Source organism: Streptomyces megasporus (genome assembly GCF_000718985.1).
Taxonomy (GTDB): domain Bacteria; phylum Actinomycetota; class Actinomycetes; order Streptomycetales; family Streptomycetaceae; genus Streptomyces; species Streptomyces megasporus.
The window spans coordinates 1-113217 of sequence record NZ_JODL01000005.1; the positions used below are offsets into that span (position 1 = coordinate 1).

The 113217-nt window shown below is 72.3% G+C and carries 104 protein-coding genes, 3 tRNA genes and 2 pseudogenes (1 of these 109 only partly in view); 61 read left to right on the top strand and 48 right to left on the bottom strand.

What is annotated here, in order from left to right; all coding sequences use genetic code 11:
- Positions 1 to 106: 106 nt before the first annotated feature.
- Genes IF47_RS0106085 through IF47_RS0106115 form a run of 7 tightly spaced genes read left to right on the top strand, consistent with a single transcriptional unit; the run spans position 107 to position 6884 of the window.
- Positions 107 to 1381, top strand: a complete 1275-nt coding sequence (locus IF47_RS0106085) for an SCO2321 family membrane protein (RefSeq protein WP_031507226.1) — start codon at positions 107 to 109, stop codon at positions 1379 to 1381.
- A complete protein-coding gene (locus IF47_RS27520; protein ID WP_245641016.1) occupies positions 1378 to 2094 on the top strand; it encodes an SCO2322 family protein in 717 nt (238 codons plus the stop codon). The genes IF47_RS0106085 and IF47_RS27520 overlap by 4 nt, the downstream gene beginning before the upstream one ends.
- Positions 2091 to 3263: a CbiQ family ECF transporter T component gene (locus tag IF47_RS0106095; protein WP_051717209.1), complete on the top strand. Its 1173-nt coding sequence runs from the start codon at positions 2091 to 2093 to the stop codon at positions 3261 to 3263. Before IF47_RS27520 ends, IF47_RS0106095 begins: the two co-directional genes overlap by 4 nt.
- Positions 3260 to 4915 (top strand): ABC transporter ATP-binding protein, encoded by a 1656-nt coding sequence (locus tag IF47_RS0106100; protein ID WP_031507229.1) that lies wholly within the window; start codon positions 3260 to 3262, stop codon positions 4913 to 4915. The genes IF47_RS0106095 and IF47_RS0106100 overlap by 4 nt, the downstream gene beginning before the upstream one ends.
- Complete coding sequence (locus tag IF47_RS0106105; protein WP_051717118.1) at positions 4912 to 5766, top strand: ECF transporter S component; 855 nt, start codon at positions 4912 to 4914, stop codon at positions 5764 to 5766. The genes IF47_RS0106100 and IF47_RS0106105 overlap by 4 nt, the downstream gene beginning before the upstream one ends.
- Before the next feature lie 36 nt (positions 5767 to 5802).
- Positions 5803 to 6537 (top strand): hypothetical protein, encoded by a 735-nt coding sequence (locus tag IF47_RS0106110; protein WP_211257170.1) that lies wholly within the window; start codon positions 5803 to 5805, stop codon positions 6535 to 6537.
- Positions 6534 to 6884, top strand: coding sequence for a hypothetical protein (locus IF47_RS0106115; protein ID WP_051717121.1), 351 nt, complete (start codon positions 6534 to 6536; stop codon positions 6882 to 6884). Before IF47_RS0106110 ends, IF47_RS0106115 begins: the two co-directional genes overlap by 4 nt.
- A 97-nt stretch (positions 6885 to 6981) precedes the next feature.
- Here IF47_RS0106115 and IF47_RS0106120 read toward each other — a convergent pair whose 3' ends face one another.
- Entirely contained in the window at positions 6982 to 8988 is a 2007-nt protein-coding gene (locus tag IF47_RS0106120; protein WP_245641017.1) for a bifunctional glycosyltransferase 87/phosphatase PAP2 family protein, read from the bottom strand.
- Between the two features lie 235 nt (positions 8989 to 9223).
- Here IF47_RS0106120 and IF47_RS0106125 point away from each other — a divergent pair, with 235 nt between their 5' ends.
- Positions 9224 to 9544 carry an antibiotic biosynthesis monooxygenase family protein gene (locus IF47_RS0106125; RefSeq protein ID WP_031507234.1) on the top strand — a complete coding sequence of 107 codons (321 nt, stop codon included), beginning with the start codon at positions 9224 to 9226 and terminating at the stop codon, positions 9542 to 9544.
- A 127-nt stretch (positions 9545 to 9671) separates the two neighbouring features.
- On the opposite strand, the gene IF47_RS0106130 is transcribed toward IF47_RS0106125, so the two are convergent.
- The gene (locus tag IF47_RS0106130) at positions 9672 to 11717 is read right to left on the bottom strand and encodes an MDR family MFS transporter (RefSeq protein ID WP_051717125.1); all 2046 of its coding nucleotides are present in this window, start codon (positions 11715 to 11717) and stop codon (positions 9672 to 9674) included.
- 245 nt (positions 11718 to 11962) lie between these two features.
- Between IF47_RS0106130 and IF47_RS0106135 the strand changes: the two genes are divergently transcribed.
- Positions 11963 to 12862, top strand: a complete 900-nt coding sequence (locus IF47_RS0106135) for a peptidoglycan-binding domain-containing protein (RefSeq protein ID WP_157839922.1) — start codon at positions 11963 to 11965, stop codon at positions 12860 to 12862.
- A gap of 149 nt (positions 12863 to 13011) precedes the next feature.
- On the top strand, positions 13012 to 13698 hold the full coding sequence (locus IF47_RS0106140) for an HAD-IA family hydrolase (protein ID WP_031507238.1): 687 nt from the start codon (positions 13012 to 13014) through the stop codon (positions 13696 to 13698).
- A gap of 124 nt (positions 13699 to 13822) precedes the next feature.
- On the opposite strand, the gene IF47_RS0106145 is transcribed toward IF47_RS0106140, so the two are convergent.
- Positions 13823 to 14404, bottom strand: a complete 582-nt coding sequence (locus tag IF47_RS0106145) for a TMEM165/GDT1 family protein (protein ID WP_031507239.1) — start codon at positions 14402 to 14404, stop codon at positions 13823 to 13825.
- A gap of 215 nt (positions 14405 to 14619) precedes the next feature.
- Positions 14620 to 15495 carry an ABC transporter permease gene (locus IF47_RS0106150; protein WP_245641018.1) on the bottom strand — a complete coding sequence of 292 codons (876 nt, stop codon included), beginning with the start codon at positions 15493 to 15495 and terminating at the stop codon, positions 14620 to 14622.
- 212 nt (positions 15496 to 15707) lie between these two features.
- Here IF47_RS0106150 and IF47_RS0106160 point away from each other — a divergent pair, with 212 nt between their 5' ends.
- Together IF47_RS0106160 and IF47_RS0106165 are read left to right on the top strand one after the other, a co-directional pair.
- Complete coding sequence (locus IF47_RS0106160) at positions 15708 to 16379, top strand: HNH endonuclease family protein (RefSeq protein ID WP_245641019.1); 672 nt, start codon at positions 15708 to 15710, stop codon at positions 16377 to 16379.
- Positions 16380 to 16612: 233 nt separating this feature from the next.
- A complete protein-coding gene (locus tag IF47_RS0106165; RefSeq protein ID WP_051717130.1) occupies positions 16613 to 17287 on the top strand; it encodes a DedA family protein in 675 nt (224 codons plus the stop codon).
- A gap of 152 nt (positions 17288 to 17439) precedes the next feature.
- On the opposite strand, the gene IF47_RS0106170 is transcribed toward IF47_RS0106165, so the two are convergent.
- The 3 genes from IF47_RS0106170 to IF47_RS0106180 form a co-directional block, all read right to left on the bottom strand.
- Complete coding sequence (locus tag IF47_RS0106170; protein WP_031507244.1) at positions 17440 to 18261, bottom strand: SAM-dependent methyltransferase; 822 nt, start codon at positions 18259 to 18261, stop codon at positions 17440 to 17442.
- A gap of 72 nt (positions 18262 to 18333) precedes the next feature.
- Positions 18334 to 18570 (bottom strand): DUF397 domain-containing protein, encoded by a 237-nt coding sequence (locus IF47_RS0106175; protein ID WP_031507245.1) that lies wholly within the window; start codon positions 18568 to 18570, stop codon positions 18334 to 18336.
- A gap of 3 nt (positions 18571 to 18573) precedes the next feature.
- Positions 18574 to 19413, bottom strand: a complete 840-nt coding sequence (locus IF47_RS0106180) for a helix-turn-helix domain-containing protein (protein WP_031507247.1) — start codon at positions 19411 to 19413, stop codon at positions 18574 to 18576.
- 166 nt (positions 19414 to 19579) lie between these two features.
- On the opposite strand from IF47_RS0106180, the gene IF47_RS0106185 reads away from it, so the two are divergent.
- Positions 19580 to 20023, top strand: a complete 444-nt coding sequence (locus tag IF47_RS0106185; RefSeq protein WP_031507249.1) for an ATP-binding protein — start codon at positions 19580 to 19582, stop codon at positions 20021 to 20023.
- A 171-nt stretch (positions 20024 to 20194) separates the two neighbouring features.
- Here IF47_RS0106185 and IF47_RS0106190 read toward each other — a convergent pair whose 3' ends face one another.
- Both IF47_RS0106190 and IF47_RS0106195 read right to left on the bottom strand, forming a co-directional pair.
- On the bottom strand, positions 20195 to 21061 hold the full coding sequence (locus IF47_RS0106190; protein ID WP_031507250.1) for an AraC family transcriptional regulator: 867 nt from the start codon (positions 21059 to 21061) through the stop codon (positions 20195 to 20197).
- A gap of 133 nt (positions 21062 to 21194) precedes the next feature.
- Positions 21195 to 21758 carry a flavoprotein gene (locus IF47_RS0106195; RefSeq protein ID WP_031507251.1) on the bottom strand — a complete coding sequence of 188 codons (564 nt, stop codon included), beginning with the start codon at positions 21756 to 21758 and terminating at the stop codon, positions 21195 to 21197.
- A gap of 97 nt (positions 21759 to 21855) precedes the next feature.
- Here IF47_RS0106195 and IF47_RS0106200 point away from each other — a divergent pair, with 97 nt between their 5' ends.
- The 7 genes from IF47_RS0106200 (at position 21856) to IF47_RS0106230 (ending at position 26972) form a co-directional block, all read left to right on the top strand.
- Positions 21856 to 23040, top strand: coding sequence for a helix-turn-helix domain-containing protein (locus IF47_RS0106200; protein ID WP_031507253.1), 1185 nt, complete (start codon positions 21856 to 21858; stop codon positions 23038 to 23040).
- A 116-nt stretch (positions 23041 to 23156) separates the two neighbouring features.
- Positions 23157 to 23573 (top strand): DUF6415 family natural product biosynthesis protein, encoded by a 417-nt coding sequence (locus IF47_RS0106205; RefSeq protein ID WP_031507254.1) that lies wholly within the window; start codon positions 23157 to 23159, stop codon positions 23571 to 23573.
- Positions 23570 to 24115, top strand: a complete 546-nt coding sequence (locus IF47_RS28585; protein WP_051717133.1) for a hypothetical protein — start codon at positions 23570 to 23572, stop codon at positions 24113 to 24115. The genes IF47_RS0106205 and IF47_RS28585 overlap by 4 nt, the downstream gene beginning before the upstream one ends.
- 239 nt (positions 24116 to 24354) lie before the next feature.
- Positions 24355 to 24792 carry a gas vesicle protein gene (locus IF47_RS31870; protein ID WP_281179453.1) on the top strand — a complete coding sequence of 146 codons (438 nt, stop codon included), beginning with the start codon at positions 24355 to 24357 and terminating at the stop codon, positions 24790 to 24792.
- Between the two features lie 10 nt (positions 24793 to 24802).
- Positions 24803 to 25723, top strand: a complete 921-nt coding sequence (gene gvpJ, locus IF47_RS28590) for a gas vesicle protein GvpJ (protein WP_051717135.1) — start codon at positions 24803 to 24805, stop codon at positions 25721 to 25723.
- Positions 25724 to 25794: 71 nt separating this feature from the next.
- A complete protein-coding gene (locus tag IF47_RS0106225) occupies positions 25795 to 26109 on the top strand; it encodes a gas vesicle protein K (RefSeq protein ID WP_031507259.1) in 315 nt (104 codons plus the stop codon).
- Positions 26106 to 26972: a GvpL/GvpF family gas vesicle protein gene (locus IF47_RS0106230; protein WP_051717138.1), complete on the top strand. Its 867-nt coding sequence runs from the start codon at positions 26106 to 26108 to the stop codon at positions 26970 to 26972. Before IF47_RS0106225 ends, IF47_RS0106230 begins: the two co-directional genes overlap by 4 nt.
- Before the next feature lie 81 nt (positions 26973 to 27053).
- Here IF47_RS0106230 and IF47_RS0106235 read toward each other — a convergent pair whose 3' ends face one another.
- On the bottom strand, positions 27054 to 27605 hold the full coding sequence (locus IF47_RS0106235; protein WP_031507262.1) for a tellurite resistance TerB family protein: 552 nt from the start codon (positions 27603 to 27605) through the stop codon (positions 27054 to 27056).
- A 133-nt stretch (positions 27606 to 27738) separates the two neighbouring features.
- A complete protein-coding gene (locus tag IF47_RS28595; protein WP_031507264.1) occupies positions 27739 to 28440 on the bottom strand; it encodes a class I SAM-dependent methyltransferase in 702 nt (233 codons plus the stop codon).
- 245 nt (positions 28441 to 28685) lie between these two features.
- Here IF47_RS28595 and IF47_RS0106245 point away from each other — a divergent pair, with 245 nt between their 5' ends.
- The 3 genes from IF47_RS0106245 to IF47_RS0106255 all read left to right on the top strand — a co-directional run bounded on the left by IF47_RS0106245 (position 28686) and on the right by IF47_RS0106255 (position 30371).
- Positions 28686 to 29246: a dihydrofolate reductase family protein gene (locus tag IF47_RS0106245; RefSeq protein ID WP_031507265.1), complete on the top strand. Its 561-nt coding sequence runs from the start codon at positions 28686 to 28688 to the stop codon at positions 29244 to 29246.
- A 181-nt stretch (positions 29247 to 29427) separates the two neighbouring features.
- Complete coding sequence (locus tag IF47_RS28600; RefSeq protein ID WP_157839923.1) at positions 29428 to 29772, top strand: hypothetical protein; 345 nt, start codon at positions 29428 to 29430, stop codon at positions 29770 to 29772.
- A 158-nt stretch (positions 29773 to 29930) separates the two neighbouring features.
- The gene (locus IF47_RS0106255; RefSeq protein ID WP_031507267.1) at positions 29931 to 30371 is read left to right on the top strand and encodes a hypothetical protein; all 441 of its coding nucleotides are present in this window, start codon (positions 29931 to 29933) and stop codon (positions 30369 to 30371) included.
- A gap of 1128 nt (positions 30372 to 31499) precedes the next feature.
- On the opposite strand, the gene IF47_RS0106265 is transcribed toward IF47_RS0106255, so the two are convergent.
- Positions 31500 to 31574, bottom strand: a tRNA-Val gene (locus IF47_RS0106265).
- Between the two features lie 192 nt (positions 31575 to 31766).
- Here IF47_RS0106265 and IF47_RS0106270 point away from each other — a divergent pair.
- From IF47_RS0106270 to IF47_RS0106280, 3 genes are all read left to right on the top strand, one after another.
- Positions 31767 to 32543 (top strand): DUF4097 family beta strand repeat-containing protein, encoded by a 777-nt coding sequence (locus tag IF47_RS0106270; RefSeq protein ID WP_037732095.1) that lies wholly within the window; start codon positions 31767 to 31769, stop codon positions 32541 to 32543.
- 100 nt (positions 32544 to 32643) lie between these two features.
- A complete protein-coding gene (locus tag IF47_RS0106275) occupies positions 32644 to 33900 on the top strand; it encodes a coiled-coil domain-containing protein (protein ID WP_106982503.1) in 1257 nt (418 codons plus the stop codon).
- A 54-nt stretch (positions 33901 to 33954) separates the two neighbouring features.
- Positions 33955 to 34176 (top strand): FmdB family zinc ribbon protein, encoded by a 222-nt coding sequence (locus tag IF47_RS0106280; protein WP_031507272.1) that lies wholly within the window; start codon positions 33955 to 33957, stop codon positions 34174 to 34176.
- 121 nt (positions 34177 to 34297) lie between these two features.
- Here IF47_RS0106280 and IF47_RS0106285 read toward each other — a convergent pair whose 3' ends face one another.
- From IF47_RS0106285 to IF47_RS0106310, 6 genes are all read right to left on the bottom strand, one after another.
- The gene (locus IF47_RS0106285; protein WP_031507273.1) at positions 34298 to 36454 is read right to left on the bottom strand and encodes an MMPL family transporter; all 2157 of its coding nucleotides are present in this window, start codon (positions 36452 to 36454) and stop codon (positions 34298 to 34300) included.
- A gap of 46 nt (positions 36455 to 36500) precedes the next feature.
- Entirely contained in the window at positions 36501 to 37046 is a 546-nt protein-coding gene (locus tag IF47_RS0106290; RefSeq protein WP_031507274.1) for a TetR/AcrR family transcriptional regulator, read from the bottom strand.
- 88 nt (positions 37047 to 37134) lie between these two features.
- Complete coding sequence (locus tag IF47_RS0106295; protein WP_031507276.1) at positions 37135 to 37806, bottom strand: O-methyltransferase; 672 nt, start codon at positions 37804 to 37806, stop codon at positions 37135 to 37137.
- Positions 37807 to 37820: 14 nt separating this feature from the next.
- The gene (locus IF47_RS0106300; RefSeq protein ID WP_031507277.1) at positions 37821 to 38642 is read right to left on the bottom strand and encodes an HAD family hydrolase; all 822 of its coding nucleotides are present in this window, start codon (positions 38640 to 38642) and stop codon (positions 37821 to 37823) included.
- Between the two features lie 44 nt (positions 38643 to 38686).
- Positions 38687 to 41095, bottom strand: coding sequence for a phosphoribosyltransferase (locus tag IF47_RS0106305; protein WP_031507278.1), 2409 nt, complete (start codon positions 41093 to 41095; stop codon positions 38687 to 38689).
- A gap of 82 nt (positions 41096 to 41177) precedes the next feature.
- Complete coding sequence (locus tag IF47_RS0106310; protein ID WP_031507280.1) at positions 41178 to 42335, bottom strand: HpcH/HpaI aldolase/citrate lyase family protein; 1158 nt, start codon at positions 42333 to 42335, stop codon at positions 41178 to 41180.
- Between the two features lie 180 nt (positions 42336 to 42515).
- On the opposite strand from IF47_RS0106310, the gene IF47_RS0106315 reads away from it, so the two are divergent.
- Positions 42516 to 43487: a TerD family protein gene (locus tag IF47_RS0106315; protein ID WP_031507281.1), complete on the top strand. Its 972-nt coding sequence runs from the start codon at positions 42516 to 42518 to the stop codon at positions 43485 to 43487.
- 98 nt (positions 43488 to 43585) lie between these two features.
- Here the strand turns inward: IF47_RS0106315 and IF47_RS0106320 are convergent, their stop codons facing one another.
- From IF47_RS0106320 to IF47_RS0106345, 6 genes and pseudogenes are all read right to left on the bottom strand, one after another.
- Positions 43586 to 44347: a Tellurium resistance gene (locus tag IF47_RS0106320; RefSeq protein ID WP_031507282.1), complete on the bottom strand. Its 762-nt coding sequence runs from the start codon at positions 44345 to 44347 to the stop codon at positions 43586 to 43588.
- 112 nt (positions 44348 to 44459) lie between these two features.
- Positions 44460 to 45605, bottom strand: a complete 1146-nt coding sequence (locus tag IF47_RS0106325; protein WP_031507284.1) for a DUF475 domain-containing protein — start codon at positions 45603 to 45605, stop codon at positions 44460 to 44462.
- A 74-nt stretch (positions 45606 to 45679) separates the two neighbouring features.
- Entirely contained in the window at positions 45680 to 46255 is a 576-nt protein-coding gene (locus tag IF47_RS0106330; RefSeq protein WP_031507286.1) for a TerD family protein, read from the bottom strand.
- Between the two features lie 148 nt (positions 46256 to 46403).
- A pseudogene (locus IF47_RS27540) lies at positions 46404 to 46831 on the bottom strand (TerD family protein).
- Between the two features lie 103 nt (positions 46832 to 46934).
- Entirely contained in the window at positions 46935 to 47393 is a 459-nt protein-coding gene (locus IF47_RS0106340; RefSeq protein WP_031507287.1) for a peroxiredoxin, read from the bottom strand.
- Positions 47394 to 47545: 152 nt separating this feature from the next.
- Positions 47546 to 47986: a DUF3052 domain-containing protein gene (locus tag IF47_RS0106345; protein ID WP_031507288.1), complete on the bottom strand. Its 441-nt coding sequence runs from the start codon at positions 47984 to 47986 to the stop codon at positions 47546 to 47548.
- 419 nt (positions 47987 to 48405) lie between these two features.
- Here IF47_RS0106345 and aceE point away from each other — a divergent pair, with 419 nt between their 5' ends.
- The gene (aceE, locus tag IF47_RS0106350; protein ID WP_031507289.1) at positions 48406 to 51138 is read left to right on the top strand and encodes a pyruvate dehydrogenase (acetyl-transferring), homodimeric type; all 2733 of its coding nucleotides are present in this window, start codon (positions 48406 to 48408) and stop codon (positions 51136 to 51138) included.
- 84 nt (positions 51139 to 51222) lie between these two features.
- Here aceE and IF47_RS0106355 read toward each other — a convergent pair whose 3' ends face one another.
- Both IF47_RS0106355 and IF47_RS0106360 read right to left on the bottom strand, forming a co-directional pair.
- Positions 51223 to 51516 (bottom strand): hypothetical protein, encoded by a 294-nt coding sequence (locus IF47_RS0106355; RefSeq protein ID WP_051717215.1) that lies wholly within the window; start codon positions 51514 to 51516, stop codon positions 51223 to 51225.
- 121 nt (positions 51517 to 51637) lie between these two features.
- Positions 51638 to 52030: a peptidase inhibitor family I36 protein gene (locus IF47_RS0106360; RefSeq protein WP_031507292.1), complete on the bottom strand. Its 393-nt coding sequence runs from the start codon at positions 52028 to 52030 to the stop codon at positions 51638 to 51640.
- A gap of 586 nt (positions 52031 to 52616) precedes the next feature.
- On the opposite strand from IF47_RS0106360, the gene IF47_RS0106365 reads away from it, so the two are divergent.
- The 5 genes from IF47_RS0106365 to IF47_RS0106385 all read left to right on the top strand — a co-directional run bounded on the left by IF47_RS0106365 (position 52617) and on the right by IF47_RS0106385 (position 58001).
- A complete protein-coding gene (locus tag IF47_RS0106365) occupies positions 52617 to 53735 on the top strand; it encodes an alpha/beta hydrolase (RefSeq protein ID WP_078591631.1) in 1119 nt (372 codons plus the stop codon).
- A 56-nt stretch (positions 53736 to 53791) separates the two neighbouring features.
- Positions 53792 to 54685, top strand: a complete 894-nt coding sequence (locus IF47_RS0106370; protein ID WP_031507295.1) for a DUF4429 domain-containing protein — start codon at positions 53792 to 53794, stop codon at positions 54683 to 54685.
- 183 nt (positions 54686 to 54868) lie between these two features.
- The gene (locus IF47_RS0106375) at positions 54869 to 55687 is read left to right on the top strand and encodes a serine hydrolase domain-containing protein (protein WP_031507296.1); all 819 of its coding nucleotides are present in this window, start codon (positions 54869 to 54871) and stop codon (positions 55685 to 55687) included.
- A 40-nt stretch (positions 55688 to 55727) separates the two neighbouring features.
- Positions 55728 to 56417, top strand: a complete 690-nt coding sequence (locus IF47_RS0106380) for a type 1 glutamine amidotransferase (protein WP_031507297.1) — start codon at positions 55728 to 55730, stop codon at positions 56415 to 56417.
- A 210-nt stretch (positions 56418 to 56627) separates the two neighbouring features.
- Entirely contained in the window at positions 56628 to 58001 is a 1374-nt protein-coding gene (locus IF47_RS0106385; RefSeq protein ID WP_031507298.1) for an SGNH/GDSL hydrolase family protein, read from the top strand.
- Positions 58002 to 58052: 51 nt separating this feature from the next.
- Here the strand turns inward: IF47_RS0106385 and IF47_RS0106390 are convergent, their stop codons facing one another.
- Positions 58053 to 58772 (bottom strand): maleylpyruvate isomerase family mycothiol-dependent enzyme, encoded by a 720-nt coding sequence (locus IF47_RS0106390; protein ID WP_031507299.1) that lies wholly within the window; start codon positions 58770 to 58772, stop codon positions 58053 to 58055.
- Between the two features lie 278 nt (positions 58773 to 59050).
- Between IF47_RS0106390 and IF47_RS0106395 the strand changes: the two genes are divergently transcribed.
- Complete coding sequence (locus IF47_RS0106395; protein ID WP_031507301.1) at positions 59051 to 60028, top strand: EamA family transporter; 978 nt, start codon at positions 59051 to 59053, stop codon at positions 60026 to 60028.
- A gap of 73 nt (positions 60029 to 60101) precedes the next feature.
- Here the strand turns inward: IF47_RS0106395 and IF47_RS0106400 are convergent, their stop codons facing one another.
- The 3 genes from IF47_RS0106400 to IF47_RS0106410 are packed head-to-tail and all read right to left on the bottom strand — an operon-like array spanning position 60102 to position 61694.
- Positions 60102 to 60776: a pirin family protein gene (locus IF47_RS0106400; RefSeq protein ID WP_031507302.1), complete on the bottom strand. Its 675-nt coding sequence runs from the start codon at positions 60774 to 60776 to the stop codon at positions 60102 to 60104.
- Positions 60777 to 60807: 31 nt separating this feature from the next.
- Positions 60808 to 61263: a hypothetical protein gene (locus tag IF47_RS0106405; protein ID WP_031507303.1), complete on the bottom strand. Its 456-nt coding sequence runs from the start codon at positions 61261 to 61263 to the stop codon at positions 60808 to 60810.
- Positions 61260 to 61694, bottom strand: a complete 435-nt coding sequence (locus IF47_RS0106410; RefSeq protein WP_051717142.1) for a hypothetical protein — start codon at positions 61692 to 61694, stop codon at positions 61260 to 61262. The genes IF47_RS0106405 and IF47_RS0106410 overlap by 4 nt, the downstream gene beginning before the upstream one ends.
- Before the next feature lie 91 nt (positions 61695 to 61785).
- On the opposite strand from IF47_RS0106410, the gene IF47_RS0106415 reads away from it, so the two are divergent.
- Entirely contained in the window at positions 61786 to 62607 is an 822-nt protein-coding gene (locus tag IF47_RS0106415; protein ID WP_031507305.1) for a helix-turn-helix domain-containing protein, read from the top strand.
- Entirely contained in the window at positions 62604 to 62846 is a 243-nt protein-coding gene (locus tag IF47_RS0106420; RefSeq protein ID WP_031507306.1) for a DUF397 domain-containing protein, read from the top strand. The genes IF47_RS0106415 and IF47_RS0106420 overlap by 4 nt, the downstream gene beginning before the upstream one ends.
- 306 nt (positions 62847 to 63152) lie before the next feature.
- Here the strand turns inward: IF47_RS0106420 and IF47_RS0106425 are convergent, their stop codons facing one another.
- Both IF47_RS0106425 and IF47_RS0106430 read right to left on the bottom strand, forming a co-directional pair.
- A complete protein-coding gene (locus IF47_RS0106425) occupies positions 63153 to 63881 on the bottom strand; it encodes a class I SAM-dependent methyltransferase (RefSeq protein ID WP_031507308.1) in 729 nt (242 codons plus the stop codon).
- A 263-nt stretch (positions 63882 to 64144) separates the two neighbouring features.
- Positions 64145 to 64576: a winged helix-turn-helix transcriptional regulator gene (locus tag IF47_RS0106430; RefSeq protein WP_078591606.1), complete on the bottom strand. Its 432-nt coding sequence runs from the start codon at positions 64574 to 64576 to the stop codon at positions 64145 to 64147.
- 133 nt (positions 64577 to 64709) lie between these two features.
- Between IF47_RS0106430 and IF47_RS0106435 the strand changes: the two genes are divergently transcribed.
- Positions 64710 to 65570, top strand: a complete 861-nt coding sequence (locus tag IF47_RS0106435) for an SDR family oxidoreductase (RefSeq protein WP_031507310.1) — start codon at positions 64710 to 64712, stop codon at positions 65568 to 65570.
- A 64-nt stretch (positions 65571 to 65634) separates the two neighbouring features.
- On the opposite strand, the gene IF47_RS0106440 is transcribed toward IF47_RS0106435, so the two are convergent.
- Complete coding sequence (locus IF47_RS0106440; protein WP_051717144.1) at positions 65635 to 66582, bottom strand: LysR family transcriptional regulator; 948 nt, start codon at positions 66580 to 66582, stop codon at positions 65635 to 65637.
- 185 nt (positions 66583 to 66767) lie between these two features.
- Between IF47_RS0106440 and IF47_RS0106445 the strand changes: the two genes are divergently transcribed.
- The 7 genes from IF47_RS0106445 (at position 66768) to fabF (ending at position 73627) form a co-directional block, all read left to right on the top strand.
- A complete protein-coding gene (locus tag IF47_RS0106445; protein ID WP_031507313.1) occupies positions 66768 to 67337 on the top strand; it encodes a DUF6817 domain-containing protein in 570 nt (189 codons plus the stop codon).
- A 100-nt stretch (positions 67338 to 67437) separates the two neighbouring features.
- Complete coding sequence (locus tag IF47_RS0106450; RefSeq protein WP_031507314.1) at positions 67438 to 68415, top strand: aldo/keto reductase; 978 nt, start codon at positions 67438 to 67440, stop codon at positions 68413 to 68415.
- A 208-nt stretch (positions 68416 to 68623) separates the two neighbouring features.
- A complete protein-coding gene (locus IF47_RS0106455) occupies positions 68624 to 69844 on the top strand; it encodes a PucR family transcriptional regulator (protein WP_078591633.1) in 1221 nt (406 codons plus the stop codon).
- A gap of 100 nt (positions 69845 to 69944) precedes the next feature.
- Positions 69945 to 70910, top strand: a complete 966-nt coding sequence (locus tag IF47_RS0106460) for an ACP S-malonyltransferase (protein WP_031507316.1) — start codon at positions 69945 to 69947, stop codon at positions 70908 to 70910.
- Between the two features lie 21 nt (positions 70911 to 70931).
- Positions 70932 to 71966, top strand: coding sequence for a ketoacyl-ACP synthase III (locus IF47_RS0106465; protein ID WP_031507317.1), 1035 nt, complete (start codon positions 70932 to 70934; stop codon positions 71964 to 71966).
- Positions 71967 to 72025: 59 nt separating this feature from the next.
- Positions 72026 to 72274 (top strand): acyl carrier protein, encoded by a 249-nt coding sequence (locus tag IF47_RS0106470; protein ID WP_031507319.1) that lies wholly within the window; start codon positions 72026 to 72028, stop codon positions 72272 to 72274.
- A 90-nt stretch (positions 72275 to 72364) separates the two neighbouring features.
- Complete coding sequence (fabF, locus tag IF47_RS0106475) at positions 72365 to 73627, top strand: beta-ketoacyl-ACP synthase II (protein WP_031507320.1); 1263 nt, start codon at positions 72365 to 72367, stop codon at positions 73625 to 73627.
- Between the two features lie 101 nt (positions 73628 to 73728).
- Here fabF and IF47_RS0106480 read toward each other — a convergent pair whose 3' ends face one another.
- Positions 73729 to 74682, bottom strand: a complete 954-nt coding sequence (locus tag IF47_RS0106480; protein WP_031507321.1) for a beta-ketoacyl-ACP synthase III — start codon at positions 74680 to 74682, stop codon at positions 73729 to 73731.
- A 160-nt stretch (positions 74683 to 74842) separates the two neighbouring features.
- Between IF47_RS0106480 and IF47_RS0106485 the strand changes: the two genes are divergently transcribed.
- The gene (locus IF47_RS0106485) at positions 74843 to 75505 is read left to right on the top strand and encodes a TetR/AcrR family transcriptional regulator (RefSeq protein WP_051717145.1); all 663 of its coding nucleotides are present in this window, start codon (positions 74843 to 74845) and stop codon (positions 75503 to 75505) included.
- 105 nt (positions 75506 to 75610) lie between these two features.
- Here the strand turns inward: IF47_RS0106485 and IF47_RS0106490 are convergent, their stop codons facing one another.
- The gene (locus IF47_RS0106490) at positions 75611 to 76105 is read right to left on the bottom strand and encodes a DUF3145 domain-containing protein (protein WP_031507324.1); all 495 of its coding nucleotides are present in this window, start codon (positions 76103 to 76105) and stop codon (positions 75611 to 75613) included.
- 340 nt (positions 76106 to 76445) lie between these two features.
- On the opposite strand from IF47_RS0106490, the gene IF47_RS0106495 reads away from it, so the two are divergent.
- The 8 genes from IF47_RS0106495 (at position 76446) to IF47_RS0106530 (ending at position 86168) form a co-directional block, all read left to right on the top strand.
- Entirely contained in the window at positions 76446 to 77381 is a 936-nt protein-coding gene (locus tag IF47_RS0106495) for an SGNH/GDSL hydrolase family protein (RefSeq protein WP_169745200.1), read from the top strand.
- A 163-nt stretch (positions 77382 to 77544) separates the two neighbouring features.
- Entirely contained in the window at positions 77545 to 78705 is a 1161-nt protein-coding gene (locus tag IF47_RS0106500; RefSeq protein ID WP_031507327.1) for a mandelate racemase/muconate lactonizing enzyme family protein, read from the top strand.
- A 232-nt stretch (positions 78706 to 78937) separates the two neighbouring features.
- Positions 78938 to 79930: a zinc-dependent alcohol dehydrogenase gene (locus tag IF47_RS0106505; RefSeq protein ID WP_031507328.1), complete on the top strand. Its 993-nt coding sequence runs from the start codon at positions 78938 to 78940 to the stop codon at positions 79928 to 79930.
- A gap of 89 nt (positions 79931 to 80019) precedes the next feature.
- Entirely contained in the window at positions 80020 to 80997 is a 978-nt protein-coding gene (locus IF47_RS0106510) for a hypothetical protein (protein WP_031507329.1), read from the top strand.
- 76 nt (positions 80998 to 81073) lie between these two features.
- Positions 81074 to 82183 carry a multiple monosaccharide ABC transporter substrate-binding protein gene (gene chvE / locus IF47_RS0106515; protein ID WP_031507330.1) on the top strand — a complete coding sequence of 370 codons (1110 nt, stop codon included), beginning with the start codon at positions 81074 to 81076 and terminating at the stop codon, positions 82181 to 82183.
- Between the two features lie 27 nt (positions 82184 to 82210).
- Positions 82211 to 83776 carry a multiple monosaccharide ABC transporter ATP-binding protein gene (gene mmsA, locus IF47_RS0106520; protein WP_031507331.1) on the top strand — a complete coding sequence of 522 codons (1566 nt, stop codon included), beginning with the start codon at positions 82211 to 82213 and terminating at the stop codon, positions 83774 to 83776.
- Positions 83773 to 85002 carry a multiple monosaccharide ABC transporter permease gene (mmsB, locus tag IF47_RS0106525; RefSeq protein WP_031507332.1) on the top strand — a complete coding sequence of 410 codons (1230 nt, stop codon included), beginning with the start codon at positions 83773 to 83775 and terminating at the stop codon, positions 85000 to 85002. The genes mmsA and mmsB overlap by 4 nt, the downstream gene beginning before the upstream one ends.
- Positions 84999 to 86168: an aldose epimerase family protein gene (locus tag IF47_RS0106530; RefSeq protein ID WP_031507333.1), complete on the top strand. Its 1170-nt coding sequence runs from the start codon at positions 84999 to 85001 to the stop codon at positions 86166 to 86168. The genes mmsB and IF47_RS0106530 overlap by 4 nt, the downstream gene beginning before the upstream one ends.
- Positions 86169 to 86272: 104 nt before the next feature.
- On the opposite strand, the gene arfA is transcribed toward IF47_RS0106530, so the two are convergent.
- The 6 genes from arfA to IF47_RS0106560 form a co-directional block, all read right to left on the bottom strand.
- Complete coding sequence (gene arfA / locus IF47_RS0106535; protein WP_031507334.1) at positions 86273 to 87769, bottom strand: arabinosylfuranosidase ArfA; 1497 nt, start codon at positions 87767 to 87769, stop codon at positions 86273 to 86275.
- Positions 87770 to 87878: 109 nt separating this feature from the next.
- The gene (locus IF47_RS0106540; RefSeq protein ID WP_051717146.1) at positions 87879 to 88877 is read right to left on the bottom strand and encodes an arabinan endo-1,5-alpha-L-arabinosidase; all 999 of its coding nucleotides are present in this window, start codon (positions 88875 to 88877) and stop codon (positions 87879 to 87881) included.
- 238 nt (positions 88878 to 89115) lie between these two features.
- Positions 89116 to 89913: a carbohydrate ABC transporter permease gene (locus IF47_RS0106545; RefSeq protein WP_078591634.1), complete on the bottom strand. Its 798-nt coding sequence runs from the start codon at positions 89911 to 89913 to the stop codon at positions 89116 to 89118.
- 140 nt (positions 89914 to 90053) lie between these two features.
- Positions 90054 to 91019, bottom strand: a complete 966-nt coding sequence (locus tag IF47_RS0106550) for a carbohydrate ABC transporter permease (RefSeq protein WP_031507338.1) — start codon at positions 91017 to 91019, stop codon at positions 90054 to 90056.
- On the bottom strand, positions 91016 to 92371 hold the full coding sequence (locus tag IF47_RS0106555; protein ID WP_031507339.1) for an extracellular solute-binding protein: 1356 nt from the start codon (positions 92369 to 92371) through the stop codon (positions 91016 to 91018). Before IF47_RS0106555 ends, IF47_RS0106550 begins: the two co-directional genes overlap by 4 nt.
- Positions 92372 to 92710: 339 nt before the next feature.
- The gene (locus IF47_RS0106560; RefSeq protein ID WP_031507341.1) at positions 92711 to 93727 is read right to left on the bottom strand and encodes an NADP-dependent oxidoreductase; all 1017 of its coding nucleotides are present in this window, start codon (positions 93725 to 93727) and stop codon (positions 92711 to 92713) included.
- 83 nt (positions 93728 to 93810) lie between these two features.
- Between IF47_RS0106560 and IF47_RS0106565 the strand changes: the two genes are divergently transcribed.
- Positions 93811 to 94275 carry a MarR family winged helix-turn-helix transcriptional regulator gene (locus IF47_RS0106565; RefSeq protein ID WP_031507342.1) on the top strand — a complete coding sequence of 155 codons (465 nt, stop codon included), beginning with the start codon at positions 93811 to 93813 and terminating at the stop codon, positions 94273 to 94275.
- A 49-nt stretch (positions 94276 to 94324) separates the two neighbouring features.
- Here the strand turns inward: IF47_RS0106565 and IF47_RS0106570 are convergent, their stop codons facing one another.
- The 3 genes from IF47_RS0106570 to IF47_RS0106580 all read right to left on the bottom strand — a co-directional run bounded on the left by IF47_RS0106570 (position 94325) and on the right by IF47_RS0106580 (position 97089).
- Positions 94325 to 95239 carry a hypothetical protein gene (locus IF47_RS0106570; RefSeq protein ID WP_031507343.1) on the bottom strand — a complete coding sequence of 305 codons (915 nt, stop codon included), beginning with the start codon at positions 95237 to 95239 and terminating at the stop codon, positions 94325 to 94327.
- A 168-nt stretch (positions 95240 to 95407) separates the two neighbouring features.
- A complete protein-coding gene (locus IF47_RS0106575) occupies positions 95408 to 96274 on the bottom strand; it encodes an SMP-30/gluconolactonase/LRE family protein (RefSeq protein WP_031507344.1) in 867 nt (288 codons plus the stop codon).
- 35 nt (positions 96275 to 96309) lie between these two features.
- Positions 96310 to 97089 (bottom strand): IclR family transcriptional regulator, encoded by a 780-nt coding sequence (locus IF47_RS0106580; protein ID WP_031507345.1) that lies wholly within the window; start codon positions 97087 to 97089, stop codon positions 96310 to 96312.
- A gap of 219 nt (positions 97090 to 97308) precedes the next feature.
- On the opposite strand from IF47_RS0106580, the gene ligD reads away from it, so the two are divergent.
- The gene (ligD, locus tag IF47_RS0106585) at positions 97309 to 98202 is read left to right on the top strand and encodes a non-homologous end-joining DNA ligase (RefSeq protein WP_031507347.1); all 894 of its coding nucleotides are present in this window, start codon (positions 97309 to 97311) and stop codon (positions 98200 to 98202) included.
- Between the two features lie 27 nt (positions 98203 to 98229).
- Here the strand turns inward: ligD and IF47_RS0106590 are convergent, their stop codons facing one another.
- Complete coding sequence (locus IF47_RS0106590) at positions 98230 to 98541, bottom strand: hypothetical protein (protein ID WP_031507348.1); 312 nt, start codon at positions 98539 to 98541, stop codon at positions 98230 to 98232.
- A gap of 199 nt (positions 98542 to 98740) precedes the next feature.
- Between IF47_RS0106590 and IF47_RS0106595 the strand changes: the two genes are divergently transcribed.
- The 3 genes from IF47_RS0106595 to IF47_RS0106605 all read left to right on the top strand — a co-directional run bounded on the left by IF47_RS0106595 (position 98741) and on the right by IF47_RS0106605 (position 100123).
- Positions 98741 to 98813, top strand: a tRNA-Asn gene (locus tag IF47_RS0106595).
- 213 nt (positions 98814 to 99026) lie between these two features.
- Positions 99027 to 99100: transfer RNA gene (locus IF47_RS0106600), tRNA-Ile, on the top strand.
- 534 nt (positions 99101 to 99634) lie between these two features.
- Positions 99635 to 100123 (top strand): hypothetical protein, encoded by a 489-nt coding sequence (locus IF47_RS0106605; protein WP_031507349.1) that lies wholly within the window; start codon positions 99635 to 99637, stop codon positions 100121 to 100123.
- A 133-nt stretch (positions 100124 to 100256) separates the two neighbouring features.
- On the opposite strand, the pseudogene IF47_RS30105 reads toward IF47_RS0106605, so the two are convergent.
- The 3 genes and pseudogenes from IF47_RS30105 to IF47_RS31875 all read right to left on the bottom strand — a co-directional run.
- A pseudogene (locus tag IF47_RS30105) lies at positions 100257 to 100672 on the bottom strand (IS1380 family transposase); the annotation flags it as partial.
- 370 nt (positions 100673 to 101042) lie between these two features.
- Entirely contained in the window at positions 101043 to 101600 is a 558-nt protein-coding gene (locus IF47_RS0106615; protein ID WP_157839924.1) for a hypothetical protein, read from the bottom strand.
- Entirely contained in the window at positions 101597 to 108583 is a 6987-nt protein-coding gene (locus IF47_RS31875) for an RHS repeat-associated core domain-containing protein (protein WP_078591635.1), read from the bottom strand. Before IF47_RS31875 ends, IF47_RS0106615 begins: the two co-directional genes overlap by 4 nt.
- 250 nt (positions 108584 to 108833) lie before the next feature.
- On the opposite strand from IF47_RS31875, the gene IF47_RS0106625 reads away from it, so the two are divergent.
- From IF47_RS0106625 to IF47_RS0106635, 3 genes are all read left to right on the top strand, one after another.
- Positions 108834 to 111899, top strand: coding sequence for a DNRLRE domain-containing protein (locus IF47_RS0106625; protein ID WP_245641020.1), 3066 nt, complete (start codon positions 108834 to 108836; stop codon positions 111897 to 111899).
- Positions 111900 to 111986: 87 nt separating this feature from the next.
- Positions 111987 to 112943, top strand: coding sequence for a thioredoxin domain-containing protein (locus tag IF47_RS0106630; protein WP_078591610.1), 957 nt, complete (start codon positions 111987 to 111989; stop codon positions 112941 to 112943).
- A 220-nt stretch (positions 112944 to 113163) separates the two neighbouring features.
- Positions 113164 to 113217, top strand: the 5' portion of a protein-coding gene (locus IF47_RS0106635; RefSeq protein ID WP_106982506.1) for a cation:proton antiporter regulatory subunit. 417 nt of this gene lie beyond the right edge of the window; only the first 54 of its 471 coding nucleotides appear in the window; it begins with the start codon at positions 113164 to 113166; its stop codon lies off the right edge, out of view.

Sequence of the window (113217 nt, forward strand, 5' to 3'; positions counted from 1 at the left end):
AGCCATCAGGCGGCGACTGCCATGCAGCCATACCCGGGACCCCCGGGTCCCGCTGATCTTACGAATGACCAGTTCGAACCCACGACAAGAAAGTAGGGCACCCGCCATGTCCCTGCGCCGCACCGTCGCGGCCCTGGCCGCCTCCGCCGCGCTCTGCGCGGTCGCGGCCCCCGCAGCCTCCGCCGATGAGTCACCGTCCGCGCAGGCCCCGGCGGAGAAGAGCCTGCCGTCCGCGCTGTACGGGAAGGGCGACCCCCGGTACGACGGGGTGTGGCGCCAGTCCCTGGCGCTGCTGGCCCAGGACACGGCCGGGGTGAAGCCCGCCGGGAAGGCCGTGGAGTGGCTGGCCGGGCAGCAGTGTGAGGACGGCGCCTTCGCCTCCTACCGTCCCGACCCCACCGAGCCGTGCGCCGCCGAGACCCTGGCCGACGTCAACGCCACCGCCGTCGCCGTCCAGGCGCTGGCCGCCCTCGGCGGCCACGAGGCGCGGGTGGAGAAGGCCGTGGAGTGGCTGAAGCTGGTCCAGAACGAGGACGGCGGCTGGAGCTTCAACCCCGGCGGCCCGAGCGACGCCAACTCCGTCTCCCTCGTGATCGGCGCCCTGGTCGCGGCGGGCGAGGACCCGGCGAAGGTCCTCTCGACCGAGGACGAGTCGCCGTACGACTCCCTGCTGGACTTCCACCTCGGCTGCGACGCGAAGGCGGACGAGCGCGGCGCCTTCGCCTACCAGCCCGATGACAAGGGCCGGTTGGCCGCCAACGACGACGCCACCGCCGCCGCCGTCCTGGCCGCGCTGGGCGAGGACCTGGTCGTCGAGCCCGACGGCGACGGCGCCGCGCCCACGGCGCCGAGCTGCGACAAGGACGGGGAGCCCACCGTGGCCGAGGCCGCCGGGGGCGGCGTCGCGTACCTGACGAAGGTGCTGGAGGAGAACGGCGGTCACCTGAAGTCCGTCATGCCCGGCGCCGAGGAGCAGCCCGACTACGGCAACACCGCCGACACCGTGCTCGCCCTGGCCGCCGCCGGCGAACGGGACGCGGCCCGCGACACCCTGACCTGGCTGGAGAAGAACGCCCCGAAGTGGGACGCGTTCGAGAGCAGCCCCGCCGCCCTGGGCCAGCTCGTCCTGGCCACCCACGCCGTGGGCGGCGACCCGACCGACTTCGGCGGCACCGATCTGGTGGAGCTCCTGAACGCCACCGGCCCGGCCCCGGCGTCCGTCTCGGCCGACGCCGATGCCGGGGCCGAGGACGCGAGCGACGGCAAGGACGGCGGAGACGGCGTCTCCACGGGCGCCGTGGTGGCCGTCGCCGTGGCCCTGGTCGTCGTCCTGGCCCTGTCGGCGGTGGTGGTCGCCCGGAACAGGAAGCGGTCGAAGTGACCGCGCCGCGGGTGCTGTCGCGCGTGCTGCGGGGCGCCGTGCCGGCCGCCGTCCTGGTGGTCCTCGGCGCGGCGCCCGCCCACGCGGGCGAGTACCGTTACTGGTCCTTCTGGGAGCGGGACGGGCGGGAGTGGACGTACGCCACCCAGGGGCCGGGCACGCTCCGCCCCGAGGACGGCGACGTGCTGGGGTTCCGGTTCGCCGTGAGCGAGGACTCCGGTGACGCCGACCGACCCCGCGGGGAGGCGGACTTCGCGGTGATCTGCGAGGGCACCGAGCCGCGTCCGGGGAACAAGCGGATCGCGCTGAGCGTCGACTTCGGCACCCCGGCCGACGCCCCCGCGGGCGAGGTCCCGCCGAAGGGCCGCACGGCCTGCGCGGTCGTCCCCGAGGACGGGACCGCCGCCGAGGCGCTGGCCGACGTCCTGGGGCCGCTGCGGTACGACTCCTCGGCGATGCTGTGCGCCATCACGGGCTATCCGCGCACGGGCTGCGGCGAGCAGGTCTCCGACACCGGCTCCGGCACGTCCGACGAGGCGGCGGAGGAGCGGACGGACGAGGGCGAGGGGACGGCTCCGACCTCCGACGACGCGTCCGACAGCGCCTCCGACGACACGGGCGCCGGCTCCTACACGGGCGCGATCGGCGGTGCCGCCGTCGTCGCCGTCCTGTGCGCCGCGGCCGTCCGGCGGGCCCGCCGCCGCCGGTCATGACCGTCCTGGCCGCGCTGCGCGCCCCCCGGGCGACCCGCGCCAACGCCCTCCACGCGGGCGCGTGGTGGCTGTGGGCGCTCGGGCTGGCCACGGCCGCGTCGCGGACCACCAACCCGCTGTTGCTGGCGCTGATCGTCGCCGTCACGGGGTACGTCGTCGCGGCCCGCCGCACCGACGCCCCCTGGGCGCGCAGCTACGCGGCCTTCCTCAAGCTCGCCCTGCTGGTGCTGGCCGTCCGGATGGTGTTCACCACCCTCCTGGGCTCCCCGATCCCCGGCACCGTCGTGCTGTTCACCCTTCCGGAGATCCCGCTGCCCGAGTGGGCGCAGGGCGTGCGGCTCGGCGGCCGGGTCACGGCCGAGGGCCTGGTGTTCTCGCTGTACGAGGGGCTCAAGCTGGCCACCATCCTGGTGTGCCTCGGCGCCGCCAACGCCCTGGCCAACCCCGCCCGGCTGCTGAAGTCCCTGCCCGCCGCGCTGTACGAGGCGGGGCTGGCGGTGGTCGTGGCGATGACGTTCGCGCCGCACCTGGTCGCCGACGTCCGACGGCTGCGCGCCGCCCGCCGGTTGCGCGGCCGGGACGACAAGGGCGTCAGGGCGGTACTGCGGATCGGCCTGCCGGTTCTGGAGGGCGCGTTGGAGCGCTCGGTGGCGTTGGCCGCCTCGATGGACGCCCGCGGCTACGGCCGCACCGCCCGGGTGCCGGCCGCCGTGCGTCGCACCACCGCCGTCCTCACCCTGGGCGGGCTGCTGGGCGTGTGCGCCGGCACGTACGGGCTGCTGGCGTCCGAGGGCGCGGCCCACGGTCTGCCGGTGCTGCTCCTCGGACTGGCCGCCGCGCTCGGCGGGTTGTGGCTGGGCGGACGCCGCTCGGTGCGCAGCCGGTACCGGCCCGACCGCTGGGGGGCGCGGGCCTGGCTGGTGTCCGCCTCCGGGGCCGTGGTCGCCGCGGCCGTGATCCGGGCCGCCGCCGGCGTGCCCGAGGCGCTGCGCCCGTCCGTGACCCCGCTGACCGTTCCCGAACTGCCGCTGTGGCCCGCGGCGGCCGTCCTGATCGGCCTGCTCCCGGCGCTCGTCGCGCCCGTGCCGGACGCCCCGGCCGGAGCCGACGACGCGACCGGCCGCCGGGCCGAGGAAACCCCGCCGGCGAAGGAGACGACCCGCGCATGATCCGTTTCGACCAGGTCTCCGTCACCTACGAGGACGCCGCCGTGCCGGCCCTGCACGGTGTGGACCTCACCGTCGACGAGGGCGAACTGGTGCTGGTCGTCGGCCCGTCCGGCACCGGCAAGTCCACGCTGCTGAACACCGTCTCCGGGCTCGTGCCGCACTTCACCGGCGGCACCCTGCACGGCAGGGTGACCGTGGCCGGCCGCGACACCCGCGACCACAAGCCGCGCGAGCTGGCCGACGTCGTCGGCACCGTCGGGCAGGACCCGCTCGCCCACTTCGTCACCGACACCGTCGAGGACGAACTCGCCTACGGCATGGAGTCGCTGGGCCTGCCCCCCGACACCATGCGGCGCCGGGTGGAGGAGACCCTGGACCTGCTGGGACTGGCCGAGCTGCGCGACCGTCCCACCGCCACCCTCTCCGGCGGGCAGATGCAGCGCGTCGCGATCGGCTCGGTGCTCACCACCCACCCGAAGGCGCTGGTGCTGGACGAGCCGACCTCCGCGCTCGATCCGGCCGCCGCCGAGGAGGTGCTGGCCGTGCTCCAACGGCTGGTCCACGACCTGGGCACCACCGTGCTGCTGGCCGAACACCGGCTGGAGCGCGTGGTGCAGTACGCGGACCGGGTGCTGCTGCTGCCCGCGCCGGGCGCCGCGCCCGTCCTCGGCGACCCGGCCGAGGTGATGGCGCTCTCGCCGGTCCGGCCGCCCGTGGTCGCCCTGGGCCGGCTGGCCGGCTGGTCCCCGCCGCCGCTGTCGGTGCGCGACGCGCGGCGTCGGGCGGCCGGCCTGCGGGAGCGGCTGGCGCCCCTCGTCCCGCCCGCGGGCGACGGGCCGGGCCGTGCGTCGTCCACCGTGCCGCCGCTGGCCGAAGTCTCCTCGCTCGCCGTCCACCGCGGCCGGATCGCCGCCCTGCGGGGCGTGGACCTGACGGTGCGGCCGGGTGAGACGGTCGCGCTGATGGGCCGCAACGGAGCGGGCAAGTCCACCCTGTTGAACGCCCTGGTCGGGGTGCACGAGCCGACGCGCGGCCGGATCCGCCTGGGCGGCGCGTCCGGTGGCGCGTCCGGTGTCGTCCCGCACCGCACCAAGCCCTCCGAGCTGCTGCGCCACGTCGGCCTCGTCCCGCAGGACCCGCGCGATCTGCTGTACGCGGACACCGTGGCCGCCGAGTGCGCCGCCGCCGACCGGGACACGGGCGCCGAGCCCGGCACCTGCCGCGCCCTGGTGTCCTCCCTGCTGCCGGACGTGCCCGACACCACCCACCCGCGCGACCTGTCCGAGGGTCAGCGCCTGGCCCTGGCCCTGGCCGTCGTCCTCTCGGCCGCACCGCCGCTGCTGCTCCTGGACGAGCCGACGCGCGGCTTGGACTACGCGGCCAAGGAGCGCCTGACCGGTGTGCTGCGCTCCCTGGCCGACGACGGGCACGCCATCGTCCTGGCCACCCACGACGTCGAACTCGCCGCCGAACTCGCCCACCGGGTGGTCGTCCTGGCCGACGGCGAGGTGGTGGCGGACGGCCCGTCCGCCGAGGTCGTCACCTCCTCCCCCGCCTTCGCCCCACAGACCGCCAAGATCCTCTCCCCGCAGCCCTGGCTCACGGTCCATCAGGTGCGGGCGGCCCTGGCGGGAGCGGGAGGGGGCGCGTGAGCGGCACCGACCCCCTGACCCGGCCCGTGCGGCTGGGGCCGCGCTCCGTCGCGGCCATCGGCCTCGTCACGGCCGTCGGCGTCGTCGCCTTCGGCTGGCCGCTGCTGGCCGAATCCGACTCCGGGCTGGCCCACTCCGGCGACGCGCCCTGGCTGTTCGCGCTGTTGATGCCGCTGCTGCTGGGCGTGGTGATGGCGACCGTCTCCGACACCGGCCTGGGCGCCAAGGCCGTGGCGATGCTGGGCGTGTTGGCCGCCGCCGGCGCCGCGCTGCGTCCGCTGGGCGCGGGAACGGCCGGTCTGGAGCCGATGTTCTTCCTGATGGTGCTCTCCGGACGGGTCCTGGGGCCGGGGTTCGGGTTCGCCCTGGGCGGGCTGTCGATGTTCGCCTCCGCGCTGTTGACCGGCGGGGTCGGACCGTGGCTGCCGTTCCAGATGCTGACGATGGGCTGGGTGTCGATGGGTGCGGGCCTGTTGCCCGGACCGCACCGGCTGCGCGGGCGGGCGGAGTTGGCGATGCTCGCCGGGTACGGGGCCGTCGCGGCGGTGCTGTACGGCGTGGTGATGAACCTCTACGGCTGGCCGTTCATCACCGGCATGGCCACCGGGATCTCCTACTCCGCCGAGGACCCGTTGGAGGCGAAGCTGGCCAAGTTCGTCGCCTACGTCCTCGCCACGTCGATGGGTTGGGACCTGTCACGCGCGCTGTTGACCGTGGTCCTCGTCCTCGTCCTGGGCGGCGCGGTGCTGCGGGCGCTGCGCCGGGCCACGCGACGGGCGGCGTTCGGCGCTCCGGTGGCCTTCACCAGCGCTTCGTTTGCGGGGGACGAAGGCGGCAACGCGGACAGGTGACAGCCCGAGCAAGGGGACACTCGTGGAAGGCGAGCCATGTCCACAGGCTTGATCATCACTCTGATCGTGGCGGCGGTCGTCGTCCTCGTACTCGCCCTGTACCTCGCGGGGAAGCGGAAGGCTCCGCACTCCCTGCGGCGTCGTTTCGGCCCCGAGTACGAGCGGACCGTCGCCCAGCACGGCGGTGACGTCGAGGCCGCCGAGAAGGAACTCCGGGATCGGCTGCGGCGTCACGGGAACCTGCGGGCGCAGCCGTTGACGCCGCAGGAGCGCGAGAGCTACGCCGCCCAGTGGGCCGCGGTCCAGGAACGGTTCGTCGACTCGCCCGTCGAGGCGGTCGTCGAGGCGGACCGGCTGCTGGGACGTCTGGCCGAGGCGCGCGGCTTCCCCGGTGACGGGTACGACGAGCAGGTCGCCGCGCTCTCGGTGCACCACCCCGAGCGCGTCCAGGGCTACCGCGAGATGCACGCGGTGGCGGTGCTGGGACGCGAGGGGCAGGTCGACACCGAGCGGCTGCGCGAGGCGCTGGTGCACGCCCGCGCCCTGTACGAGGACCTCGTCGCGCACTCCGCCACGGACGGCGACCGGCACGGCGATCGGCACGGCGGTCACGCCGGTGACGCACACGACCGGCACGACGTCCACGCCGGCGGGGAGCCGCACCGGCACGGCCGGCTCGCCGAGAAGCTGCACGCCCTCCGGACGCCGCACCACCACGAGCCGCACCACCACGAGCCGCACCACCACGAGACTTCGAGGAGGAGCGCTTGACCACGCCCCAGCACGCGACCATCACAACGGAGACCGGCACGGTGAGCGGAACGGAGCGAACCGACCGGGAGCGGGAGTCCGCCCTCCTGCCGCCGGCGGAGCGCGAGGAGTTCGTCCGGCGCCTGCACCAGACGGTGAACGGCTTCGTCGACGAGCCCCGGCGCTCGGTCGAGGAGGCGGACGCCCTGTTCGACGAGGTCTTCCGCCGCATCGGCGCGCTCGTCGCCGAGCGCCGGCACGGACTGCGCGCGCCCTGGCACGGCGAGGGCGCGACGGCGGAGACGGAGGAGTTGCGCAACGCCCTGCGCCGGTACCGGGACGCCACCGAGCGGCTGTTGCGGCTGTGAGGGGGCGGCGTACGCCGACGTGCGAGGAGGGCCCCGACCCACGGAGTTCCGTGGGTCGGGGCCCTCCTCGCACGTCGGCCTCGCACGTCGGCGCGGGTCAGCGGACGCGACGGACTCCGCCCGCCCCGTCGATCGTCTCCTCGACCGTCCTTTCGCCCGCTCCCCCGGGGGCGCGCCCAGGGGCTCCCGCGCCGACCGGCCCCGGTGTCGGTGTCGGTGTCGGCGTCGGTGGAGGAACCGGCGCCGGTTCCTCCGCCGACGCCGCCATGCGCCCCACGGACCCGTACCGGGTCCAGACCCGGGTGATGCCGAAGCCCGCGACGACCACCGCCGCCCCTCCGACGGCGTCCAGCAGGTAGTGGTTGGCGGTGCCCATCACCACCACCGTGGTGAGCACCGGATAGAGCACGCCCAGCGTCCGCAGCCACACGTTCGAGGTGACGCGGACGACGACGACCGCGCACCACAGCGACCAGCCGACGTGCAGCGACGGCATCGCCGCGTACTGGTTGGAGATCCCGGTCAGCACGCCGAAGTCGGGGTCGTCGAAGTCCTGCGGACCGTGCGCGGTGTCGATGTAGCCCAGGCCCGGCATCAGGCGCGGCGGCGCCAGCGGGTAGAGCCAGAAGCCGACCAGTCCCAGCAGCGTGGTGAAGGACAGCGCGGTGCGGGCCCAGCGGTAGGAGACGGGACGACGCGCGTACAGGACGGCGAGCAGGACGATGGGCACCAGGAAGTGCAGGCCGGCGTAGTAGGCGTTCATCACGTCCTCCAGCAGGCCCGCCCCCGCCACGGCGTGGTTGAGCCGGTGCTCCACGTCCACCCCCAGCGCGCTCTCGATCGCGAGGATCTGCCGACCGTGCTCCTCGGCCCGTTCGCGCCCGTCGGGGGCCAGGGAGCGGATGAGGGAGTACAGCCAGTAGCCGACCCGGATGAGCAGCAGTTCCAGCAGCAGGTTGGGGCGGGCGAGCGGGCCGGAGCGCTCGGGCGCGTCCCACAGCGGCGAGGCGCGGGGGACGAAGGGCAGGACGCAGGCCGCGAGCAGGGCCGCGATCAGCGGGGCGTTCTCGCCCAGCGGGGCGAGGAAGGCGATGTGGGGGACCAGCGCGGTGCCGTCGAGCGTCATCACCAGCACCACGAAGACCGGCCACACCAGGCGGTCCCCCGAGCGGCGGCCCACCCGGCCGACGGCGGCGAGCAGGATCCACAGTTGCTGGTGCTGCCAGGCCGCCGGCGAGACGGCGACCGCGACACAGCCGGCGAGGGCGGCGGCCAGCAGGAGTTGGCCGTCCCGCGCGTACCGGACCGCCCGCCGCAGACCGACCGCGGCCACCACCGCGGCCAGGGCCACGCACAGCGCGATCTCCCACGGGCCGGTCGCCCCGAGCCGGAGGAGCAGGCCGTGCAGGGACTGGTTGGCCCGCGCGTCGGCGGGCGCGCCGAGCCCGGCCCCGGCGACGTGGTGCACCCAGTACGTCCAGGAGTCGGACGGCATGGCCGCCCAGGCCGTCGCGGTGCAGCCGGCGAAGACCCCGCCCGAGACGGCCGCCGCGCGTCGCCTCCCCAGCGCCCACAGCAGCGGCGCGAAGAGCAGCACGGTGGGCTGGAGGGCCGCGGCCACGCCGACGGCGGCGCCCGCGCCGCGCGGCGAGCGGGCGGCGTACGGCAGGCCGCAGAGCACGAGCAGCACCGGGAGGATGCTGGTCTGCCCCAGGTGGAGGGTGTTGCGCACCGGTATGGACAGCACCAGCAGGCTGACGGCCACCGGCACGGCGATCGTCCGCGCGCGCCGGCCGGCCACGCCGGGCAGGGCTCTGACGGCCACCACGCCGAGGGCGACGACCAGCAGCAGGGTGCCGAAGGTCCACACGACGCCGAGGACCTGCTCGGCGGCGTTGGCCAACGGTTTGAGGACCAGGCCGGAGAACGGCGTCCCGGTGAACGTCCCGCCCTCGTAGAGCGGGCCGCTGACGTGGAGGACCCCGTGCTCGCCGAGCCACGTCTCGAGGTCGACGAGCCGCCGGCCCGGTGGCCTGCTCAGCACGGCGGCGGCCTGACGCGCGACCAGCGCCCCCGCCAGGAGCCAGAGAGCCACCAGCGTCATCCCGCCGCGCGCGCCCCACCGTGCGCCCCCCACCACCGCTTCGCGGCCGTCCGTGACCATTGCCCCCGAAACCCCCCATGTCCCTTTCCGCCCCGAAAGAGCCACGCGCGTGTGACGTCGACTCGAACGTGGATGCGGACATCATCGCCGAGAGGTCGGACGCCGGACACCGCCCGATCACCTGACCGGTGGGCCGCGTACGCCACCCCGAGCGGGGGAGGGCACGATGGACGGCATGAGCATCGTGAAGATCAACGTCCTGACCGTCCCCTCCGAGCAGCGCGAAACCCTCGAACAGCGGTTCTCGTCTCGTGCGGGGGTGGTGGAGTCCTCGGACGGCTTCGAGTGGTTCGAGCTCCTCCGCCCGCTGGAGGGCACCGATCGCTACCTGGTCTACACCCGCTGGCGCGACGAGGAGTCGTACCGGGCGTGGATGGAGGGGCCGATGAAGGCCGCCCACCAGGGCTCGGGCGGCGGACGGCCGGCGTCCTCCGGTTCGGAACTGTGGACCTTCGAGGTCGTTCAGCAGGCCGCGCCCAAGCCGAAGGCGGACTGAACCGTCCGGCGGTGATCCGGCCCGTCCGGCGCCGGGCATCCGGTGTCGGACGGGCTCCGCCGCGCCCCGGCGGCGTGGGGGCACGCACGGGCCGCGACCGACGGTCGGGTCGGTCCCCGGCGCCTCCCTAGATCTCCACCCGCCTCGTGGCCGGGCGCGGGCACTCCCGCTCCGTGCCGCCCGTCTCCTCGTTGAGCCGGCGCACGAGTTCGGTGAGGTCGGTGGGGCGGTCGGGGGTCCACCAGTCGCCGAGCAGTTCGGCCAGGCACTCCTCGCGGGCCGCCGCCAGTCGGTCGGCCACTTCCCGGCCCCGGTCGGTGGGGACCAGGGGCAGGCCCTCGCGCACGGCCAGGCCGCGTTCCTCCAGTTCACGGGCCGCTTCCAGGGTCACCTCCAGCGGCACGGCGCCGCGGTCGGCCAGCAGGGCGGGTTCGACGGAGCCGTAGCGGTGGATGCGCAGCATCATCCAGCAGGACGCGGGCCTCAGATCCGTCCCGGCCCGTTCGTCGACGCGCCGGTAGAGGTCGCGCCTGCCCTCACGGGAGCCCAGGAGCGACAGGGCGCGGGCGACCTCGTCGCGGGAGGAGCGCTCCACCGGGTTGGGCGGGACGACCTCGCTGCCCTCGGGGGACCTGACGCTGTCCCGCAGGGGGTCCTCCCGGAGGAACCAGGACAGGACGAAGGCCGCCAGCACCACGGGCACCGCCCACAGGAAGACGTCGGTGATGGAGGAGGAGTAGACGCCCAGGACGCCCTCCCGGACTTCCGGGGGAAGCGCGCCGACCGCGCGCGGGTCGGCCCGCAGCCCCTCCGCGTCGACCCCGGGCGGCAGTGCCCGCCCCCGCAGGGCGTCGGCCATCCGGTCGGCCAGGACGTTCGCGAAGATCGCGCCGAAGACGGAGACGCCGACCGAGGCGCCGATGGAGCGGAAGAAGGTGGCGCCCGCGGTGGCCACGCCCAGGTGCGCGTAGGGCACGGCGTTCTGCACGGCCAGGATCAGCACCTGCATCACCAGGCCCAGGCCCAGGCCGAAGACGAGGAAGGCGCCGCTCATCTGCCAGGTGTCGCTGTTCCCGTCGAGGTTGTGGAGCAGCAGCAGGCCGATCGCGGTGACGGCGGTGCCCACCACGGGGAAGACCTTCCAGCGGCCGGTGCGGCTGATGATCTGTCCGGAACCGGTCGAGGAGGCCAGCACGCCCAGCACCATGGGCAGCAGGTGCACACCGGACATGGTGGGCGAGATCCCGTGGACGACCTGGAGGAAGGTCGGCAGGTAGGTCATCGCGCCGAACAGGGCGAAGCCGACGACGAAGCCGATGGCCGAGCAGATCGTGAAGGTGCGCACCCGGAACAGGCCGAGCGGCAGGACGGGTTCGGCGGCCCGCCGCTCGACGAGGACGAAGCCGGTCAGCGCGAGGACGCCGAGCGCGGCCAGGCCGAGGACCTGCGTCGACGCCCACTCCCAGGTGGTGCCGCCGAGCGAGGTGATCAGCACCGTGCAGGTGGCGACCGCGGCGATCAGCAGGATGCCCGCGTAGTCGACGCGGTGCCTCTCGCGGCGGACCGGCACGCGCAGGGCGACGGCGATGACGGCGAGGGCCACCACGCCCACCGGAAGGTTGACGTAGAAGACCCAGCGCCAGTTCAGGTGCTCCGTGAACAGCCCGCCGAGCAGGGGTCCCAGCACGCTGGTGGCGGCGAAGACTCCGCCGAACGCGCCCTGGTAGCGGCCTCGGTCGCGGGGCGGGACGATGTCGCCGACGATCGCCATCGACAGCACCATCATGCCGCCGCCGCCCAGGCCCTGGACGGCTCGGAAGGCGATCAGCTCGGCCATCGTCCGCGCGATTCCGCACAGCACCGAACCGACCAGGAAGATGACGATCGCGCCCTGGTAGAGCCGTTTGCGCCCGTACTGGTCGCCGAGTTTGCCCCACAGCGGGGTCGCGGCGGTGGAGGCCAGCAGGTAGGCGGTGACCACCCAGGAGAGGTGTTCCAGGCCGCCCAGGTCACTGGCGATCGTGGGGAGCGCGGTGGCGACGATCGTCTGGTCGAGGGCGCCCAGCAGCAGGCCCAGCAGCAGGGCTCCGATCGCCGGCCACACGGCGCGGCGCGGTCGGTCGGTTCCCTGTTCGGTGGGCGGGGCACCGGCGGCCGGTGCGTGCCGCGTCATGGACAACCTCCTCGCCGACGCGCGGACCCGCCTCGCGGTCCCGCGGCGCGGCCCGTGTCGGGTTCCGTCCGTGGCGGGTGCCCCGGGATCGCCGTGCCAAGCAAGGTCGTCGCGATCGTCTCGACCGCGGAGGCGGGGCGAGGCGGGGCGAGGCGGGGCGAGACAGGGCGGGGCACGTCGAGCATCGAGCGGCCGGAGGGGCATCGAGTAACCTCTGTGACATTTCTGAGGGAGGGGAGCCCACAGTGGCGGACACACCCATCTGCCCGATATGTCAGAGGCCTGCCGACGCCTCCGGCCGGGCGACCTGCCGGTGCGCCGACGTGGAGGTGCTGCCGCGTCCGGCGGCGCGGCCGGACGACGGTCCGGACCCGGCCGACGTGGCGATGTTCGAGAAGGCCGGACGTCCGGACGGCGGCACGTCCGCCCCGTCCGACACGTCCCCCCTGCCGGTCGTGGCGGACGAGCCTCCCCGACGCCGTGTGCGGCGGGGTCTGGTGCTCGCGGTGGGTGGCACCGCGTTGGCCGTGGTCGGCTCCGGCGTGCTGATCGCCGGGATGTTCACGCAGGGCGACGACCCCTTCGACGAGGCGCGGTTCGGGGATCGGGGCGGGGCGCCGACCCTGTTGCTGCCCACCGGGGAGGCCGAGGGGGCGGCCGAGACGGGCGCCGGCACCACCGCGTCGGCCGCCCCCTCGGCGTCGCCCTCCCCCTCCTCGTCCGCGAGCCCGTCGCGGAGTCCCTCCCCGTCCTCCTCCACCTCCGGCGCCCCGTCCGCCCGCCCGGAGCCAGGGGAGGGCGACGCGCGGCCGTCCTCCTCCGCCGACGCCCCGGGGCAAGGCGGCCGGGACGGCCGCGGAGGCTGGGGCGACGGGGGCGAGCGCGGCGACGGGGACCGGTGGGGCGACGGCGGACGGTCGGCCGTGCTGCGCGAGGGGGACACCGGCCCGGAGGTCGCGGAGCTGCAGTACCGGCTGCGCCAGACGTACGCCTACCGCGGCGACGTGGACGGCAGGTACGACGGCGACGTCCGCGAGGGCGTGGCCACGTTCCAGACGTGGTACGGGGTGCGGGGCGATCCGGAGGGCGTCTACGGACCGAACACCCGCCGGGCGTTGGAGGGCGCCACCGGGGGAGGGCGTTGAGGGACCCCCGGAGTGGCGCGAGCGCGAACGATTTTGTATCGTGAAGGAACAAAGTGGTTCCGCCCGTTCCCCGTGCTCGTCACGGAATCCCTGACCGGCGGGCGGATCCACTTCGTTCTCTTCCGTCCCCGCCCGTTGGAGCCCTCCCCATGTCGTCCGAGCCCACCGCCACCGCCGCCGTCCTGACGGCCCGCGCCGTGCTGCTGGACATGGACGGCACCCTGGTCGACTCCGACGCCGCCGTCGAGCGCGTCTGGCGCGCCTGGGCCGCCGAGCACGGCCTGGACGGGGACGAGGTCATGAGGGTGGCGCACGGGCGCCAGGGCTACGCCACGATGGCCGAGCTGCTGCCCGACCGGCCGATGGAGGTCAACATCGCCGAGAACCGGCGGCTCCTCGAACGGGAGACCGCCGACACCGAGGGCGTCGTGCCGGTGCCGGGCGCCCCCGCCTTCCTGGCCGCGCTCGCCGATGTCCCGCACGCCCTGGTGACCTCGGCGAACGTCCCCCTGGCCGACGCCCGCATGGCGGCGGCGGGGCTGCGGATGCCGCGGGTGCGGATCACCGCCGAATCGGTCGGCGCGAGCAAGCCGCACCCGGAGGGCTTCCTCAAGGCCGCCGCCGAACTGGGCTTCGCGCCCGAGGAGTGCGTCGTCTTCGAGGACTCCGCGGCGGGTGTCGCGGCGGGCCGCGCGGCCGGCATGCGGGTGGTCGGCGTCGGGCCCCGGGCCGCGGCCTTCTCCCCCACCGTCCACGCGCCGACGCTGGAGTGCGTCCGCGTCGAACCAGGGGACGACGGCGCCGTGCGGCTGCGCGTCGCCCCCGAGGCCGGCTGAGGCACGGCCCCCAGAACACACGCCCCTCTTCCGGAGTCCTACCTCCCCGCCGGCTCCGGAGGAGGGGCGTGGCCGTGTCCGCCCGCCCGCATCGGACGGGTGGGCGGACACGGCGACCGGACGGTCAGGCGGTCAGCGCCTCGTGGAAGCTGAGCCCGGCCAGGACGAGCATCACGCAGGCCGCGATCCGGGAGATCAACTTCAGCGGCACGCGGCGCATCAGCGCCCGCCCGCCCAGGATGCCGATGGCCGCGACCGCCCACAGGGCGAGCACCGCGCCGAGGCCGACCGAGAGCGGGTCCTCGTAGCGGGCCGCGAGGTTGGCCGTCATGATCTGGGTGAGGTCGCCGAACTCGGCGACCATGATCAACGTGAATCCGCTGCCCGCCACCTTCCAGAAGGACTGGTCCTTGGGCTCGCCGATCTCCTCCTCACCGTCGTCCTTCTTCAACAGCAGCACCAGCGCGCCCGCCAGGAACAGCACGCCGGTGACGCCTTGGACCAGCCGCTGCGGGAGGAGGGTGAGCACGCTGCCCGCGGCGACGGCGAGCGTGACGTGGACCGCGAAGGCGGCGGCGACGCCCGCGAAGACGTAGGAGGCGCGGTAGCGGGTGCCGAGCACCAGTCCGGCCAGCGCCGTCTTGTCGGGCAGTTCGGCCAGGAAGACGACGCCGAAGGTGACGGCGGCGACGGTGAGACTGAACACGGAAAAGGATTCCTCGTCGATATCGGGCCGCCCTGCCGAGGGGCCCACCGGGGAGCGGACACACTTCGGCACGGCAGCGTCATGGACATGCGGTCACGAGCTGCGGCCGAAGGTCTCGCCGGCACGGTGCGCGAGCACCGGCCCCGGGCGCCGGGTCGGTCCGTCGAGGACGGGCCGACCAGTGTGTCGACGGTCCGGCGGAAGGCTACTCCCCTTCAGTCACCCGACAGCCTACGCGATGCCTCCGGAGGGCGGCCGGCCGCCCTCCGGAGGCCGCTCTCCTCGCCGTCCTCTCCAGCGTCCCGGTGCAGCCGTCCGCGCGCGATCAGCTCCAGCGCCACGGCGACCGCGACCACTTCCACCAGCAGCAGCGCGACCAGCACGAAGAGCTGGACGGCCCCGGCCTGCACCGGCGAGGCGCCGCCCAGCAGCATGCCGACGAAGGCCCCCGGCAGGGTGACCAGTCCCACGGTGCGGGTCTGGTCCAGGACGGGGATCAGGGCGCCGGAGGCCGCCGCGCGGGCGATCTCCATGCGGGCGTCGCGCTCCGGGAAGCCCAGCGCCAGCCCGGCCTCCACCTCGCCGTGGCGGGTTCGCAGCTCGTCCAGGGCACGGCGTCCGGCGAGCGTGCTCGCGGTGAGCGCGCCGCCGATGAGGATGCCGGTGACGGGGATCAGCGTGATGCCCTCCAGCGGGACGAGTCCGGTGAGCAGCAGCGCGAGCACCACCGGCACCACCCCCGCGGCGATGGGGAGGCCCGCCCACCACCAGGTGCGGTTGTGGGTGACGCGCCGGCCCGCGGTCCGCGTCGCCACCGCGTACATCAGGACGAGGAAGGTCAGCAGGGTGGGCACCGCGCCGACGACCCAGCCGATCACCCAGGAGACGGCGGCGAGTTGGACGGCGGCGCGCGCCCCGGCCGTGAGGACGGAGCGCGCGTAGCCGTGCCCCCGGTCCGGGGCCAGGTGGGCGAGCGCGGCGACTCCCGCGGCGACCAGGAGGAAGACGGCGAGGACGACGCCGAGGGCGGGGGTGACGGGCAGCAGGGTGTCGGCTGCCCGGTACGGCGCGACGGGGGGTGCGGCTGACACACCGTCAGGCTATGCGGCGGCTCCGGACGTCCCGCCACAGCGCCACGCGCCGGTCGGGTGCGTCGAGCGCGGCGACCGGTTCGGTCACCACTCTTGATCTGACGTGCTCATGTCGTCACTCTGTTACCTGTCGACCGCCGAGAGGAAACCTTTCGGCGCCACCCTGTCGGGGTCCGCTCCACTCAACATCCCCCCACTCCAAGGGAGTTCACATGCACGGCATGCGCATGCCCGCCGCACGGCGGGGCTTCTACGCGCGTCGATCCACCACCCTCGGCGCTCTCCTCGCCCTCTGCGCCGGACTGCTCTTCCTGAACGCCCCCGCCGCCCAGGCCGCTCCTCCCACCCCGCCGAGCGCCGCCACCGCCCGCTCCTACCTCGCCTCCCTGACGGTGCGCGCCGAAGGCTCGTCCGACGGCTACAGCCGCGACAAGTTCCCCCACTGGACCACCGTCAGCGGCACCTGCAACACCCGCGAGGTCGTCCTCAAGCGCGACGGCAGCAACGTGGTCCAGGACGGTAGCTGCGCGGCCACCAGCGGCAGTTGGTACTCCCCCTACGACGGCGCCACCTGGTACGCCGCCTCCGACGTGGACATCGACCACGTCGTGCCGCTCGCCGAGGCCTGGCGCTCGGGCGCGAGCTCCTGGACCAACGCCAGGCGGCAGTCGTTCGCCAACGACCTGAGCATCGCGCAGCTCATCGCCGTCACCGACAACGTCAACCAGGCCAAGGGCGACAAGGACCCGGCGGAGTGGATGCCGCCGCGCACCGCCTACCACTGCACCTACGCCCGGATGTGGGTGTGGGTGAAGCACAGCTACGGCCTGTCCGTGGACTCCGCGGAGAAGAGCAGGCTCGGCAGCGTCCTCAACGGCTGCTGACCCGGAGGCGGTACGCCTTCCGCCCCCCGCCCGCGTCCGGCACGTCCGGCACGGGACGTACGGGCCCGCGCCCGGCGGCGGCTGCACCGGGCGCGGGCCCGCGCCGGCCGCGGCGGGCGAACGCCACGCCGCCGCCATGCTTCCGTCGAACCGGGCCGCTTCCCGGACGATCGGCCGTGACACGGGCCCCGCCGGAGCCCTACGGGTGACGCGGGCGTACTCTGTACGGCGGTATGCCGCTCCCGGCGGGGGCCGGACCGGGGGGAGTGGACGTGCAGGAGATTCTGGGGGGTTTGCTCTACGCCCCCTGGGTCTACGTGCTCATAGGGCTGTCCGTCCTGCTGGACGTCTTCCTGCCCCTCCTGCCCAGCGGCGTCATCGTGATCACCGCGGCGGCCTTCGCCGCGGGGCAGACCGCCGCCGGCGTCGCCGGGCTCTCCGGCGCCCCGCTTCCCGAAGTGTGCGCGCTGGTGGTGTGCGCCTCCGGCGCCTCCGTCCTGGGGGACCTGCTGGTGTACGCCCTGGCCCGGCACGGCAGCGCCCGCTTCGACCGGGCCGTCGCCCGCTCCCGCCGGCTGACGTCCGCCCAGGAGCGGCTCGGCCACGTCCTGGCCCGCGGCGTCGGCCCCCTGGTCGTCCTGGCCCGGTTCGCGCCGGCCGGCCGATCGGTGATGAGCCTGGCGGCGGGCGCGGCACGGCGACGCGCCCGGGAGTTCCTCCCCTGGTCCGCCCTGGCGGGCCTGACCTGGGCCGCGTACAGCGTCGGCGTCGGCTGGTTCGGCGGCCAGTGGCTGGGAACGACCTGGCTGGGCACGGCCGTCTCCGTACTGGCCCTCCTCCTCGCGGGCGCCCTGGCGGCCCGCTTGATGCGACGCGGACGGGCACGGGACACCGCCGACGCCGTCTGACACGGCCCGAAGCCCCTTCCCCGACCGCTCCGATCACACCGCTCCGATCACACCGTCGCGAGGCGGCGACACGACACGTCCGCGCCCCGCGACGGCGTGATCGCGGGGCGCGGACGGGGGGCTCGTGCGCCGGAGCGCGCACGGGGGTGGTGTCAGGGCTTGCGGGCGATGCCCGCGTAGAGGGAGACCTCCGCGTCGGTGGCGTCCGCGAGGGGCTGGTCCGGCTCCGGCCTCCACCGGTGCGGGGGGACCAGGCCGGGCTCGACGAACTCCAGCCCCTCGAAGAAGGGCAGGATCTCCTCCCTGGTGCGCTCCCGGCCCATCGGGGAGTCGGCGGCCTCGGCCATCCGGCGCAGGCGCTCCCACGTCTCGGGGTCGAAGTCCGGGGTGCAGTGGGTGAGGCAGAGGTAGCTGCCGGGCGCCAGCGCGTCCACCAGCCTGGCCACGACCTCGTGCGGCTTCTTCTCGTCGCCGATGTAGTGGAAGACCGCGTTGAGGGAGAGCGCGACCGGACGGCTCAGGTCCAGCGTCTCGTGGAGCTCGGGATGGTTCAGGATCGTGTCCGGTTCGGTCACGTCGGCGTGGAGGTAGGCCGTGCGCCCCTCGGGCGTGCTGCGCAGCAACGCCTGCGCGTACCGCAGCACGATGGGGTCGTTGTCGGCGTAGACGACCCTGGCCTCCGGGGCCATGCCCTGGGCGACCTGGTGGAGGTTGGGCTCGGTCGGGATGCCCGTGCCGATGTCCAGGAACTGCCGTATGCCCGCCTCGCGGACGAGCCAGCGGGTCGCCCGGTGCATGAAGGCACGGTTGACGCGGGCGCCGGTCAGCACGCCGGGCCAGCCGGCGATGACGGCCTCGGCGCCCTTGATGTCGGCCTCGTAGTTGGTCTTTCCGCCGAGGAAGTAGTCGTACATGCGCGCCGAGTGCGGCCGACTGGTGTCGATGTCGTCCGCGGAGAAGCCCTGCGCGGTCATCTCGTCTCCCGTGGGGGGTGGTGGTGTGGTCGGTGGTGGGTGACTCGGGTCGGGTGACTCGGGTCGGGTGACTCAGGTGAGGAGGAAGTCGGCTTCCCCGCGCTTGGCGCCCAGGATGAAGGACTCGATCTCCTGATGGGTGTAGATCAGGGCCGGACCGTCGGGGTCGTTGGACTGCCGCAGTGCCACGCGGCCGTCGCCGAGCTTCATCGCCTCCACGCAGTTGCCGCCGTTGGTCCCGCTCCACGGCTTGTGCCAGCCCTCGGTCCCGAGCTCCTTGGCAGGCATCCCGTTGTAAATGTGACCCATCGGTCAGAACTCCTTGCGAATGGCACCGAGAAGATCCTCGGTGTGTCGTACTGATACGGCCTGAGCACCCATGCGGTCCAAGACCTCCAGGTAGGCGGCCGTGTCGGGGCGCTCGTCGAGATAGACGGCGCCGGTGAGGCTTTCGGTGTAGACGATGTCCGGAAGTTCCGGTATGTCGAATCGGAACAGTTGGAAGGGCCCGAACATCCCGGGATGGGGCCCCGCCTCGAAGAGCACCACCTGGAGCGTGACGTTCGGCAGCGCCATCGCCTCCAGGAGCCGGTCGATCTGCGCCCTCATGACCTCCGGCCCGCCGACGGGCCTGCGCAGAACCGTTTCGTCGATCACCATCCACAACCGCGGGGCGTCGGGCTCGGCCAGGAGGCGCTGCCGTCCCATGCGCAGCGCGACACGGCGTTCGATCTCCTCCTCGGGCGCGTTGGGGAAACCGGTGCGCAACAGCGCGCGGGCGTAGCCCTCGGTCTGGAGCAGTCCGGGAACGCAGTGGGGTTCGTAGCCGCGGATGAGGCTGGCGGCCCCCTCCAGGCTCACATACAGACCGAACCAATCCGGCAGGACGTCACGGAAACGGTGCCACCAGCCCGGTTTGCGAGATTCCTCCACCAATGCGAGGAAGGCGTCGATCTCCGCCCGTTCGACCCCGTAAGTCTCCAGCAGCTTCTCGACGAACAGCGGTTTCAAGCCGACTTCGGCCTTCTCCATGCGGCGGACCGTAGCGGCGTTGACGCTGAGCGCGCGGGCGGCCTCCTCGTAGGAGCAACCCGCCCTTTCCCGCAGGTCACGAAGCCGCAGGCCGAGCACGATCCGCCCGACGGTCGCCACGTTCCCTCCCTCGGAAAACCTGTTGGGGAAAGAGTCTGACACACCGTCGATGGCCGAGGCAGCCTGCCTTGAATATTCTGCAATTTGCAAGACGCCTCTTGCCTTCTGCCCGCGACAGCGTGGATAGTGAGGCTCCCCCCAACAGATGTACGGAAGGCGGACGGCCGTGGCGCTTTCTCCAGGCACGACGACGCTCCCGAGCCCGGTCGGCGTCTGCCCTGACCTGCGTCAGGAGACCTTCGAACTCCCCGCCCAGGCGGTGTCCGTGGCCGACGCGCGCGACCGGGCCTTCGAGCGGCTGCTTCAGTGGGGCGTCCCCGTCGACGTCTGCCACACGGTCCGGCTGGTGGTCTCCGAACTGTTCTCCAACGCCGTGCTCCACACCGACAGCGATCGGATCGGCTGTCTGCTGCACGTCGCCGACAACCAGATCCGCGTCGAGGTGCGTGACCAGGGCAGTTACGCGAGCACCCCGATGCTGCTCTTCCCCGGGGCCGAGGAGGAGCGGGGTCGCGGCCTCCAACTGATCGAAACACTCACGCAGGCCTGGGGGGTCGAGTCCGCCGGGCGCGGACTGGGCCACATCGTGTGGGCCGTCATCCGGCCCTGAGCCGTCCAGCGACCGGATGACCGAAAGGGCCCGGCCCCGCCCCGGCGAGGGGGCGGGGCCAGGGCCGAACAGGACGGGGCTCGAGCCGTGTGGGGGCGGCTCGAGCCCCTCTCCGTGTTCCGACGTCCCGACGCGGACGGCTCCCGCCCCGCGGCGGGAACCGCGGCGGACTCAGTCCACGGTCCGCTCCACCGGGAGCCACAGCTCCGCCTCCGCCTCCGTGCCGTCCGCCGACAGCCGGGTGCGCAGGATCTCCGGGCCCGGCCTGCTCCGGTAGGGGTTGGAGGGGAACCACTGGGCGAACACGTCCCCCCACAGGCGCTGGAGCGCCCCGGGGAACTCCCCCGAACTCTCGAACACCGCCCACGTTCCCGCCGGGACGGTGCGGACGTCCATGTCCTTCGGCGCCTCCGCGCCGGTCACCACGCCGTGCCAGTAGTCCAGTTCGCTGCCCTCAGCCCGGTCCTCGGCGATGTCGTCGCTCACCCCCACGACGCCGCGCGGCTCCTGGTCGGAGAGTGGCTCCAACCGCTCCCGGACCTCCCGGTCGACGCTCCGCACGAACTCGGCGATCGCCGGGTTCACCCCCTCGTACACCAGGGGGACGCGGGCCTTCCTGCCGACCACGGCGAACTCTCCCTTCTCCACCACTCGATACCGCATTTCGGCACTCCCTTCGACGACGAGCCGGAAGGACATCCGGGGCTGGGAGTTCAGGGCGGCGCCCGTCCGCCTGGCCTCGCCGGGCCCGACGCCGTGCACGGCGCGGAACGCGCGCGCGAACGCCTCGCCCGAGCCGTAGCCGTACCGCACCGCGATGTCGAGCAGCGTCCGCTCCCCCGCGAGCACCTCGGCGCCGGCGACGGTGAGCCGCCGACGGCGGACGTACTCCGCCAGCCCCATCCCCGCCAGCGCGGAGAACAGCCGCCGCAGGTGGTACTCCGAGGTCAGGGTGATCCGCGCCAGTTCGGCCGCCTCGACGCGCCGGTCGAGGTTCCGTTCGATGTGCTCCATGGCCCGGTTCAGCCGCTCCAGCACCCCCGGCCCTCCTTCCTCGCTTCCTGTGCCGTCCACGCTAGGAAGGGCGGCCCCCACCGGACCCGACATCCCGTGCCCGTTCCGGTCGGGTCCCCGGCTCCGCCGCCCGGGGAGGCCGTTCACCGCCGGACGGTCACTCGGCTCTCTCCTCCACCGCCGCCTCCACCGCCTCCGCGGCGGCGTCCAGCGCCAGGTGCCACGGGTACGCCTCCGGCCGCCCCTGGCCCGGAGGGTTCGGCACGAAGCCGCCGGGGCCGTACAGCACCCGTGCCCCCACCCCGCGCAAGGTCTCCAGTGAGCGATCGAACTGCGGGTGCGTGGCGTAGGCCGAGTTCACGCTCGGCATCACCACCAGCGGGATGCGCTTGCCGATCGCCTCCGCGGCGAAACCCACCACGAACGTCGAGGTGATGCCCAGCGCGCACGCGTTGATCGTGTTCAGCGTGGCCGGCGCCACCACCACGACGTCCGCGCGGGGCCACACCTCCCGAAGGCCCGGCAGCCGGTAGGAACTGCGCACCGGGTGCCCGGTCGCCTCCTCCAGCTCCGGCAACCGGTCCGCCAGCCACTCCCGCGCGGTCGGCGTCACCCCCAGGCACACGTCCCACCCTCGTGCCCTGGCCTCGTGGACCGCGCGGTCGATGTGGAGGACCGGCAGGGCGGCGCAGCCGAAGAGGTACAGAACTCGGTTCTTCATACGGCGCAGTCCACCACACGCGACCGACACCGATTCGGTCCGCGGGGGCGGAACGCGGGTACCTTTCCAGCAGTACGAGGAACGAAAGGACGCCGGTATGCCCGTGTCGGACGACGAGCACATCGGTCACCGGATCGCGACCCTGCGGAAGCGCGCCGGACTCACCCAGCGGGGCCTCGCCCAGCGCATCCCCTACTCGTACAGCCTGCTGCGCCACGTCGAGAGCGGGCACAAGAAGGCGTCCCCGCAGTTCGTCGCCGCCGTCGCCAGGGCGCTGTGCGTCGACGCCGCCACCCTGGCCGGGCACGCCGAACACCCCCTGCGTCCCGACCGGGTGGCCGCCCTGGTCCGGCCCATCCGCGAGGCGCTCGACCTGTACGACCTGCCGACGGACCCCCGTGAGGCCGGCGCCTCCCCCTCCGACCTGATCGCGGCGGCCGACGCGCTCTGCCGCGACGTGCGCGAGGCGCGGCTGTACCAGGCGGCGGCGAGCCTGCCGGGCCTCCTGACGGACCTGACCGCCTCCTGTCACGAGCGTCCGAGCACGGAGCTGTGGCGGGCCATGGCCTCCGCCTGCCGCAGCGCCCACGACGTGACGACGAAGTTCGGCCGCTACGACCTGGCGGTCATCGCGCTCGACCGGATGGGCTGGGCCGCCGAGCACGCCGGCGACCCGCTGCTGAGCGCGATCCGCCAGTACAAGCGGGCCCTGTCCTACCGCGGCCGGGACGCCGAACACCGCATCGGCCTGCGCATGGTGGCGTTCGGCCACAACCTGCTGGAGCAGGCCGACCGGGGCACGGAGGCGCTGGCGGTGGCCGGTCAGTTGCACCTGGGCGCGGCGGTGATCGCCGCCCGCGCGGGCGACCGGTCGGCCGTCGAGGAGCACTTGACGCAGGCCGCCGAGACGGCCGCGCGCACGGGCGAGGTCGGGGCGGTGCACTGGCTGTCCTTCGGTCCCGCGAACGTCGGGGCCCACGAGGTGTTCGCCCGGTTGGAGCTGCGGGAGTTCGACGACGCGCTGGCGGCGGCGCGCGCCATCCGTCCGCCGTGCGACTGGGCGGCGTCGCGGCGGGCCGCCCTGCTGGTGGACGTGGCCCGCGCGGAGCTGGAGACCGGCCGGGCGGAGGCGTCGCTGGCCTCGCTGCTGAAGGCCCGCAGGCTGGCCCCCCAGCAGACCCGTTTCCACCCTCGGGTGCGGGAGACGGTGCGGGGACTGCTGCACCTGCGGCGCCGCTCCCCCGACACGTTGACGCGGCTGGCCTCCTGGGTGGGGATGTGAGAGTCCCCGTCTCGGGGGCGGGTGTCGGCGGGTGTCACCGAAGAGTGACAGTTGCGGCCTCTCCGCGCCGCCACGCTGGGGCCGTAAGCGATCAGTGACGACGTCCGGGGGTTCCCGTGCACACGACACCCGACGCCACACCGACCACGGTCCGGGCCTCGGACGACGGGCCGGCCGGCCCCGTCGACACGACCGGCTCGATCGACACGGCCGCCGTCCGACACGCCATCCGCCGGGCCCTGGCCCACGGCAGCGCCTCCCCCCGCCACGAGGACCTCGTCGAACTGGGAGAGCTGCTGCGCGGCCACATCCGTCTGCTGCTGCCGATCGCGCGGGCGCGGGTGGAGGCCATGCCCCCGGCCGCCACCGAGCGGCTGCGCCGCAGGACCCGGCTGGCGTGGATCGACAACCAGGTGGGCTGTGACCTCGGTGACGAACTGCCGTCCGCCCGGCGGCAGGTGCGCTCCCTGGCGCTCGACTGTCGGTGGCTGCTGCGACAACTCCCCGGACGGGACAGGAAGGCGACACCGTGACCCTCACCCCCTCCCCCCACAGGACGGGCCTCGTCCCCCGCCAGGCGGGCCCCCTGTCCCACCGGGCGGACCACGCCCCGAACGCGGCCCCGGCCCTGGGCTGGCTGCACCCCACCGGCCGGGTGCCCGCCGTCCTGTCCGCCTGGGAGCGCGGCGTCCTGGCGGAGGTGCCCACCGGGATCGCCTGGGACGTCGTCCGCGTCCCCAACGCGCTGGCCCACGACACCGTCCAGCGGCTGCGGGACTCCGGCGCGCCGGTGGGGCCCGTGCTCTCGGCCCCGCTGGGCGCGGAGTTCTTCGTCGCGCGCGGCTCGGCGGACGGCTGGGACGTGGCCGGGGGGCTCGTCCTCACCCGTGGCACGCTGGTGCTGCTGCCGCCCCCGAACACCGCCGGGTCCCCGCGGGTCGGCGAGCGCGGCTGGATCGTCGGCCCGACCGACCGGCTGCCCCGGGGCGAGGAGCTGCGCGACGCCTACGCCGAGGCCCGCGCGCACGCGGCGGAGAGGGCCGAGACGGCGGAGGCCGTCGAGACCGCGGAGTGAACGGCCGCGGTGCCGTGCCGGTCGCCGGCACGGCACCGCGCGTAGCCCGTCGCCCGTGCGCCCGCTCCTCCGCCGGGACGCGCGGGATGCATGGGACGCCAACGCCCGGATAGGCGTACGGGGTGAGCACTTACCAGGAAAGAGGCATCCCGGCCGAGGCGGACACCGCTCCGTCCGTGTCCGCGCGGACGCCCGCCGTGGCGCGGGGCGGGGCCCCGGCTCCCCGGGCCCCCCGTCCCATGGAGCCGCGACGGGACGGCGAGGGCAGCCTGGCCCACGTGGTGGAGACCCTCCTCGACAAGGGCCTGGTGCTCAACGCGGACATCATGGTGTCGGTGGCCGGCGTCGAGCTCCTCGGCATCCGGCTGCGGGCGGCCCTCGCCTCGTTCGAGACCGCCGCGCGGTACGGGTTGGAGTTCCCCGCGGGCACCGACACCGAGACGGCCGCCTGGCGCGAGAGCCGCGAGGAGAAGGAGACCTGCCCCGAGTGCGGCAAGCGGGTCCCCGTCCGCCAGTTGCTCCACGAGTGGTGTCCGTGGTGCGGGTGGCGCAGCGCCCAGGCCCGGCTGGCCGCGGGCGGCGGCGCCCCGCGTCCCCTACCGGAGCCGGGGTCCGGCGCCGGCGGCCCCGACGGCCCCGGTGACCGGGGCGGGGAGGACGGGCGGCGTGCCGGCTGAGCGTCCCCCGATGAAACCGACGAGGGACCCGCGGGTGACGCTGGACGACCTCGTCGAGGTCCTGCTGAACAAGGGCGCCGTCCTGCACCTGGACCTCATCGTGGCGGTGGCCGACATCCCCCTGATCGGCGTCAGTCTGCGCGCGGCGGTCGCGGGCATGGAGACCATGCTGGAGTACGGCATGCTGCGGCAGTGGGACGCCGACACCCGGGCCTGGGCGATGCGGTCCGCCGCGCGGCACGAGCTGGAGCTGCGGGCCGGCGAGGAGAGCGTCGTCCGCATGTACGGCGGCCACCTCCTGGACGACGACTTCCACACCACCTGGCGTCCGGGCACCGTCCACCTCACCGACCGGCGGCTGGTCGTCCTGCGCCGCGATCCACGCGAGGTGCTGTGGGAAGCCGAACTCTCGGCGGTGCGCGCGGTGCGTCTGGAGAGCGAGCGCACGGTCGGCGGCGAGAGCCGCACCCGGGTGCGGGTGGAGACGGCGGACGGCGCCGGGGCACTGCTGTCCGCCGCCGATCCCGAACGGCTGCGCGACCTGCTGGTCCGCACCTGCCCCGGCCCCCTGACCTCGGACGGCCCGCGGTCCCCCCTGCCCGGCCCGGACGAACGGGCCCTGGTGGAGGGGCACTTGTGGTACCGCGAGCCGCGCCGGGACGGTCCTCTGTGGCGCGGCGGGAACGGTCGGCTCACCCCGGCCGGCCTGGTGTGGAAGTCGCCGCTGGACGCCCGGCCCGCCCTGGTCCTGCCGGCCGCCGACGTCACCGCGGTCCGCCCCGGCGCGGAGCGCGGGCCGGGCGGCGAGGGAACCGTGTTCACCGTGGAGACCGGTTCCCGCGGGACGGTGACCCTCGCGGCCGACGAACCGCGCCGCTGGGTCGAGGCCCTGGGATCGCCGCGCGACGCGCCGGCGTTGCCCTCGGCGTGACGGGACGGCACGGGACACGGCGAGGGGCGCGGGCGGAAGACGGCGGGAGAACACGGCGGGAGGAGGAGACGATGGCCATCACAGTCGACGAGAAGAGCCTCAAACACGGGGTGCTGTCCCTGGTGGTCACCTTGGTGGAGGTGATCCAGGAGGCCCTGGAACGCCAGGCCGTGCGCCGGATGGAGGGCGGCGACCTGACCGTGGAGGAGCTCGAACGCCTCGGTGACGCCCTCCTCGAACTGGACGAGGCGATCGAGGAGATCAAGGCCGACCACGGCATCACCGAATCCGTCGCGGACCTGCACCGGGGCCTGGACGAGGTCGTGGACGACGTGGTGGACAAGCTGGTCAACCCCGCCCGCTGGGCCGAGGAGGCGCGACGGTGACGGAACGGGCCCTCTACGTCTACGCGTTGGTGCCCCACCGGCCTGGCGCCGCCGACGGCGTCACCGGCGTCGACGGCCACCCCCTGCGTCTGCTGGACGTACCGGGCACGGGCGTCGCGGCCCTGGTCCACGACGCGGACCCGACCCCCTACCAGGGGACGGACGAGGAGGTGCGCCGCCGGGTGGCCGAACAGGACGCCGCGGTGGTGGCGGTGTGGGAGCGCACGGGGACGGCCCTGCCCATGACCTTCAACGTCCTGGTGGCGCCCGACACCCCCTCCGACGTCCCGGCCGACGCCCCTCGGGACGCTCGGGACGCTCGGAGCGCTCGGAGCGCCGAGGAGCGGCTGCGGGAGTGGATCGCCTCCCACGCGGACGGACTCCGCGCCCGGATGGACTCCCTGGCCGACCGGGCCGAGCTCAGGGTGGAGATCACCGTCGACCGGGCGGCGTCCGCGCGGGACGACGAACGCGCCCGCTCCCTGGAGGCCGAGCTGGCGGACCGCTCCCCCGGCCTGCGGCGTCTGCTGACCCGGCAGTTGGAACAGATCCGTCGGGAGTCCGCCGAACGGCTCGCCGACGCCCTCTACGCCGACGTCCGCCACCGGCTCCTGGCGGTGGCGGAGGACCTGCGCGAGCGGAGCCGGAGCGTGCGCGACGCCGACGAGCTCGGCGTCCTCTCCGCGGCGCTCCTCGTCCGGAGGTCGGACATCGAGGCCGTGGGCGCCGTCCTCGCGGCCGTGCGGGACGAGCAGCCCGCCGCGCGCATCCGTTTCCTCGGCCCCTGGCCGCCCTACTCCTTCGCCGACCTCTCCGACGACGGCCCCCAGGGCGCGTCCGCCCCGGCCGCCGCGCGGGGCTGAACGTCCCTCACCCGGCGGACCCGCGCCGTACGGCCCCGGCCCTCGGGGAAGGCCGTCTTCCCCGGAGCCGGCCGGACGGGCTCAGACGTCGAACTCCTCCGGGCGGAGCCCCAGCGCGGCGCAGGCCTCCCGGACGACGTGCTGCTCGGCCTGCGCGAAGTAGCCGTCGGAACCGGCGATCACGATGCCGGTCTGGATCACCGCCCTGGCCTCCGTCGGCTTCTTGGCGACCTTGGCGATCTCCTGCATCGCCTCCGCCTTGCCCGCCTGGAAGTCGGCCAGCAGGTGGTCCAGGTGCTTGTTGAACCGCTGACGGAGCTGGTCCGCCGGGAAGTTCTGCAGGACGTCGTTGCCGACGATCATCGACTCGACGTGCTGCCGCTCGGCCGGGTCGACCTGCCCGTCCGCGGCGGCCACCAGCGCGCACATCGCCATGCTCGCGTCCCGGAAGGCGCCGCTCTTCAACTCCGTCTTCACGGAGCTGAGCTGGGACTTCAGCATGTTCACCAGCCGGGTGCGCGAACCCCCGCCGGCCCCGGCGCCCCGGCCTCCGCCGGGCCCGCCCGGTGTGCCCGTGTCCCGGGACTGCTGAAGGCTCTTGGCCTGGTCCTTGATCCGATCCCACATCGCCACCGGTGCCACCTCGGCTTCGTTCGCTGCCCGTCTCGTCACGGTCCGTGCCCTGCCAACGATCCCGGACCGTGATCGGGTTCCGCCGGCGGCCGGCCGTCCACCGTCCGGCCCCCACACGTCCGCCCCGGCCGGCTCAGGCCGCCCGCTGCCAGATCGCCTCCCACTGGCACCAGTGCCCGGGGGCCGGCGGGACCCTCCTCTCCGTCACCCTGGTCGGGGCGACGACCGGCTCGAAGTCCGCCGGAACGGCCGCCCGGAGCTCGTCCTCCGCGAAGAAGTGAACGTCCAGCCCCTTCTTCGGGCCGACGCGGTAGCGGACCGTCAGGCCGCCGTCCGGATGGGTCTCGACCACGTCGTGCTCCGGATGGACGTGGGTGCCGACGGCGTTGACGCGGACGCACAGGAGACCGCCGGGCGACACCAGGCCGGCCGCGGTCCGGACGTGGTCGTGGCACCGGGCGCGCGTGCCGTGCTGGAAGACCTGGATCCCGACCACGAGCGGGAACCGCGCGCCGGGCGGAAGGTCGTCCACGGTGCCGCGCACGAGCCGGTCGGGCGGCAGGTCGGGCAGCCGCTCCCGCAGCGCCTCCAACGCCTCCCCCGAGACGTCGAGCCCCACGAGGTCGAGGCCCGCCTCCCGGAGAGGGACGAGGTTCCGGCCGTTCCCGCACCCGATGTACAGGCCCGACCGGAGTCCCCGGGCGCGGGCCTCCTCGATGACGGTCTCCACCATCGCCACGGGCGGCTCGTCCCGGTAGCGGCCACGGCGGTACTCGTCGTCCCACCTCTCGGCCACCTCCCCCTCCGTCCCGGCCCCGCTTCCGTCCACGTCCATCGCGCCCCCTCCGACCGGTCCGCACGGTTGTGGAAAGCCCTACCCGCGACGGGCGGCGGGGACCCGCGTCCGGCCCTCCGACGTTTCCCGGACCCGTCCGTGTCAGTGGGGGCAGGTAACTTCCCGTACCACGCGGAGCAAGGTGACGGGGCGTCATACGCCCTGTCTTCATGGGCGACCGGCGTTCGTCCCCTCGTGCCGCGGTCCGACCTCGCCCCGTCCCGAAACGTGAAAGGAAGCGATCCGTGCGCACGTTCAAGCTCCAGGTCCAAACCACCGTCGACGGCTACATGGCCGGCCCGAACGGCGAGATGGACTGGATGACCCTCCCCTGGTCCGACGACGTCAACGACTACGTCGACGCGCTCACCGAGCCGGTCGACTGCATCGTGCTGGGCCGCAGACTCGCCGAGGGGTTCATTCCGACGTGGGCGGCCGGGCCCGAGGGCGAGGACCAGGCGTCCATCGACAAGATGAACAACACGCCCAAGGTGGTGATCTCCGACTCCCTCACCGAGTCGCCCTGGGAGAACACCGTCGTCGCCGGCGGCGACCTGACCGAGACCATCGCCGACCTCAAGTCCCGGCCGGGCGGGGACATGATCGCCTACGGGGGCGGCACGCTCGTGTCGAGCCTGATCGCCGAGGGCCTGCTCGACGAACTGCACCTGTTCGTCAACCCGGTCGCGATCGGCGGCGGAATGCCCGTGTTCCCCCGCGACACCCGCCGGCGGTTCCGCCTCGTCGCCGCGCGGCCGTTCGAGTGCGGGATCACCGCGCTGCACTTCGAACCGGAACGCTCCTGAGCACCACCGCCAGTGTGGGCGGGGGGATCGGCCACCGCCGATGTCGGAACCCGATACCGAGGACCTCGGGCCCACCGGCCGGGGGTCCTCCGGACCGCTCGCGGTCACCCGTGAGCACTCCTTCTCCGACGCGCCGCGATTCCGTAGGGTTCGACCGTTCGAAACGGATTCCGGGGGGCACGTGACTGTTTCCACGGACCGGAGTCGCGCCCGGCGCGTGATACGCGGGATCGGCTCCTTCTCACGTGAGTTCCTGGGTGAATTCATCGGAGAGGCAGTGCTGACGGTGGTGGCCTGCCTCACCGTGCTGGGACTGGCTCTGGTGTTTGTTTGGGGGTGGGAGCGCGGTCCGCTCGTCACCGGTGGAGCAGGCGGTGCCGCGCTGGTCTTCCTCGGTTACGGCGGCTGGGAGTTGCTTCGTCCTGCCAGGCCGGGGCGGCGTGGCCGGTTGGCCGGCGTGGCGGGAATCGCGTTCACGGTGGCAGCCGTGTTCGTCGGCTACGCCTCGTCCTGTGGCTGCTCCTGACGGGAGATGTGACTGCGCCGGTCAGCCGCACGACTGTTCCAGCACACCACCCTCACTTGCGATGATCTGATCGGTCGTTGCCTGCCAACGCCTGCCGGCCTTGATTCGGGGGACTCGTGGACGATCCAGCAGCGGAGGAGCCTCGGGAGACCCATCACATGGATCCCAGGGCCGAACAAATCGAGCTGACGCGGCGCCGCACCCTCCTGTACACCGCCGGCTGGTTTCTCTTCTCCCTGACCATGCCGGCCGCTGCCGGATGGGGAGCCCTGGATTGGGCTGCCGCTCTCGGGAAGGGAACAACCGGAAGCCTGCGGATCGATGTGTGCGACATGAGGTCCGGTGCGCGGGGCGGCGAGGAGCGAGTCTGCCTGGGTGCCTTCCGCTCGGACGCCGGCAGGTTCGACGAACACGCGGAGGTGACGTCCAACAGCCCCGTCGGCGAGTCCATACCCGTGACTCGGACGCTCCTCGGTGAGTACATACAACAAGACACGTGGTTCGCTGCGGGAGCCGCGTTCCGGACACTGGTCTTCGCCACCGTGTGCGCTGGGTGCGGAGCGATGGGAGGGCGGTACGTTCGGCGCCTTCTGAGGTGACCACCGGGCCCTTCCGGTATCGGTTCTTCCGGAAGCGACGAGTCGGGTCCTCCACACGCACCGACCGACTGCGCCCGACCCTGTGACCTGCGTAGACGCCGAAGCCGGCTGTCGGCATCCGTCAACACCTGTTCGCCTCGGACGGACCAGGGACAGCCCAGCGCCCTCCCGGCTGCTTCTCAGCAGTGGGTGCGCCATTCCTCGTCGGGTATGAATCCCTCCCAGGCATCACACACACGGTCGGCCCACTCTCGCGCCACGAAAACCGGTCGGGTGAGAAAGGATGTCTCCCGCGCGCTGCACACGGAGTACAAGGCCGAACACATCCGCCCCAAGATCCCCGTACTGGGAGCATCCGACGTGTTCCCCCAAGCCTTGGGTCCTCAGGTGGCCGACGAATCGATCGTTCAACTCGGACGGGACTTTTCCCACCAACCGGAGACCGTGAAGGGTGACTTGCGGGCCGTGAAGCGCATCGATCGCCATACCGGCAAGGTGTCCGGGCTTTTCGTAGTACGTCGTCAGGGCCTGCCCGTGGGAGGTGGAAAGGTGGAAGGACGCCCAACGGCCGGTCAGCATCACCGCGGCGTGGTCCACACCCAATGCCGCGACCACTTCGTCATGACTCATCCCGAACCGGAGCGGTCCCACACTCAGGAGGGGCACCGACTCCCACTGCAGTCGCTCCTCATCGTTCAGCACAATGCCCGCACGCCGCATGATCCCCGGCCCCATCCGCCCTGTCGGCTTGATCGCAGCCGCACCCTACCGAGCGGTCGGCGGAGCGGCTTCCCTGCCTCCGCTGCCGGCTCTCCTTGCGGCCTTCTGCGCCCTCCGCTTCGGTGAGCCGGCCGCTCTCCAGCCCCGTGACATCGCCCTGGAGTCCCGTACGATCTCCGTCCGCCGCTCACCGAGACCCGTGCGGACGGGACCATCGCCAAGACACCCAAGAGCGCGGCCGGTGTCCGCACCGTGGCACTCCCGGCCTCACTCGCACCGGAGCCGGCTCACCACCCGGGCGAGTACACGGAGGCCGGCCGCACCGGTTCGGCCCTCGTCTGTGAAGGACAGAGGCCCGGGCCTCCGGGCTTGCACCCGCTGACCTGGGCCTTCCGCGTGTCCTGCTGCTGGTGGGCGCAGACGGGTTCGAACCGCCGACATCTGCCTTGTAAGGGCAGCGCTCTACCGCTGAGCTATGCGCCCGGGGGGATATGGAGACACAGCGTACCCTGCCGTCCGGTCGGCGCCGCAAACCCCACAGGGGAACGGGGGCTTTCCCCAGCACCGATCCGGTGGTCCGCGGGATGCCGGGGCAGGGGCGGAGATCCGTACCGTCGCGGTACGCGATGACGCGTCCTGGCGACGCGTCCTGTCCACCGGATACGGAGAACGCCGATGACCACCAAGACCCGTCGCAGTACCGTCCGCGCCCTGGCCGCCGTCGCCCTGGCGGTCGCGGTCACCGCGGGGGCGGCCGGGTGTGTGGACGCCGATGACGCCGAGCCGGAGCACCGGAGTTTCACGCTCGGGAAGGGGGAGGCGACGCTGACGGTCGACGTCGACGACTCGCCGGTGGAGTTGGTCGCCGCGGACCGGAGGGACGTGCGGGTCACCCGCTGGTTCGCCGGGTACGCCTACGGCGGCAGCACGGGCGCGAAGTGGTCCTTGGAGGACGGCACGCTCCGCCTGGGGCCGGACTGCCGGGGGCCCTCGAGTTGCGACATCCGGCACCGGGTGGAGGTGCCGCACGGGGTGGCGGTGCGGGTCGTCAGCGACAACGGGGACGTCACCGCCCGTGGTTTCCGCGACGCGCTCGCGGTCGCCTCGGAGAACGGCAAGGTGAGGGTGCGGGACGCCGCCGGGCCGCTGGAGCTCAGCGGCCACAACGGTTCCGTCGAGGCCACCGGCGTCCGTTCCCGCAAGGTCACCGTCGAGGTCGACAACGGCGGGGTGAAGCTGGCGCTGGTCGAGGTTCCGGACCGGGTGGAGGCCCGCGGCCACAACGGTTCGGTCACCGTCGAACTGCCACGCGCCGCGTACCGGGTGGACGCGGTGGCCCACAACGGCCGCACCCGGATCGAGGTGCCCCGTGACGAGGAGGGCGAGCACACCGTCGACGCCTCCAGCGACAACGGTGACGTGACGGTGCGCACCGTGCGCACCGCTCGTTGATCGGCCCCGTGTGATCGGCCCCGTGTGTTCGCTCGTGCCGGGTGGGAGAATGGCAGCCGGGCCGGTGAGCGCGTACGGGGAGAGGACACACGTGGCGGCTATGAACGGCGGCGCGCGCCGCTGGGGCTGGGGAGGCGGCGGGCGTGCCGAGAGTCGGCGTGCCGAGGCCCAGGCCGCGAAGGACGCGGCGGCCACCGCGTTCTACGAGTTGGACACCGCGCAGCGCGACCTGCGGATCTCCATGGAGACCCTGGCCGCCGTCGACGACTCCCCCGCCGCCCGCCGGGCCGTCGCCGACTTCGCCGAGTTCGGGCGGCGGATCGACCAGGTCAGCCACGACTACATCAAGGCCGTCGACGCGCACGACCTGGACCGGGACGATCTGGATTCCGACACCGCCTCCCGCGCCCGTCAGGCCCTGGTCAGAGCCACCGAGGAGCTGGAGCGGACCAGGCGGGACCTGGAGCGGTTCGGGCAGGGGCTCGGGCCGCTCGTCGAGAAGGCCGAGAACCGGCTCGCCCGCCTCGCGCCCGCCGTGGAGCGGGCCCGGCAGGCGCTGCTCGCCGCGACGAACGCGCTCGACGCCGTGCGTTCCTCCGGTTTCCGGGCGGACGACCTGGCCGTCCGGCTGGCCTCCCTCTCCCCCGAGTTGACCAGGCTCAACGAGGGCGCGGGCCGGCACGGCGTGCGGGAGACCATCCAGCGGGCCGATCGCGTCCTGCGCGAGGCGGAGGCGATCCGCGAGGAGGCCGAGCGACTGCCGGAGCGGGCCGCCGAGATCGATCGGCGGCTCACCTCCCTGCGCACCCGCGCCGAGGCGCTGCACACCCGTGCCGGCCAGGTGGATCCGGTGCTCAGCGAGTTGCGGCGACGGTTCTCCATGGCGTGCTGGGAGGATCTCCAGCAGGTTCCCGAGCAGGCCGTGCGCGCGGTGCGGCAGGCGGAGGAGAGACTCGCCGAGGCGCGCGAGGCGCGTCAGGAGCAGCAGTGGGCGGACGCCACCGCGCGGCTGTCGACGGTGCGGGCGTTGCTGAACGACGCCGACGAGGCGGTCTCGGCCGTCGGTGAGCGGCTGCGGCGCCTGAACGAGGTCTCCTCCGACCACACCGAGGAGGTGGAGCGGGTGCGTTTCGCCATCCGTGACGCCCAGCGGTTGGCGATGGCCGGCCGCACCCATCCCGACCCCCGGCACGCCGGGCCGTTGGACGCCGCGGTGGCGCGGGTGGACCGGGCCGTGGCGGGGCTGACGGGGCGGCACCCGGACTGGTGGCGGTTCGTGATGGAGCTGGATGCCATCCGGGAGACGGTGGCGCAGGTGGTGCAGGACATCCGCGAGGAGCGTGCCGCAGGCGGCTGAGCGGGCCGCGTCGTCTCTGTCCGTCCGGGTTGACCTGTGGCTATGCTGCGTTTCATGCCGCGTTACGAGTTTCGCTGCCGCTCCTGCGGCACCACGTTCGAGCTGAACCGTCCGATGGCCGAGTCCGGCGCGCCCGCGACCTGCCCGGAGGGCCACGACGACACCGTCAAGCTGCTGTCCACGGTGGCCGTGGGCGGCACCGCCTCCCGTGCCTCCGCCCCGGCGCCGAGCGGCGGCGGGGGCGGGGGGTGCTGTGGAGGCGGCTGCTGCGGCTGACCCCTCCGCCGTACGGGCCGCCGTACGGGCCGTATGACGTGTGACGCCGCCGCGGTGCTCCGGGCACCGCGGCGGCGTCGTGTGGTCCGCTTCGTGCGGGCCGCGTCGTGTGGGCCCGGGGTCAGACCCCGGCGGTCTCCTTCTCGGGTGCCCGGTCGACGGGCTGCTGCCGCAGGCTCTCGCCCTCGATGTCGAGGTTGGGCAGGACCCGGTCGACGGGGCGGGGCAGCTTCCAGGCGGCACGGCCGAGCAGGGACATCGCGGCCGGCACCAGGGTCATGCGGACGACGAACGCGTCGATGAGCACGCCGACGGCCAGGGCGAACCCGATGGACTTGATGATCGGGTCGTGCATGAGCACGAAGCCGCCGAACACGGACGTCATGATCAGCGCGGCCGCGGTGACGACCCGGGCGTTGTGCCCCACGCCGTTGACCGTGGCCTGCTGGGCGGTGTCGCCGTGGACGAAGTCCTCCCGCATCCGCGAGACGAGGAACACCTCGTAGTCCATGGCCAGGCCGAAGAGGATGCCGATCAGCAGGATCGGCAGGAAGCTCACCAGGGGGCCGGGGACGTCCACGCCGACCAGGTCGGCCAGTCGGCCCTGCTGGAAGATGGCCACGGTGATGCCGAAGGTGGCGCCGACGGTGAGCAGGAAGCCCAGCGCCGCCTTGATCGGGACCAGGACGGAGCGGAAGACCAGCATCAGCAGCAGGATGGACAGCCCGACCACGAGCAGCAGGTAGACCGGCATGGCGTCCGCGAGCTTCTCGGAGACGTCGATGCCCATCGCCGTGACGCCGGTCAGGGCGACGTCGGCGCCCTCGATGTCGGCCACGCGGTCGCGGATGGCGTGGACGGCCTCCTCGGTGGCGGCGTCGGTGGGGCCGGCCTCGGGGATGACGGTCAGCAGCGCGGTGGTGCCCCGCTCGTTGAGCTGGGGCGGGGCCACGGCGAGGATGCCGTCGGTGCCCTGGATCACCGCCGCGGCCTCCTTGACGGCCGCCCCGGTGGCCTGGGCGTCGTCGCCGGAGACGACGGCGATCAGGCGGCCGTTGAAGCCCGGCCCGAATCCCTCGCTGGTCAGGTCGTAGGCCTCGCGCGCCGAGGAGCCGGGGGCGGCGGTGCCGGCGTCGGGCAGCGCCAGGCGCATGTCCTGGGCGGGCAGGGTGAGGGCGCCCAGCCCCACGATTCCGACCAGCAGGACGGGTATGCGCAGTCGGGTGACGATCCGGCCCCAGCGGAAGCCGAAGCCCTCCTTCTCGGGCTCCACGGCCGCGCCGCCCCGCTGCTTGCGGGGCAGGACCTTCTCGCCGGCGAAGCCCAGGACGGCGGGCAGCAGGGTGAGGGCGACCAGGACGGCGATGGCGACGGTGCCCGCCGCGGCCAGGCCCATGACGCTCAGGAAGGGAATGCCGACGACCGAGAGTCCGGCCAGGGCGATGACGACGGTGGCGCCGGCGAAGACGACGGCCGAGCCGGCGGTTCCGGTCGCCCGGCCCACGGCTTCCTCCGTGCCCATGCCCTCGGCGAGGAACTGGCGGTAGCGGGAGGTGATGAAGAGCGAGTAGTCGATGCCGACGGCCAGGCCCAGCATCAGCGCCAGGATCGGAGCGGTGGAGGTCAACTCCATGACGCCGCTGAGGGCGTACAGCCCGGCCATGCCCACCGCGACGCCGATCAGCGCGTTCAGCAGGGTCATGCCGGCGGCCACCAGGGAGCCGAGGGTGACGACGAGGACCACCGCGGCGACCAGGACGCCGAGCACCTCGGTGGAGCCGATCTCCACCTTGGCGGTCGCGATCTCGCCGCCGTGCTCGACGCGCAGTCCCTCGACGGAGGCGCCGACCTCCTCGTAGGCGTCGCGCTGTGCGTCGGTGACGTCCTCGGCCCGGGTGTCGAACTGGACCTGGACCAGGGCGTAGCGGCCGTCCTGTGACACGGAGCGGGCCTGGAAGGGGTCGACGGCGGCGACGACGCCGGGGACCTCGCCGGCTTCCTTCACCACCGGCGCGACCCGGTCGGGGGTGAGCTTCTCGCCTTCGGGGGCGGCGATCACGATGGTTCCGGTGATGCCGCTGGCCTGCGGGAACTCCCGTTCCAGCGCGGCCATCGCTCGCTGGGACTCGGTGCCGGGCATCGTGAACTTGTCGGTGGTGGAGCCGCTGAAGGCGGCTGCCGCGCCGCCCAGCAGAGCGAGCAGGAGCAGCCACACGGCGGCGACGTGTCGCCGTCGGCGGAAGGAGAACCGGCCGAGCCGGTAGAGCAGGGTCGCCATGGCGGAAGGTTTCTCTCCTCGGAGTTCGACGGGAGGAATCGAAAGGTCAGGTGGTGTGGCCGAGGGTCCGCAGCGAGCCGTGGAGGAGTTCCTCGCGCAGCACGTCGGCCGGCACGTCCGGGTCGCCGGCGCACGTCACGAAGACGGCTCCGAGCACCATGTGGGCGGTGACGAGGCGTTTGGGGTCCGTCGAGCGGCCGGCCAGGGAGGCCACGAGTCGTTCCGCCATTCCGGGCACGTGGGCCAGGGCCGGATGGCAGAGCGTCTCGGTGATGTCCTGGAAGAGGACCGTGACCTCGCGTCGGAAGCGCAGTGCGAGGTCGACGTATCCGGTGACGGCCGCCTCCACGACCCGGTCGTCGTCCAGCTCCGCCAGGTCGGCGTCCAACTCGGCGAGCGCCTCGCCCGCCGGGCTCAGCAGCTCGGTGAGGATCGCGTCCTTGCCGGCGAAGTGGTAGAGCAGGGACGCCTTGGAGCAGCCCACCACGGTGGCGATGTCGTGCAGCGACGTGCCCCTGTAGCCGTGGGTCGCGAACAGGTCCAGCGCCGCCTCCAGGATCTGTCCGCGCAGGGTGGAGGTGGAACGTGCCATGCCCCTCACGATAACTGTCCGATCGGTCAGTCCTGACCGATCGGACAGTCACCGGGTGTGGGCTGCCTCACAGTGTCGTCCGGTACGGTCAGAGCCGACGCGCGATCGTCACGCCGTCGGCGACCGTCAGCATGATCGACTCGGTGCGCTCGTCGGCGGCCACGTGGTCGTTGAAGACGCGGATCGCGGCGGCGTTGCCGCCGGCGTCCGGGTCGGCGACCTCGCCGTGGAAGAGCACGTTGTCGGCGACCAGGAGGCCGCCCGGCCGCAGCCGCGGCACCAGTTCTTCCCAGTAGTGGACGTAGTTGCCCTTGTCCGCGTCCAGGTAGGCCAGGTCGATCCCCGGTTCGGCGGGCAGGGCGCGCAGGGTCTCCAGGGCGGGGGCGATGCGCAGGTCGACACGGTCCGCGACGCCCGCCCGGGTCCAGAACTCGCGGGCGACGGCCGTCCACTCCTCGGAGACGTCGCAGGCGATCAGCGTGCCGTCCGCGGGCAGGGCCCGGGCCATGGCGAGGGCCGAGAAGCCGGTGAAGGTGCCGACCTCCACGACGTGGCGGGCGCCGATCAGCCGCACCAGGAAGGCCAGCAGCGGCCCCTGCTCCTGCGCCGACTGCATGCCGGCCCGCTCGGGGAAGCGGGCGTGCGTGGTCTCCACCAGCTCCCGCAGCACCGGGTCGAGTGGAGGGTTGTGGTCGAGCACGTACCGGTAGAGCTCCGGGGTCTGGAGCGGGCGCTTGTCGCGGGGTGCCTTCGCCGTCATGTCCGCATCCTCGCTCAGCGCCCGCGCGTGTGCATCAGCATCTCCCGCAGGACGCGCTCCCCGGCCGCCACCCCGCGCTCGGGCAGGGCGGTGACGTGCGGCGCCGTCCAGCCCAGGTCGGCCAGTTCGCCGTGGCCCGGACGCCAGGCGGTGTCGGCGGCCAGCAGCAGGTCGGCGTCGAGGAGGGAGTCCCCGGCGGCCAGGACGTCCCGGGCGCCGGTGCGGCGGACGATCTCGGCGACGGCGGCGCTCTTGGTGAGCGGACGGGGCACGGCGTAGACCTTGCGCCCCTGGAGGGAGACCGTCCAGCCGCGCGGCTCGGCCCACTCCTCCAGTTCCTTGACCCAGCCGTCGGGCAGGCGGTCGCGGTCCACCACCAGATAGGCGAACAGGTCCTCGGCGACGCGCTCCTTGAGGAGCCAGTCGGGGTCGGCGCCGGCCAGCATGCGGGCGCGGACCTCCTCCAGGGAGGCGCTCTCGGCCTCCAGGGCACGCCGCACGCGGGCGTGCCAGTCGGGGTCGGACTCGCCGTCCACCAGCAGGTGGCCGCCGTTGGCGCAGATCGCGTAGGCGGGGGGCGGTCCGGGCAGGTGGACGCGCCGGTACTGCTCGCGGGTGCGGGTGGTGGCGGGGACGAAGACGGCGTGCCGGGCCAGCTCGGCCAGCAGCGCCGCGGCGGCCTCGGTGAGGTACGACAGCGGTTTGGCCTGGTAGACCTCCACGCACAGCAGGCGCGGGGCCCGCTCGTCGGGCACGGTCAGGGAGAGGGCGGCGGCCGAGTAGATCAGGGTGCGGTCCAGGTCGCAGGCGACCAGCGCGGTGCACGGGCCGGGCATCGGGTCGGTCACCTGGTCGGGCGTCGGGTCGGTCGTCGAGGCGGTCATCGGACGGCCTTCCCGTCGGCGCCGGTCGCGCCGCGTGTGTAGCGGGGGTGGATGAGGCCCACACAGGAGTAGGGCAGGTCGTCGACCTCCTCGACGGGCACGCCGCGCTGCTCGGCCAACAGCCGTATGTGGTCCAGGTCGGCGCCCGCGCCGCGCCGGGCGAGGACGCGCCAGGGGACGCGGCGCAGCATCACCCGGGTGGTCTCGCCGACGCCGGGCTTGACCAGGTTGACGTCCCCGATGCCGTACTCCTCGCTGATCCGCTCCACCGCCTTCCAACCGACCCAGGTGGGGGTGCGGTCGGCGGCGAGCAGCGAGCGCACGTCGACGTCGACCCGATCGCGGACCTCGTCGAAGCGGGCCTCGACGGTGTCCAGGAAGTGCCCGGAGACGTCCGAGGCGGCCAGTTCGCGGTAGAACTTCGCGCCGTGGAAGTCATCGGGCCCGACGAGGTCGGCGCGGAGGACGGTCCGCGAGATCAGCCCGGAGACGGTGGAGTTGAGGCAGGCCGAGGGGATGAGGAAGTCCTCCCGGGTGCCGTGGGTGCGCACGCAGCCCCCGGGGTCGGCCAGGACGGCGAGATCCGGGTCGAAGCCGGGGAACGGACGCAGCGCCTCGGCGAGTTCGCGGGTGATGGCGCCCTTGCCCGTCCAGCCGTCCACGAAGACGACGTCGGACGGGTCGTGGTGGGCGGCGAGCCAGCGCAGGGCGTTGGTGTCGATGCCGCGTCCGCGGACGATGGAGACGGCGTAGTGCGGCAGGTCCAGGCCGTGGACGCGGCGGGCCCAGCGGCGCATCAGCACCCCGATCGGCGTGCCGGCGCGGGCCAGGGAGGCCAGGACGATGCCCCGCCCCCGTTCGGCGAGCAGCGTGTCCGTCACTGTGCCGACCGCGCGGGCGATGCGGGCGGCGGAGGCGTCCAGGGCCTGGTGGAACAGCCTCTGGTACTCCTCGCTCGGCTGGTACTCCACCGGCAGCGACTCGGCGTAGTGGGCGCCGCCGCTCTGGATGGCCTCCTCGCGCTCCTCGGTGGGCGCCTCCAGGGTGACGTCGGAGAGGTCCTGGAGCAGCCAGCCGACCTCCTCCGCCGCGTAGGAGGAGAACTCCGGACCGCGCAGCGGCCTCGGCAGCGGCCGGTGGGAGGGGACGACCGCGAGCAGCACCCGTCCGGTGTGGGCGGCGAGGTGGGCGAGCAGGCCGTCGGGGGCGTGGAGGGCGGGGGTGTCGGCGGCCGAGTCCACGACGGCCACCACGGCGTCGAAGCCCTGGCCCGCGACGTTGTAGGCGTAGCGCGGTCCGGGCCCGTCGGCGGGGTCGTCGTGGGCGGGGAAGACCAGCCGGGTGCGTATCGCGTAGCCCGGCTCGTCGACCGCCAGGACGGGCGAACGGGTGGTGGTGGAGAAGCGGACCTCCGCGGTGGTGGCCCCGGTCAGCGCGTCGGCCAGCCGCAGCGGCGCGTACATCAGCTCCTCGCACCCCAGCACGAGCACCTTGCGCGCCCCGTCGGGCAGTTCGGCGGCGATCCGGTCCGCCATCGCCGGCAGGGCGGCCTCCAGCCGGGCGCGGTGGGCGGGGGTGAAGCCGTGCCGGCCGCCGTCGGGCAGCCCGAGCGGCCAGCCCAGGTCGACGCGGCGCACCTCGAACGGGGGCGCGGCGGGCGGGGGCGGCGGGGCGTCGTGGGCCTCGACCAGGGCGGCGCCGCGCTCCAGCACGTCCTCGGGCAGGTGGACGCCGCCGGTGGCGAGGGCCACCACGTCGATGCGGGCGCCGAGGTCGGCGGCGAACTTCTCCAGCCGGGCGCGGTCGGACTCCCCGCGCAGGTCGGTGAGGGCGACGATCACGTACCGCTCGCGCGGGAAGGTCCGGTGCAGGGCGGTGATGGTGTTGAGGACGGTGGTACCGGTGGAGAACTCGTCGTCCACCAGCACCAGGGGGCCGTCCCCGGCCGGCAGTTCGGGGTCCTCCGGCAGCAGCAGGTGGGAGGTGGCGTGGGAGTGCTCCTCCTCGAAGCCGCCCACCGGCGTCACGCCGGGCACGGGGCGGCGCGTGGAGTGGAGGTAGACGGCGGTGCCCAGCCCGTCGGCGACGCTGTGGCCCAGCGCGGTGGCGGTCTCGGCGTAGCCGAGGACGACGGCGCGGTCGGCGTCGTCGCCCAGCAGTTCGCGAACCCGTTCGCCCAGGCCGAGTCCGGTGCCGTGGACGATCTCGGGGAGCTGTGGGACGTGCTTGCCCAGGACCCGGGAGACCAGCAGGTGGGCTCGGCGCGGGTTGCGCCGCAGGGCCAGGCCCAGCAGGTCGCGCAGCCCGTCGGGCTCCCCCTCGGGGGCGTCCAGTCGGACGCCCAGCCGGCGGGCGACCCACTCCCCCGACCACTGTCCGCCGTCCGCCGTCCGCCCGTCCGTCACGCCGTTCCCTTCACCGTCCGTGTCCGCCCTCCGGGGCGCCGTGGTCCGTCCCTCACCGTATCCGTCGCTCACGATCCGTCGCTCACGCGGTCGCCGCCAGCAACTCGACGAAGCCCACGCCCTCGCGGGCGACGCCGAAGGCCTCGGCCCGCAGCAGGGTGCGTTCGGCCCAGGCGCGGTGCGGCTTCACCTCGTTCATCTTGTTGGTGTAGGCGGACCGCAGGACGCCGCCGCCGTCGCACTCGGGCCGCAGGATGTCCGTGGCGTCGCTGAACTCCTCGTGGCTGACCACCGACAGGGCGTGCACGGGGGCGACGTGCGAGGGGTGTATGCAGGTCTTGCCCAGCAGTCCGTTGGCGCGGTCCAGTTCGATCTCGCGCAGCAACCCGTCCATGTCGTGCTCGATCAGGGCGGCGCGCAGTTCCTCGGCGCGGCCGGTGAACGGACTGCGGCGCAATTGCGGTTTGAACATCCGCTCCTGGAGGCGGAAGTACTCCCACACCGGTCCGGTGACGGTGAAGCCGGTGCCGTCGGCGCGGCCGAGCACGTTGACCACGTCGGCGATGACCGAGGCGACGATCTGCACGTCGTAGGCGGTCATCTCGGGACTGCGGCGCAGGCCGTACGCCGAGCAGAAGTCGGTGACGCCGAGGCGGAGCGCCAGGACGCGGTCGCGGTACTTGTCGACGGTCCGGGCTATGCCGGTGAGCGTCTCCACGCGCGTCTCCAGGTGCAGGAGCTCGGGAGACTCCAGGACGGGCATGGCGAAAAGTCGTCGTCCGCAGGCGGCCTCGGCGGCGGTGAGCGCCTCCAGGAAGGGGATGCCGCGCTCCTCGGTGAACTTGGGCAGCACGAACCCGGACAGCAGGGAGACGGCCGGACCCATGCGCCGGACCAGGTCGGTGATCTGGTCGGGCTCGCGGACGCGGACGAACAGCAGCGGCGCCTCGCCGGCGTCGGACACGGCCAGGTCGGCGAGTTGCCCGACCAGGTTCTCCTCCGCCTCGGCCACGTCGGTGTCGCCTATGGAGTCCTCCAGGCAGAGCACCATGGAGACCACCCCGTTGCGGGCCTGCTTGCGGACGTCCTCGGCCAACCGGGGGCGGTTGGCGGGGCTGTAGAGGGTGGCGCCGAGGGCCACCGAGAGGAGACGCGCCGGTGACCCCGAGGAGAACTCGACCGGTTCACGGTGGAACAACTCGCGTCGTACCTCCGGCGAAAGGTGTCCGAAATGCCGCATAGGACCCCCGTTCCTTCGCCGGCCTCATGGCTTTCATGAGCGATATCCGGCCGACCATCGTACGCACGAGCGTGGCTCAAAAGTTACCCGAATGAATGAACAAAACATTACTTGCCTGCAAATCTGTGGTGTCGATGGCCCCGCGTTGTCCCGGCGGGCCGCGCCAGGCAGGATGGCTTTATGACGCACGCGATGTTGAAGGGGTCGAACATCCAGCTCCACGCGACGGCCGTGCGCGCCGTGCTGCGCTGGACACCGGGCACGGGGGTGCTCGACGTCGACGCCTCCGCGCTGCTGCTGGGGGTGGACGGGCGCGTGCGCTCCGACGAGGACTTCGTCTTCTACAACCAGCCGCGACACCCCTCCGGGCTGGTCCGGTACCTGCCCAAGAGGCACGAGCCGGAGGGCCTGACCGACTCCGTCGAGGTGGATCTCTCCGGGCTCGACGAGTCCGTGGAGCGGGTGCTCCTGGCGGCCTCGTCGGACGGCGGCACCTTCGCGGACGTGCGCGACCTGGTGCTGCTCCTGATGGATTCCGGGAGCGGCGAGACGGTGGCACGGTTCGAGATCAGGCCGGAGACGGGCTCGGAGACGGCCCTGATCTGCGGCGAGCTCTACCGGCGCGGGGACGGTTGGAAGTTCCGCGCGCTGGGCCAGGGGTACGAGGACGGACTGATCGCCCTGGCGACGGAGTTCGGGATCTCGGTGGAGGAGGGCTCCTCGGAGGCGTCCGGGGATCCGGCGCACACGATCCCGCAGCCGCCCCCGGAGCCGAACGTCCCCGAGCCGGAGCCGGTGCCCGAGCCCCGGCCGGAACCCCACCCCGAGCCGCGTCCCGTCCCCGAGCCCACGCCGGAACCGGAGCCGCGTCCCGTCCCCGAGCCCGAGCCGCAGCCGAGGCCCGAGCCCGCTGCTGCGACGGTCGCGGTGCCTCCGCCGCCGCCGATGGCGCCGCCCGTGCCGGCCCAGCCCGCGTACGGGTACCCGCAGCCGCCGCACCAGCCGCCGCCCTCCCCGCAGCCCGCGTACGGGTATCCGCAGTTGCCCCCGCCTCCGCCGGTCCGGCCGCCGCAGCCGGCGTACGGATATCCCCACCAGCCCGACCCGGCCTTCGCCCTGCCCCCGCAGGGGCCGCAGTTCCTGGGGCGGTAGAGGGCCTCGGAAGGCATCAGGGGCCTCCGTGCCGCTCCCGGCCGGCCACGGTCGGGAGCGGGTCGCGGGACGGGCTCGGGCCGCGGGACGGGTTCAGGTCACGTCCGGCCCGCCTTCTTGTTCTTGTAGCCGCGGCCCCACTGCAGGCCCCAGCCGTAGAGCCGGTCGAGTTCGGACTGGAAGCCGTAGACGTACCGGACCTCGCGGCGTGCCACCAGGTGCCCCTTGTTGTCGTGCTCGATCAGCAGCACCGCGCACGAGCGGGCCTCCGGGGCGCGCTCGTCGAGCCCGATCTCGATGCGGGGGCCGCTGCCGGGAATCAGCGTGACCACGGCCTGCGTACGGTCGAACGCCGGGGTGCCGTCGTAGATGTAGACGAAGACCAGCAGCCGTTTGATCTCGTCCTTGTGGTCGAGGTTGACGTAGATGGTCTCGCCCGACGAACCGCCGAACCGGTCGTCGCCACTGAGCTTGACGTACGGCGGCGCGTTGATCTCCCCCAGCAGACCGCCGAGGGACTGGACCACGCCCTTGCTGCCGTCCTTCAACTCGTACATGCAGGCCAGGTCGAGGTCCACCGTCACCATGCCCTGGGTGTGGCCCCGCACCGGCTCGGGCTTGAACATCGCCAGCGGGTTGCGCAGCAACTCACCGCGCCGGGGCCGTCCGTCGAGGTCGGACGACCGCATCCGCCAGGAGAGGTTGATCTGCAGGTTGCCGCTGTCGGCGCCCTGCCGGGTGAGCGAGACCGTCGAGTGCCGTTTGGTCAGCTCCATCGCGTATGTCGTGGGGCCGCCGACGGTGTCGAACCTCGGGCCCCTGCGCATGCCGCCGCGCCAGTGCTCCCACAGGGAGACCATGCGTTCCTACCCCCACTCATCCCGACCGGATCGGTCTTCCGACGACGCGGGGCGGCCACGCGGTTCCACCGCGTGGCCGCCCCGCACAGAGCGTTCCGCAATCGGGCCGCCGTCACACGCCGGAGGGCACTTCCGACTTCTCGGCCGAGTCTCCGCCCTCGCCGCCGGCGGCGTCGCGGCGGTTGTGGCGTACCGAGGTCCAGAAGGCGGCACCGATCAGGGCGACACCGATGAGGCCGGTGATGACCTCGTTGACGTGCCACCTGATGGTGATCAGCAGCAGGATGCCCAGGGCGCCGATCGCGTAGTGGGCGCCGTGCTCCAGGTAGCGGTACTCGTCCAACGTGCCCTGGCGGACCAGGTAGACGGTGAGGGACCGGACGTACATCGCGCCGATGCCCAGGCCGATCGCGATGAGGACCGGGTCGTTGGTGATGGCGAAGGCGCCGATGACGCCGTCGAAGGAGAAGGACGCGTCCAGGACCTCCAGGTAGAGGAACATGAAGAACGCGGCCTTGCCCGCGAGCAGGACCGTCGGGGGTTGCTTGCCCGCGCGCCGGGCGGCCTCCTCGACCTCGTGTTCCCTCTCCTCCTCTTCCTCGATCTTGTTCTCGAAGTGGCTGGAGAGTCCGTTGACGATGAGGTACGTCAACAGACCGGCGATACCCGAGAGGAAGACCGTGGCGGACTTGTCGGCGTGGCCGTCGTAGAGCACGGCCTGGCTCGCCAGGGTGGTGCCCGCGAAGAGCAGGACGATCAGGGCGATGACCACGGACAGGCCCTCGACCTGGCCGAAACGGGCCAGCGGGCGCTCGATGACCCTCAACCAGTGGACGTCGCGGTCCCTGTCGAAGATGAAGTTGAGGAAGATCATCAGCAGGAACATGCCACCGAAGGCCGCGATCGCCGGGTGGGCGTCGGTGACCAACTGCTCGTACCGCTCCTGGTCGTTCAGCGCCAGGTCCACCGCCTCGATCGGCCCGAGCTGGGCCGAGACGGAGACGATCACGATGGGGAAGACCAGCCGCATGCCGAAGACGGCGATCAGGATGCCGATGGTGAGGAAGATCTTCTGCCAGAAGGCGTTCATCTTCTTCAGCACACCGGCGTTGACGACCGCGTTGTCGAACGACAGCGAGATCTCCAGGATGGAGAGGATTGCCACCAGGGCGAACGCCTCCCACCCCCCGAACAAGTAGGCGGCGACGAGTCCGGCGGCCGTCACCGCGAAGGACCAGCCGAATGTTCTCAGAACCACGGGCTAACCAATCTTCTCTCTCGTGGGAAATCCCCCCACCCCGTGCGCGGTGGGGCCGCTGCGTGCGGTCCGCTTTACGAAACGTTTACTCCGAAGTCTAGGGCGATGCCTCTCAGCCCCGACGCGTACCCCTGACCCACTGCACGGAACTTCCACTCGCCGCCGTACCGGTAGAGCTCACCGAAGATCATCGCGGTCTCGGAGGAGGCGTCCTCGGTGAGGTCGTAGCGCGCCAACTCGTTGCCGTCGTCCTGGTTGACCACGCGGATGTAGGCGTCGGTGACCTGCCCGAAGGTCTGCCGGCGGGCGTCGGCCTCGTGGATCGACACCGCGAAGACCACCTTGTCCACCTGCTGGGGCACCAGGGTGAGGTCCACCAGGATCGTCTCGTCGTCGCCGCCGGTGCCGCCGACCAGTTCGTCGCCGGTGTGCTCGACCGAACCCTCGGGACTGGCGAGGTTGTTGTAGAAGACGAAGTACTGGTCACCGAGCACCCGGCCGCCTCCGCACAACAGTGCGCTGGCGTCCAGGTCGAAGTCCGCGCCCGTGGTCGAGCGGGCCTTCCAGCCCAGACCGACCTGGACCCGGGTGAGATTCGGTGCGGCCTTCGAGAGGGAGACGTTTCCCCCCTTGGCGAGCGTGACGCCCATGATGCTGCTTCCTCTCCCGATGTGATGCGCCCAGTGTTGCCAAACCGCCCGGCGCCGCACACCTCCGGGACACGGAAGTCTGCGGCGCCGGACACTGCCTGCCGAGATCACGTGACGTCGGTCGGCCGCGCGCGGCCGCCGACAGGTGTCAGACGTTGACGCCGAAGTCCTGGGCGATGCCGCGCAGGCCCGAGGCGTAGCCCTGGCCGATGGCCCGGAACTTCCACTCGGCGCCGTGGCGGTAGAGCTCGCCGAAGACCATGGCGGTCTCGGTGGAGGCGTCCTCGCTCAGGTCGTAGCGGGCCAGTTCCCTGCCGTCGGCCTGGTTGACCACGCGGATGTACGCGTTGCGCACCTGGCCGAAGCTCTGCTGGCGGGCCTCGGCCTCGTAGATCGACACCGGGAAGACGATCTTGGCGACGTCCGCCGGCACGGCGGCGAGGTTCACCTTGATGACCTCGTCGTCGCCGTCGCCCTCGCCGGTGAGGTTCAGCCCAGACCGACCATCACGGCGGTCAGATTGGGGGCTTCCTTGGTCAGCGAGACGTTGCCGCCCTTGCTGAGGCTGACTCCCACGAGTCCTCCCGAATGTTCATAAGGAGCACTGGGTGCCCCCGTAGGTGGATGCCGTTGGATAACGAGCCGATCCTAGTGATCGGTTCCCCGCGCCCGCGGGGACTCAGAGGCTTTCGAGAGCCTTCGCGTACTCGTTCAGGTCGCGTGCGTCGGGGATCGCGTTGATCACCGTCCAACGCACCACCCCCTCCTTGTCGATGATGAAGGTGCCGCGCACCGCGCAGCCCTTTTCCTCGTTGAAGACGCCGTATTCGCGTGCGACGTTTCCGTGCGGCCAGAAGTCGGACAGCAGCGGGTAGTCGAGACCCTCCTGGTCCGCGAAGACACGCAGCGAGAACGGGGAGTCACAGGAGACGGCCAGGAGCTGGACGTCGTCGTTGACGAAACGGGGCAGCTCGTCGCGCAGGGCGCACAGCTCACCGGTGCACACCCCGGTGAAGGCGAAGGGGTAGAAGAGCAGGACGACGTTCTTCCGCCCCTTGAAGTCCGCGAGTCGCACGGTCTCGCCGTGCTGATTCCTCAGCTCGAACTCCGGAGCCTTGGTGCCCACCTCGATCGCCATGGAACGCCTTTCCTTCGGTTGGGTGACGCTCCCCACCCTACGCACCGGCCGCCACGCGCCGAGCCCCCGTCCGGCGGATGCCGGACGGGGGCTCGGTCGATTCGTCGTTCTCGTTGTCCGCGCTGTCAGAGCTGTCCGCGCTGTCAGCGCTGTCAGCGCTTGCCGGTGCGAGCGGTCTTCGGAGTGACCAGGCGGCTGCCCGTCCAGTCCTTGCCCGCGTTGACGGTGCTGGTCTGGGCCAGGCCCGCGGTCTGGGCCGCCTCCCCGATCTCGCTGGGTTCGACGTATCCCGGTCGACCGGTCTTCGGCGTCATCAACCAGACCGGGGCACCGTCCTCGATCAACGTGATGGCGTCCACCAGCGCGTCCGTCAGATCGCCGTCGTCCTCGCGGAACCACAGGACCACGGCGTCGGCCATGTCGTCGTAGTCTTCGCCGACGAGTTCCTGGCCCGTGATGGCCTCGATTCCCTCACGGAGTGCCTGCTCGGCGTCGTCGTCGTAACCGAGCTCCTGGACCACCTGCCCGGGCTGGAAACCCAGCCTTGCGGCGGGGTTGGTCCGCTCCTCCGCGTGGTCCGCGGTCGCGCTCACGGATTGCCTCCTGTCATCTTTCGAAAAGTACGGGTGCCCGCGCACGTGCGCGATGCATGGGGCGTAGTCCACACGTGCCGGGACGATCGCGCAAGTACCCGGCCGCTGATCCCGCCCAAACGTTGACTTGTCGCCGCACACCACCTGAACCAGCGTGACGTGCGACACAACCGTATGCCTATTTTGCCCCATTGGATGAGGGAACCGGAGGGACTCGAACGACAGTACGCGGCTCGCGGGCGGCAAGGCGTAGGGTGGCCGTTCGGCCGACTCACGCCCCGGCCGCACCGGGCCGGGCACCCGGACGTCTCACGGAGTGGGGTTACCCCTCGGTAGAGATGACGTATCCGCCCCAGCGGTACACGATGGGAGACGGCGCGACACCCCTGCAGAGCAATAACGAACAGCGAAGGAACAGCGTGGCTTCCGGATCCGATCGCAACCCGATCATCATTGGTGGCCTTCCCAGCCAGGTCCCGGACTTCGATCCCGAGGAGACCCGGGAATGGCTCGACTCGCTCGACGCGGCCGTCGACGAGCGGGGCCGGGAACGTGCCCGCTACCTGATGCTGCGCCTCATCGAACGGGCACGCGAGAAGCGTGTGGCCGTTCCGGAGATGCGCAGCACCGATTACGTCAACACGATCGCGACCAAGGACGAGCCGTTCTTCCCCGGCAACGAGGAAATCGAACGCAAGATCCTGAACGCGACCCGCTGGAACGCGGCCGTGATGGTTTCCCGCGCGCAGCGGCCGGGCATCGGCGTCGGTGGGCACATCGCCACCTTCGCCTCCTCGGCCTCGCTGTACGACGTGGGCTTCAACCACTTCTTCCGGGGCAAGGACCACGGCGACGGCGGTGACCAGATCTTCTTCCAGGGGCACGCCTCCCCGGGCATCTATGCTCGCGCCTTCCTGCTGGACCGGCTCACCGAGAAGCAACTGGACGGCTTCCGCCAGGAGAAGTCGAAGTACCCCGACGGTCTGTCCAGCTACCCGCACCCGCGCCTGATGCCGGACTTCTGGGAGTTCCCGACGGTCTCGATGGGCCTCGGCCCGATCAGCGCGATCTACCAGGCGCGGATGAACCGCTACATGCACGCGCGCGGGATCGCCGACACCTCCAACAGCCACGTCTGGGCGTTCCTCGGCGACGGGGAGATGGACGAGCCGGAGTCGCTGGGTCAGCTCTCCCTGGCCGCCCGTGAGGGTCTGGACAACCTGACCTTCGTCGTCAACTGCAACCTCCAGCGGCTCGACGGCCCGGTGCGCGGCAATGGCAAGATCATCCAGGAGCTGGAGTCGTACTTCCGCGGCGCCGGCTGGAACGTGATCAAGCTCATCTGGGACCGTTCCTGGGACCCGCTGCTGGCCCAGGACCGCGACGGCGTGCTGGTCAACAAGTTGAACACCACCCCCGACGGCCAGTTCCAGACGTACGCCACCGAGAGCGGCGCGTACATCCGCGAGCACTTCTTCGGCGGCGACCACCGGCTGCGGAAGATGGTCGAGAACATGACCGACGAGCAGATCCTGCACCTGGGTCGCGGCGGTCACGACCACCGCAAGGTGTACGCGGCCTACAAGGCGGCCCGGGAGCACAAGGGCCAGCCGACGGTGATCCTGGCGCAGACGGTCAAGGGATGGACGCTCGGCCCGAACTTCGAGGGCCGCAACGCCACCCACCAGATGAAGAAGCTGACCGTCGAGGACCTCAAGCGCTTCCGCGACCGGCTCCACCTGCCGATCCCCGACAAGGACCTGGAATCCGGGCTGCCCCCGTACTACCACCCGGGGCGGGAGTCCGAGGAGATCCAGTACATGCACGACCGGCGGCGCGAGCTGGGCGGCTACGTGCCCACGCGCGTGGACCGCTCCAAGCCGCTGGTGCTGCCGGGCGACAAGACCTACGCCACGGTCAAGAAGGGCTCCGGCCAGCAGAAGGTCGCCACCACGATGGCCTTCGTGCGGCTGCTGAAGGACCTGATGCGGGACAAGGAGATCGGCAAGCGGTTCGTGCTGATCGCCCCCGACGAGTACCGCACCTTCGGCATGGACTCGTTCTTCCCGACGGCCAAGATCTACAACCCGCTGGGCCAGACCTACGAGTCGGTGGACCGCGAGCTGCTGCTGGCGTACAAGGAGTCCCCGAACGGTCAGATGCTGCACGACGGCATCTCCGAGGCCGGGTGCACCGCCTCGCTGATCGCGGCGGGCTCGGCGTACGCCACCCACGGCGAGCCGCTGATCCCGGTCTACGTCTTCTACTCGATGTTCGGCTTCCAGCGGACCGGTGACCAGTTCTGGCAGATGGCCGACCAGCTCGCGCGCGGTTTCGTGCTCGGCGCCACCGCCGGCCGCACGACGCTGACGGGCGAGGGTCTGCAGCACGCGGACGGTCACTCCCACCTCCTGGCCTCGACCAACCCGGCGTGCGTCGCCTACGACCCGGCCTTCGGGTTCGAGATCGCCCACATCATGAAGGACGGTCTGCGGCGGATGTACGGCGAGAACGCCGAGGACGTCTTCTACTACCTGACGGTCTACAACGAGCCGATCCAGCAGCCGGCCGAGCCCGAGAACGTCGATGCCGAGGGCATCGTCAAGGGCCTGTACCGCTACCGGCAGGCCGAGGGCGGCGCGATCCCCGCGCAGATCCTCGCCTCGGGCGTGGCGGTGCCCTGGGCCCTGGACGCCCAGCGCATCCTCGCCGAGGAGTGGAACGTCCGGGCGGACGTCTGGTCGGCGACCTCCTGGAACGAGCTGCGCCGTGAGGCCGTCGAGGTCGAGGAGCACAACCTGCTCCGCCCGGAGGAGGAGCAGCGCGTCCCGTACGTGACCCGCAAGCTCCAGGACACCGAGGGGCCCGTGCTGGCCGTCTCGGACTGGATGCGCTCGGTGCCGGACCAGATCGCCCGCTGGGTGCCCAACCGCTACCAGTCGCTGGGCACGGACGGCTTCGGGTTCGCCGACACCCGCGGCGCGGCCCGTCGCTTCTTCCACATCGACGCCGAGTCGATCGTCCTGGGCGTGCTCACCGAGCTGGCCAAGGACGGCAAGGTGGACCGCTCGGTGCTCAAGCAGGCCATCGACCGCTACCAACTGCTCGACGTGACCGCCGCCGACCCCGGTCCGGAGGGCGGCGACGCCTGATCCGACCCCGCCGGGCCCGCCCGGTGGGTGCCTCGGCCCCGGCCGTTCGGCCGGGGCCGAGGCATGTGGCGCGTCACGCCTCCCTCACATCCACAGCCCCCACGAGCCGGAGGCGGAGGCGAGCCATATCAGGGCGAGGACGGTGTCGATCGCGCCCAGGACGACGGCCACCAGGGCCGGTTTCGACCGGGCGCCCGTCCAGCGGCGTCCCATGGCGAGCCAACCGCAGACCATCGCGATGGGGCCGAGGACGATACCCATCACGAAGAACCCCGCGATCGCGCAGACCAGGCCGATGACGCCGAACGTCGAGCGTTCGTCGCCGGTGAGGTCGGCCCCGCCCCGCCGCATGTTCGACATGTGCCGTGAGCCCGTCATCATCCCTCCCAGGGTCGTCGGACCGGGCTGCCGATCCGGATACCCCCGGTGTTCCGCCCGATGCCGTGCGAGTACGGAAAGGGACGGGAGCGCCGGCCCGCCGAGGAGGCGGCCGCGCACCTCAGTTCTCCCAGATCTTGACGGCCCGTACCCGGTAGGGCGACCGCGGCGCCCAGGAGCCCGACGGGTAGGTGTCGAACTCGCCGGTCTCGGCGCACTCCGCGCTCTGGTAGGTCGTCACGGGCCGGCCGGTGCGGTTGGCGAGCGAGGCGACGGTCGCGCCTCGCGGCAGGGGGACGCAGCTCTCGATGTCGGTGTCCGCCAGTTCGTGGGTGCGGCGTGGCCCCTGGAAGTCCTCCCGCTCCCACAGGCACAGTTGCCCGGCCGCGCACCGCCCCAGCCGTGGCGTCTCCTCGGCGGCGCCGGCGGTGTGCGGCGTGAGGAGCGCCGTCAGGGCGGCGGTCGCCAGAAGGGCGGTCGGCAGCGCGGTGCGGGCCGTTCGTGTGTGACGCATGTGGATCACTCCCCCGTGTCGGTCGTGTGATCAGCTTCGACACGGATCGGCCGGCCTGCCAAGAGCGGACCGGCCGTTTCACCGGGACGGGTAACGGAGTTGTCCACAGCCGCCGGGTTGTCCACAGCCCGGCGTCCTCTCGGGCGTGCGCCGACGGTCCCGTGCCATGATGCCGACCCCCCCGGTGGACACCGCTCCGAAGGACGACACCCGGTGGACACCGCTCCGGAGGGCGACGCCCTCCTTTGGAACGCATCGGGTGGAAGGCATCGGGCAGGGGACGTCGGGTGGAGGACATCGGGAGTGCCCTCCACACCATCGCCGCTCATCCGGTCAGGTGAGTTCGCTCTGTCGAAACGTGATCCGGGTCACGCATCGGAGGCGGTCTCACCGGCGTCTCCTAGGGTGACAGTCAGTGATCCCGATCTTCCCTCCCGGCGCCTCCTTGTACGCAACCCACGCGAAGAACACCCCGGTCCCGACGGCCCCGACGGCCCCGACCTCCTCGTCCCCAACCGCCCGCGCCGGCGCGCACCCCGCCGGCACCGCCCCTCCCACCCCGCGGCGGGCCCTGCTCGCCCTCGCCGTGGTCCTGGTCCTGCTGATCACCTCCGGCTGGACGGGAGCCCGGGAGCGGCACGCCGACCCCGGGCCGCGCACCGCCGCCCTCCTGGCCTGGAAGAAGGGCCGCGTCGGCGGACGCCCCCTGCCCTCCCCGGATTCCGCTCCCCGGGTCGTCGCCCGCTTCTTCCAGAGCCTGACCGGTGTCCAGCGAAGCCGCCTGGCCGCCCGCCACCCCCTGGTCGTGGGCAACCTCGACGGCGTGCCCGTCGGCCTCCGCTACCGCGCCAACCGCCTCGCGCTCGCCCGGGCCCGCGCCGTCGAACGGAGACGGATGACCGACGAGCGGCTGACGGACGAGGGGCGCCGGGAGGCGGGCCGCCGCATGCACCGCTTCACCTCGCTGCTGCGCGCGGGACGCAGAATCCTCGCCTTCGACCCCACCGGTCGCGGCCGGGCCGTGGAGGTCTTCGGCGATCTGGAGCGCGCCGAACGGGTGTCGGTCGTGGTGCCCGGCGTGGACACCGACGTGCTGACCTTCGAACGGACCCGCCGCCGTCACACCGCCCCGGTCGGCATGGCACGGGCCCTCCACCAACGCGAACGCGCCACCGCCCCGCACGTGCGCACCGCCACCGTCGCCTGGGCCGACTACACCTCGCCGCGCGGCGTCGGCGTGGACGCCGCGGCCGGCGAGTTGGCCGAGGAGGGCGCCCGCCGGCTGGTCTCCTTCCTCCGCGGGCTCCCCGGCCGTGCCACGGTGGCGCTCTTCTGCCACAGCTACGGCTCGGTGGTGTGCGGGGTCGCCGCCCGGGGCGGGCGGGACGAGCGGCTGCCGGACCGGGTGACCGACATGACGGCGGTGGGCAGTCCCGGCATGCGCGTCGACCGGGCCGCCGACCTGGACGCGCGGGCCCGGGTGTGGGCGATGCGCTGCGACGGCGACTGGATCGCGGACGTGCCGTACCTGGAGTTCGGCGGCCTCGGTCACGGCTCCGACCCGGTCTCCCCCGAGTTCGGCGCCCGCCGCCTGGCCGCCGACGGCGCCACCGGCCACACCGGCTACTTCGTTCCGGGCACCGGAAGCCTGGCCAACATGGCGGCCATCGGTACGGGGACCTACCACCGGGTGCACGAGCTGTGACACGTGGGGAACGGTCGAGGAGGACGGTCGGGCCACCGGCGCATACGATGGCCCGCATGGGTGACGTGCTGGCCGGAATTAACTCCTCCTGGGAGTTCGACACCGACTCCGTACTCATCCGCTTCGAACGGGGGATTCGCACACCGAGGCTGTTCCATGTCCTGGGCGAGCGGCGTGTCCCCTACGAGGCGCTGAGGTCGATCGATCTGGTCCCCGGCCCCAGACAGGGCACGGTCGTGCTGCGCGCCGAGCCTCGGCCGGGCGCCGATCCGCTCGTGGAGGTCGCCGCCGGGCAGCTCAGGGAGACCAGCGACCCCTACCGTCTGGTGCTCCCCGTCGAGCGTGAGCCCTTGGCCGCCTCCTACGTCAGCGAGGTCCACTCCGTCCTCGGCCCCCTGGTCGACGAGCCCGCCGACCGCCACCTGGTCGCCGCCCCTCCGCCGCCGCTGCAGTTCAAGGCGTACGACGGCAAGGTCTCCTTCGACGGGGAGACGGTCTCCTTCCGCTGGTTCTCGACCGCGGCGTCCTCCGCGAAGTGGAAGGCGGGCGACCAGACGTTCGCCGTCGGCGAACTGGAGGGCGTGGTCTGGCGCTCGCCCGAGGTGGTGGGCGGCCACCTGCGGCTGGTCCGCCGCGGCACGCACGAGCAGCCGCCCGAGGAGCCCGACCAGGACCCGGCCGCCGTCGTCTTCGGGCTGGGCTACGGCCTCGTCCACGAGTCGCTGCCGCTGGCCGCCTCGGTGCTGGAGGCGGTGCGGGCCGCCGAGCCGGACCCGGTCCCGGAGACGGTCGTGGCCGTCCCCCACGTGGAGCCTCCCGCCGTCCGGGTCCGCCCCGCGCCCGGCGACATCGCCGACCGCATCCGGCACCTGGGCGAGCTGCACGAGGCCGGACTGCTCACCGACGACGAGTTCAGCACGAAGAAGGCCGAACTCCTGGCCGAGTTGTGACGCGGTGGGTACGTCCCGTCGCGCCGACGCGGAGCCCACAGCGTGGCGCACCACACCTCCGGGGCCGGTACGCCGGCCCCGGACGGGTGGTCGAACGGAGTCGGAGCCCGTTCCGGGCAGGCGGGGAACGGCGGCGAAATCCCGCCACGTTCCCCCGTTCGGTCGCACGTTAGGCTCGGGACCATGGAGAGCCTGCGCACGATCGAGAACTGGCCGGTCCCCACGGCGGCGGCGGCCGTCGTACGAGCCGACGGCACGGTGGTCGGGACGCACGGCCCCGTCGACCGCAGCTTCCCGCTCGCCTCGGTCACCAAGCCCCTGGCCGCGTACGCGGTGCTGGTGGCCGTGGAGGAGGGCGCGGTGGAGCTGGACGAGCCGGCCGGTCCCGAGGGCTCGACCGTACGGCACCTGCTCGCCCACACCTCCGGCCTGGCCTTCGACGAGCACCGCTCGATGGCCGCGCCGGGTACCCGCCGGATCTACTCCAACACCGGCTTCGAGGTCCTCGGCGACCACCTCTCCAAGGCCACCGACATCCCCTTCCCCGAGTACCTGCGCGAGGCCGTGCTCGTCCCGCTGGGGATGACCGCCACCGACCTGCCCGGCTCCCCCGCCAAGGACGCCGTCTCCACCGTGGCCGACCTGGTCCGCTTCGCCGCCGAACTCCAGGCCCCGCGCCTGCTGGACCCGCGCACGGTCGCCGAGGCCCGCTCCGTGGTCTTCCCCGGCCTGAGCGGCGTCCTGCCCGGCTACGGCAACCAGAAGCCCAACGACTGGGGACTCGGTTTCGAGATCCGCGACGGCAAGTCCCCGCACTGGACGGGGTCCTCCTCCTCGCCGCGCACCTTCGGCCACTTCGGGCAGTCCGGCACGTTCCTGTGGGTGGACCCGGACGCGGGCGCCGCCTGCGTCGCCCTGACGGACCGCGCGTTCGGCCCCTGGGCGATCGAGGCGTGGCCGCCCTTCACCGACGCGGTCCTGGCGGAGCTGCGCGGACTCTGACGCGGGAGCGGGGACGACAGTGGTCGGGCGGCCTACCGTACTGGCGGTGCAGCACACCCCGAACGGCGGTCCGGGCCGGTTCGGCACCTGGTTGGCCGAGGGCGGGCTCACGGTGGACGTCGTCCGCGCGTACGACGGCGCGCCACTGCCCGAACGGCTCTCCCACCGGGCCCTCCTGGTGCTCGGCGGCGACTACCTGCCGGACGAGGACGAGCGCGCTCCCTGGCTCGCCGCCACTCGCGCCCTGGTCGCCGAGGCGCTGGAGAGAGGCGTCCCGGTGTTCGGGATCTGCCTGGGCGGCCAGTTGTTGGCGCGGGTCGCGGGCGGTGCGGTCGCGGCGAACCACGGCCGGCCGGAGATCGGCAGCACACGGCTGACGCTGCGTCCGGAGGCGGAGGACGACCCGCTCTTCCACGGTCTGCCACCCCACCCCACGGCGATCGGGAACCATGTCGACGCCGTCACCGAACTCCCGCCCGACGCGCGGTGGTTGGCGCTGAGCGAGCGGTGCCCGTACCAGGCGTTCGCCGTCGGCGACCGGGCCTGGGGCACGCAGTTCCACCCGGAGGTCACGGCCGCGCGGGTGCGCACGTGGCGACCGGAGCGCCTGCTGCGGCACGGCTTCGACCCGGTGGAGGTCGTCCGTCGGGCGGAGGCCGACGAGCCGGCCGCGTCCGAGGTCTGGCGCACGGTCGCCCTGCGGTTCGCCGAACTGGTCAAGGGCCGCTGAGCCGGCCGGGCGCCGGACCGGCCTCGGCCCCGCGGCGATCGGCCGGGGTGTGCCGGGGAGCAAGGCCGGACGCGACCGTTGCGCCGCCGTACACCGCGTACCGCTGCCGTACGCCGCAGTAGGCGGGACGCGCTCTTGCCCCTTCCCGCGTCCGGTGGTTGCGTCGCGCGCACGTGACGACCACCGCCCCCACCGGAGGACGCGCAACCCATGACGCACCCCACGAGAAGAAGACCGGCCGGCTCCCGTCTGTCCCGCCTGTCCGGCCTGTTCGCCGCGGCGGCCCTCGCGGCGACCGTGTTCGCGGCGTCCGCCGTGACCGGCACCCCGCCCGCCACCGGGAAGGACCGCGCCGAGGCCGCCTCCGCCGAGACCTCGACGTCCCCGGCCGCCAAGAGCCGCGCACAGCGTTGGGTGAACACCTGGACGTCGATGCCGCAGCTCACCGAGCCCCACAACATGCCGCCCGCCCCGTTCACCCGGGACGGCCTGGTCCTCGACGACACCACCCTGCGGCAGACCGTCCGCGTCACCGTCGGCGGGGACCGGCTGCGGCTGCGGTTCTCCAACGCCTTCGGCGGCACGGCCCTGCCCATCACGGCCGTCTCCGTAGCGCTCCCGGCCGGCGGGAAGGCGGGGGTGAGCGCGATACGTCCGGGCACCTCCCGGCAGGTGACCTTCGGCGGCAGGGCCGGGACGGTGATACCGGTCGGGGCGCAGATGGTCTCCGACCCGCTGAACCTCAAGGTCGCGCCCGGCACGAACCTCACCGTGACCACCTACCTGGCCGAGGGACAGGCCTCGAACGAGATCACCTCCCACCCCGGCTCCCGGACCACCTCCCACCTGCTGCGCGGCAACCACGTCGACGCCGAGGACCTGCCGGGGGCCACCCCCACCGACCACTGGTACTTCCTCAGCGGCGTCGAGGTGACGTCCGGGAAGTCCACCGCGGCGGTCGCCGTCCTGGGCGACTCGTTGACCGACGGCCGGGGCTCCACCACCAACGGCAACAACCGCTGGCCGGACCAGTGGTTCGACCGGCTCCAAGCCCGCCGGAGCACGTCCGACATCGCCGTGCTCAACCAGGGCGCGGGCGGCAACCGGGTCCTCAACGACGGCCTGGGCCCCAACGTCCTGGCCCGGCTGGACCGTGACGTGCTGGCGCAGAGCGGCGTCGAGTGGCTGATCGTCTTCGAGGGCGTCAACGACATCGGGACCGCCGAGGCGACCGAGGCCGCCCAGAAACAGGTGGCGGACGACCTGATCGCGGCCTACGACCAGATCGTCACCCGCGCCCACGCCCAGGGCATCGAGGTCCACGGCGCGACGCTGCTGCCGTTCGGCGGGAACGAGATGTACGACGACCCGGCGGGGCTCCGCGAGAAGACCCGCCGGACGGTCAACGAGTGGATCCGCGGCAGCGGCCGGTTCGACGCGGTGATCGACTTCGACCGCGCGGTGCGCGACCCGCGCAACCCCGACCGGCTCCGGCCGGACGTCCACGACGGCGACTGGCTGCACCTCAACCCGAAGGGTTACGGAATGCTGGCCGACGCCATCCCCTACCACCTGTTCCGGTAAGCCCCGGTAGGTCCCGGCAGGTTCCGGATGAGGCTCGCGGGCCCCTGGTGCTCAGGGCGCCAGGGGCCCGCCCAGAACGCGCCGCCCGGCCTCCTCGTCGCCCTCCCACACCGGCGCGGCTCCACCGTCGGGGTCGTCGGGGCCGCTGGGGTCGTCGGGAGCACGGCCCCACAGCGTCAGCAGCAGGGACTCCGCGGTGCCGGAGAGGACGGCGACCGGTTCGCCGGGGCCGTACGTCCACGAGGCCCCGGTGTCCGTGGCGGTCAACCGCACGGCGTGGTCGGGCGGGGTGGCGCGGCCCCGGGCGACCTGGCGCGGGGCCATGGTGTCGAGGACCTCGGCCACGCCCTCGCCGGCGAGTTCCGCGTCCAGCGGGCGGGGCGTCCCCAGGGCGTGTTCGGCGTCCCAGCGGTGCACCAGGGTCTCCAGGCAGCGGCGCCGCCGCCAGAAGCCGACGGTGTGCGGCGGGTGGAACGTCCAGGCCGGGGTGGACGGCTCGGCGCCGAGGGTGGCCGTCAGCACCTCGGCCGTCTCCTCGAACCACCGTGCCAGAGCGGCCGGTTCGCACGGCGCGGCCGGGGGCCTGTGGTCGCCGTGCCGCTCGGTGACGGCCGTCGCCGCCCACAGGTTGCCCTCGCCCAGGTGTGCGGCGAGATCGCGCAGCGTCCAGTCGCCGCAGTGCTCCACGGGGGCGGACAGGTCCCCGTCCAAACAGGCCCGGAAGGCGTCGAGTTCGCGTCGCAGGTGGTCGAGGAGGAGGTCGAGATCCACGGCCGGAGCCTAGTGGGAGGCGGTCCGGGAAGCGTGCCGAGGCGTGCGCCGAGGCCGCTCGCCCCTGTGCGCGGACACGCCGGTACGATCGGCACATGAATTTCCGGCGCAGGGTCCTGCCGCCGCCGGTGCGCGCCTGACGGGCGCACACCGCGACGGTCCGATCCCTCGAAGATCCGATCCCGCACCCCGGCCGTCCACGGCCGCCGGGGCCCGATGTCGTGCGCCCGTTCACGGAAACCGTCCCGGACGCATTCGACATACGGAAGTCAACAACCGTGCGGAATCAGACCTCTTCCTCCCCGACTCCCTCCCACCCGGCCGACGCCGGACCCGAGAAGCCCCGAGCGGCCCGACGGGCCGGAGCGCTGAGCGGCCCGCTGCCCATACTCGTCGCGGCGGTGCTGTGGGGCACCACCGGAACCGCCAGTTCCCTGGCGCCCGCCGGCGCGTCGGCGGCGGCCATCGGCGCGGCCGGGATGGCCCTCGGCGGCCTGCTGCTGTTCCTCACCTCACCCGGTGCCCGATCCCTGCCCGCCCGGTGCACCGGCCCCGAACGCCGAGCGCTCGTCCTCGGCGCGCTGGCGGTCGCCGGGTACCCGCTCACCTTCTACCCGGCCGTGGCCCGGACGGGCGTGGCCGTGACCACGGTCATCGCGCTGGGCAGCGCCCCGGTCTTCACCGGCCTGCTCGCCTGGCTCACCCGCCAGGCCCGGCCCACCGCGCGGTGGGCCTTCGCCACCCTGGCCGCCGTGCTCGGCTGCGCCCTCCTCGTCCTGGGGCCGCACCTCACCGGCGGCGCCGCGCGCGTGGACTCCCTCGGCGCCGTGCTCGCCGCGCTGGCCGGACTGTCCTACGCCGCCTACTCGCTCATCGGCGGCCGGCTGATCACACGGGGACACTCCTCCGACGCCGTGATGGGGACGATGTTCGGCGCCGCCGCGCTGCTCGTCCTGCCCGTCCTGGTCTTCGCCGGCACGGGCTGGCTCGCCACCGCGCGCGGCGCCGCCGTGGCCCTGCACCTGGCGTTCTTCACCACGTTCCTGGCCTACCGGCTCTTCGGCCACGGGTTGCGCCACACCAGCGCGTCGGCGGCGACCACGCTGACGCTCGCCGAACCCGCCGTCGCCGCCGTGCTGGGCGTGGTCGTCCTCGGCGAACGCCTGCCCGCCGTGTCCTGGGGCGGGATGGCCGTCCTGGGGCTCGGCCTGGCCGTCCTCACCGTGCCCGCGGGCCCGTTCCGCCGGAGACGGTGACGGCGGCGACGTCGGGATGACAGCGAGCGGGCCGGGACCGTCGCGCGGCGATCCCGGCCCGCTCCCCACTCCCTCAGCCGTACGACGGCTCCGAGTGCATCTCCCAGATCAACGCCTCGGTGCCGTCGACGTTCCCGGACGCCTCCAGCCGCTCCGCGTCGGTGATCCGCGCCGCGTCACCGGGCGCCAGCAGCTCGCCGCCGATGCGCAGCCCCCCACGGACCACGTGCACGTACACCCACGGCGCGTCCGGAATCGCCGTGCGCTCCCCCTCGTCCAGCCGCCGCACGTGCATGACAGCGTCGGCGCGGGCCAGCCCGTAGGGGGTGCCGTCGACGATGCCGCGCACCACCTCGTACTCGGCCTCGCCCCCGAACACCCCCGGCACCAGCCACATCTGCACGAACCGCAGCGGCTCGCTCCCCGCGTTGCGCTCCACGTGCCGGATGCCACGCCCGGCGCTCAACCGCTGGACGTCCCCGGGCCGGACCACCGCGCGGCGTCCGGCCGAGTCCTCGTGCGTCAACTCCCCCTCGATCACCCAGGAGACGATCTCCACGTCCGCGTGCGGGTGTTCGGCGAAGCCCGCGCCCGGCGCGAGCCGTTCCTCGTTGCAGGCGACCAACAGACCGAAGCGCGTGTTGGACGGATCGTAGAAACCGGAGAAGGAGAAGGCGTGCCGCGTCTCTATCCCGGCCGCCGCGTCACCGCCCCGGTAACGGTCGGCTCCACGCCATATGTGCAGCATTCCTTCACCGTACGCGGAAGGGCCCGAGGCGTCACACGGCCGCCGTGTTGCCCATCCGCAGCCGCCCGGAGGAGGCGCGTGTCCGCAGGTACTCCTCCACTTCCTCCGGCGTCGTGGCGGGGGCGAGCGGGTCGAGGCCGACGAGCAGCGCCACCGGCCCGCCGCCCCGCACGAACGCGGCCCACTCCGCGCAGACCCGCGCCCGCAGGCCCAGCCCCCGGTCGTCCAACCGCACGGACACGCGGTCGGATCCGGTGCCCAGGGTGAGGCGCGGCCCGACGTACGCCAACGGACGGCCCGGATCGTCCAACTCCAGTGCGCCGGCCAGCCGCAGCATCCGCCGTTCCACGTCCCGCGCGGTGTCGCCCCAGGGGACGGGCACTGGGGGCGTGATCAGCAGGAACGCCATCCGGCCCACCTCGGTCCTCTCCAGCCACGTCCAAGTGGCCACGCGCCGTGGCAGTCCGGCGGTGCGGGCGGCGCTCACCGGCTCTCCTCCCCGGCGAGCGGACGGGGGTGCCGTCCGGCGAGGCGGCACAGCACGGCGTGCAGCGCGGCCGGGTCCACGAAGGGCGTCCGCTCGGTGGGCGTGAGGACCCAGGACAGCGGCCACGTCCCGCCGCGCAGGGCCGGGATGCCGACGTACGCGGCGCACCGGTCGCCGCTGGTCAGCCCCCGCGCGCCGGGCGGCCAGCGGTGGGAGCGGACGGTGCCGGGCGGCAGCAGGAAGTACGTGTACCGCTCCCCCACGCACTCGTGGACGGCCGGACCGTCCGTCTCCCGCACGGCCTGCGCCGCCAGTCCCCCCGCGACCCGTACGGCGTCGAAGTGCACCCCGGCCAGCCGTAGCGAGTGTCCGTTCCGAGGAATCCAGTCCCAGACCGGATTGACGCTTTCGGTGGTTGTTTCTCCGTTCACGCCTCCGACTTTTCCGGCTTGTGCCTAGCGTGACCAGCAGTGACCAATGCACAGCCCTCGGTTGTCGTGAGGGCAGGGGGAGAGTGATCGCATGTCATCGAGCGCGCCCAACATCACGGGGTCGGACGGCATGAAGGTCTTCGGTGCCGTCCTGAGCGCGCTGCGCGAGGCGCACGGGGCGACACAGGAGGAACTCGGCCGACACGTCGGGTACTCCAAGTCGCTGGTGGCCAAGGTGGAGGGCGGTGAACGGCTGGCGAGCCCGGAGTTCATCGCCAAGGCCGAGGAAGTACTGGACGCGAAGGGGGCGTTGCGTGCCGCCGCCCCGCACCTGAAGTGGACGCGGCTGCCCGCCTGGTTCGGTGAGTACGCGAAGCGGGAGCAGGAGGCGGTGAGCGTGTGGTCGTACGACACGCACGTGATCAAGGGACTTGTCCAGACGGAGGACTACGCCCGCGCGGTGCTCAGCGCATACGTCCCCGTGTTGGAAGAAGACGAGATCGAGCGTCAGGTGCGGACCCGTATGGAGCGCCAAGCACTGCTGACGCGCAAACCGGCCGTCTCGTTGGCCATGGTCATCGAGGAGTGCGTACTGCGGCGCCCGGTGGGCGGAAAGGCAATTCTCAGAGCCCAGTTGGAGCGGCTGCTGGAACTGTCGGAGATGCGGAACGTGTCGATCCAGATCATGCCGACGCACTATGAAACCCACGCCGGCTTCGATGGTCCCTTCACACTCCTGGAGACACCAGAGTCACAGTGGGTGGCCTACGTGGAAGGACAGTCCACAGGCACAGTTTTCGACGACCGGAAAGAGGTCAGCAGGTTCCAGGATCGCTATGGAATGATCCGAACACAGGCCCTGGTTCCCAAGGACTCCGTCCGGTTGATCGAGGAGATGATCCGCGAATCATGAACACCGCAGACCTCGCGTGGTTCAAGTCCAGTTACAGCGGGAGCCAGGGCGGCGACTGCGTCGAAGTCGCCGTCGAGTGGCGCAAGTCCAGCCACAGCGGCGACGCGGGTGGTCAGTGCGTGGAGGTCGCGGCCTGCCCGCACACCGTCCACGTCCGCGACTCCAAGGACGTCGCCCGTCCCTCCCTCGCCTTCACCCCCGGCGCCTGGTCCGCCTTCCTGGACGTCGCCCGCGACTGACCCGGAGGCGGCTTCCGTGAGGTGAGGGGCCTTGGGGGTTCGCCGGATGTTGTCCGTTTCCTCACCGGTTTCCCACCCGACCCTCACCTTCGGTGCCTAGCGTGTGGGTCGGGGCGGCGGATGTCGCGCCGCCCCTCCCGCTCGCCATCGGTACCGCCTCCTTGTCCGGTGTCTTCGCCGATCGTCCGGTTCCCACTGTCGCCGCACGGTCGGACACCGGGTCCGCATGGCCGGCGGGAGCGGTCGCGCACGGTCGCCGGGGTCGGCTGACTCCCGGGGACCGTGCGGCGGCCACGGCGCGGCGGTTCAGGCGGGGCGGCGGAACAACGCCGTCCAGAGGAAGGGTTCGCCGAAGTACGGGGATTCGGGTGGCTCGTCGTTCATGCGGCGCAGTTCGACTTCCTCCAGGCCGGAGAAGATCCGGCGCAGCGACTCGGGCGTGTAGGCGAGGCCGCCGTGGAGGCGGCCCTGTCGGTAGAGCTCCTCGTCGGGCAGTTCACAGCCCATCGCCCCGGCCGCGAAGCAGGTGAGGGCGAGGTGGCCGCCGGGTGCCAGGACGCGGTCCACGAGTGCGAGGTAGCTGACGCGGCGGTGCGGCGGCAGGTGGTGGAAGCAGCCGGAGTCGTGGATCAGGTCGTAGGGGCCGGCCAGGCCGTCGCCGAGGGCGAAGGCGTCCCCGACGCGAAACCGGATGTCGGCTCCCGCCTCGCGGGCGCGTTCCTCGGCCCATGCGACGGCCTCCGGGGAGAGGTCGACGGCGTCCACCTCGAGCCCGAGGGACGCGAGGTGGAGGGCGTTGCGGCCCGGACCGCAGCCCAGGTCGAGCGCCCGGCCCGGCGCGATCAGGCCACGGTCGAGGTACGCGGCCAGGTTCTCGTCGGGCTTGGCGGCGAAGAACGGCACGGGCTTGGAGCGGTCCGCGTAGAAGCCGTCCCACCAGGAGGCCGCGCCTCCCGTCCAGCGGTCGGCGTCGGGTGCGAACAGGCCGTCCAGGAGTCTCAACACGTCGTCCACCGTGCGGATGTTCCGGTCCATCGGTTCCCCTCTCGCGACGGTGGAACCCTAGGGACGGACGGCGCCGGGGACCAGGGCGGGCGGTTCGGCCCGACGTCACGGGCGGGCCCCTGCCGAGCCCGAACGGAGCCGGGAGGCAACCCCCTTCACAGCCGGGGCGCCCGGCCGCCCGCGCATCCGTGAGGAGCCGTCACAGGGTCTTTTCCCGCTCGGCTTGGACGGCTTTTTCGACTTTCTCGGCTTTCTCGATCTTCCGGGTTCCTTGGCTCCCGCCCGGCCGGGTCTCAGTCACCGCCGTGGTTCTCGTCGTGCCGCCGCTGCGCGGCCATGACGTCGGGCATGTGGGTTTCGAGGTGCTCGATGAGGTCGATCAGCTTGCCGGCCGTGGTGCGACCCAGCTCGGTGAGGCTGTACTCGACCCGCGGCGGCATGACGGCGTGGACCTCGCGGTGGACGAATCCGTCGCGCTCCAGTGCCTGGAGCGTCTGAGCGAGCATCTTCTCGCTCACGCCGTCGACGCGGCGGCGCAGGGCGTTGAAGCGGGCGGGCCCGTGGTGGAGGCCGGCCAGGACCAGGACACCCCAACGGCCGGTGAGGTGTTCCAGCACCGGCCGGGAGGGGCAGGCACGGGCGAACACGTCGAATTCCAGCTCCCGGGCCCGCTGTTCTTCCGCGGTCCCCGGGGCGACCTCCGGCGTGGTGGTCGGTGTCTCCATGCCTGAAGGCTACCCGAGAGGAAGCACTGTAGAAAAGTTTGCGCTTTCAATTTCACAGCGTACGGTGGATGCCACATCGGGCCTCCGAGTCCGAGCGCTTCCCTGTCGTTCCCACACCCGAAGGACACTCGCGATGATCGTCGTCACCGGAGCCACCGGACAGTTCGGCCGCCTGGCCGTGGAGAAACTCCTCGACCGCGGCGTTCCCGCCGCCGACCTGGCCGTCGCGGTGCGCGCCCCGGAGAAGGCGGCCGATCTGGCCGAGCGGGGCGTGACCGTCCGCGAGGCCGACTACGACCGGCCCGAGACTCTCGCCCCCGCGTTCGCCGGGGCCGACAAGCTGCTGTTCGTCTCCGCCAACGGCCCCGACGATCTGCGCGTCGTCCAGCACCGCGCCGTCGTCGCCGCCGCGAAGGAGGCCGGGGTCGGGCTGGTCGCCTACACCTCGGTCGTCGGTGCCGACACCAACCCGCTGGGGCTGGCCCGCGTCCACCGCGAGACCGAGGCCGCCCTGGCCGAGTCCGGCCTGCCCACGGTGCTGCTGCGCAACGGCTGGTACACCGAGAACTACACCGCCACCCTGGCGGACTCCGTCGAGCGCGGCACGATCGTCGGATCCGCCGGCGCGGGCCGCGTCGCCTCGGCCACCCGTGCCGACCTCGCCGAGGCCGCGGCCGTCGTCCTGACCCGCGACGACCAGGCGGGCAAGGTGTACGAGTTGACCGGCGACACCGCCTGGACGCTCGCCGACCTGGCCGCCGAGGCCACCGCCGTCTCCGGCAAGGAGGTCGTCTACAACGACCTGCCCGCCGAGCAGTACCGGCGGATCCTCACCGACGCGGGTCTGCCCGCCTTCTTCGTGGAGCTGCTGGTGGACTCCGACGTCAAGATCTCCCAGGGCGCTCTGGCCCGGACCACCGGCGACCTGACGACCCTCCTGGGCCGGCCCGCCACCCCGCTGTCCGACGCCGTCGCCGAGGCGCTCAAGGGCTGATCGCGCAGGCGCCCCGGCGCCGTCGGAGGCAGGCGGGCGGCACCGGGAGCGCGGTGGTGTCCCCTCACGCGTCCTCCTCGGCGCTCCCCTCCGCGTGCTCGTCCGTGCGCCCGTCCGCGTTCTTCTCCGCGCAGCTCCTGGCGACCAGGTCGGCGAAGGTGCGGGCGCTGGGGGTGAGGGTGTCCCAGCGGCGGACGGCCCAGCCGGCCGACAGGGGCGGCAGGGCGGGGACGGGCACGAGACGGAGGGGGCCGTCGACGCCCGGAACACGCCATCCGGGCAGAGCCGGCACCAGGGCGTGGCCGAGGCCGAGTTCGGCCAGCAGGACGGCGGTGTCCCAGTCGGCCACGCTGGTGTCGGAGTCGACGCGGACGCCCAGGTCGGCGAAGGCCGCCTCCAGGCGGGCCCGGGAGGTGGAGCGTTCCGGGAGCCGGATGTGTCGGATGCCCGCCAGGTCGTCGGCGTCGAGGTACGGCCGAGAGGCGAGCGGGTCGTCCACGCGGGTGGCCAGGACCCAGGGCATGTCGACCACGGGACGCTGCTCGACGCCCCGCACGGGCTCGCCGATGGTGATCCAGGCGAGGTCCAGGTCGTTGGCGGTGAGGGCGTCGAAGCAGCCGCGGCTGGAGTTCTCGGTCTGGAACTCCAGCCGCACTCCGGGGTGACGGCGGCGGAACTCGACGATGGCCTCGGCCATGAAGTGCCGCACCGTCGTGGCGCCCGTGGTGACGCGGACGGAGCCGCCGTCGCCGCGTGCGAGGTCGTCGAGGCGGCGCAGGGCGAGGTCTATGCCGGCGAGACCGTCGGCGGCGGCGGCGCACAGGACGCGTCCGGCCGCCGTGGGCACCACGCCGCGCGCGTGGCGCTCCAGGAGACCGACCCCGGTCTTCCTCTCCAGCCGCCTGATGTGCTGGCTCACCGCCGACTGGCTGCACCCGAGGTCGCGGGCGACGGCGCTGAGGCTTCCCGCCCGGCACACGGCGACGAGGACACGCAGATCTTCGAGAGTCACGACGCCCAAGCCTTCCCTTGGAGTTGGCAAGCAAACTCGAGGATTGACTTGGGTTTTGGGGTGCTGGACCATCGTTGCGGGCCCAGGGCGGCAACCCGTCCCCGCGTCCTCGCCACCGTCCGGGCCCCGGACGAGGGCACGGGACGGGTGCCGACCCCGTCGTTCCGACAGGGGGGAGCGCCTCCATGTCCGTTCACGTCGATCCCGCCGACCGGGTCGTCGCGCTCCTGCGCGCGTTCGGCGCCGAGGAAATCGCCCACCCCGGCGGCACCCTCCTCGCCCACCTGGAGCGCGTACGGGGGCGGCTCGCCGCGTGGGGCGCCCGTCCGGCCCTTCGACTGGCGGGCCTGTGCCACGCCCTCTACGGCACCGACGGTTTCGCGTCCGCCCCCCTGCCGCCCGACCGCCGCGACGAGTTGGCGGAGGTGATCGGCGTCGAGGCCGAGAACATCGTGTACTTCTACGCCGGCTGCGACCGTCAGGCCGCCTACCGCGTCCTCACCGACCCCGACGCGGCCCTCCGGGACCGGTTCACCGGCCTCCTCCACACGCCCAGCACGGAGTTGCGGCGGGACTTCGCCGAGCTGACCGCGGCGAACGAACTCGACATCGCCCACGTCGACCCGGTCTTCCGGGAGCGGTGGGGTCCTTCGCTCCGCGCGCTGTTCGACCGCCTCCGTCCGCTGTTGAGCGATCCCGCCTGGCAGGACTGCCGCACGGTGCTCACCGCGCCGGGGGCGTCCGGGAACGGCTGACGCCGCACACGCCGACAAAACCGGCGGGGGGAGGCCGGCGCCGCGCCCGCGCATAGCCTGGTTCCGCCCGCCACCGTCACGCACCGGGAGGTCGCCGAACATGGCCCTGGACCGCATGCGCCCGCGCACGCCGTACGCCCGCATCGGGTTGGGGCTGGCCGCCGTCGGGCGACCCGGGTACATCAACCTCGGACGCGAGCGGGACCTGCCCGCCGAGCGGACCGTCGAGGCGCTGCGCCGCCGCACCCGTGAACTGCTCGACCTCGCCTGGGCCCGCGGCGTCCGGTACGTCGACGCCGCCCGCTCCTACGGCCGTGCCGAGGAGTTCCTCGCCGACTGGCTGAACAGCGGCGACGACCCGCGCGAGGGGCTGGTCGTGGGCAGCAAGTGGGGCTACACCTACACCGCGGACTGGACCGTCGACGCTCCCGTGCACGAGGTCAAGGACCACTCCGCGGCCACCTTCGACCGGCAGCTCGCCGAGACGCGGGCGCTGCTCGGCGACCGGCTCGACCTCTACCAGATCCACTCCGTCACCCCCGACAGCCCCGCCCTGACCGACACCGCCCTGCACCGCCGGCTCGCCGAGCTGGTCGCCGAGGGCGTCACCGTGGGGGTGTCCACCAGCGGGCCGAGGCAGGGCGACGCCATCCGCGCCGCCCTGGACGTCACCGTCGACGGCGAACCCCTCTTCCGCAGCGTCCAGGCCACCTGGAACCCGCTGGAGCCCTCCGCCGGAGAGGCCCTGGCCGAGGCGCACGACGCGGGCCGCACCGTCATCGTCAAGGAAGCGCTCGCCAACGGTCGGCTCCTCACGCCCGGCACCCCGCCGCACGCCGTCCTGGAGGCGCTCGCCCGGGAGGTCGGCGCGTCCGGCGACGCCGTCGCCCTGGCCGCGGCCCTCCACCAGCCCTGGGCCGACACCGTCCTGTCCGGGGCGGCGACCACCGACCAGCTCGCCGGCAACCTGCTCGCCGCGGACGTGCGGCTGGACGACGAACGGCTCGCGCGTCTCGCCTCTCTCGCCGAGGCCCCGGACGTCTACTGGGCCCACCGGTCCCGGCTTCCCTGGAGCTGACCCGGAGCTGGTCCGGAGCCGATCCTGGAACTGACCCGGAGTCGCCCGGCAGGGGACCACAAGAGGGCTTTGATGCTGCTTTGACATCTTCTGGATGAAGTGTCATGAAACATCCAGGTGTCGAGTGGAGGAGCGGTACGAGCGGAACGGCCGTCGCCGCCCCGCTCGTTGTACGAATCCGACACCCGCTCCCCGCCGCGCCGTACCAATAGGGCAGTCTTGTCCCGTGCCAGAAACCACGCAGACACCAGCACCCGACAAGCAGCGACCGCACCCGCACCCCCAGACGCTGCGGCGGCTGGAGCAGTCCTCCGGCAAGCTGGCCGCCGCCGCTCTCGCGCGGATGGGGGAGCAACTGCCGTGGTACCGCGCGATGCCGCCGGAGAACCGGTCCTGGATCGGGCTGGTGGCACAGGCCGGCATCGCGGCGTTCACCGAGTGGTTCCGGCATCCGGAGACCCCGCAGGCCATCAGCACGGACGTGTTCGGCACCGCACCGCGCGAACTGACGCGGGCCGTCACGCTGCGTCAGACCGTGGAGATGGTCCGCACCACCATCGATGTCGTGGAGTCGGCCATCGACGAGGTGGCCGCGCCCGGCGACGAGAGCGTGCTGCGCGAGGCGCTGCTCGTGTACGCCCGCGAGATAGCCTTCGCCACCGCCCAGGTGTACGCGCAGGCCGCCGAGGCGCGCGGCGCGTGGGACGCGCGGCTGGAGTCGTTGGTGGTCAACGCCGTGGTCTCCGGCGAGGCCGACGAGGGGGCCGTCTCCCGCGCCGCCGCACTGGGCTGGAACTCCCCCGAGCACGTCGTCGTCGTGCTGGGCACCGCGCCCGACGGGGACAGCGAGTTGACCGTGGAGGCGATCCGGCGCGCCGCCCGCCACGCCAAGCTCCAGGTGCTCACCGGCGTGTTGGGCAGTCGGCTGGTGGTCGTCGCGGGCGGCTCGGACAATCCGCTGCACGTCGCCAAGGCGCTGATCGGGCCGTTCGCCCCCGGTCCGGTGGTGGCCGGGCCGGTGGTCGACGACCTGCTGTCGGCGACGCGCTCGGCGCGGGCCGCCGCCGCCGGCCTGAAGGCGTGCGCCGCGTGGCCGGACGCGCCCAGGCCGGTGCTGGCGGACGATCTGCTGCCGGAGCGCGCGATGGCCGGAGACCCCACCGCGCGGACGCTGTTGGTGGAGGAGATCTACAGACCGCTCCAGGAGGCCGGCGCGGCGCTGCTGGAGACGCTCAGCGTGTACCTGGAGCAGGCGAGCTCCCTGGAGGGTGCGGCGCGGATGCTGTTCGTCCACCCCAACACCGTCCGCTACCGGCTGAGACGTGTGACGGACGTCACCGGATGGTCACCCTCCGATGTCCGCTCGGCCTTCACGCTGCGCATCGCGCTGATCCTCGGCCGCCTCGCCGAGCAGACCGGACGGATATAGTCGTGCCGGGCGATTTTGTCGGCCCTCCACAATTACCCTGACCGTTCTTCGTGCCGGTCCCCACCGGCGGGGACCTCCGTCGACAAGAGAGAGTGAGAGAGTGCTCGTACTCGTCGCTCCCGGCCAGGGTGCCCAGACACCCGGCTTCCTGACTCCTTGGCTCGAACTCCCCGGCGTCGCCGACCGGCTGCGGGAGTGGTCGGCCGCCATAGACCTGGATCTGGTGCACTACGGCACCGAGGCCGACGCCGAGCAGATCCGTGACACCGCCGTGGCGCAGCCGCTGCTGGTGGCCGCCGGACTGGTCTCCGCGCGGGCGCTGCTGGACGGTGTCCGCGAGGACGCCCTGGGAGCGGTCGCCGGCCACAGCGTGGGCGAGTTGACCGCCGCCGCGATCGGCGGGGTCCTCACCCCCGAGGCCGCGATGGCGCTCGTCCGGCGCCGCGGTCTGGCGATGGCCGAGGCCGCCGCCGTCACCGAGACGGGGATGGCCGCCGTGCTCGGCGGGGACCCGGAGACGGTGACGGCGCACCTGGAGAAGCTGGGCCTCACCCCCGCCAACATCAACGGCGCCGGCCAGATCGTCGCCGCGGGCACCGTCGAGCAGCTCGCCGCGCTCGCCGAGGAGAAGCCGGAAGGGGTGCGGGCGGTGCGGTCGCTGGCCGTCGCGGGCGCCTTCCACACCCACCACATGGCCCCGGCCGTCTCCGCGTTGGAGGAGGCCGTCCAGGGCGTCGAGGCGAACGACCCGCGCGTCCGCTACGTCTCCAACCGGGACGGCCACGTGGTCGCCGACGGCGCGGAGGTCGTGCGGCGGCTGGTGCACCAGGTCTCCAACCCCGTGCGCTGGGACCTGTGCATGGAGACCTTCAAGGAGTTGGGGGTCACCGCGCTGATCGAGGTGTGCCCCGGCGGCACCCTCACCGGTCTGGCCAAGCGTGCCCTGCCGGGCGTGAAGACGCTGGCCGTGAAGACCCCCGACCACCTCGACGCGGCCCGCGAGCTGATCGCCGAGCACGGCGGCCCCGCACGAGGCGCCGAGCCCGCCGGCACGACGGCCGAGTAGTCGAAGAGGAGTCCCGAGACCATGACCGCGAAGATCCGGCCCGCGAAGGGCGCCCCGTACGCGCGCATTCTCGGCGTCGGCGGTTACCGCCCGGCCCGGGTGGTGCCGAACGAGGAGATCCTCAAGCACATCGACTCGTCCGACGAGTGGATCCGCACCCGTTCCGGCATCACCACCCGCCACTGGGCGGGTCCGGAGGAGACCGTCGCCGAGATGTCGCTGGCCGCGGCGGGCAAGGCCGTCGCCGCCGCCGGGATCACCCCCGACCGGATCGGCGCGGTCGTCATCTCGACCGTCTCCCACTTCAAGCAGACGCCCTCGATCGCCACCGAGGTCGCCCACCGGTTGGGCACGGGCAAGGCCGCGGCCTTCGACATCTCGGCGGCCTGCGCCGGCTTCGGTTACGGCCTGACCATCGCCAAGGGCCTGATCGTGGAGGGCAGCGCGGAGTACGTCCTGGTCATCGGCGTCGAGCGGCTGTCGGACCTGACCGACCTTCAGGACCGCAGCACCGCCTTCCTGTTCGGCGACGGCGCCGGAGCGGTGATCGTCGGCCCGGCCGAGGAACCGGCCATCGGCCCCACCGTCTGGGGTTCGGAGGGCGACAAGGCGGACGTCATCTCGCAGACCGTGCCGTGGGACGAGTTCCGCGGCGACGACGTGTCGAAGCTGCCCGTCGACGAGAACGGCGAGCCGAAGTTCCCCGCGATCCGGCAGGAGGGCCAGACGGTCTTCCGCTGGGCCGTCTTCGAGATGGCGAAGGTCGCCCAGCAGGCGCTGGACGCCGCGGGCGTCTCCGCCGACGACCTGGACGTCTTCATTCCGCACCAGGCCAACATGCGGATCATCGACTCGATGGTGAAGACCCTCAAACTGCCGGAGCACGTCACGGTCGCCCGTGACGTGGAGACCACCGGCAACACCTCGGCCGCCTCGATTCCGCTCGCCATGGAGCGGCTGTTGGCGACCGGGCAGGCGAAGAGCGGCGACACCGCACTCGTCATCGGCTTCGGGGCGGGTCTCGTCTACGCGGCAACGGTCGTTACCCTCCCCTGAGTCGGTCAAACCGCACCATGACAATAGGACCGCACCACACAACGCAAAGGAGCGCCATCATGGCTGCCACCAAGGAAGAGATCGTCGCCGGTCTCGCCGAGATCGTGAACGAGATCGCCGGCATCCCGGTCGAGGACGTCCAGCCGGAGAAGTCCTTCACCGACGACCTGGACGTCGACTCGCTGTCCATGGTCGAGGTCGTCGTCGCCGCCGAGGAGCGCTTCGGCGTGAAGATCCCGGACGACGACGTCAAGGGCCTGAAGACCGTGGGCGACGCCGTCGACTACATCATCAACCACCAGGACTGACCCGGTCCGACGTCCGAGAGACGCGCTTGTCGCCACCCGCTTCGGGTGGCGCGGACCCACACATCCCCTACCAGTGGAGACAGAATTCCTGTGAACGCGACCCATCACCCCGTGGTCGTCACCGGTATCGGCGCAACCACACCGCTGGGTGGCGACAGCGCATCGACGTGGGAGGGCCTGGTCGCCGGTCGTTCCGGGGTGAAGGCCCTGGAGCAGGAGTGGGCGGCCGAACTGCCGGTGCGGATCGCCGCCTCGGTGGCGGTCGAGCCGTCCGAGATCCTGCCTCGGCCGCAGGCCCGCAAGCTGGACCGCTCGGCGCAGTTCGCGCTGATCGCGGCCCGCGAGGCGTGGGCCGACGCCGGTTACGAGGGCAAGGCCGGCGAGAACGGTCTGGTGGACCCGGACCGGCTCGGCGCGGTCGTCGCCTCCGGCATCGGTGGCGTCACCACGCTGCTCGACCAGTACGACGTCCTGCGGGAGAAGGGCCCGCGGCGCGTCTCCCCGCACACCGTGCCGATGCTGATGCCCAACAGCCCGGCCGCCAACGTCGGTCTGGACCTGGGCGCCCAGGCGGGTGTGCACACCCCGGTCAGCGCCTGCGCCTCGGGGGCCGAGGCGATCGGCTACGCCGTGGAGATGATCCGCACCGGACGTGCCGACGTGGTCGTCGCGGGCGGCAGCGAGGCGGCGATCCACCCGCTGCCCATCGCGGCGTTCGCCAACATGATGGCGCTGTCCAAGAGCGAGAGGGCGCCCGAGGAGGTCTCCCGTCCCTTCGACAAGACGCGGGACGGTTTCGTGCTCGGCGAGGGCGCGGGCATCATCGTGCTGGAGTCGGCCGAGCACGCCGCCAAGCGCGGCGCGAAGGTCTACTGCGAGGTGCTGGGCCAGGGGCTGTCCGCGGACGCCCACCACATCACCCAGCCCGAGCCGACCGGCCGGGGCATCGCCGCCGCGCTGCAGAACCTGCTGGAGAGCACCGACCTGGACCCGGCGGAGCTGGTGCACGCCAACGCGCACGCCACCTCCACCCCGCTGGGCGACGTCGGCGAGATCAAGGCGCTGCGCAAGGTGCTGGGCGCCGACCTGGACCACATCGCCATCTCCGCCACCAAGTCGATGACCGGCCACCTGCTGGGCGGCGCGGGCGGTGTGGAGACGGTGGCGACGGTCCTGGCGCTGTACCACCGCACGGCTCCGCCGACCCTCAACCTCGACGAGCTCGACGAGGAGGTCGACGCCGACATCGTGCGCGGCCAGGCCCGCCCGCTGGGCGAGGGCCGGATCGCCGCGCTCAACAACTCCTTCGGCTTCGGCGGCCACAACGTCGTCCTGGCCTTCCGCACGGTCTGACACCCGCGATCCGACCGCGCGGTTCGGCACCGCGCACCGCCCCGAGGGGGCCACCGGGCACCGCCCGGTGGCCCCCTCGGTCGTTCCCGTCCTCGGTGAGGTCAGGGGCAGGTGACGACCTGTCCGGCCCAGGAGAGGCCGCCGCCGAAGGCGAACAGCAGCACGGGGGCGCCCGCCTCGATCTCGCGGCGCTCGACGAGCTTGGAGAGGGCGAGCGGGACGGAGGCGGCCGAGGTGTTGCCGGAGTCCACCACGTCGCGCGCCACCACGGCGTCGCCGGCGCCGAGCCTGCGGACCAGGGATTCGATGATCCGCAGGTTGGCCTGGTGGGTGACGATCCCACCGAGTTCCCGGGGGGTGATCCCGGCCTTCTCGCAGGTCCGCTCGATCAGGGGCACCAGTTCGGTGGTGGCCCAGCGGAAGACGGTCTGCCCCTCCTGGGCGAAGCGGGGCTGCCAGTCGCCCATCAGCCGCACGGCGTCGCCGCGCGAGGGGTCCGATCCCCAGACGACGGGGCCGATGCCCGGGGTGTCGGCGGAGCCGGCGGGGTCGACGCTCACCACGGCGGCGCCCGCGCCGTCGCCGAGGAGGACGCAGGTGGAGCGGTCGGTCCAGTCGGTGACGTCGGACATCTTCTCGGCGCCGATGACCAGGGCGTGCCGTGCGGCTCCGGCGCGCAGGGAGTGGTCGGCGCCGGCCAGGGCGGTGGTGAAGCCCGCGCAGCCGTTGTTGAGGTCGAAGGCGACGGCGTCGGGGATGCCGAGACGTCCGGCGACCTGGGCCGCGGTGGAGGGGCAACGGTCCCGCGCCGAGCAGGTGGCGACGGTGACCAGGCCGATGTCGGCCGGGTCGAGTCCGGCCGCGGCAAGGGCCTTGCCCGCCGCGGCGGTGGCCAGGTCGGCGACGGACTCCTCGCGGGCGATGCGGCGGGTGGCGATGCCGGTCCGCTGCCGGATCCACTCGTCGCTGGTCTCCACCATCCCCGCCAGGTCGTCGTTGGTCAGGATGTGGTCGGGCTGGTGGTGGCCCAGGGCGGTGATGCGGGTCGGGTGCACGGCGCTCCTCTTCTCGACTTCTTCTCGGCGCAGCCCCGGCACGAACCCGGCACGGCCTTGGCTCGACCGTGACACGGCCGTCGGCTGCGCGGCGCCCACGACTTTATAGCGACCGATCGATCGGACTCTATGGGTTCCACTTCTCGGTACGATGGCGCCCGTGAGCCCCCGCAGATCCGTCGCCGAAGCCCGTCGCACCCGCGAGCGGATCATCGAGCACAGCGTCGCCCTCGCCTCCCTGGAGGGGCTGGAGGGTCTGACGATCGGACGGCTCGCCTCCGACCTCGGTCTCAGCAAGTCCGGCCTGCTGGGCCACTTCGGCACCAAGGAGGCGTTGCAACTCGCGGTCCTGGAACGGGCGGCGGTGATCTTCGACCGCGAGGTCTGGCGTCCCGCGGCGGACGCCGAGCCGGGGGTGACACGGCTGCGCGCGGTCTGCGCGACGTGGATCTCCTACCTGGAGCGCGGGGTGTTCCCCGGCGGCTGCTTCTTCGTCTCCGCCACGTTCGAGTACGACGGTCGCGGCGGTCCCGTACGGGATCTGTTGAGGCGCCAGTTCGGCGCGTGGCGCAGCCGGCTGGCGGCGGACGTGCGGGTGGCAGCCGGGCGCGGCGAACTGCCCTCGGACACCGATCCGGAGCAGGTCGTGTTCGAGTTGAACGGAATCCTGATGAGCCTGAACCACACCATCCAGCTCTACGGCGACACCGGGGCCGCCGCCCGCGCCCGGCGCGCGGTGGACCGGCTGCTGCCGTCCCCGCCGTCCGCCCCCGTGGCCCCTCGGCGGCCCGGAGAGCGGGGCGCCTCGCCGAAGCCGGCGTAAGCACGAGGCGGCCGTGCCCCCGTCACCGTGGCACGCTCGACGGCGCGGCGTACGGGACGCGGGACGGGACGCGGGCCGTACGGCGGGAGCGGGCGCGACGGGGCGTCAGACCACCTGGTGCAGCCAGCGCACCGGGGCGCCCTCGCCCGCGTAACGGAAGGGCTCCAGCTCGTCGTCCCAGGGCTTGCCGAGCAGCTTGGCGATCTCGGACTCCAGGTCGGTCTCGCCGCGCGAGGCGCGGACCAGCGCGGCGCGCAACCGGTCCTCGGGGATGAGGATGTCGCCGTGCAGACCCGTCACCGCGTGGAAGATGCCCAGGTCGGGGGTGGAGCTGTAGCGCTCGCCCTCGGCGGTGGCGCACGGCTCGGAGGTCACCTCGAAGCGGAGCATGCGCCAGCCGCGCAGCGCGGAGGCGAGTTTGGAGGCGGTGCCGGGCTCGCCCTGCCAGGAGAGCTCCGCGCGCCAGGTGCCCGGCGAGGCGGGCTGCTTGATCCAGTCGAGACTGACGCGGGCGCCGAGCACTCCCGCGACGGCCCACTCCACATGCGGGCACAGTGCGCGGGGAGCGGAGTGCACGTACAGAACTCCACGTGTGGTCACCGGGACCTCCTGTGCGGTTCGAGCGCGACCTTCCGTGGCGGCCTCGAATCCCTACCGGCCGTGCGCCGAGTCAGCGCTTGACATCTTGTCCCATCGGTCACGTGTCCTCCAGCCCGTGGTTACGAACAGTAAACACTATCCGTGCCGTTTCTCCCTAAAAGGGACAGCAAGTGACGCGATGTAATCTGTCAATTGTGTCCGGCGGCCATTTTCGGACCGTCATGGAAAAAGCTACCGCGCCCTGGCGCGCAAAGGGTGACGTACCGTCGGTCGAGGCGGTCAACCCACCCGTCCGAACCATCACCCCACCGGGAAACGGAGAGAAACGGGGGCAGGAGACGTGCGAGACAGCGTGCCGCCCGGCCGTGTCCGCGGCGTGGGGCTCGTGCTCGGCGCGTGCGCCGTCGTCGTCGCCGTCGTCGTGACGCTCGTCGTCCTGGTGGTGTCGGGAGGTTCGCCGGGCGGTTCGTCGGACGGCCGGGGCACGCTCCGCTCCCCGGGTTCCTCCCCCGACGCCCGCCCGTCCCCCTCGCCCACGCCCGAGTGGGACCCTCGTCCCGATTCGCTGGCGGCGCTGGGCGACTCCATCACCCGCGCCCACAACGCCTGCTCGCCGCTCTCCGACTGCCCCGAGGCGTCCTGGGCCACCGGCACCTCCGCGACGGTGGAGAGCCTGGCGCGGCGGCTGGGCGTGCCGGCCTCCGCGCGCTGGAACCTGGCGCGCTCCGGCGCCCTGATGACCGACCTGCCCGCCCAGGCCGAGAAGGCCGCGGCGCGCCGGCCGGAGCTGGTGACGGTGCTGATCGGCGCGAACGACGCCTGTCGGTCGAGCGTGGCGCGGATGACGCCCGTGGCCGACTTCCGCGCCGACTTCGCCGAGGCCCTGCGCGTCCTGCGTCGGAACTCGCCCCGCACCCAGGTGTACGTGGCCGGCGTGCCGGACCTGGAGCACCTGTGGGAGCAGGGGCGGTCCCACCCACTGGCCGCCCGGGTGTGGGAGTTGGGCATCTGCCCCGCGATGCTGGCCGACGCCGACGCCGTGGACGCCGCCGCAGTGGAGCGCCGCGAGAAGGTGGCCCGGCGGGTGCGGGCGTACAACGCCGCGCTCCGGGAGGTCTGCGAGCGCGACGCGCGCTGCCGCCACGACGGCGGGGCGGTCCACGAGTACCGCTTCACCACCCGCGAGCTGAGCGGCTGGGACTGGTTCCACCCCGGCGAGGCGGGCCAGCGGAAGCTCGCCGAGATCGCCCACCGCCGGATCACGGCCGGGGGGTGACCCTCCCGAGCGGGCCGCGGGTGCGGCGAGGGAGTCCGCCCGGGAGGGTTCGACCAGGGGATCTCCGCACGACCCATTGACGCCGGTCACGGCATGTCACTACATTCACGCCAGCATTTCGAACGGTTGACGAAATATCGAACAGCGTGGAGGGGCAACCGCTGTGCGCATCACCGGAATCAGCACCCACGTCGTCGGCACCCCCTGGCGCAACCTCACCTACGTACAAGTCCACACGGACGAGGGCCTCACCGGCGTCGGCGAGACCCGGATGCTCGGACACACCGACGCACTCGTGGGTTACCTCCGCGAGGCCGAGGCCAATCACATCGCCGGGTCCGACCCCTTCGCGGTCGAGGACCTGGTCCGCCGCATGAAGTACGGCGACTACGGGCGGGCCGGGGAGATCGTGATGTCCGGCATCGCCGTCGTGGAGATGGCCTGCTGGGACATCAAGGGCAAGGCGCTGGGCGTCCCCGTCTGGCAACTGCTCGGCGGGAGGGTCACCGAGAGGGTCAAGGCGTACGCCAACGGCTGGTACACCGTCGAACGCACCCCCGAGGCGTTCCACAAGGCGGCCCTGAAGGTCGTCGAGCGCGGCTACCGGGCCCTCAAGCTCGACCCCTTCGGCACCGGCCACTTCGAACTGGACCACGCCGAGACGCTGCGCTCGGTCGCCCTGGTGGAGGCCGTGCGGGACGCGATCGGACCGGAGTGCGAGCTGCTGCTGGAGATGCACGGCCGGTTCAGCCCGGCCACGGCCGTCCGCATCGCCCGCGAGGTGGAGCCGTTCAAGCCGAGCTGGCTGGAGGAGCCGGTGCCGCCGGAGAACCTCAAGGCGCTGGCCAAGGTCGCCGACAAGGTGGACCTGCCGATCGCCACCGGCGAGCGCATCCACGACCGGATCGAGTTCCGCGAGCTGTTCGAGTCGCAGGCCGCCGACATCATCCAGCCCGACCTCGGCCACCTCGGCGGCATCCTGGAGACCCGCAAGCTCGCCGCCACCGCCGAGACCCACTACATGATGGTCGCGCCGCACAACGTCGGCGGCTCGGTGCTGACGGCCGCTTCCCTGCAACTGGCCGGTTGCACACCGAACTTCAAGATCCTGGAGCACTTCAACGACTTCGCGGACGCCGAGATCAAGAAGGTGGTCAAGGGCGCCCCTCAGGTCGTGGACGGCTACTTCGCCCTCCCCGAAGCCCCCGGCCTGGGAGTGGAGTTGGACACCGACGCGGCGGCGGAGTTCCCACAGCAGCAGGCCCGGTTCGACCTGTGGGCCGAGGGCTGGGAGAAGCGGGACCCGCGCGGAGCGCGGGCATGACACGCGGTACGCCACGGGGGCGCGGGACCACCGCGGCCGGCCGGGCGGAGAGCGGCGCCGCCCTCCGCCCGGCGGACGGAGAGCACGACGGCGCCACGCGAACCGTACGCGCGTACGGCCCGTGCGGCGCGGGGAGGATGCAGCGGTGAACACACCCGTACACGACCAGGACCCGACGGCCCCGGCACCGGAGGGCGCCGTACGCCCCGCCCGCGCCGGCCGCGCCGTCGTCGTGGAACGGCCCGGCGTCCATCGGCTGGTGGAGGTGGAGCGCGCCGAGCCCGGCCCCGGCGAGGCACGGGTGGCGGTGTACGCGGCGGGGATCTGCGGCAGCGACCGCGAGGTGTACGCCGGGACGCGCGCCGAGGGCTACGTCCGCTACCCCGTGATCCCCGGTCACGAGTGGTCCGGCACGGTGGACGCGGTCGGCCCCGGCGTCGATCCGGCGCTGGTGGGCCGGAAGGTGGTGGGCGAGGGGTTCCGCGCCTGCCTGGTCTGCGACCGCTGCCGGGAGGGCGCCACCAGCCTGTGCGGCGGAGGCTACGAGGAGACCGGCTTCACCCGGCCCGGCGCCTTCGCCGACGCCCTCGTCCTGCCGGCCCGGCTGCTGCACGTCCTCGACGACCGGGCCGACCTGCGCTCCGCGGCGCTGTTGGAGCCCGCCGCCGTGGTCGCCGCGGCGGTGCTGGCGGGCGAGCCCCGCTCCGGGGAGCGCGTCGCCGTGGTCGGCGCGGGCACGCTCGGCCTGCTGGCCGTCCAGTTGCTGGCCGCCGTCTCCCCCGCCGAGCTGCTGGTGGTCGATCCCCGTGTGCAGCGCGCCGAGCAGGCGCTGTCCATGGGCGCCACCCGGGCGCTGGCCCCGTCGGACGCCGAGGGGCTGCGCGGCCGTCACGACCTGGTGGTGGAGACCGCGGGCGCGCCCACCACCGCGCACGACGCCTGCCTGCTGGCCCGGCGCGGCGGGCGGGTGGTGCTGACCGGCCTGCCCGAGCCCGGCGCGCTGGGCATCGATCCCGTCCACCTGACCGTCGGCCAGCTCACCGTCCGGTCCGTCTTCGGCGCTCCGCCCGCCGCCTGGGCGCACGCGGTACGGGCCTTCGACACCGGGCTGCTGGCGCCCGCCGCCCTGATCACCCACGAGCTGCCGTTGGACGGTTTCGCCGAGGCCGTCGCGTTGGTCGGCAGCGGCGATCCGGGGGTCGGCAAGGTCCTGCTGCGGCCCTGACCGCCCCGCCCGTCCCGCGCGGGCCGCCCCCGACCCACGTCACACCCTCACTCGCCAACGACGTACGAGACACCGAACCTGGGAGCATCGTGACCGACGCGTCCACTCCACTGCCCGGCTCGCCCGCCGGCCGCCGCCCCGGCGAGACCGCCCTCGCCGCCCTCGGCCACCCCGTCCCGCCCCTGAACCCCTCCGACGCGTCCCCGCACGCCTTCCCCGACGGCGGCACCTGGCGCACCGAGATCCCCTCCGTGGAGGGGCCGGAGGCACTGGCCACCGTGTTGAAGGAGGCCGAGACCCTCGGCGTCCCCGTCCACCGCATCAGCCAGGGCAGCGGTGTGTGGATGTTGAGCGACGCCGAGATCACCGAGATGGTCGGGGCCTGCGCCGAACACGACGTCGAGCTGTGCCTGTTCACCGGCCCGCGCGGCACCTGGGACACCGGCGCCGGGACCCGCACCCTCTCGGGCGGCGCGGGGCTGCGCGCCCGCGGCCACGACGCGCTCGCCGGGTGCGTCGAGGACGCCGTGCGCGCGACCGAACTCGGCGTGCGCTGCCTGCTGGTGGCCGACGAGGGCGTGCTGCTGACCCTGCACCGGCTGCGGACGCGGGGCGTGCTGCCCGCCGACACCACCCTCAAGGTCTCGGCGCTCATCGGCCCGGTGAACCCCGCCTCGTACTCCGTCTACGAACGTCTGGGCGCCGACTCGATCAACATCCCCTCCGACCTGACCCTGGAGCACCTGACCGAGATCCGCCGGGTCAGCCGCGCCCCGATGGACTTCTACCTGGAGGCCCCCGACGACCTCGGCGGCTACGTGCGGATGTACGACGTCGCCGAGTTGATCCGGCGCGGCGCGCCGATCTACCTCAAGTTCGGTCTCAGCAAGGCCCCCGGCCTCTACCCCTACGGCGCGCACCTGCGCGACGTGACCCTGGACACCGCGCGCGAGCGGGTCCGCCGCGGACGTCTCGCCCTGGACCTGCTGGCCCGCCTCGGCGCCGACACCGGGATGTCCCCCCTCGGCTCCCGACTGCCCGGCCCGCTCGACCGCTTCCCCGACTGACCCGGCCGGCCCGACCGCCTCGCCCCCTCGGCACTCCGCTCGCCCCCACCACCCACACGGAGGGAACCGAACCGACATGCGCACCCGCACCCGCACCGCCAGAGCCCCCCTGGCCCTCGGCGCCGCCCTCGCCCTCGCGCTCACCGCCTGCGGCCAGAGCTCCGAGGGCGGCAGCAAGGCCGGTGACGACGACCCCAAGGGCGGCACCATCGGCATCGCCATGCCCACCAAGTCCTCCGAGCGGTGGATAGCCGACGGAAAGAACATGGTGAAGGCGTTCGAGGCCAAGGGCTACAAGGCCGATCTGCAGTACGGCGACGACAAGGTGGAGAACCAGGTCGCGCAGCTCGAGAACATGATCTCCAAGGGGCACGAGGCGCTGGTGGTCGCCGCGATCGACGGCTCCTCCCTGACCGACGTGCTCCGCCGCGCCGAGGAGGCGGGCATCCCCGTCATCGCCTACGACCGGCTCATCCGCGGCACCGGGGACGTCGACTACTACGCCACCTTCGACAACTTCAAGGTCGGCGAACTCCAGGGACGGTACATCGTCGACGCGCTGAAGCTGGAGGAGAACAAGGGGGAGAAGTTCAACCTGGAGCTGTTCGCCGGCTCGCCGGACGACAACAACACCGGCTTCTTCTTCCGCGGCGCGATGAACGTGCTGAAGCCCCACATCGACGACGGGCGGCTCGTCGTCCGCAGCGGCCAGACGGCGATGAACCAGGTCACCACCCTGCGCTGGGACGGCGGCACCGCCCAGAAGCGGATGGACGACCTGCTCAGCCGCCACTACGGCGGCGAGCGCGTGGACGCGGTGCTCTCCCCCTACGACGGCATCTCGATCGGCGTCATCTCGGCCCTGAAGAGCGCCGGTTACGGCACCGCGGCCAAGCCCTACCCCGTCGTCACCGGGCAGGACGCCGAGTTGGCCTCCGTCAAGTCGATCATCGCCGGGCAGCAGACCCAGACCGTCTTCAAGGACACCCGCGAACTCGCCCGACGCGCCGTGGAGATGACCGACGCCGTGCTGAACGGCGACAAGCCGGAGGTCAACGACACAGAGTCCTACGACAACGGCGTCAAGACCGTCCCGGCCTACCTGCTGGAACCGGTCAGCATCGACAAGTCCAACACCGACCTGCTCGTGGACGAGGGCTACTACACCGCCGACCAGCTCGCGTAGCCCGCCCGAGACCACCGGGAGACGACCATGAGCAGCGTTCTGGAAATGCGCTCCATCACCAAGACCTTCCCCGGGGTCAGAGCGCTGTCCGGGGTGAACCTGACCGTCCGCAGCGGCGAGATCCACGCCGTCTGCGGCGAGAACGGCGCGGGCAAGTCGACGCTGATGAAGGTGCTCAGCGGTGTCCACCCGCACGGCGGCTACGAGGGGGAGATCCTCTTCGAGGGCGAGCCGTGCGCGTTCCGCGACATCCGGGCCAGCGAGCGGCGCGGCATCGTCATCATCCACCAGGAACTCGCCCTGGTCCCCTACCTCTCCATCGCCGAGAACATCTTCCTCGGCAACGAGCACGCCCGGCGCGGCGTCATCCGGTGGAACGAGACCGTCCGCCACGCCGCCGAGCTGATGCGCCGGGTCGGGCTCCACGAGAACCCGCAGACCCGCGTCGCCGACATCGGCGTGGGCAAGCAGCAACTGGTGGAGATCGCCAAGGCCCTGGCCAAGAGGGTCAGGCTGCTGATCCTGGACGAGCCGACCGCCGCGCTCAACGACGAGGACAGCGCCAAGCTCCTCGACCTCCTCCTGGAACTGCGGTCCCAGGGCATCGCCTGCATCCTCATCTCCCACAAGCTGGGCGAGGTCCGGCGCGTCGCCGACACCGTCACCGTCCTGCGCGACGGGCGGACGATCGAGACGCTGTCCGTCCGCCCCTCCCCGGGAGCTCCCGCGGAGGTCTCGGAGGACCGGATCATCCGCGGCATGGTGGGCCGGGACCTGGACCACCGCTTCCCCGAACGCACCCCCTACCGGGGCGAGGGAGCCGGGGCCGTCGCGCTGGAGATCTCCGGCTGGACGGTCCGCCACCCCATCGACCACCAGCGGAAGGTCGTCGACGACGTGTCGCTGACGGTGCGGCGCGGCGAGATCGTCGGCGTCGCCGGGCTGATGGGCGCGGGCCGCACCGAGTTGGCGATGAGCGTCTTCGGGCGCTCCTACGGGGTGTACGCGGGCGGGACGGTCCGGCTGAACGGCCGGGAGGTCGACACCCGCACCGTCCCCGCCGCGGTCGCCGCGGGCCTCGCGTACGTCACCGAGGACCGCAAGACCTACGGGCTGAACCTGATCGACACCGTCAGCCGCAACATCTCGCTGGCCTCGCTGCCCGGTCTCGCCCGGGCCGGGATCGTCGACGAGCACCGGGAGCGGCGGGTCGCCGAGCGGTACCGGGCGTCGATGAACATCAAGACCCCGACCGTCTTCGAGCAGGTCGGCCGGCTCAGCGGCGGCAACCAACAGAAGGTCGTGCTCGGCAAGTGGGTGCACGCCGACCCGGAGGTGCTGATCCTCGACGAGCCCACGCGCGGCATCGACGTCGGGGCGAAGTACGAGATCTACACCGTCGTCGACCGGCTCGCCGCCCAGGGCAAGGCGGTGTTGATGATCTCCTCGGAGCTGCCGGAGCTGCTGGGGATGTGCGACCGGATCTACACCATGGCGGCCGGTCGGCTGACCGGCGAGGTGTCCCGCGAGGACGCGAGCCAGGAAGTACTGATGCGCCACATGACGATGGACAGAAGCCGAGGTCCCCGATGAAGACCGCCCCGACCAAGACCGAAGGCAGCGGCGAGCCCCGCTCGGGGGGAAGCACCGCCGGCGCCCTGCTCGTGCGCACCGTGCGCGCCAACATGCGGCAGTACGGGATGCTCGTCGCGCTGGCGCTGATCGTCGTGCTGTTCCAGATATGGACCGACGGCAACCTCCTCAAGCCCGTCAACGTGTCCAACATCGTCCAGCAGAACAGCTACATCCTCATCCTGGCCATGGGCATGATGATCGTGATCATCGCCGGCCACATCGACCTGTCCGTCGGCTCGCTGGCCGCCTTCGTCGGCGCGGCGGCGGCCGTGATGATGGTCGAGTACGACATGGCCTGGCCCCTGGCGCTGGCGTGCTCCCTGCTGATCGGCGCGTTGGCGGGCGCCTGGCAGGGCTTCTGGATCGCCTACGTGGGCATCCCCTCGTTCATCGTGACGCTCGCCGGGATGCTGCTGTTCCGCGGCGGCACCCAGATCCTGCTGGAGGGCCAGTCCCTGGCGCCCTTCCCGCGGGGCTTCCAGAACCTCAGCCAGGGCTTCCTGCCCGAGGGCGGCCCGCTCTCCGACTACCACGACCTGACGGTGCTCATCGGCGTGGTCGTGGTGGCGGTCGTGCTGGTCCAGCAGTGGCGCGACCGCCGCCGGCAGCAGGCGTACGAGCTGGAGGTGCTGCCGCTGAACCTGTTCGTCCTCAAGTGCGTGGCGATCGTGGCGGCGGTGCTGGCGTTCACCCTCACCCTGGCCAGCTACCGGGGCGTCCCGGTGGTGCTGCTCGTCATGTGCGCGATCCTGATCGGGCTGGGTTTCGTGATGCGCAACGCCGTCATCGGCCGCCACGTGTACGCGCTGGGCGGCAACAAGGCCGCGGCCAGGCTGTCGGGCGTGAAGGACGCCCGGGTCACCTTCCTGGTCTTCGTCAACATGGGTGTGCTGGCGGCGCTGGCGGGCTGCGTGTACGCCGCCCGGCTCAACGCCGGCACCCCGCAGGCGGGCATCAACTTCGAACTGGAGGCGATCGCCGCGGCGTTCATCGGCGGCGCCTCCATGAGCGGGGGCGTGGGTACCGTGCTGGGTGCCGTCATCGGCGGTCTGGTGCTCGGCGTGCTCAACAACGGCATGTCCCTGGTGGGCATCGGTACCGACTACCAGCAGGTCATCAAGGGCCTGGTCCTGCTGGCGGCGGTGGGATTCGACGTCTGGAACAAGCGAAAGGTGGGCACGTGAGCACCAGCAGACGCGCAGTGATCACGGCTGCCGCGGCGGCCGGGTTGACGGCCGCCGCGGCCGTGGGGCCGGGAGCGGGAGAGGCGCACGCCAAGCCCGGCGATCCGTCCCCGCCACGGCGGAAACGGTTCGGCGAGCTGGCGGACGGCACCGCGGTGGACGTCTGGACCCTGGCGTGCGGCGGCACCCGGCTGAAGGTGCTGTCCTACGGCGGTGTCGTGCAGTCCCTGGAGGTGCCCGACCGCGACGGCCGGTACGCCAACGTCTCGCTCGGCTTCTCCGACCTGGCCTCCTACGTGGAGAGGTCGCCGTACTTCGGCGCGCTCATCGGCCGTTACGGCAACCGCGTCGCCGACGGTCGCTTCACGCTCGACGGGCGGACGTACGAGCTGCCCCGCAACGACAACGGGCACAGCCTGCACGGCGGCGACCAGGGGTTCCACACCCGGGTGTGGCGGGTGGAGCCGTTCACCCGACGCGGCGAGGTCGGGCTGGTCCTGACCCGCACCAGCCCCGATGGCGAGATGGGCTACCCGGGGACGCTTCAGGTCCGGGTGGAGTACACGGTGACCCGGCAGGGCGACTTCCGGATCGACTACGAGGCCGTCACCGACAAGCCCACCGTCGTCAACCTCACCAACCACACCTACTTCAACCTCGCCGGCGAGGGCGCCGGAAGCGTCCTGGACCACCGTCTGGAGGTGGCCGCCTCCCGCTACACCCCGGTCGGGAGGACGCTGATCCCCACCGGCGAGTTGGCGCGGGTCGCGGGCACGCCGTTCGACTTCCGCCGGGCCAAGCCGATCGGGGCGGACATCCGCGAGGCGCACGAGCAGATCCTGTTCGGTCAGGGCTACGACCACAACCTCGTGCTGGACAAGGGCATCACGGCCGAGCCGGAGCACATCGCCACCGTCACCGAGCCCGTCTCGGGCCGGGTGATGCGGATCGCCACCACCGAGCCGGGCGTGCAGTTCTACAGCGGCAACTTCCTCGACGGCACCCTGGAGGGCACCTCGGGGCGGGTCTACCGGCAGGGCGACGGGTTCTGCCTGGAGACCCAGCACTTCCCCGACTCCCCCAACCAGCCCTCCTTCCCCACCACCGTGCTGCGTCCGGGGCAGACGTACCGGACCACGACGGTGCACTCCTTCTCCACCGAGTAGCCGGCTCGGAGCGCTCCGCCCGGGGCGGTGAGCGTTCGGCGGGGCGGTCCTTCACGGGCCGCCCCGCCGTCGTGTTCCCCGGGCGCCGCCGGCGCCCTACGGGGTCAGGCGAGTCGGATGACGTTCCACGACATCGGCTCCAGGACGGTGCGCAGCGCGCCGTCCTTCAGTTCGGTGCCCTCGCCGGGGTGCGGGGCGACCCGCTCGGGGTCGTCGAGGGTGTTGCGGGCCTCGGGGTCGGCGTCGGCCAGCACGCTGTGCTCGACGACGTCCTCCAGGGCGAGCCCGCGCAGGTCCACCTCCAGGGGCAGGGCGTCGCGCTGCCCGCGGTTGACGGCGAAGACGGTGACGGCCCCGCTGTCGTCCCGCACGGCGGTGGCGTGCAGCAGCGGCACCTCGCCGTACTTCGCGGTGGTGTACGTCGGCGACTCCACCCGGACGTCCAGCACCTGCCCGCGTCCGTACCGGGAGGCCTGGGCGAAGGGGAAGAAGGTGGTCTGCCGCCAGGCCGGGCCGCCCGGCTCGGTCATGATCGGGGCGATCACGTTGACGAGTTGGGCCAGGCAGGCGACGGTCACCCGGTCGGCGTGGCGCAGCAGGGCGATCAGCAGGGAGCCGAAGACCACGGCGTCGGTGACGGAGTACACGTCCTCCAGCAGCCTCGGCGCCTCCTCCCAGTCGGGCGGGGTCTGGGCGTGGTGGCGCCGCTGGTACCAGACGTTCCACTCGTCGAAGGAGAGGTTGATCCGCTTGGAGGACTTCAGGCGGGCGCCGACGTGGTCGCAGGTGGCGACCACGTTCTCGATGAAGGACTCCATGTCCACGGCGGAGGCCAGGAAGGAGTCGCGGTCGCCGTCGATCTCCTCGTAGTAGGCGTGGAGGGAGATGTGGTCCACCAGGTCGTAGGCCTCGGCCAGGACGGTGGCCTCCCAGGCGGCGAAGGTGGGCATGGCCTGGCTGGAGCTGCCGCAGGCGACCAGTTCGAGGGAGTCGTCGATCTGGCGCATGGCGCGCGCGGTCTCGGCGGCGAGCCGGCCGTACTCCTCGGCGGTCTTGTGGCCGGTCTGCCAGGGGCCGTCCATCTCGTTGCCCAGGCACCACAGCCGGATGCCGTAGGGCTCCTTGTCGCCGTGCGCGGCGCGGAGGTCGGAGAGCGTGGTGCCGCCGGGGTGGTTGGCGTACTCCAGCAACTCCCTGGCCTCCTGCACGCCGCGGGTGCCGAGGTTGACGGCCAGCATGGGCTCGCCGCCGACCTTGCGCACGAAGTCCATGTACTCGGACAGGCCGAAGCGGTTGGTCTCCAGCGAGCGCCAGGCGGGGTCCAGGCGGCGGGGACGCCGGTCGACGGGGCCGACGCCGTCCTCCCAGCGGTAGCCGGAGACGAAGTTGCCGCCGGGGTAGCGGATGGCGGTCACACCCAGTTCACGGACCAGGTCCAACACGTCGGTGCGCAGGCCCTGTTCGTCGGCGGACGGATGTCCGGGCTCAAAGACGCCCGTGTAGACGCAGCGGCCGAGGTGCTCCACGAAGGAGCCGAACAGCCGAGGGTCGACCTCGCCGATGGTGAAGGCGGGGTCGAGGGTGAACCGTGCGGTGCTCATGGATTCCTTCCGTCGGGGACGGTCCGGTGTCGAGTGGGAGGTGTCGGGCGGGGAGGTGCCGGGGCGGGTGGGGCCGGGTGCGTGCGGCCCCACCCTGGGTTGAAAGGTTTCAGTAGGCTACCGGCCAGCCGTTGTCCCAGCGCAGCAGGTTGATGCCGAGGGTGGGCGAGCCGTTGTTGGCGCCGTCGTAGTAGTGGTAGACGAGCAGGTCGCCGTCGACGTCGGCGAGGACCGACTGGCCGCCGGGGCCGACGATCCGGCCGTGGGTCTCCAGGACGACCGTGCCCCCGTTGTTCCGCATGTCCACGCCGTTGCGGTCGCGGAAGGGCCCGGTGGGGCTGGTGGAGCGGCCGACGCGGATGCTGTAGGTGCTGTCGGTGCCGGCGCAGCAGCGGTCGAAGGACGCGAAGAGGTAGTAGTGGCCACCGCGCTTGATCAGCGTCGGTCCCTCGATGCCGTTGCCGGTGGGGTTGCGGGCGGCGACGGAGTACAAGGTGCGGTCGCCGGGGTGCTGCTTGCCGGTGGCCGGGTCGATCCGGATCGTCTTGATCCCCGACCACCAGGAGCCGAAGGTCAGCCACCACGTGCCGTCGCCGTCGCCGAAGAGGTTGGGGTCGATGGCGTTGTAGCCCGAGGACGAGGTCGTGGCGTGGACCTGACCGTGGTCGGTCCAGGTGCCCGGAAGTCCGGTGGGGCTGGTGGCCACGCCGATGGCGGAGTGGCTGGAGCCGAAGGTGGAGAGGGAGTAGTACAGCCAGTACCGGCCGTTGTGTTTGGAGATGTCGGGCGCCCAGGGGCTCTGCTCGGGCGAGTACCGACTCCACCACGAGGGCGGGGTGCGGAACGCCGGTCCGGCGTGGGTGAAGTGGATCCGGTCGGTGGAGATACGGGCCTGGGGTCCGTCGTGGGTGGAGTACAGGACGTACCGGCCGTCGTCGAGGCGGATCATCGACGGGTCGTGGACGGAGACGTCACCGGTGACCCGGCCCGGGTTCGGGTAGGCGGTCGCGCTGCCGGGCACCAGGGCCACGAGCAGGCCCAGGAGGACGGCGACCAGCACGGTCGGGGAACGGCGGACGCGAACGCGCCCGCCCGGTCGGTCGTTCATACGGCTCCTTCGTCGGTCCTCGTTCGTCGTTGGTCGTTGGTCAGTCGTCGGTCGTCGTTGGTCGGTCGTCGTTGGTCGTCGGTCGTTCGGGGCGCGCGGCGCCCCGAGGTCCCCTCGTGTCCGTGGTCGAGGGGACCGACGGGCCTCCTCTCGTCGTCGGGTTCGTCCGGTGGCCGCGGGCTCCTTCCGGGGCCCTCCCCGCGGCGCGGGTCCCGGCCCCGCTCGTCCCGCCGTCGCCTCACTGACCGGCCAGGCCCGTGTGGGCGACGCCGCGGACGATCTGCCGCTGGAAGAAGGCGAAGACCAGCAGCAGCGGCAGCCCGGCGATCACCAGCGAGGCCATCACCTGGGCGTAGCGGGCGCCGTAGGTGGACTGGACGTTGACCAGGCCGACCGGCAGCGTCATCGCGCCCGGGTCGGTGGTGACCAGGAACGGCCACAGGAAGTTGTTCCAGGTCTGGATGAACGTGAAGATGGCGACGGCGGCGAGGACCGGCCGCGACAGCGGTACGACGACCGTCCAGAACACCCGCCAGCGTCCCGCGCCGTCGACGAAGGCCGCCTCCTCCAGTTCGCGCGGCACCCCCTCGAAGAACTTCACCAGGATGAACACCATGGCGGGGACGGCGACCTGGGGCAGGATCACCCCCCAGTAGGTGTCGACCAGTCCGAGGGAGACCATCTCGGCGAACAGCGGGGCGATGAGCACCTGCGGCGGCACCATGATCCCGGCCAGCACCAGCCCGTAGAGGAACCGGCGGCCCCGGAACTCGGTGCGCGAGAAGCCGTAGGCGGCCATGGCGCAGGTCGCCACGGTCAGCGCGGTCGTCACGACCGATATGTAGGCGGAGTTGAGCATCCACCGCCCCAGATCGCCGGAGGCCCAGACCTTCCCGTACGCCTCGAAGGTGATCCGCGATCCGACCCACTCCAGCGAGGTCCGCGTCGTCTCGTTCTCGGGCTTGAGGGAGGTGGCGACCGCCCAGGCCATCGGCAGCACCCACAGGACCACCAGGACGAGCGCGACGGCGAGCATCGCGACGCGGCCCGGGGTCCACCGCGGCCCGCGCCCGTCCTCCGCGCTCGGGGAGCCCTTCCTCGGCCCGATCTTCCTCCGCCCGGCGCTCGCCGCGTCGAGACCTCTCCCGGCGGTCGGTCCGGCCTTCACGGTCGCGCTCACTTGGCGGCCTCCTCACGGGAACGGCGGGTCATCCGCAGGTGGATCAGCGAGACGATCACGATCAGGGCGAAGAAGACGTAGGAGACGGCCGAGGCGTAACCGATCCGGTAGCCGGTGAAGCCCGCCTCGTAGACGTACTGGAGGATCGGACGGGTGCTCTCGTCGGGTCCGCCGCCGGTCATGATGTAGACCTGGTCGAAGATCTTCAGCGAGGCCAGGAGTTGGAGGATGACCACCACTCCGGTGGTGCGGGCGAGCATCGGCAGTGTGACGTGCCGCAGCCGGTGCCAGGCGCCGGCGCCGTCCAACTCGGCCGCCTCGTACAGGTGTCGCGGGATGGCCTGGAGCGCGGCGAGGTAGAGCAGGAAGTTGAAGCCGACCGTCCACCACACGGTGGTCAGCACGATGGAGAGCATCGCGTAGCGGGTGTCGGTGAGCCAGCCGACCTCGGGGGTGAGGCCGACGGACTTCAACAGCAGGTCGGCGAGGCCGAAGTCGGAGGGGTAGATCATCCACATCCACAGCAGGCCGACGACGCCCGAGGGCAGCAGGAAGGGCGCGAACCACGACAGCCGCCACAACCACTGGACCACCCTCAGGTGGTGGGCGAGCAGGGCCATGACCAGCCCCACGAGGACCAGGGGCGCGGTGGACAGCAGGGTGAACCAGACGGTGTTCCACAGCGAGGACCACACCGCCGGGTCCCGTAGCGCCTCGGCGTAGTTGTCCAGGCCGACGAAGTCGCTGCCGGTGCCCGCGATGTTGTCGTTGCCCAGGCTCATCTTGACGCCCAGCAGCAGCGGCCAGACGAGGAAGGCGGCGTAGAGCAGCAGGAAGGGCGCGGTGAAGACCAGGCCGTGTTCGAGCGGGCGCCGGCGCACGGTCACGGGTCGGGCCTTCTCGCCGGCGTCGGCGGTCGCCGCCGGCGGCGGGACCGGGGCGGTGGGCGCGGTCGCGGTCATGCCTCGTCTCCCAGTGGGTTGGGGGTGTCGAGCAGTTCCCGGAGCCGGGACGTGGCCTCCTCCAGGGCCTCCCGCGGCGTGCGGGAGCCGGTGAGCACTCCGGAGAAGACCGCGCCGAGTTCGATCCACATCGTCGAGGCGGAGCCGGCGAACCAGGCGGGCGGGTCCAGCGCCACGTCGTCGATCACCGACCGGTACTCCGACTGCGGCTCCAGGTCGAGGTAGGCCGGTTCCTCCAGGACGGGCAGGTACGCGGGGACGTGGCCGCCCTTGGCCCACTCGACGGTGTTTCTGATCACCCAGGCGACGAAGGCGTGGGCCGCCTCGTTGGTCTCGCCGCCGCGGTCGCGCTGGTGGGGGAGGACGAGGCAGTGGGAGTCGGCCTGGGCGGTCGGGCGTCCGAACAGGGCGGGCACGCGGGTCATGGAGAACGGCAGTTCCAGGTTGGCGAAGGTGCTGACCTCCCACTCGCCGTTGAGGAGGAAGGCGGTCTCCCCGCCGCCGAAGACTCCGACCGTCCCGTTGTAGTCGACCCGGCGGTGGGCCAGGCCCTCGTCGGTGAGCCGCCGCATGAAGCGCAGGACGTTCAGGGCCTTGGCCTCGTCGATGGTGATGCGGGTGGCGTCCTCGTTCAGGAGGGTGCCGCCGGTCTGGGAGTAGAAGGTGGAGAACAGCCGCCAGGGGCCGATGGTTCCGGCGCCGAGGGTCTCGACGACCAGTCCGGGCTTGCCGGTGACCTTCCCTGCCGCGCGCAGCGCGGCGACGAACTCGTCCGTGCCGCGGATCGGTTTCAGTCTGCCGTCCGGGGCGAGCAGTCCGGCTTTCGCGCAGATGTCGGTGTTGTAGTAGAGGACCATCGGGTGCGTGTCGAGCGGGACGGCGTACTGTGCCCCGTCGACCCGTCCACGCTGCCACAGGTCGGCGGGGAAGTCCCGTTCGGTGACGCCGTGTTCGGCCAGCAGGTCGAGGTCGAAGGCGTCCAGCAACCTGCCGGGCCCGAAGCCGGGCAGCCGCGCCAGGTGCAGGGCGGCGACCTCGGGGGCTCGTCCGCCGGCCCCCGCCATGCCCAGCTTGGTGTAGTACGGGGCGCCCCACTGGAGCGTGGACGCCTCCAGGGCGATCTCGGGGTGCGCCGCGCGGTAGGCGTCCAGCATCGTCCGCATGTTCACGCCGTCTCCGCCGCCGAAGAGGTGCCAGAAGCGCACCCTGGTCCGGCCCCGGCCGACGGCCGCGGGGGCGGCGCATCCGGCGGTGCCGGCCGCTCCGGCGACCGTCAGGGCGGCCAGCCCGGCCATGCCGCCGAGCACGCGCCGCCGGCTGGGAGCGCGGCTCGACAGGGAGGTTCGGCGCATACCATCCACCTCACGTCCGATATTTCGAATAGCGATCGGTGACTCGAACGGGAAGGTAGGTGGAGCGACCGTCCGCGTCAATGGTTTGCGCAGAAACAGGTGTGGCAGCCGACACAGCGGACGGTCCGGGGAGCCCGCCCCGACCGGGCGCACGGAAAAGGCCGCCCCGGCGGTGCCGGGACGGCCTTCTTCGGCGCGGTACGCGCCCGAGGCGTCGGACGACGTCAGGCGACGATGGTGTGCGGCGCGTCGATCGGGTGGCGGGACCCGCGCCGACGGAGCCGGCCCTTCCGGCCGCCCGCCCCGCCGCTCGTCTCCTCGATCGCCCGGTGGGCCGGATCAGTCGTCGAGGCTGACGACCATCTTTCCGATGTTCTGTCCGCGGAGCATGCCCAGGAAGGCGTCCACCGCGTTCTCGATGCCCTTCACCACCGTCTCGCGGTACTTGAGCTCACCGGAGCGGATCCACCCCGAGACCTCCTCCACGAACTTCGGCCGCAGGGCGGCGTGATCGTTCACGATCATGCCCTGGAGCCGCAGCCGCTTGCCGATGACGAGCGCGAGGTTGCGCGGGGCGGCGGGCGGTTCGGTGGCGTTGTACTGCGCGATCATGCCGCAGATCGTGATACGGCCGTGCAGCTTCAGGGCGCCGATGGCGGCCTCCAGGTGCTCCCCGCCGACGTTGTCGAAGTAGACGTCGATGCCGTCGGGGGCGGCCTCCTTCAACTGCCGCGACACCGGACCGTTCTTGTAGTTGAAGGCGGCGTCGAAGCCGTACTCCTCGGTGAGCAGCCGGACCTTCTCGTCCGACCCCGCGCTGCCGATGACACGCGAGGCCCCCTTGAGCCGGGCGATCTGACCGACCTGGCTGCCGACCGCGCCCGCCGCGCCGGAGACGAAGACGGCGTCCCCCTCCTTGAAGGAGGCGACCTCCAGCAGCCCGGCGTAGGCCGTCAGGCCGGGCATGCCCAGCACTCCGAGGTAGGTGGTCGGCGGGGCCAGCTCCGGATCCACCTTCGACGCGTGCTTCGCGTCCAGCGTGGCGTACTCGCGCCACCCCAGCCCGTGCAGCACGTGGTCGCCCGGGGCGAGGCCCTCGGCCTCGGAGGCGACGACGACGCCGACGGCCCCGCCGTCCATCGGCTCGTCCAGCCGGAACGGCGGCACATAGGACTTGCGGTCGTCCATGCGTCCGCGCATGTACGGATCGACCGAGAGGTGGAGATTGCGCACCAGGACCTGGCCGGGGCCGGGAGCGCGCACGGGAGCCTCGCGCAGCGCGAAGTCCTCCGGGGTGGGCCACCCCTGCGGACGGGCCGTCAGGTGCCACTCGCGGCCGGTGGTGGGCAACGTCATCAAGAGCCTCCAGAAGCTTCAGTACCTGAAACAACCATCCCCTTCACATTTCACACTGTCAAGTAAATCGGTAGGCTGGTGCCATGTCCTCCCGCTCCTCCCGGCCCTCCCCCGCCGATCCGCTCACCCTCGAGGTCGTCGAACTGATCGGCTCGGTCGTCGCCCGCTACCACCAGGAGTACGACGAGGCCGCCGGCCGGTACGCGCTGACCGGCGCCCAGGCCCGGCTGCTCACTCTGCTCCAGCACCGCCCCCTGCCCATGCGGGAGATCGCCCGACGGTTGAAGTGCGAGCCGTCGAACGTGACGGGCATCGTCGACAGGTTGGAGGCCCGCGGGCTCGTCGAGCGCCGCTCCGACCCCGCCGACCGCCGCGTCAAGCTCGCCGCCGTCACCGAGGAGGGCCACGACACGGCCGAACGGCTGCGCGCCTCGCTGGACTTCGCCCGTGAGCCCCTGGCCGAGCTGACTCCCCTGGAACGCGCCACCCTGCGCGAACTGCTGCAGCGCATGCTGGGCGCCGAGCGGCGGGAGACCGCCGGGGAGTGACGCGGGGTGACCGGGAACGGCCGGTCCCGCGTCCGCTCCCCCCGGGGCTCTAGACGCACCACCACATGAAGCGTTCGCAGGTCGGTTCCGGCTCGGGCTCCGGTTCGGGTTCCCGGGTGGGCTCGGAGGGCGGCGGGTCGGCGGGCGTCGCCTGCGGCGGCTCCGGCTCCCGGGTGGGGTCGCCGGTGGGCTGTGGCGGCACCGAGACGGCTCCCGACTCGGTCGCGGTGGCCGAGGGGTCCGCCGAGGCGGAGCCGTCCGGGTCGGCCGACGCATCGGCGGACTCCGACGGGTCCGCGGAGGAACCGTCGGAGGCGGAGGACGAGGGCGAACGCGAGGTGGACGACGGCCCGCTTCCGTCCGGCTGTCCGCCTCCGGGCAGGCGATCGGCCACGCCCCCCTCACCGGCCGAGCCGTCGTCGGACACACCGGCGTCGTCCGTGCCGAAGGAGGGGAGGGGGAAATGCTCCAGCCCGTCCTCCGTGGTGAACTCCGCGATGCCCAGCGTGGCCAGTCCGGCGCCGAGCACCAGCCCCGCCACGGCCGTCCGGCGGCGGCGCCCGGCGTACGAACGGGCCCGACGCCCGCGCCGTCCGCGCCGGACCGGACCCTCTTCGGCGTGCTCGCCGTCGTGCTCGTCGGCCGACTCCTCGCCGTGCACGCCGCTTTGGTCCTCGTACGCCCCGGCATGGGCGTCCGGGGTGCCGTGGACGCCGTGAACACCGTGGACGCCGTGAACACCGTGGACGCCGTGGGGATCGGCGGGAGGAACGTTCTGGGCCTCGTGACCGGGCGGGATCCCGTGATCGACCCCCTGCCCACCGAAACCGTCGCCGTACCCGCCGTCAAGGCCGTATGCGTCACCGACGCCGTACCCGTCACCGCCACCGTACGGAGCGTACGAACCGTACGCCCCGTACCCGTGTCCGGCCGGCTCCGGAGCGGCGACCGGCTCGACGTACACGGCAGTGGGCGTGTCCGTCGACGCCAGGTCGTGGCCGGGTGTGCCACATCCCGGGCAGGAAAGGGCACCGTTCAGATGCCGACGGCACGTGACGCAGTAGGTCATGGAGTCCGCAGAGTACGAGCGTGTGTGCGGAGAGCGAAAGGCTCCCCTTGTGAAGATCTTGTGTCAACCCGCGAAAGGCGGCTGCGCCACGCCCTGTCCCGCGTCCGGCAGCACCAGGAGCGAGCCGGCCAGCGGCTCCGCGGCGGGGTCGACCCCGGTGCGGGCCGTGGTGATGTAGAGGTCCCGCAGTTCCGGCCCGCCGAAGGCGCACGCCGTCGTGTTGCCGGCCGGCACGGGGATCGTGCGGTCCAGCCGGCCGTCCGGGGTGTAGCGCCGGACCGCGCCGCCGCCCCACAGGGCGACCCACACACAGCCGTCCGCGTCCACCGTCAGTCCGTCCGGGAAGCCCGCCCCCTCCTCGATCTCGACCAGCGTCCGGCGCCCGGTCACCTCCGGGCCGGCCACGTCGAAGACGTCGACGCGGCGGGTGGGGGTGTCGATGTGGTACATCAGCCGCCCGTCCGGGCTCCAGCCCGTGCCGTTGCTGATCGTCACGTCGGCCAGGACGGTCGTCGCCGAGCCGTCCGGGGCGACGCGGACGAGCGTGCCGCCGCCGGTGTGCTCGTCGTACGCCATCGTCCCCGCCCAGAGCGCGCCGTCCGGGGCCACGGCCGCGTCGTTGCCCCGGCGGCCGGGCACGGGATCGCGGTGCAGCCAGGAGAAGGAACCGTCCTCCTCGTACCGGCCCACTCCGTCACGGAGGTTGACCACCAGGCCGCCGCCCGCGCGCGGCTTGGCCGCTCCCACGTGCTGTTCGGTGGTCAGCACCGTGCGCCGACCACGGGCCGGGTCCCAGGTGTGCACCCGCGAGGAGAGGATGTCCACCCATATCAGCCGCTCGTTCGCCGCGTCCCAGGTCGGCCCCTCGCCCAGCAGCGCGTCGTGCCGCACCGCGACCTCGAGCCTCGCCGCCCCGCCCGTTCCGGTCATCGCCGTCCGCCCCCTTCTTCTCGCGTCCGTTCCGCCTACGCCGCGCCCCGGTACCCGAGCCGCGCCGACAGGTCGGCGGCGCCCTCGGCCGCCAACGCCTCCAGTTCGATGCGCCGTTCCTCACTCCAGCGGATGGTGGGCACCGAGATGCTGAGCGCCGCGACCACCCTGCCGGTGCCGTCGCGCACGGGCGCGGCGACACAGCTCACGTCCGGATTGGACTCCCGCTCCTCGACGGCGATGCCGCGCGCGCGGATCTCCGCCAGCGCCTCGCGCAGCTCGGCCGGGGAGGTGATGGAGTTCTCGGTCATCGCCCTCAGCGGCTCGTCGTCGGGACCGGGCAGACGGGCGTCCAGCTCCTCCCTCGGCAGCGAGGCCAGCAGCATCTTCCCCACCGAGGTGCAGTGCGCCGGCAGGCGCCGCCCGGCGGCGGAGACCATCCGCACCGCGTGGGTGCTGTCCACCTTGGCGATGTAGATGACGTCCGCGCCGTCCAGGATGGCCACGTGCACCGTCTCGTCGCAGGTCTCGGCGACCTTCCGGGCCACCTGCTGCCCCTCGGCGGCGAGGTCGAGCTGCTCCGCGTAGCGGCTGCCGAGCTGGTAGGTCCGCACGCCCAGGCGGTAACGTCCGGGCTGTCCGGGCACGGGCACCAGGTACGAGCGCGCGGCGAGCGTGGTCACCAACTCGTGGACGGTGGTGCGGGGCAGGCCCAGCCTGCGGGTGATCTCGGGCGCGGACAGGGTGCCGTCCCCGTCGAGGAAGAGTTCCAGGATGTCGAGAGCTCTGGTCACGGCCGGTACGAGACGTCCCATCGCCGCCCTCCCCTTCTCCCCGGCCCCCCGGGTCTTTCACCGTTCGAGATTCCGAAGACTGATCGGAATGACGAACACAGGCTATCGGCAGGCCGAACCACCCGGCAACGACCCCCTTCTCCCCCGTCCCTCACGCGCCCTTCCCGCGCTTTCCCGCCGCCTTCGCACACCCCCGTCCGCCCTCCGCATGAACCGGGCCGGCCGTGGCACTCGTCCCCCATGCCGAACACCGTCGTGGAAGGCCGCGATCTGGCCCTGACCAGCCTGGACAAGGTGCTCTACCCGGCCGCCGGCTTCACCAAGGGCGACGTGGTGGAGTACTACTCCTCCGTCGCCGAGGCGATCCTCCCCCACCTGCGGGACCGCCCGGCGTCCTTCGTCCGCGCCCCCGGCGGCGTGGAGAGCAGTCCCTTCATGGCCAAGCACGTGCCGCCCGGCACGCCGGACTGGGTGACCGTGCGCGAGGTGCACCGCGTGGACGGGACCACCGACCGGCAGGTTCTCGTCCAGGACCTGCCGACCCTGCTCTGGGCCGCCAACCTGGCCGCCCTGGAGATCCACGTGCCCCAGTGGCGACTCCCCGAGGAGGGGGAGGCCGACCGGTTGGTGCTCGACCTCGATCCCGGCGCGCCCGCCACGGTCGTCGAGTGCTGCGCGGTGGCCCGCTGGCTGCGCGACCGACTGGCCCGGGACGGCCTGTCCGCGTACGCCAAGACCTCCGGCTCCAAGGGCCTCCACGTGCTCGTCCCGCTCCAACCCACCGACGCCGACGCCGTGGCCGAGTACGCCGAACGGCTGGCCCGCGAGGCGTCGGAGGCGCTGCCCGACCTGGCCGTGCACCGGGTGCCCAAGAGCCTGCGCACGGGCCGGGTCTTCGTCGACCACAGCCAGAACGCCTGGACCCGCACCACCGCCGCCCCGTACACCCTGCGCGCCCGGCCCCGGCCGTCCGTCTCCACACCGGTGACGTGGGACGAGGTCGCCGGGTGCTCGGAACCCGACGACCTCGTCTTCACGGCCGGGGACGTCTCCGGCCGGCTCGACCGACACGGCGACCTGCTCGGTCCCCTGCTCGACTCCTCCCGCGCGGGCCGACTGCCGGACGGGGGCTGAATCCCCGTCCCGCCCGTCCGGGCCCGTTCAGGTGTTGCTGGTGCCCCAGTCGTCGTCGAACGGCGTGCGCTGCGCCGCGCCACGCCCCCGCAGGCCACGCACCTTGTCGGACACCGTGCCGGGAAGCCGGTCGCCCATCCGCTCGGACACCGTGTCGAGGGCCTTGCCGGCCATCTGGCGACCGTTGGTCGTGGCGGACTCGTAGGCGTTGCGCACCGCGGGGTTCTCCATGAACTGCCGAGCGGTCTTGCGCAGTTGCTCGTACTTCTCGCGGCCGGCTCGCGTGCCGAGCACGTACCCGACGGCCATCCCTGCGACGAACGTGAGCCGGTAGCGCATGGCTCCACCCTTTCCTCGGACATCTCCCTGAACACCCCTCGTACCGGGGTGCGCGCCGCGGTCCGCGGCGGACATCCCACGAGTACCCCGAGGGCCGGAGCGGATACCGATTTCAGAGCACCCCCCGGCATGCGCTAATGTATTCCTCGCCAGCAGGGAACGCCCCCGGAGCTCCGGGAGGGCGGTCCCGACAGAGCAGTCCCCTGTAGCTCAATTGGCAGAGCAGCCGGCTGTTAACCGGCAGGTTACTGGTTCGAGTCCAGTCGGGGGAGCAGTGGAAGAGGGGCTCCGAATGGAGCCCCTCTTCGGCGTACCGGGCGATCTTCCGGGTAAGTGCTCCCCGTCGCGGCGAAACCGACAACCCGGCGATCGCGGGCTTCATCGGTCCTTCATCGGTCGATGCCTCCCCCGGCACGGGCGGGAGATCGTATGAGCGGCTATGCTGCGGCAGACGGCGCGCACAGATGTGCGCGACGCGCCGTCCCGGGGCGGTAGCTCAGCCGGTTAGAGCAGCGGACTCATAATCCGTCGGCCGTGGGTTCGAGTCCCACCCGCCCCACTCACCGGACCGGGAAGACGCTCCGGGCCTGTGCCCGACCTCCGGAGCGGTTCCTTCCGGATCCCTGCCGCGCCCCTCCCAGCCGAGGTGGAATCGACCACTCTCCCTCGTGTCCGGGGTAGGCAAGCTCAGCGAGTCGAAGCAGTTCGGTTTCCCACCCGATCATGTGGCGGACTTGCCGGGCGTGGAGGCAGCCGCGAACGATGTGCGGCCGACGCCGACGACGGCGGAGGAAGCGACGAGGCCCACAGGCGGGGTCGTCCGCCGAGCACGCCCGGGAGACGTGCACGTGCCGCTTGGCGTCGACATCGAGGATCTCGTCGGGTCCGAGTCGGGACTGTGGCCGGGCGCAGCCCATACCGGTCGGCAACCGACCCCCTGGACCTTCCGACGGGCGGGCGGTGCGTCCGTACCACCGCACCTCGGGAACGTAACGATTCGCTCGATGCTTTCGGCCCAGAGCGAAAGGGCTTCACACCACCGGTCCGACTGCCACAGACTGACGGCGCCTCAGGTACGGCTAGGAGAAGAATCGTGCGCAAGCGCATCCTCGGAGTTCTCGCCACAGCCGCCGTGTTCGCCGGCGTCGTGGCGGCGAACGCCACCCCGGCGTCGACCGCCACCCCGGCCACCACCCCGGTGTCGACCACCACCTCGACGACCGACACGGGCTGGATCACCCAAGCGGAAGTCCACGGCAGCACGAACACGGCGATCGCCGTGGACAAGGTCACCCCGGCCGGTACCGTCCAGGTCCGCCACGGCATCCACGCGGGGAAGCAACACGGCTGGGGGCGTGCGGTGAACCCGAAGGAGGGCTACAACCTCGTCTTCGAGGTCGACCTCGACGGAGACCGCCGACCGGAGAAGCAGTGGACGTGGTCGTACCTTCCGGAGGGCGGCCTCAGGTGGACCGGAGGGTATCCCACGTCGTCCAGCAGCGACCGCGCGTTCCGCGCGTGCATCACCAGGCACAACTCGTGTTCGCAAACCACTTCCGACTACAGAACCGCTTGGTGGTAAGCCCCGGGCGGAACAACCCCGCGCACGCCGCCGCCACCGGCTGTGAACCTGGATCCATCGGGCGGATCGCGGTAAGCGTTTCCGGGTGATTCCGGCGCGGGTTTTCGTTGATGGGTGTGGATGATCGCCAGGTGGCCGACCGTGCCGGGACCGCGATCAGGTGACGGCGGATAGTGCCGGTGCGGGCCCTGGCGTGGAACACGGAGGCCAGGGCTCCCAAGGCGCGGGTGAGGTTGTGGGCGAGCGTGGCCAGGGCGGGCCAGGCCGCGTCCGCGGTGAACTTCCCGACGACAGCTGCCCGAGCGCGGTGTCCTCCAGGTCTGCGAAAACTTGCTCCACGATCGTGTGCGCGCGGTGACGCCTCTCCGCCTCGACCAGCTCGAAGGGGCTATCGGGGAACACCACGTGGAAGCGCCAGGTGGTGAACAACTCGCCTTGCCCACCCGGAACGTGGGCGTCGTTCAGGCGCTTGACGCGGCGAATGAGCAGCCGGGCAGCCGTGTCGTACTTCTTGGCCTTGTCGGTGAAGGCGGTGTACTCCACCCTCGCGTCCGCCGCTGTTTCAGCCGCGCCCGTCAGGCGGCCCTTGTCCCGGACCAGCGTGGGCAGGCCGCACTGCTCGGTCGGCCGGAGGGTCGGCTCCAGCCCCGCCGTGCGCCAAGAGATTCGGATCGTCGAACGCGGCGAAGACCGCCGCCGGGTATGGGAGGACTTCACTTACGAGATGCCTTGCCGACCGTGCCTTATGTGAGCGTCGAGAACTCTCATCCTCACAGGTCACAAGGCACTTCTTCGTTCCCGGCCCTCACCCCGGCAGACGATCACACGGTGGATCCAGGCTCAGTAACCGATCGGTAGGTCCAGAGCGAGGGAGCGACAAGCGCAATTTGCCACGGAAGGCACCCCAAAGGAAATCAGGTCAGGGCATATGCCCTTCCGACACCACTTCCTCAGCCTCCTCCAAGGCTTCGACCGCCATACGCCGCAATTCACCTTGAAGACTCGCAACAGAGCTCCTCAGAAACTCGACAACCTCCTCCGAGGAGTCGGCCAACTGAGGAACAAGGAAGCACACCTCTCGGAAGTACTCCGCATCTCTTCCATCGGCCTCACTGAGGAGATCAGGAAGGATCTCCAGAATCCTTCTCCGGCAGTACGCCTCCACCTCCACCGTGCCTCCGGCCGCACTTGCCCGGAGCCCGGCAGACCTGGCGTTGAGGATCGACTCGAGGAGGTCCACGGCTTCCGGGCTCGGAGTGGCTCCGGACCTCACGTGCTCCGCGATCACGTCAACGCACGGCGCGGCAGCGCTGTACAGCTGTCCCTGATTGGCGACTTCGCAGTAGAGCAGGCCACCGGCACTGCGACGTTCGTCCGCATCCCCATAAAGAAGCCGTTCAAGGTATTCCAGAAGTCGAGGAGCAGGAATGCTCAAAGTCGTCAGGGCATCCCACCCCCATTCTTCTGTCGTTCTCATCCCTGATCGCTCTCCCACTTGGTCCCAGGAGCGAACTGATCGCGCGTGGTCCGACTCTCACACCGTCTGCACACAAGAGCCGCAACCCGTTTCAACGGGCGAATCGGCACGCTGTAGACGATGTTCTCAGGTCTCGCCCCTCTGGCCTCAAGAGCCTTCCGGCAAATGTCTTCCGCGCAGAAATCACTGCCATCACCGGTCCTTTTCAGGCCAACCTCGACCATCCCCGTGCGCCGGTCAACAGCGGCAGATCCCATAGCGTACCGCCGGATCTGGCTCTTACTCATTGTCGCGTGCATCCTGTCGAGTTCAGCGGACAGTGCCTGGTTGGCCCTCTCCGCCGCCTCCTCATAGCTGAGTTCTCCACAGTTGTGGACCAGGAGCGGCGTGGCGCCCGCCAGCGCGTGGTAGGTGTGGATGCCCTCGACGGTGAGGTTGTGGACCGTGGCCTGTTGGGTCCAGGACTCGATGGCGGTGATCTGGACCCAGGTGCCGGAGGAGGTCTGGAGCCACTGGCCGGATTTCAGCTCGTCGGCGTCCAGCCACTCGCCCAGCTCCGGCACCCAGAACGGGTGGCCGTCGGTGGCCACGATCGACGCCGTGGTCGACGTGTCGGAGCCGTCCCGGTCCCCGCGATCGCCGTGGTCGGCGGTGGACGTCGGTGGTGACTGGTCGCCGCCACTGCCGTCCCGGTCGCCCGCGACGACCGCCGACGGGGTCGCCTCGGTGGTGCGGATCGTGACCTTGACCAGGTCCTTGGCTCCATCCCCGAGGATCGTGGCGGTGACCGTCTTGGCCTTGGTCTCGCCCGTCTTCGGGTCGGTGGCCAGCACCTTGTCGCCGACCTTGATCTCCTCGATCGGCTTGCGCGAGCCGTCGGCCATCAGCACCAGGGTGCCGGGCGCGAAACTGTTCGACGTCGGACAGCCACCGCCGTTGGTGACCGCGTCGACGGCGTTGTCCTTGGCCTCCTCCGCCAGTTCGCGCTTGGCCTTCTGTATCCGCTGTTGCGCGGGTTTCTTCTGTTGCGAGGGCTTCGGCTTGGACTTCGGACGACTCCGCGGCGCCGAGCGCGGCTTCGGTTTCGCCTTCCGCGTCGCAGCGCGGCGCGCCTGGGCCTTGCGGGCGGCCGAACGGGCCGCGCGTTGACGGGCCTGGGCGGCGGCCCTGCGCTGGGCCGCCTGCCGCGCCGCGGCACGGCGGGCGGCGGCGCGAGCCGCGGCACGACGGGCGGCGGCGGCCCTGCGGGCGGCGGCGCGACGGGCGGCGGCACGGGCGGCGGCCCTGCGCGCGGCGGCACGGGCGGCAGCGCGACGAGCGGCAGCGCGGGCGGCGGCCTGCGCGGCACGGCGGGCGGCGGCACGAGCCGCGGCACGAGCGGCGGCGCGGATCGCGGCCCGGATCGCGATCCGGGCGACGATGCCGATCAGGATCGGGAAGAACAGGCCCTCCGGGTCGGAGAACGTCGCCGGCGCGTTGTTGGCGTAGGCGTACGGGTTGATCGTCGCCGGATCGCTGTAGTCGACCATCGGGTCGACCGAGATGAACCGCCCGGTGGCCGGGTCGTAGTCCCGGGCCCCCAGTCGGGTCAGGCCGGTGTCCGGGTCCACGGTGCCGCCGACGAAGCCGCGCTGTCCGGGCCAGTCCGCCGGGGCTGTGCCGCGCAGTTCGCCGAACGGCATCAACTGGCGGCGGGTGACGGCCATGCCACTGCCAACCAGGTCCACCAGGATGGTGGACGACCCGTGGTGGTCGGTGAGCATCAACTGCCGTTCGCCGCCGGTCCTGCGCACGGTGGTCGAGCCGTCGGGGTGCTCGTAGAACCGCTCGGCCTTGACCACGCCCGTGGTGTCGTTGGCCGTCAGTTCGGCCTCGCCCAGGTAGAGGGTCTTCGTCCCGTCCGGGCCGGTGCGGATCAATCGCTCGCCGTCCGCGCCGTACAGGTACGAGGTCTCCTTGGTGCCGCCGTCCTCGACGGGCTCGGAGACCTTGACGAGTTGGCCCTCCACATCCCAGGTCAGGGTCTGGGTGTTGCCGCCCCGCTGGCGCTGGGTGGTGTTGCCCGCCCGGTCGTAGGCGAAGGTGTTCAGCCGTTCGCCGGCCGGACCGGTGGAGACGACCTCGGCCAGGGCGTTGGGGCCGCCGATGCCGTCCTTGCCGTACCGGTAGACACGGGTGACGTCCTTGGTGGTGTCTCCGGCCGGGTCGTGCTCGACGAGCTTGGTGCGGTTGCCGGCGTCGTCGTACTCGTAGGTGTGCCAGTAGGGGTTGGCACCACCGACGGTCTCGGCGCTGGGTCCGGTCCGGCACTCGTCGGTCTTCGCCGTCCAGGCGGAGGTCATCCGGCGCAGTCGGTCGTAGGCGAAGCACTGGATGTCGGGTCGGGCGTCGGTGGTGACGGCCTGGCCCGGCGTGCTGGTGATGCGGGTGACGTTGCCCGCCTGGTCGTAGGCGTACCGGACGTCGTCGATGCGGCCGGGGGTGACGGACCGGTCGTAGACGGCGCGGGAGAGCCGCTTGGTGAATTCGTCGAACTCGTAGGAGGCCCAGACCTTCCGTCCGGTCGCGCCGGCCTCGGTGCGCAGCACCTCGCCGAAGGCGGAGTACTCCACGCCGGTGACGTAACTGGCGGCTCCGCCCATGGAGATGGGCAGGTCGTCGCTGTTGTAGCGGAACACCAGGCGCTCGCGGGTGAGGCCGCCCAGGCCGGGCAGTTCCACCCAGGAGAGGTTGCCGGTGGGGGTGTAGTTGTACGTGTAGGTGTAGGTACCGCCGATGAGCCCTTCGCTCTCGGGGATGACGACCCGGGTTCCGGTGGGCCGGTATGCCTTGTCGTAGCCGGTGACCTCGTCGCGGTACTCCTTGCCGCCGTGGTGGCGGATGGCGGCGACGGGCAGGCCCTTGCCAAGGGTGTCGTAGGTCCACTCCAGACGGAGAGGGCCGTCGGGGCCGTCCTCGCGCACGGCGACGGGCCGTCCGCCGTCGTCGTAGGTGGTGTGGAGGGTGTTGCCGCGTGCGTCGGTGGTGGTCACCACGCGGTCGGAGTCGTCGTAGGTGTACCTGGTGGTGCCGCCGTCGGGGTCGGTCACCGAGGTCTGGCGGCCGCGGGTGTCGTAGGTGAAGGTCGTCTCGGCGCCGCCGGGAGCGGTGATCTTCACCAACTGGTCGAGCGCGTCGTAGTGGTAGACGGTGTCGCGCCAGGCGCTGCGGTCCTCCTTGGTGTACTCGCGCACTCGGGAGACGCGGCCCTCGTCGTCGGTGAACGTCGTGGTGACGGTGTCGCCCTCGGGGGGCACCGTGGTGGTGGCGTTGCCGTTGCGCTCGATGGTGGTGCGGTGCTTCTCCTCACCTCGGAAGTAGGCGATCTCGGCGGTGGGCTCGCCCAGGCCGTTGTAGGTGACGCGGGTCTGGGAGGGCACCTCGAAGTCGCCGACGATCAGCAGGCTGGTGGAGGGCTCGGCGGAGTTGAAGTAGCCGTCGTTGGTCTTGAATTCGCGTCCGGCCGAGTCGTAGAAGACGTCGTTGACGATCCGGCCGCCGCCGACGGCCTCGTCCTGGGTCTGTCGGGTGCGCAGCAGGCCGTCGAGGATCTCGTAGGAGACCGCGTAGTCCCCGTTGTCCTTCAGGGTGCGGGTGGTGACGACCGTGGGAGCGTCGTGGCGGATGTCGTAGTCGTAGGTCGCCGAGGGGCTCTGGGTGGCCTTGTCCCGGTCGATCTCCCAGACCTTCAGCAACCGGCCGAGCGGGTCGTACTCCATGTCGGCACGCTTGCCGTTGGCGTCGATCTCGGCGAGCGGCAGGCCGCGCAGCGGGTCGAACTCGACGGTCTCGGTGTGGCCGAGCGGGTCGGTGGTGACGGTCTTCGTCGGGATGGCACCGGTGGCCGGGGTGTAGGTGACGGTGGTCTTGCGGCCCCCGGTGTCCCAGGTGGCGATCTCGCGGCCGTGGACGTCGTACTCGGTGCGGTCGATGGTGATGTGCCCACTGCCGTCGGCGTCGAGCTCCCGTACCTCGGTGACCAGGCCCTTCGTCGGGGCCTCGCCGTAGGCCTGGCCGTCGTAGAGGGTGCGGGTGTCGTCCAGGACGGTGGCGCCGGCGGTGCCGCAGCCGCCCGCGATGGTGACCTCGCGGATCTCGGTGTCGATGATGTGCTTGTCGGTGTTGCGGGCGTAGGTGGTGGTGGTGCAGCGCCTGGTGCCGCCGGTGGTGGTCTCGTCGACGGTGAGGGGCAGGCCGTACGCGTCGTAGGTGGTGGTCTCGGTGGAGCGCAGCCAGGTGTCGCCGTCGCCGCGTTCGCGGGTGCGGGTGGTGGCCGGGCGCACCATGTACGCCTCCAGGGCGGTGGTGCCCTCCCGCGCGCGGGAGGCGGTCCTCTTCGCCCAGGGGGTGAAGGTGGTGGCGTTCTCCACCGGTCCGCCGTCAAAGGCGTAGGTGATCTCCTCGCGGAGCTGGCCCTGGTACTGGGGCTCGTCGGCGACGGTGTTGCCCTCGGAGTCGGCGACGGTGACGCTGCGCTTGCCGCCGTCGGGCAGCCTGTCGCCGTTCATGCCGCGGAAGTAACGGTGTTCGGTGAGCTGCTTGACGTCGTCGCCGGCGCCGATGCGGGTGCGGACCCTTTCGTAACCGCGGTACTGACTCCACGTGCGGTGCTTGGCCTCGGCGAACTCGCTGTCGTCGTAGGCCCAGGCCGCGCCGCCGAGGTACTCGTAGGAGGTGACCTTCGGCGGGGCGTCGGTGACGTGGTCCTCCTCACGGACCTCCGTCACCACGTACTTGTGGAACCAGTCCTTCACCGGTTCCCAGGCGCCCTCGGGCGTCCAGTGTTGCGGGTAGCAGCGCATGGTGTTGCCGTGCGGGGAGGACGGCATCCGCTTGGGCTCCAGAGCCCGGCAGTCACGCCCCGAGTAGGTGACGGCGATGGTGCCGCCGGTCTCGGTGTCGATGGCGTTCACGCGGTAGCGGGAGAAGGGCGGCAGGCCCTCGAGGCCGTCGACGCGGTTGTCCATCTGGACGCCTCGGAAGGAGACCGCGGGCATCGAGGCGGTGCTGCCGTCGGCGGCGTGCCCGGTGCGGGTGACGGACTTCAGCCACAGGGAGGGGGAGGTGCCGTCTCCGGTGTCGGGGAAGGACTGTTCCAGCTTCCAGGAGTCGACGGTCTTCAGCGCGGTGCCGACGAGCACCCGGGTGTCGATCCTCACCAGGCGCTTGGTGGACCAGAACGTCGGAGAGTGCTTGTCCTTGCAGCTCTCGCCCGCCCTGCACTCCCGGTCCAGCGGGACGTCCGGCCAGTGCTTGGCGTTGGCGGCGGTCCGCTTGGACTCGGCGCAGTCGAAGGAGGCGTCGGGCAGGCAGCGCTCGGCGACGGTGAAGTCCACCCGGCCTGCGGGCTGGGCGGTGAAGAGGGTGTCGGAGCGCTGGCCGTAGTCGATGCGATCGAGGTGGGTGGCGCGGGTGTAGGAGACGCCGTCGGTCTTGTTCTCGGCGCCGTAGCGGTTGGTCTCCTTCGCCCACCACAGAGTCATGGCGTCGCCGTGCGTGTCGACGACGTAGTCGAGGTTCCAGCGCCAGGCCTGGGCGCAACCGGAATCGGCGAAGGTGCTCGCGTGACAGGGCTCGCCGGGGTGGTTGCCGTAGACCCGGACGGTGGCGGCGGAGTTGGTGGTGGTGCCGGCCGGGGCGCCGGGCAGCTTGTTCAGACCGAAGTGGTACCGGGTGCCGTCGGTGGTGGTCAGGACCCAGTACTCGCCGTCCTCGGTGCCGTTGTCGGCGCCGGTCTTCCGCTCCAGGCGGGAACCGTCGTCGTCGGCGAGCCGCCAGGTGCCGGTGGCGTCGTCCTTGACCAGCTCGCCGGAGTTGCCGCCGAGGGAGATGAGGACCTGGTCGGAGCCCCAGCACAGGTCGCCGGTCTTGGTGGTGTTGTTGGCGCCCTTGCCCTGGTCGTCGGAGCAGCTGCGGTAGCGGCGCTCGATGAAGCCGGGTTCGTAGTCCCAACCTTCGGCGATCCAGGAGGACTGGGCGTTGGTGGAGGCGGTGCGGCCGTCCACGGACTGGGAGGAGTACGAGAGCGCCACCTCGGGCTGGGGACCGCCGGGGACCTCGGGGGCCTCGATCGGGTAGGTCCAGGAGAAGCCGCCCGAGGAGCTGCCGGCCATCCAGGAACCGGACGGCGACAGCGGGGTGGCGGTGTAGGAGCCGGAGGAGCCGGAGGCGGAGGCGACGGCGGCCAGCACCGTCGGCCGGGCCGCGGAGGCGGACAGCTCCACCTCGGCGGTGACGGTCTGCTCCACGGGGTCGTTGACGCTGCGCAGGGCCCTCGTCCCGCGGCAGTCCTTCCTGTCGGGGGCGGTCAGCGCGCAGGACGGAAGCTGGACGAGGGTGAGGCGGGACCCCCAGTCTCCGCCGAAGAAGTGGCCGAACGAGGAGTAGTCGAGTTCCACTCCGACCCGGCCGGACGCGGCGTTCCCGCCATTCAGGAGGCTGCCGCCGGAAGCAGGGGTGACGGCGAGGAGTACGCCGTCCACACCGGCGCGGCGGGCGGCCGCCGGGTCCTTGACCTCGATGCGGGCCAGCTCTCCGACGCGGGCGCGTCCGCCGTCCTCCGTGGCGGTCTTCGCGCCCTTCGCCGCGTCGCTCCCCGGGGAGTCGACGGGTCGCAGGGCGACGGGAACCCCCCTGCTCTCCTCCAGCGAGCGGTCACCAGGGCGTGTGGGGTCCACGGGCCTCAGCAGGTCCTCCCCGCCGTTCCCACCGGCGGAGTCGTCCGCCCGGACCGGGACCACCTCGGAGCCGGAGTGCCAGGCTCCGACCGGCGGACGCCAGTCGCGGGCGGCGCCGTCCCGGCGTGTCGCGTTCCTCGGCTCGTACTCCTTGCCCGGGACCGAGCGCTCGTGCTTGAGCTCGGGCGGGTCGCTCTTCAGGGCCGCCGCCTCGGCCACGTCGGCTTGGGGCAACAAGGTCACCAACATGGCCAGGAAAGTCACCATCGACACCGAACGCCGCCAGTGTCCGAGGTGCTTGAGTTCCCAGAGGAAACGTGCCGCGCCCGCCCCCACCCGTGCCCCCAAAAGGTAAAGATCTTGTGATCATCGGCACGCTAGAACGGCGGAGCACTTTCTGACAACCTTTTCGGACCCTCTGTGATCGAAGAACGACCTCGGGGCGGATGGTTCGTCAACTGTCATCCTGTGCATGCTTGTTGACGTGTCATCGGCGAGACAGGAGTAAAGCCTTCCCATGTCCGACATGCGTTTCCGGCGGCCGGTGCGGCACAGACCGCGCGGCCGCGCGGCACTGGCGGCCCTGCTGATCGGCGCCTCGCTCGGCTTCCTGCCGTCCGTGCCCACCCAGGCGTCACAGGGGGGCACCACCGACTCCTCCGACTCGGTCTCGGCCGAGGAACAGGCGCTGGACCAGGCCGCCCGCAGCGGCAAGGCGAAGGAAGTCACCGTCCTGCGCACCGAGAACAGCGAGGTGCACGCCCAACCCGACGGCACCCTGCGCCTGACCCAGCACGCCCAACCCGTGCGGGTGCGCCGCGACGGCGATTGGGTCCCGGTGGACACCACGCTCACCGAGACGGACGGCCGAATCGCTCCCAAGGCCGCCACCGGCGGCGTCACCTTCTCCGCGGGGGGCGAGGGGGCGCTGGTGAAGATGGCGGACCAGGGCCGGAGCCTGGCCCTGACCTGGCCCGAGCCACTGCCCGAACCGGTGCTGGAGGGCAGCGTCGCCCGCTACCCCGACGTCCTGCCCGGCGTCGACCTGGCGTTGGCCGCCGACATCGACGGGTTCTCCCAGGCCCTGATCGTCAAGACGCCGCAGGCCGCGCGCAGCGCCAAGCTGCGCGAGGTGTCCTTCGGCCTGAAGGTCGACGGGCTCACCGTACGCGCCGACGAGGAGACGGGCGCGCTGACGGCGAAGAACCCGGCCGGACAGACGGTGTTCGCCACCTCCACCGCCCGCATGTGGGACTCCTCCGCCGAGAAGGCGGCCAAGGAGGGACCGGCCGCATTCAACGCTTTCAAGAGGTACGGACTCCTCTCCTCCGAGCCCGCGGCCGACCTGTCCGCCACGACGGGCGACGGTCTCGGTCCCGGCGCCCGCAGCGCCGAGGTGGGGCTGAAGGTGTCGGATCGCGCCCTCTCCCTCACCCCCGACCAGGAGTTGCTGACCTCGCCGGACACCGTCTTCCCGATCTACATCGACCCGCGTTTCACCGGCAGCCTCGAGGCCTGGACCACCGCGTACAAGCCCTACCCGAACACCTCCTACTGGAACGGCGCGGGATGGGGCACCGCCGGCAAGTACGCGCGGGTGGGGTACGAATCCGAAGACGGCGGAACCGCACGGTCATTCTTCCGGTTGGGCTCCAGGGACTTGGCCGACGTGCAGGTGCTGGACGCCCAGTTCAAGATCACCATGACCCACTCGTGGTCCTGCTCCCCCCGCCCGGTCGAGCTGTGGCTGACCGGGGGGATCAGCTCCGCCACCACCTGGAACAATCAGCCCGCCTGGAAGACGAGGCTCGACACCCTCAACGCCGCTCACGGCAACGAGGCCCGCGGCTGCGCCGACAAGAGCGTCGACTTCGACGCCACCGCGGCCGCCCGCGAGGCCGCGTCCAAGAAGTGGAGCCACATCACCTTCGGGCTGCGGGCGAGCAGTGAGACCGACACCTTCGGCTGGAAGCGGTTCGCCCCCAACCCCACGCTCATCGTCGACTACAACCGGAGGCCGAAGGCACCCTGGAACCTGGACACCTCCCCCAGCACCCACAACGGCGTCGACTGCGGCCACACCGCGCCGAAGGTCTGGTTGGGCAACACCGACGTGAGACTGACGGCCTACGCCTCCGACCCCGACGGCGGCGACGTACGGGTCCAGTTCCACCTGTGGGCCACCGGCAAGCGCCATGAGGCCCCCGGTCTGCTCTTCGTCGGAATGGTGCGGGTCTCCTCGCGCAGCACCGGCACCTACGCGCACGTCACCATCCCCAAGGAGCTGCTGGCCAGACACGTCGACGCGGCCGGCGGGAGCTTCTCCTGGAAGGCCAAGGCGCTGGACGACCACTCCTCCTCGGCCTGGATGCCCGCGGGCACCGCCGAGTGCCGGTTCGGCTTCGACCCGCAGCGGCCCACCGAGCTGCCCACGGTCAGCTCCGTCGAGTACCCGGACGGCACCGATGGCACTCAGGGTGCCCCGGCCCGCACCCCGGGCACCTTCACCCTGGGCAGCGGCGGCATCTCCGACGTGGTCGAGTACCGCTACGGCCTGGACCAGTATCCGCCGACCTCTTCCGCCAAGCCCGCCACCGCGGGCGGTTCGGTGGACATCACCCTCACCCCCACCAGTACAGGGCCCCACACCCTGTACGTGCAGAGCGTCGACCACGCGGGCAACGTCTCCGACACCCTGCGGTACACCTTCTACGCGACGAGCCGGGGCATCACCGACGAGCCCGGTGACCTCAACGGCGACGGCAACCCCGACTTCTACGCCATCGACGGCTCCGGCAACCTGCTGCTGTATCCGGGCGACGGCTCCGGAGGCCACGCGCCCGGGGTCGATGTCTCCACCACCGGTGACTGGACCGGATCACTGATCACACAGCGCGGCGACTGGACCTCCGACGGCTACTTCGACCTGGTCGCCCGGCGCACCGACGGCAGGCTGTGGCTCTACCCGAACGACGGGCTCGGCCACATATCCGACGAAACCCGGCAGGAGATCCTGCAGTTCACCAACGAGGAGGACTCCCAGTACATCGACCCCGCCGCCATCGACCAGCTCGTCGCCGTCGGGGACCTCAGCCACGACACCGAGCAGTCCACCACGGACTTCCTGGCCGTCATCGGCGATCGGCTGTGGTACCTGCCCGGGTACGAGAACGGATTCCTGGACCTGCCGTACCTCATCGGCGACAGCGGCTGGGCGGACACCACACTGGTCTCCCCCGGCGACCTGGACGGCGACGGCCACCCCGACCTGCTGGTCCGCGACAGGACCACCGGGGAGCTGTGGCTCCACCGCGGACGGCCGGACGCCGCGGACGCCACCCTCACCGATCCGGTCTCCCTGGGGGATCGCGGTGGTCGCGTCCTGTACGGGACGGGCTGGTCCCCCGCCGACCGTCCGCTGATCACCGCGTCCGGCGACGCCGACGGCGACGGGATCACCGACCTGTGGAGCACCGATGCCTCCGGCCGTCTGCTCCACCTGCCCGGCGGCCGGGACGCGGCCGGCGCTCCCCGAGTCGTGGGCTCCAGCGGATGGCAGGCCATCACGGCCCTGTCCTCCTGACCGTCCTCCCGCCCGTCCCGCCCGGGGTCCGCCCCGGGCGGGACGGGTCCGTCCCCGGCTTCCACCCGCATCCGGAGAGTCACCGTCATGAACACCCAGAACCACCGGCACGACGGACGGCCGACAACCACCTGCCGCGCGGTCGAGGCCGCCCCCGGCACGGCCGCGGGCACCACCGGGACGACCGCCCGGGAGCGGTTGCGTGCCGAACGGGAGCGGCAGGCCAGACGCTCCCGATTGCGCCGCCGACTCGGCGTGGGGGCCGCCTCGGCGGCGGTCCTGGCGGCCGCCGCCGGCACCGGCGTCCTCCTGACGCACGGGGGCGACGGCGGCCGGGGCGACAACAGCGACTGGTCCGCCGCCGCGGAGGTGGCCGAGGAGGGCGGCAGCGCCGGACCGTACGCGCGGTACGAAGCGCCCGGGCACACCCGGGGCGAGGGTGGTGTCGACATCCTGATCGGTGAGGAGAGCGCCGGACACACCCTCACCCTCTACGAGGACCTCCGGTGCCCGGTCTGCGCATCCTTCGAGCAGGCCAACGGCGAGAGGATCCGCCGGGACGTCGAGGCCGGCAGGTACCGGACCGAGTACGTCTTCGGCGCCTTCCTCGACGAGCGTGCCGGCATCGAGGGCACCGGTTCGAAGAACGCGCTCAGCGCGCTCGGCGCCGCGCTGGACGTGAGCCCCTCCGCGTTCCTCGCGTACAAGGAGGTGCTCTTCTCCGCCGACCGCCACCCCGAGGAGACGTCGGACGAGTTCGCCGACGACCGGCATCTGGTCGCCCTCGCCCGGGAGGTTCCGGAACTCAAGGGTCACAAGGGATTCGAGAAGGCCGTCCTGGAAGGCCGCTTCGACCCCTGGGCCGTGCGGGTCGCGGCGAAGTTCGACGCGGCCGAGGACGTCACCGGCACCCCGACCGTCGAACTCGACGGCGAGCGGATCCGGGGCAAGGGCGGTGGGGTGCCGCCCATGGACCCCGAGGAGTTCGGCCGGCTCGTCGAAGCCGTGCTGGACGGGAGTGCGCCGGCGGAGAAGGGGAACTGAGGGAACGCTGAGGAAGGGGGCGCCGCCGGGTGCGCCGCCTTCTCCGGTCGCGTCCGGGGGCGAGGAACCGGCCCGGTGGAGTCGCGCGGTCCCACGCGCGTTCGCGCCGTCGCCGTCCGGGCGCTTCGTGAGAAACTGACCGGCGCTTCACTCGCACGGGCTCTCCGTCGCCGCCGTCGGCTCCAGGGCCCACCCGACCCGCTTCCCACGGGAGAGAGCCTTGCCCATGAAACGCACGCCGCTTCCGGGTGTCGGCGTCCAGTACGACGTCACC

Excerpts from the sequence above, each read along its gene's own strand:
- IF47_RS0106270 (WP_037732095.1), top strand. The coding sequence starts at position 31,767 with ATGACCACCAAGACCCGTCGCAGTACCGTCCGCGCCCTGGCCGCCGTC.
- IF47_RS0106195 (WP_031507251.1), bottom strand. The coding sequence starts at position 21,758 with ATGAAGAACCGAGTTCTGTACCTCTTCGGCTGCGCCGCCCTGCCGGTC.
- IF47_RS0106095 (WP_051717209.1), top strand. The coding sequence starts at position 2,091 with ATGACCGTCCTGGCCGCGCTGCGCGCCCCCCGGGCGACCCGCGCCAAC.
- IF47_RS0106285 (WP_031507273.1), bottom strand. The coding sequence starts at position 36,454 with ATGGCGACCCTGCTCTACCGGCTCGGCCGGTTCTCCTTCCGCCGACGG.
- IF47_RS0106290 (WP_031507274.1), bottom strand. The coding sequence starts at position 37,046 with ATGGCACGTTCCACCTCCACCCTGCGCGGACAGATCCTGGAGGCGGCG.
- ligD (WP_031507347.1), top strand. The coding sequence starts at position 97,309 with ATGCCGAACACCGTCGTGGAAGGCCGCGATCTGGCCCTGACCAGCCTG.
- IF47_RS0106320 (WP_031507282.1), bottom strand. The coding sequence starts at position 44,347 with ATGGTCTCCCTGTGGGAGCACTGGCGCGGCGGCATGCGCAGGGGCCCG.
- IF47_RS0106110 (WP_211257170.1), top strand. The coding sequence starts at position 5,803 with ATGTCCACAGGCTTGATCATCACTCTGATCGTGGCGGCGGTCGTCGTC.
- IF47_RS0106625 (WP_245641020.1), top strand. The coding sequence starts at position 108,834 with ATGTCCGACATGCGTTTCCGGCGGCCGGTGCGGCACAGACCGCGCGGC.
- IF47_RS0106310 (WP_031507280.1), bottom strand. The coding sequence starts at position 42,335 with ATGCGGCATTTCGGACACCTTTCGCCGGAGGTACGACGCGAGTTGTTC.
- IF47_RS0106330 (WP_031507286.1), bottom strand. The coding sequence starts at position 46,255 with ATGGGCGTCACGCTCGCCAAGGGGGGAAACGTCTCCCTCTCGAAGGCC.
- IF47_RS0106370 (WP_031507295.1), top strand. The coding sequence starts at position 53,792 with ATGGGTGACGTGCTGGCCGGAATTAACTCCTCCTGGGAGTTCGACACC.
- IF47_RS0106435 (WP_031507310.1), top strand. The coding sequence starts at position 64,710 with ATGATCGTCGTCACCGGAGCCACCGGACAGTTCGGCCGCCTGGCCGTG.
- IF47_RS0106540 (WP_051717146.1), bottom strand. The coding sequence starts at position 88,877 with ATGAACGACCGACCGGGCGGGCGCGTTCGCGTCCGCCGTTCCCCGACC.
- arfA (WP_031507334.1), bottom strand. The coding sequence starts at position 87,769 with ATGAGCACCGCACGGTTCACCCTCGACCCCGCCTTCACCATCGGCGAG.
- IF47_RS0106560 (WP_031507341.1), bottom strand. The coding sequence starts at position 93,727 with ATGACGTTGCCCACCACCGGCCGCGAGTGGCACCTGACGGCCCGTCCG.
- IF47_RS0106615 (WP_157839924.1), bottom strand. The coding sequence starts at position 101,600 with ATGAGAACGACAGAAGAATGGGGGTGGGATGCCCTGACGACTTTGAGC.
- IF47_RS0106385 (WP_031507298.1), top strand. The coding sequence starts at position 56,628 with ATGACGCACCCCACGAGAAGAAGACCGGCCGGCTCCCGTCTGTCCCGC.
- IF47_RS0106630 (WP_078591610.1), top strand. The coding sequence starts at position 111,987 with ATGAACACCCAGAACCACCGGCACGACGGACGGCCGACAACCACCTGC.
- gvpJ (WP_051717135.1), top strand. The coding sequence starts at position 24,803 with ATGAAACCGACGAGGGACCCGCGGGTGACGCTGGACGACCTCGTCGAG.
- IF47_RS0106470 (WP_031507319.1), top strand. The coding sequence starts at position 72,026 with ATGGCTGCCACCAAGGAAGAGATCGTCGCCGGTCTCGCCGAGATCGTG.
- IF47_RS0106420 (WP_031507306.1), top strand. The coding sequence starts at position 62,604 with ATGAACACCGCAGACCTCGCGTGGTTCAAGTCCAGTTACAGCGGGAGC.
- IF47_RS0106255 (WP_031507267.1), top strand. The coding sequence starts at position 29,931 with ATGGATCCCAGGGCCGAACAAATCGAGCTGACGCGGCGCCGCACCCTC.
- IF47_RS0106450 (WP_031507314.1), top strand. The coding sequence starts at position 67,438 with ATGGCCCTGGACCGCATGCGCCCGCGCACGCCGTACGCCCGCATCGGG.
- IF47_RS0106550 (WP_031507338.1), bottom strand. The coding sequence starts at position 91,019 with ATGACCGCGACCGCGCCCACCGCCCCGGTCCCGCCGCCGGCGGCGACC.
- IF47_RS0106280 (WP_031507272.1), top strand. The coding sequence starts at position 33,955 with ATGCCGCGTTACGAGTTTCGCTGCCGCTCCTGCGGCACCACGTTCGAG.
- IF47_RS0106165 (WP_051717130.1), top strand. The coding sequence starts at position 16,613 with ATGCCGCTCCCGGCGGGGGCCGGACCGGGGGGAGTGGACGTGCAGGAG.
- IF47_RS0106170 (WP_031507244.1), bottom strand. The coding sequence starts at position 18,261 with ATGACCGCGCAGGGCTTCTCCGCGGACGACATCGACACCAGTCGGCCG.
- IF47_RS0106300 (WP_031507277.1), bottom strand. The coding sequence starts at position 38,642 with ATGCCCGGCCCGTGCACCGCGCTGGTCGCCTGCGACCTGGACCGCACC.
- IF47_RS0106160 (WP_245641019.1), top strand. The coding sequence starts at position 15,708 with ATGCACGGCATGCGCATGCCCGCCGCACGGCGGGGCTTCTACGCGCGT.
- chvE (WP_031507330.1), top strand. The coding sequence starts at position 81,074 with ATGCGCACCCGCACCCGCACCGCCAGAGCCCCCCTGGCCCTCGGCGCC.
- mmsA (WP_031507331.1), top strand. The coding sequence starts at position 82,211 with ATGAGCAGCGTTCTGGAAATGCGCTCCATCACCAAGACCTTCCCCGGG.
- IF47_RS0106575 (WP_031507344.1), bottom strand. The coding sequence starts at position 96,274 with ATGACCGGAACGGGCGGGGCGGCGAGGCTCGAGGTCGCGGTGCGGCAC.
- IF47_RS0106580 (WP_031507345.1), bottom strand. The coding sequence starts at position 97,089 with ATGGGACGTCTCGTACCGGCCGTGACCAGAGCTCTCGACATCCTGGAA.
- IF47_RS0106140 (WP_031507238.1), top strand. The coding sequence starts at position 13,012 with ATGTCGTCCGAGCCCACCGCCACCGCCGCCGTCCTGACGGCCCGCGCC.
- IF47_RS0106120 (WP_245641017.1), bottom strand. The coding sequence starts at position 8,988 with ATGACGCTGGTGGCTCTCTGGCTCCTGGCGGGGGCGCTGGTCGCGCGT.
- IF47_RS0106425 (WP_031507308.1), bottom strand. The coding sequence starts at position 63,881 with ATGGACCGGAACATCCGCACGGTGGACGACGTGTTGAGACTCCTGGAC.
- IF47_RS0106295 (WP_031507276.1), bottom strand. The coding sequence starts at position 37,806 with ATGACGGCGAAGGCACCCCGCGACAAGCGCCCGCTCCAGACCCCGGAG.
- IF47_RS0106465 (WP_031507317.1), top strand. The coding sequence starts at position 70,932 with ATGACCGCGAAGATCCGGCCCGCGAAGGGCGCCCCGTACGCGCGCATT.
- IF47_RS28595 (WP_031507264.1), bottom strand. The coding sequence starts at position 28,440 with ATGGACGTGGACGGAAGCGGGGCCGGGACGGAGGGGGAGGTGGCCGAG.
- mmsB (WP_031507332.1), top strand. The coding sequence starts at position 83,773 with ATGAAGACCGCCCCGACCAAGACCGAAGGCAGCGGCGAGCCCCGCTCG.
- IF47_RS0106100 (WP_031507229.1), top strand. The coding sequence starts at position 3,260 with ATGATCCGTTTCGACCAGGTCTCCGTCACCTACGAGGACGCCGCCGTG.
- IF47_RS31875 (WP_078591635.1), bottom strand. The coding sequence starts at position 108,583 with ATGGTGACTTTCCTGGCCATGTTGGTGACCTTGTTGCCCCAAGCCGAC.
- IF47_RS0106375 (WP_031507296.1), top strand. The coding sequence starts at position 54,869 with ATGGAGAGCCTGCGCACGATCGAGAACTGGCCGGTCCCCACGGCGGCG.
- IF47_RS0106445 (WP_031507313.1), top strand. The coding sequence starts at position 66,768 with ATGTCCGTTCACGTCGATCCCGCCGACCGGGTCGTCGCGCTCCTGCGC.
- IF47_RS0106545 (WP_078591634.1), bottom strand. The coding sequence starts at position 89,913 with ATGCTCGCCGTCGCGCTCGTCCTGGTGGTCCTGTGGGTGCTGCCGATG.
- IF47_RS0106175 (WP_031507245.1), bottom strand. The coding sequence starts at position 18,570 with ATGGGTCACATTTACAACGGGATGCCTGCCAAGGAGCTCGGGACCGAG.
- IF47_RS0106130 (WP_051717125.1), bottom strand. The coding sequence starts at position 11,717 with ATGACGCGGCACGCACCGGCCGCCGGTGCCCCGCCCACCGAACAGGGA.
- IF47_RS0106340 (WP_031507287.1), bottom strand. The coding sequence starts at position 47,393 with ATGGCGATCGAGGTGGGCACCAAGGCTCCGGAGTTCGAGCTGAGGAAT.
- IF47_RS0106415 (WP_031507305.1), top strand. The coding sequence starts at position 61,786 with ATGTCATCGAGCGCGCCCAACATCACGGGGTCGGACGGCATGAAGGTC.
- IF47_RS0106225 (WP_031507259.1), top strand. The coding sequence starts at position 25,795 with ATGGCCATCACAGTCGACGAGAAGAGCCTCAAACACGGGGTGCTGTCC.
- IF47_RS31870 (WP_281179453.1), top strand. The coding sequence starts at position 24,355 with ATGGAGCCGCGACGGGACGGCGAGGGCAGCCTGGCCCACGTGGTGGAG.
- IF47_RS0106200 (WP_031507253.1), top strand. The coding sequence starts at position 21,856 with ATGCCCGTGTCGGACGACGAGCACATCGGTCACCGGATCGCGACCCTG.
- IF47_RS0106275 (WP_106982503.1), top strand. The coding sequence starts at position 32,644 with ATGAACGGCGGCGCGCGCCGCTGGGGCTGGGGAGGCGGCGGGCGTGCC.
- IF47_RS0106360 (WP_031507292.1), bottom strand. The coding sequence starts at position 52,030 with ATGCGTCACACACGAACGGCCCGCACCGCGCTGCCGACCGCCCTTCTG.
- IF47_RS0106430 (WP_078591606.1), bottom strand. The coding sequence starts at position 64,576 with ATGGAGACACCGACCACCACGCCGGAGGTCGCCCCGGGGACCGCGGAA.
- IF47_RS0106315 (WP_031507281.1), top strand. The coding sequence starts at position 42,516 with ATGACGCACGCGATGTTGAAGGGGTCGAACATCCAGCTCCACGCGACG.
- IF47_RS0106125 (WP_031507234.1), top strand. The coding sequence starts at position 9,224 with ATGAGCATCGTGAAGATCAACGTCCTGACCGTCCCCTCCGAGCAGCGC.
- IF47_RS0106555 (WP_031507339.1), bottom strand. The coding sequence starts at position 92,371 with ATGCGCCGAACCTCCCTGTCGAGCCGCGCTCCCAGCCGGCGGCGCGTG.
- IF47_RS0106590 (WP_031507348.1), bottom strand. The coding sequence starts at position 98,541 with ATGCGCTACCGGCTCACGTTCGTCGCAGGGATGGCCGTCGGGTACGTG.
- IF47_RS0106565 (WP_031507342.1), top strand. The coding sequence starts at position 93,811 with ATGTCCTCCCGCTCCTCCCGGCCCTCCCCCGCCGATCCGCTCACCCTC.
- IF47_RS0106355 (WP_051717215.1), bottom strand. The coding sequence starts at position 51,516 with ATGACGGGCTCACGGCACATGTCGAACATGCGGCGGGGCGGGGCCGAC.
- IF47_RS0106085 (WP_031507226.1), top strand. The coding sequence starts at position 107 with ATGTCCCTGCGCCGCACCGTCGCGGCCCTGGCCGCCTCCGCCGCGCTC.
- IF47_RS0106400 (WP_031507302.1), bottom strand. The coding sequence starts at position 60,776 with ATGCTGCACATATGGCGTGGAGCCGACCGTTACCGGGGCGGTGACGCG.